The organism is Microvirga sesbaniae (genome assembly GCF_025460805.1).
Lineage (GTDB): Bacteria > Pseudomonadota > Alphaproteobacteria > Rhizobiales > Beijerinckiaceae > Microvirga > Microvirga sesbaniae.
This window is the reverse complement of the sequence record NZ_JAMXFJ010000001.1, coordinates 496429-584767: the sequence shown is the minus strand read 5'-3', so window position 1 is coordinate 584767 and position 88339 is coordinate 496429. Positions and strand designations below refer to the sequence as shown.

Below are 88339 nucleotides of genomic sequence, written 5' to 3'. Positions count from 1 at the left end.
GGAGTCTCTGATGCGTGTCGCGATGATCGGAGCCGGCTATGTGGGGCTGGTGTCCGGCGCCTGCTTTGCCGATTTCGGGCACGAGGTCTGCTGCGTCGACAAGGAGCCGGCCAAGATCGAGGCGCTCAACCGGGGCGAGATCCCGATCTTCGAGCCGGGCCTGGACGATCTGGTGGCCAAGAACGTGCGCGAGGACCGCCTGACCTTCACCACCGACCTGGCGCAGGCGGTCGGGAGCGCGCAGGCCGTGTTCATCGCGGTCGGGACCCCGTCGCGGCGCGGCGACGGCCACGCGGACCTGTCCTATGTCTATCAGGCCGCCCGCGACATCGCGGCCGCCATGGACGGCTACACCGTGATCGTGACCAAATCGACCGTGCCGGTGGGCACGGGCGACGAGGTCGAGCGCATCATCCGCGAGACCCGGCCCGAGGCGCAGTTCGCCGTGGTGTCGAACCCGGAATTCCTGCGCGAGGGCGCGGCGATCGCCGATTTCAAGCGCCCGGACCGCATCGTGGTGGGCACCGAGGACGAGCGCGCCAAGGACGTGATGACCGAGCTCTACCGCCCGCTCTACCTCAATCAGTCGCCCCTGCTCACCATGTCCCGGCGCACCGCCGAGCTGACCAAGTATGCCGCCAACGCGTTCCTGGCCACCAAGATCACCTTCATCAACGAGATCGCCGACCTGTGCGAGCAGGTGGGCGCCAACGTCCAGGACGTGGCCCGCGGCATCGGCCTCGACAACCGGATCGGGGCCAAGTTCCTCCATGCCGGCCCGGGCTATGGCGGCTCGTGCTTTCCCAAGGACACGCTGGCCCTGATCAAGACCGCGCAGGACCACGAGGCGCCGATGCGCATCGTCGAGACGGTGGCGGCGGTCAACAGCCAGCGCAAGCGCGCCATGGGCCGCAAGGTGATCGCCGCCTGCGGCGGCTCGGTGCGCGGCAAGACCGTGGCGGTGCTCGGCCTGACCTTCAAGCCCAACACCGACGACATGCGCGATGCGCCGGCCATCGACGTGATCACGGCGCTCCAGGATGCCGGGGCGCGGGTGAAAGCCTACGACCCGGAGGGCATGGAGGCGGCCCGCTCGGTGCTGACCGACGTGGCCTACGCCCGGGATGCCTACGATTGCGCCCGCGGGGCCGACGCCCTGGTGCTGGTGACCGAATGGGACACCTTCCGGGCCCTCGACCTGGCGCGCCTCAAGGCGACCCTGGCCGCCCCGGTGGTGGTGGACCTGCGCAACGTCTACCGGCCCGAGGAAATGCGCCGCCACGGCTTCACCTATGTCAGCGTCGGACGCGGCTGACCGGCCCCACGTCGTCACCGGCTCACACCATCCTCCCACGTCATCGCCGGGCTCGTCCCGGTGATCTCGCTTGTTTGAGGCACGGCGTTTCTCCGGATCGGGATGGCCGGGACAAGCCCGGCCATGACGTGGGAGGGTGTTGTCACGGCCCTTGCCACCTTCTCCACGTCATCACCCGCCCATCCCACCTCTCCCCGTCATCACCGGGCTTGTCCCGGTGATCCCGCTTCTGTAAGGCGCCGCGCTTTTCCGATCGGGATGGCCGGCGAGAGGAGGGTGATGACTGGCCGGCCATGACGTGGGAGGGTGGCAGGAAGGGCCGAAGTGGTTCTCACCGGCGCGGTCCCGTGCCATATCTCACTGATCGACAGATTCGAGACGCCGCCCCGGAGACCCCATGCAGACCTTCTTCGTCGAGATCAAATGCAAGCTCGGCAAGACCTACGCGGTCGCCAATGCCCTCGCCGACCGGGAAATCGCCTCGGAGATCTACTCCACGGCGGGCAATTACGACATTCTCGCCAAGTTCCACGTGGACGACGGGGTCGATATCGGCCACTTCATTGCCGAGAACGTGCAGGTCATCCCGGAAATCGCCGACACGCACACGATCATCACGTTCAAGGCGTTCTGACCGCGGCCCTGCTCCGCCCTCCGGCCCTGTCAGGTGTCGCCAAGCACAGCCCGGCGACTGCGCCCGCGATAGGATGCAGGCTCCTTCAAGGAGGAGCCGATGGCATCTCATACGGATTGGCGCGAGGTCTACGACTTCTGGTTCCCGATCGACCTCGCGGAGGCCGACATCGCGGCGCACTGGCAGATGCTGGCCTGGTGGATGCGCGGGGGAGCCAATGCGGAGCTGTACCGGTTCGCCCCCCTGGTGCGCGCCGCCAAGGCCGGCGAGCTGGATCCCTGGCGCTCCACCCCGCTCGGCCGGCTGTGCCTGATCATCGTGCTCGACCAGTTCCCGCGCGGCCTGTTCGCCGGCACGCCCGACGCCTATGCGTCCGATCCGGACACGGTGAGGCTCGCCGAGGAAGGGTTCGGGAACGGGCACTACGAGGCCCTGACGAGCCCGTACGAGAAATTCTTCTATTTCCTGCCGCTGGCCCATGCGGAAGGTCCGGATCACCTGGACCGGATGAGGCGCATCGTGGCCATCTCGGAGCAGGCCCTCGACGAGGCCCCGGACCATCTCAAGCCGGTCTGGCAGTTCTCCCTCAGCCAGGCCCGGGCCAATTTCGACATCATCGCCCGTTTCGGCCGCTTCCCGCACCGGAATCCGGTGCTCGGGCGAGCCTCCACGCGGGATGAGCTGACCTATCTGGCCAAGGGCGATTTCGTCCACACCCGCTCGCTTCCGGCCTCGGCGTCGTCGGCGATCAGCGCGGTCGGCTGACCTGCTCGGCTGACCTGCGCGGCCGTTACTGCACGAGGGGCGATTCCTCGCCCGCCGCGTCGGCCGCGGCGGTCCGGTCGGCTTGGCGGGAGATCTCGGCCAGATAGGGGCCGATCCCCTCGTAGCGGTCGAGGCGGCGGACGATCTTGGAGTCGATCTTGTTGTAGAGCTCCGCCACGCTGACCGAGCGGCGCTTGCGCCCCTTGCCTTCCGTGAACAGCCCGGCATTGGCCTTGGCGGCCTTCGGGAAGAGCTTGGAAGCCTTCATGTTCGGGTCCTGGTCGAGGACCTCGAGGAACCGGACGGCGCTGGAGGCGCCGAGGAAATGGGCCAGGTAGAGCTCGGCCTCGGCCAGCTCCCGCTCGCCCTCGGCCTGCAGGGCGCGCTCCACGTCCTTGATCAGCTCGCCGGCCATGAGGGCCGAGAAATACGGATCGGTGCGCAGGTTCATGATCCAGGTGCGGTCCCTGTCGCTCACGAAAGGCTCGCCGTCGACCGTCCTGATGGCTTCGGCCGCGGCGGCGAAGCCGTAATCGGCGGCGTGGAGCTGGACGATCTCGAGCCAGGTCCGGTCGATGAACTGGAACAGTCCCTGGGCGGACGAGGTGGGCGCCTTGGCCCCGGGCGAGAGGCTCGATTCCACGTCCGCCAGGGTCATCATGTAGACCGGGTCGACTCCGGTCACGTGAGCCGCCTTCAGGATGGAATGCACCAGCCAGCGCGGCACGGTGCGCCCGTTGAAGGGGATCAGCTCATCCGGATCGCCCGCCGTCTCGTCGGCCAGTTCCTGCGGCGCCGGCTTGACCGCATGCGGCTTCTTGAACGTGAAGGCACCCTCGAGGATCGCCTTGAAGAGGCCCGGCTCCTTGAGCAGCTTCGGGGTGAAGTCCATCGACGCCGTGATGAGCGAGCCGGTGGTCAGCGGCTGCTCGGCAAGGGCCGCGACGGGCCTTGCCATGAGGGCGCTCGGGAGGGTGGCGACGGCCGCGGGTCCGGCCGCCAGGCCCTGAAGGCCCAGGAGCAGTCCCGCGGCCAAGGTCAAGTGAAGGAAGCGGCGACGTCCGGTCTTGCGCACATCCGCAACAGGCTGCGGAACCGCGCACAGCAGCGTTCTCGCGTTACTCATCATCACTTATCCCGCAACAGCCCGACCTGACGACCGGGCCTTCCCTTGTGTTGTTCTGGGACAAGGGTTGACGGGTAGTTGTGACGAGAATCGGTCAGCTTGGCCGTAAGAAGTAGGATTTTGCTAACCGTGTCGGCATTTTCCCCGAAAAAATCCCGGGGGGCGGCCGGAAATTTAGGATGATTGCGCGACGAGCTGCGCGTTCGTCCGCTCGAGGCGCTTCGCGAGCTCCCGCATGATCGCCAGGGACATCTGCGGGAACTGCGCCAGGAGCTCGAGGAAAACCCGCTTGTCGATTCGCAGGGCCGTGGTGGGCTCGGCCGCCATGATCGTGGCCGAGCGCGGGGTGTCCGACAGGATGCCCATCTCGCCCACCAGGGCGTTGCTCCCGAGTTCGGCCACCTGGATGTCGCCCCCGGGCGTGTTGAGCAGGACGCTGGCCCGGCCGTCGAGGATCACGTAGGCGGCATCGGACGGGTCCCCCTGCGAGAAGAAGCGCTGCCCGTTGGAGAACTGGACCCGCTCGCTCGTGAAGGCGAGGAGCTTCAGGCGGGCCGGATCCACATCTCGAAACATGGGTACCTGCCGCAAGGACTGAACCTCTGTCTCAAGCGTCATGCCACCTCTCCTGTTATCCTCTGCGCGGCAGCCGGCTCAGGCCTGGCGGGCCTGGGAGCCGGAGCGGCCGTCTTGTCCGTGATGATTTGTCCGTCGCGGAAGCGCAACTGAACATTGAAAGCGCCTGCCTGTCGATCATTCGGAAGGACCATGAACAGGCTTTGTTGGTCGAGAAGCTCGAGCAGCAGCTCGAGCAGCTGCTGGCTGCGGGCCTCGTCGAAAGGTGAGAAGGCCCCGTCGATGACCATGATGTCCGGGCGCTTCACCAGGCAGCGCACGAGATTGACGCTCGCCCGCTCCTGCGGCGACAGGAGCCTGCCCGCCGTGCCGACCTGGTAGTCGAGGCCGATCCGCTCGATGCCCTCCAGGAGGTCGAGTTCCCGGACCACCGCGGCGATGGCCTCCGCGACGCGGGCGCGGGCATTGGCGACCTGGTAGCTGACGCGCCCGAACAGGAGGTTGTCCCGGAGCGGCGCCGCCGCGCAGTAGCGTTCGGGGTCGAGGAACTCCACCCCGTCGGAGCCGGCCTTCTCCAGGACCTCGCGGACAAGGGCCCGCGCCTCCACGATCCGGGTCGTGAGCTGGCCGTCCAGGAGGCCGAGGCGGTGCCGGGCCTCGACATAGGCGAGCGGCAGCGCCAGGAGCCGCGTCCGGTCCTCCCGCCTCAGGGTGCCCTCGCCCCTGCCGTGCCGGCGCAGGATCGCCTCGAACTCGGACAGCTCCTCGGCGCCGATGAACGAAAACTGCTCGAACAGCGAATGTCCGGGGGGCAGGCCTTCGAAGATCTCGGTCATGGTCTCGGCGATCTGCAGACCCATGCGGACGAGATCGTCGGTCAGCCCGGCCCGGTCGATGGCGCTGCGGAACTGGCCGTTCTCGGCCAGATTGCGCCCCCTGAACTCCTCCGAGATCGGCACCCCGAAGAGAAGATTCTCGGCGATGGTGGCCTGGCTGTTGTAGCGGTCCGGATCGAAGGGCTCGACCAGATCGGCCATGCCGTTCGACAGGAAGGTCTCGCGCAGCCGCCGCCGGGCTTCGACGACGCGCTCCGCAAGAGCCATGTGGCGTTCGGGATCGATCCTGCCCGCGAGGCCGAACAGGTAGACCGTGTCTCCCATGCCGATGCGGTCCAGAAGGTCGAGGAGGATCCGGTCGAGATCGTTCTCGTCCCGTGCGCCGACCCGCTCGTAATCCACCCAGCGGTCGCCGATGCTCTCGGTCGGATTGCCGGTCTTGAACGCCTCGGCGATCCGAAGGTCCATCTCCTTCTTCTCCTCCTCCGAACGGGCCAGGGGCTTGGTCCGGAGGCCGTAGATCAGGTTGTCGCGGATGCTGCCGGGGAACAGGATGGGATCGACCCCCGCATAGGCGATCCGGCGCCCGACCACGGGAACGGGCAGCTGGGTGAGGTCGCGGTCCCCGATCCGGATCCGCCCGCTGAACTCCGACATGCGGCGGGCCAGGATGCGCGCCAGGGAGCTCGCGGCCGCCCCGCCGTTGGACACCAGCGCGACGCTCGCAGGCAGGGTGACGGCGAAGGCGCCGCCCTCGATGATCATGTCGCCATGGGGACCGGCCACGCGGATGTCCTCGGCCACGAGCTCGCCGACCAGGGGCTGATCCTCCTCGGCCTCCTCGCGGGCCTCGACCAGCGGCACGAGCCGCTCCTCGGCGAAATGCTGGGTGACCTGATCGTATTTCACCTGAACGTCGAGACGCTGCTGGTCCCAGTCGATCAGCTCCTTCAAGGGCGGGGGCAGTTCCCGGTAGGCGCCGATGACGGCGACGAGCTGGCCGATGTCGAGGGTGCCGCGCAGGGCGAAATAGCCCCCGATGGCATAGAAGAAGAAGGGCGTCAGCTGCGCCAGGAAGTTGTTGAGGGATTTGACGAAGAATTTCCGGTTATAGATCTTGAGCCGGATGGTGAAGAGATTGAACAGCCGGTGTCCGATCTCCGCCCGCTCCCAGTTGTAGGCATTGTGGACGTGGACGACCTCGATGCCGTCCTGGACCTCGGCGATGCGTCCCGCCAGCTGACGGGAGGCGATCTGGCGCTGCTTTCCCAGGCGCAGGAGCTCGCGCCGCAGCTTCGGAATGATCGTGAACTGGACGGCGATCACCGCCAGGGCGATCAGGCCGAGCCACACGTTCTGGATCATGATGAAGGCGAGCGCCGTGATCGCCTGCATGCCGAGGAAGATCGGCGTGATGAAGGCATCCCCGATGAAGCCGCCGATCGGCTCGACCTCGTCCTTGATGATCGTCGCCGTCTCGGAGGATTTGACCGTGCGCAGGGCGTCCGGGGTGAACCGGAGCACCATGGAGAACAGGTCGAAGCGCATCCGGCGGAGCATCCGCTCGCCCAGAGCGCCCTTGGCCACGTTGATCCAGTACTTGAACGCCCCGTTGACGATGACGAAGAACAGGAACAGGGTCGAGAGGCCGAGGAGCAGGCCGAGCCGGCCGACCTGGAAGCCCTGGAAGATCTCCAGGGTCCCGCCCCCGAGCCATTTCGGCCATTCATAGCTCAGGTGAAGGAACGGGGCCGTGGCGTTGCCGTCCCGGAAGGCTTCGCCCTGAATCGCCTGGTTGACGATCTGCCGGGGCAGATCCAGGGACATGAAGTAGAACGGCAGGGAAGCGAGCACTACCGCGCAGACGATGAGCTGGTCGCGCTTTGAATGTGTCCAAATATACCTGAAGAGGCTCTTTTCCATTGCCCAACGGTTACCACTTCTGTACGCCTGGATGAACCTCTTTCCGATCTCGGGCGACGCCTTATTTGATCGATAGGGACCTGAGCGCGTCGTGCGGAAAAGTGGATCCGGTTCTCCGCCCCCGGCGATGTGCTACTTATAGGAGAGAGCATCGGAATCCATCCCGAGCGTGCAAATTCACCTTTGGATCCGGTGTTCTTGAAGGTAGAGAAGGCGGACGGGGCGTCGTTCGACCCGCCCGACTGACCGTAGGGGCAGCCGCATGGCAGACCTGGTGAAGGACTTCGATCAGGACGCAGGTCCTTCCCCGGTGCAGCCCGCGAGCAGCCGCGGAACCCGTGTCCTCATCTACAGCCACGACACCTTCGGCCTCGGGCATCTTCGCCGGTCCCGGGCGATCGCCAACGCCATCGTCCAGGGGCGTCCGGACACCTCGGTGGTCATCATCTCGGGCTCGCCGGTCATCGGCAATTTCGAGTTCGACAGCGGCGTCGACTACATCCGGATTCCGGGGGTCACGAAGCTGCCGGACGGGGATTACCGCAGCCTCAACCTCAACGTGGATCTCGACGAGGCCGTCGGCCTGCGCCAGGCCCTCATCCTTCAGGCCGCCAAGGCCTTCAGGCCGGACGTGTTCATCGTCGACAAGGAGCCGACCGGCTTCCGCGGCGAGGTCGTGCCGGCGCTCGATTATCTCAAGGCGGCGGGCTGCCGCCTCGTGCTCGGCATCCGCGACGTGATGGACGAGCCGGCTCTTCTCGTACCGGAATGGGAGCGCAAGGGCGCAAAGGAAGCCCTGGTCCAGTATTACGACGAGATCTGGGTCTACGGCCTCAGGGACGTCTATCAGCCCCTCAAGGCCCTCGACCTGCCCGCCCATGTGGAAGCGCGCATCACCTATACCGGCTATTTGCGCCGGGACGTCCCGCCGACCCCGTCCCTGACCCGCTATCCCAAGATCACGAAGCAGCCCTTCATCCTGGTGACCACCGGCGGCGGGGGCGACGGGGACGACCTGATCGACTGGGTGATCTCGGCCTACGAGGCCGACGCGGAGCTCGACCAGCCGGCTCTGATCCTGTTCGGCCCCTTCATCGACCGGGACACGCGCCGGTCCTTCGTGGAGCGCATCGCCAGGCAGCCGAAACTCGACGTGATGTCGTTCGACAACAAGATCGAATGGCTCATGAAGAAGGCGGACGCCATCGTGGCCATGGGCGGGTACAACACGTTCTGCGAGGCCCTGTCGTTCGACAAGCGCACGCTCATCGTGCCGCGCACCCGTCCCCGCCTCGAACAGTACATCCGGGCCGTCGAGGGCGAGCGGCTCGGGCTCGTGAGCATGCTGAGCGACTACAAGGAGCCGCGCACGCCCGAGCGCATGGCCGCCGCCCTGCGCTCCCTGTCGTCGCAGCCGCGCCCGTCGGACGTCACGGTCCCGGGGCTTCTCGACGGGCTGGACCGGGTCCAGGAGCGCCTCAGGGCCCTGACGGATCCGCAGGCGCCGTTCGCCCCCTATCATCAGGCGGCCGAGTAACCGCCCCATGCTCGCCTCGACGACAGCCCGGCGCATCGCCATCGTGGTGAAAGGATATCCGCGCCTCTCGGAAACCTTCATCGCGCAGGAGATCCTGGCCCTGCAGCAGCGCGGCCTCGACCTCGAGATCTGGTCGCTCCGCCATCCGACGGAGCGGGCCGTGCATCCGATGCACAAGGCGATCGAGGCGCGGGTGACCTATCTGCCGGAATATCTCTACGAGGAGCCCCTGCGCGTGCTGCGCGGCGCCGTCTGGAGCCTGGGACAGAAGGGTTTCGCCCCCGCCGTCAGGGCGTTCTGGCGCGACCTGAAGCGCGATTTTACCGCCAACCGGGTGCGCCGCCTCGGCCAGGCCTTCGTGATGGCGCGGGAGATGCCGGAGGACGTCGGTCACCTGCACGTGCATTACCTGCACACGCCGGCGTCCGTCGTCCGGTACGCCGCGCTGCTCACGGGCCGGACCTGGACCTTCTCGGCCCATGCCAAGGACATCTGGACGACGCCGGACTGGGAGAAGCGCGAGAAGATGGCGGAGGCGCTCTGGGGGGTCACCTGCACGGCGCAGGGCGCCGGCAATCTCCGGTCGCTGTCCCGGCCCGATCGCGTCTCGCTCGTCTATCACGGGCTCGACCTCTCGCGCTTTCCGTCGCCTCCCGAACGCCGCTCCGCCAGGAACGGCGCGGACCCGCTCGATCCCGTGCGCATCATGTCCGTGGGTCGGGCCGTGGCGAAGAAGGGCTACGGCGACCTCGTCCAGGCTCTCGCGGCCCTGCCGCAGGACCTCCACTGGCGCTTCGCCCATGTGGGCGGCGGAGAGTTGCTCGCCAGCCTGAAGAGGCAGGCGCAGGAGGCCGGAATCGCCGACAGGGTGGCGTTCCTGGGCGCGAAGGCGCAGCCCGACATCATCGCGCTCCTGCGCGAGGCCGACCTGTTCGTGCTGCCGTCCAAGGAAGCCCGATCGGGCGATCGGGACGGTCTGCCGAACGTGATCATGGAGGCGGCGAGCCAGGGGCTCGCCATCGTGGCGACGGACTTCGCGGGGATTCCGGAATTCATCCGCAACGACCTGGAGGGCTGGCTCGTGCCGCCGGGCGATTGGGAGGCCCTGTCGAACGCGCTCAACCTCCTCGCCCGCGACCCCGAGCGCCGGACATCCTTCGGCGACGCGGCTTTCTCGCGCCTGCGCCGGGAGTTTTCCATGGAAGGCGGGATCGACGTGCTGGAAGCCCGCCTGCGCGCCGTGACGCAGAGCCCGACACGAGAACCGGAGCGCGTGTGACCCTCTCGAGGCCCGTTGCGTTCTACGCCCCCTTGAAGAGCCCGAACCATCCGCTGCCCTCGGGCGACCGCACCATGGCGCGCCTGCTGATGAAGGGTCTCGGCCAAGCCGGTTTCCCGCCTGTTCTCGCCAGCGAGCTGAGAACCCTCGACAAGGCCGGCGACGGGCAGCGCCAGGATGAGCTCCGACGGCGCTCGCTGGCGGAAGCCGATCGCCTCATCGCCCGCTACAGGGCCTTGCCCGACGCGATGCGACCGCGTCTGTGGTTCACCTATCACGTCTATTACAAGGCGCCCGACTGGATCGGCCCGCCCGTCGCCGAGGCTCTCGGCATTCCCTATGCCGTTGCCGAAGGCTCGCGGGCGACCAAGCGCGCCCGGGGATCCTGGGCGCTCGGGCACGAAGGGTCGGAAGCGGCCCTCGACCGGGCCGACGTGGTCTTCGTGATGACGGCGCATGACCGGGAAGCCTTGGAGCGGGTCAAGCCGCAGCGGCAGGTTCTGGTCGACCTGCCGCCGTTTCTCGATCTGCGCGACTGGCCCGCACCGCCCGCCCGCCCGCGGCCGGAAGCCCCGCCGCGCCTCCTGACGGTGGCGATGATGCGGGAGGGCGACAAGCTCGCCTCCTATCGCATTCTGGCCGCCGCCCTGGACCGGCTCCGGCACCTGCCCTGGACCCTGGACGTGGTGGGGGACGGCGAGGCCCGCGACGAGGTCGCGCGGCTTTTCTCCGGCATGGCGCAGCGCGTGCGCTTCCATGGGCGGATCGACGGCAGGGCCGATCTGGCGGCGTTCTACGGGAGCGCCGATCTCTTCGTCTGGCCGGCCGTCAACGAGGCCTACGGCATGGTGCTGCTGGAGGCGCAGGCCCTGGGCTGCGCGGTGGCTGCGGGCGCGTATGGCGGGGTCGCCAGCGTCGTGCGGAACGGCGAAACCGGAACGCTGACCGCTCCGGGCGACGCCGCGGCCTTCGCGGGAGCGTTGAGCGACCTTCTGGGGGACCGCGGACGGCTGCGGGAACTCGGCGCCAACGCGGTGCGGTTCGTCCGGCAGGACCGCGACCTCGATCATGCTTCTTTGCGCTTGCGCCGCGCGCTCGAACCGCTCACGGATGAGACGGGAGGATGACTTTGCGCGTTCTGATCGCCGTCACGCATCTGCTGGGCGCGGGCCACCTGACCAGGGCCGCCGCCCTGGCGCGGGCCTTCGCACGGGAAGGGCACGAGACCACCCTGGTGTCGGGCGGCAGCCCCGCCCGCCTGTCCGATCTCGGCACCGCCACCCTGGTTCAGCTGCCCCCGGTGCGAACGGTCGGAACGGATTTCAGGACGCTGCTCGACGAAGACCTCGCGCCCGTGGATGCAGCCTATCTCGCAAGCCGCCGCGCCCTCCTCCTCGACACCCTGAAGACGGTGCGGCCCCATATCCTCGTCACCGAACTGTTTCCCTTCGGGCGGCGCGGACTGGCCGACGAGTTCCGCGCGCTGATCGAGGCCGCGCGCGAAACCGATCCGAGCCCGCGGATCGTGTGCTCGATCCGGGACATCCTGGTGCCCTCCTCCAAGGCGTCGCGGATCGCCGAGGCCCATGAACGCGTGCTCCGGCATTACGACGCCGTCCTGGTCCACGGCGATCCGGAGCTGGTGCCCCTGGACGCCTCGTGGCCCGTGGACGAGCGGATCGGGCCGCTCATCCGCTACACCGGCTACGTGGACGAGAACGAGGGCCCGGTGCCGGAAGCCCGCCGGCACGGGATCGTCGTCTCGGGCGGGTCGAGCGCCGCGAGCCTGCCGCTCTACCGCGCGGCCCTCGCGGCGGCCCGGGAGATCACCGACCGTCCCTGGCGCATCCTCGTCGGACGGGGCGTGGCCGAGTCCGACTTCCTGGAGCTTCGGGCGGGCGCTCCGGCGCACGTGGTGGTCGAGCGCGCGCGGCCCGACTTCCGGGCCCTCCTCGCCGGGGCCGATCTGTCCGTGAGTCAGGCCGGATACAACACCGCCGTCGACCTGCTGCGATGCGGCGTGAGATCGGTCCTCGTGCCGTTCGAAGCCGGCCAGGAGACGGAACAGCGCCTGCGGGCCGAGCGCCTGGCGGCCCTGGGTCTGGCGGACATCCTGCCCGAGGCGGACCTGTCGCCGACGAACCTCGCCCGGGCGATCCGGCGCGCGCTGTCGTGGCCATCCGCCCGGAGGCCGGCCGTGTCCACCGACGGCGCCCGGCGGAGCGTCGCCCTGGCCGAGGAGCTGGCGCAGTCCCGGCCGGCGCTTCACCGGGCCCTGGACTGGTCGCCCCTCGACCGGGCGCTCGACCGGGCCCGGGACAGGGATTGCCCGGTCGGCTTCTGGTGGCGGGACGACGACGCGGTGGCCGATACCCCCCAACTCGACCGGCTTCTCGGCCTCGCCCGCCGGTACGAGGCCGGGATCGGCCTCGCGGTGGTGCCGGCGGGAATCGAGGCCTCCCTTGCGGCGCGACTGGCGCAGGAGCGGACAGCGTTCGCCCTCGTCCATGGATGGAGCCATGCCAATCATGCGCCCGCGGGCGAGAAGAAGGCGGAATTCGGCCGCCATCGCGGCCTGGACGTCATGGCGGCGGACCTGGAACGGGCTCTGCACGGGGCGCGGGAGCGCCTCGGATCGAAGCTCCTGCCGGTCTTCGTGCCCCCCTGGAACCGGATCTCCCGGGATCTCGTCGCCGGCCTGCCGCGGCTGGGATTCCGAGGCATGTCCGCCTTCACGGACCGGGCATCCGCCCATCCCGTGCCGGGTCTCCTTCAGATCAACACCCATGTGGATCCCATCGACTGGCACGGGACGAGAGGCCTGGCCGATCCGGCCTCGATCATCGCCGATCTCGCCAGCGCGGTCGAACGGCGCGCGACGGGCCGGGCGGATCGCGGCGAGCCGATCGGGTTCCTGACCCACCATCTCGCCCATGACGACGTCATCTGGTCGTTATGCGAAAGGCTTATCGCCCACCTGGCCGCCAGAGACATACGTTTCCTGTGTCCGGATGCCTGTTTCGACTTGGAAACAAGATCACAATTGAGATCTAATGGGATCTGATGCGTTATGCTCATAGATCCTGGAGGAGCATATGGAAGCGCCACTCCTGTCGGTACGCCAGCTGACAGTTGACTTCAGCACCGATGCCGGAGACTTCCGCGCGGTCGACGGCCTGACGTTCGACATTCCCAAGGGGAAGACGGTGGCGCTCGTCGGCGAGTCCGGGTCGGGCAAATCGGTCACGGCGCAGGCCATCCTCCAGATCCTGTCGAAGAAGGCCGGGATCACCAATGGATCGATCCTCTTCAACGATCCGGCCAACGGCGGCGCCGTCGACATCGCGGCGCTCGCGCCCGAGAGCGACGCCATGCATGCTCTGCGCGGCGGGCGCATCGCCATGATCTTCCAGGAGCCGATGACGTCCCTGTCCCCGCTCCACACCATCGGCGACCAGATCTCCGAAGCGCTGACGATCCATGCGGATGTGGATCAGGCCACGGCGGACCGGAAAACCGTGGACGTGCTGGCCCGGGTCGGATTTCCCGATCCCAAGCGGGCCCTCACCACCTACCCGTTCGAGCTGTCCGGCGGTCTGCGCCAGCGCGCCATGATCGCCATGGCGCTCATCACCCGCCCGGCCCTCCTGATCGCGGACGAGCCCACGACGGCGCTCGACGTGACCACGCAGGCGCAGATCCTCGATCTCATCAAGGAACTCCAGATCGAGACGGGCATGTCGGTGCTCCTCATCACGCACGATCTCGGCGTGGTCGCCAACGTGGCCGACGAGGTCGTGGTCATGTATCGCGGCAGGATCATGGAGGCCGGCTCCCGGGAGAACATCTTCCGCAATGCGCAGCACGCCTATCTCCAGGCGCTCATGCGCGCCGTCCCGCGCTTCGCCATGGGGGAGAACGAGCGGCTGACGCCGATCCGCGAGGTGAAGAGCGCGGCTCTCGCATCCGCCGGCGCGCCGCAGCGCATCCAGCCGCAAGGTCCGATCCTGAAGGCCGAGCACCTCACCAAATGCTTCACGCTGCGGTCGGGATGGTTCTCCGGCAAGACGCAGCAGATCCGCGCGGTCAGCGAGGTCGATCTCACCCTTCCTGTCGGGAAAACCCTGGGACTCGTGGGCGAATCCGGCTGCGGCAAGACCACCGTGTCCAAGATGATCATGCGGGCCCTGACGCCCAATTCGGGCCGCGTCCTCTTCGACGACGGCACGGGCCCGAAGGACGTGCACAAGCTGGAAGGCGACGCGCTGACCGCCTACCGCCGTTCCGTGCAGTTCATCTTCCAGGATCCGTTCTCGTCGCTCAATCCGCGCATGACGGTCTACGAGCTTCTGACCGAGCCCCTGCGCATCCACGACATCGGCACCTCGGACGAACGCTACCAGCGGGTGAAGCAGCTCCTCGACATGGTGGGGCTCGATCAGCGCTCGCTCCGGCGCTACCCGCATTCCTTCTCCGGCGGCCAGCGCCAGCGGCTCGGCATCGCGCGGGCGCTCGCCCTCGAGCCGCGGGTGCTGCTCTGCGACGAGCCGGTCTCCGCCCTGGACGTGTCGGTCCAGGCGCAGGTGCTCAACCTGCTCAAGGATCTGCAATCGGCCCTTGGATTGTCCTACCTCTTCGTGTCCCACAATCTGGCCGTCGTGGACTACATCGCCGATACCATCGCGGTCATGTGCCGGGGCTACATCGTCGAGGAGGCGCCGAAATCCTCCCTCTTCCGCAATCCGGTTCATCCCTACACCCAGGCGCTTCTCGCCGCCGTGCCGGATCCCGACATCGACCGCCCGCTGGACTTCGCCAAACTGCGGACCGGCCGCTTCTCGCAGCCGTCGGAATGGCCCGAGCCCTTCCGCATCAAGCCCGGCGAGTTCGGCGCAATGAAAGAAATCGAACCCGGCCACAAGGTTCGCGTGGGGCACCTGACAGCCCGGGAGGCTGCGTGATGCTGCTCGATATCAGAACCACACCGCTCGTCCTGGCCGCCGCTCTCGCATGGCTGGCGCTGCCCGCCGCGGCGCAGGATTTCAAGGACGTTCCCTTCTTCGCCGGGCAGGTGAAGGATAAGAAGCTGCCGCCCCTGGCCGAGCGGTTGCCGAAAACTCCCATCGTGGTCGATTCGACCGGCCGGTACGGCGGCGACATGGTCACCCTGGTGCCGCGGCCGCGCGACATCCGCTACATCTCGACCTACACCTACACCCGGCTCGTCGGCTACGACAGGGACCTGCATCTCAAGCCCGACCTGCTCGAGAGGTTCGAGAACGAGGACGACCGGGTCTTCACGTTCACGTTGCGCGCCGGCCATCGCTGGTCGGACGGCTCGCCCTTCACGGCGGAGGATTTCCGCTACTACTGGGAGGACATCGCCCAGAACGCGGATCTCTCGCCCGCCGGCCCGCCGGAATTCATGCTCGTGGACGGCGCCCCCCCGCGCTTCGAGGTTCTCGACGAACGGACGGTGCGGTTCACCTGGGACAAGCCCAATCCGCGCTTCCTGCCGCAGCTCGCCGGATCCCTCGACCCGGGAATCTACCGCGCCTCCGCCTATCTGAAGCAGTTCCACGCCAAATATGCCGACAAAGCCGCCCTCGACGAGAAGGCCAAGCAGCAGAAGCTGAAATCCTGGGCCGCCCTGCACAACCGCATGGACGACATGAAGGAGCAGACCAACCCGGCCCTGCCCACGCTCATGCCCTGGCGCGTGACGAACGCGGCGCCGGCCAACCGCTTCGTGTTCGAGCGCAATCCCTATTACCACCGGGTCGACCACGAGGGGCAGCAGCTGCCCTATGTGGACCGGCTCATCATGGATGTCTCGGCCCCGGGCCTCTTCGCGGCCAAGGCCAATGCGGGCGAGCTCGATCTCCTGTTCCGCGGCCTCTCCATGAGCGACATCCCGGTCCTGAAGGAGGGCGAGAAGGCCAAGGGTTACACCACCCTGCTCTGGCCCTATGCCCGCGGCACGGAGCTTGCGCTCTATCCCAATCTCAACACCGTGGACCCGGTCTGGCGCCAGCTCAACCGGGACCTGCGGTTCCGCCGCGCCCTGTCGCTCGGCATCGACCGCAAGACGTTGAACAACGCGCTGCTGTTCGGGCTCGGCACCGAGGGCAACAACACCATCGTGGCGGAAAGCCCGCTCTTCTCCGCCGAGCTGCGCACGGAGAATGCCGGCTACGATCCGCGCGAAGCCTCCCGCCTTCTCGACGAGATCGGCCTGACGAAGCGCAATGGCGCGGGCATCCGCCTGCTGCCCGACGGGCGCGAGCTGGAGATCATCGTCGAGACGGACGGCGAGAGCAGCCTCGTGGTCGACGGCCTGACCCTGATCGGAGAGTTCTGGCGCGAGATCGGCGTCAGGCTCTTCGTGAAGCCGCAGGACCGCACCGTCCTGCGCAACCGCTCCTACGCGGGCCTGACCGTGATGGTCGCGGCCCCGGGCCTCGACAACGCGATCCCGACCGCCATCATGCCGCCGACCGAACTGGCTCCCATGCGCCAGGACAACTACACCTGGCCGAAATGGGGCCAGTACGTGGAAACCAAGGGCAAGAACGGCGAGCAGGTCGACATTCCGGAGGCGCAGCGCCTTCTCGATCTCTACACGACCTGGATGAACACCGGAAACCGGACCGTGCAGCGGGACGTCTGGACCGAGATGCTCCGCAATCACGCCGAGAACCAATGGTCCATCGGCACGATCTCCGGCGCCCTGCAGCCGATCGTCGTCCGCAACGGCCTGCAGGGGCTTCCGGCCAAGGCCCTCTACAGCTGGGAGCCGACCGCGATGATCGGGATCTACCGCCTGGACGAGATCCACTGGAACAAGACCGCCGGCAAAGAGGCCCGCCGATGATCCGCTTCCTGTCGCGTCGCATCCTCACCATGGCGGTGACCCTGCTGATCATCTCGGCCCTGATCTTCTTCATCATCAAGCTGCCGCCGGGGGACTTCCTGTCCAATCAGATCGCCGAGCTGCGGGCCCAAGGCGAATCCGCCTCCATCGCGAAGGCCGAGTTCCTCATCAAGCAGTACGGGCTCGACAAGCCCGCCTGGCAGCAATACCTGGTCTGGCTCGGCGTCATGCCGGGCCCGAACGGCTTTTCCGGCCTTCTTCAGGGCGATTGGGGCTGGTCCTTCGAGTACGACAAGCCCGTGGTCGAAGTGGTCGGCGACGCCCTGTGGCTGACCCTCCTCGTCAACCTCGCGGTGGTGATCTTCATCCACGTGGTGTCGATCCCGATCGCGATCTATTCGGCCACCCGGCAATATTCCGTGGGCGATTACCTCGCCACCTTCATCGGCTATATCGGCCTTGCGACCCCGAGCTTCCTGCTCGCGCTGATCCTGCTCTATTACATGAACCGGTGGTTCGGCGTCTCCATCGGCGGGCTCTACGACGCGGAATATGCGGGCGAGCCCTGGACCTGGGCCAAGACCCAGTCCCTGCTCTCGCATCTCCTCGTCCCGACCGTCGTGATCGGTCTCGGCGGAACGGCCGCCATGATCCGGCGCATGCGGGCGAACCTGCTCGACGAGCTCGGAAAGCAATATTACGTGACCGCGAAGGCCAAGGGCCTCGGCCCCACCAAGGCCCTGCTGAAATATCCCTTCCGCATGTCGCTCAACCCCTTCATCGCCGATATCGGCAATCTCCTGCCGCATCTGGTGTCCGGCTCGGTTCTCGTGTCCCTGGTCCTGAGCCTTCCGACCGTGGGGCCGATCCTGCTGAGCGCGCTGAAGAGCCAGGATCAGTTCCTGGCCGGGTTCATCCTCATGTTCGTCGCCTTGCTCACGGTCGTCGGCATGCTGATCTCCGACCTCCTGCTCGCCTGGCTCGATCCGCGCATCCGGATGGGAGGCGGACGATGAACACGGCCATCACCTCCAAGCGGCATTACGTCGATCCGGCGCCCTTCGATCCCGGCAAGACCGAGCCCGTCGGGGCCGAGAGCGAGAGCTTCTACCGCGCCTCGTCCTGGCAGCTGATGTGGTGGAAGTTCCGTCGCCACAAGGTGGCGGTGGCCGCAGCCTTCGTGCTCCTGTTCTTCTACGCGATCGTGCCCTTCGTCGAGGTGATCGCCCCCTACAACCAGACCAAGCGCCACGGCGACTTCCTGTATGCGCCGCCGCAGGGCGTGCATCTGTTTCATGAAGGCCGCTTCGTCGGGCCCTTCACCTATCCCTACAGCTACAGCTTCGACCTCGAGAGCTTCCGGCGCGTCTACACGCCCGACACGTCGAAGCCGCAGCCGATCCGGTTCCTGTGCCGGGGCGATGCCTACCAGTTCTGGGGCCTGTGGCAGATGGATGTCCACCTCGTCTGCCCGCCCGAGAACGGCACCCTGTTCCTGCTCGGCACCGACCGGCTCGGGCGCGACCTGCTCTCGCGCATCATCTACGGGGCGCGCATCTCGCTCACCATCGGGATCGTGGGCATCGCCGTGTCGTTCGCGCTCGGCCTCTTCTTCGGCGGGCTTGCCGGCTATCTCGGCGGATGGGTCGATCACGTGATCCAGCGCATGATCGAGATATTGCGCTCGCTCCCGGAACTGCCGCTCTGGCTCGCGCTCTCCGCCGCCCTTCCGGCGAACTGGAGCCCGATCCTGGTGTTCTTCGGCATCACGATCATCCTGGGCCTGCTCGACTGGCCGGGGCTCGCCCGCGCCGTGCGCTCGAAGCTGCTCTCCCTGCGCGAGGAGGATTTCGTCAAGGCGGCGGAACTGATGGGCGCCTCCAAGCAGCGCATCATCGCCCGCCACCTCATCCCCAACTTCATGAGCCACCTCATCGCCTCGGCGACGCTCTCGATTCCCTCCATGATTCTCGGCGAGACCGCCCTCTCCTTCCTGGGCCTGGGCCTGCGCCCGCCCGTGACGAGCTGGGGCGTGCTGCTCAACGAGGCGCAGAACCTCGCGGCCGTGCAGCTGCATCCCTGGCTGCTCTTCCCGATGGTGCCGGTGGTGATCGTGGTGCTCGCCTTCAACTTCATGGGCGACGGCCTCAGGGACGCGGCGGATCCCTACCACTAGGGCATCGGGTCCGATGCTCCCATCCCGAAGCCGCCTCGTGCCGGTGATCGCGATCCGGTGGGGCGCGGTGCTTTTCGTGATCGGGATGGCCGGCACAAGGCCGGCCATGACGTGGGGAGGGTGGCGGGACGGGCGGAAGGTGCCATGACGTGGAGGGTGTCAGTGCCCGCCTCTTGCCGGCCATCCCGATGGTCCGACGCGCCAGCCGGAAGACCTGTTGCCCTTCACGCACGAGAATGCGAGACACCCGGCATCGATAGCGATTGCAGAGGTGTTTCGTGGCCCAGTACCGGATTGATGCGTCCCCTGAGACCATTCACTGGGGCTTTTTCGATGCGGCCCTCGAGCCGCTGCTGACGGTCGATTCCGGCGATACGGTCACGATCTCGACCGTGTCCGGCGGCCCGGAGGCGATGCCGGGGGCGCCGTTCGTGGTTCCGCAGGCGCTGACGGACATTCATGCGGCGCACCGGCCGAAGCTGCCGGGCCACATCTGCACCGGGCCGGTCGCCGTGCGGGGCGCCAGAGCCGGTCAGGTTCTCGAAGTCCGCATCAAGGACGTCGTCCTGCATTACGACTGGGGCTTCACCTATTCGGCTCCGCTCAAGGGGGCCCTGCCGGACGATTTCGACGATATCCACTTCATGACCATCCCGCTCGACCGGGAGCGGATGACCGGGCGGCTGCCCTGGGGCCTGGACCTGCCCCTGAAGCCGTTCTTCGGCGTGATGGCGGTCGCTCCTCCCGCCGCCTGGGGGGCGCTGAGCACCCTGCCGCCGCGGCGCAACGGCGGCAATCTCGACAACAAGGAGCTCGTGGCCGGCACCACCCTGTACCTGCCGATCCACGTGGACGGCGGCTTGTTCTCCGTCGGCGACGGGCACGGGGTTCAGGGCGACGGCGAGGTCTGCGTCACGGCCATCGAAACGGGTCTCATCGGCACCTTCGAGCTGCACCTGCGCGAGGACATGCATCTCACCTGGCCCATGGCCGAGACACCCACGCATGTGCTGACCATGGCGTTCGACCCGGATCTCGACGATTGCGTGGTCATCGCGCTGCGCAGCATGATCGACCTGATCGTCGCCCGCACGGGCCTCACCAAGGCGGAGGCCTATGCCCTGTGCAGCCTCGCGGCGGACCTGCGCATCACCCAGGTGGTCAACGGCAACAAGGGCGTGCACGTGATGCTCGACAAGAGCCTGCTGCAGAAGGCGCAGCGCTGATCGTTCGCCGGGTGGTGAGCCGGCCCGTCACGCGGGCGGCGGTTCGTCCCCGAACACGGAGCGTCCGCCGTAGGAATGCGATGTCGCGCGCTCCCGCCGGATGTGCTCCTCCACGTCGGGCCCGCTCGCGCGGCGTTCCAGCTCACGGGCCTGGTCGTCGAGGCGCTTCAGGGCGAACAGCTCCTCCTGCTGCCCGAGCTTCGCCTTCTGGACGGCCGATTTCAGCACCCGGATGGTCTCGTCATAGACCCGCACCGGCACCGGATAAGGGTGCCGGTCCTTGCCGCCATGGGCGAAGGAGAAGCGCGCCGGGTCGCTGAAGCGACAGGGCGTCCCGTGCACGACCTCCGCCACCATGGCGAGGGCCTGGACGGTCCGCGGACCGACGCCCGGCGTCATGAGCAGGTCGGGGAAATCCGCCGGGCCGCGGTCGGCCGCGGCCGCCAGGCTCCCATGCAGTCGCCGCAGCACCACGTCCTTGGCGCGAACATCGTGATGCTCGGGCATCACCAGGTGCGGCAGCAGCGGCTGCGGCGCTGGCTCGGGCTCACGCTCCTCCAGGGCCAGGAACCTGCGGGCGATGCCATCGGGGCCGAGGGAATCGAGAATGTCGATCTGGGCCTTCCGGGAGGCTTCCGCCCGGCGGTCGGTGAGATTGACGATCGTGCCCTGGCCCTTGCCGTCGATCGCCGTATGCGGCTCGTCGACGAAGCTTTCCAGGTCCTCGGACAGCCAATGGTAGCGGCGGGCCTGGCGGGACGCGTCGTTCATCCCCTGCTGAACGACCGCCCATCGGCCGTCATCCGTCACGATGAAGCCGTGAAGATAGAGGTCGAAGCCGTCCTGGATCGCCGCGCTGTCGACCTTGGCCACGAGCCGGCTGGCATTGGCCAGAGCCGCTCCGTCGAAGCCGACCCGGTCGCCGATGGCGATCAGCTCATGAGGCGTCTGGCGCGAGTGCTTTCCCCGTCCGCCGCAGACATGGATCCCGAGCTCCTTCGAGAGCGGCGTGAGCCCGCGCTTCAGGGCCCCGATGACGCTGGTGGTGATGCCGGACGAATGCCAGTCCATGCCCATCACGGCGCCGAACGACTGGAACCAGAACGGATGGGCGAGCCGCCGCAGCAGCTCGTCGCGGCCGTAATGATGCACGATGGCCTCGCTCACCACGCCGCCGAGGCGCGTCATGCGGTCGGCCAGCCATTTCGGCACATGCCCCGAATGCAGCGGCAGATCGGCGCTTCCGGCGCGCTTGGCCATGAGGTGACGTCTCCTTGGAATCCGGCTCGTGACGGCCCTCACCTCTCCCATGGGGAGAGGCCGGACCGCAAGGCCCAGGGACCTCACCCACGTCATCACCGGGCTCGTCCCGGTGATCCCGATACGGTGAGGCGTGGCGCTTCAAACAATCGGGATGGCCGGGACAAGCCCGGCCATGACGTGGGAGGGTGTCATCGCCGCCTCACACAACCTCCACGTCATCACCGGGCTTGTCCCGGTGATCCCGATGACGAAGAGCGCCGAGCCCTTCCATATCGGGATGGCCGGCACAAGGCCGGCCATGACGTGAGAGGGTGTCAATCGGACCATGGGATGGCCGGCACGAGGCCGGCCATGACCGGGAGGGTGACGAGAAAGCGCTTCACCCGGCTGCCGGCTCGCTCCCGCAAGCGGGAACAGGGTCGGACGGTCAAAGAAAAAGGCGCCCGAAGGCGCCTTTGAGGTTGTTAGCGGCGGCGGGGGCTCTTCTCGAGCCAGGCCACCTGGGCCCCGTCACCGCGGCGTCCATCCTGACGGTTGGAGGCCGGCTTTCCCTGAGCCGGGCGTTGGCCTTGGGCCGGGCGCTGGCCCTGGGCGGGCCGCTGCTGGTTGCCGGCCGGCTGCCCGCCCTGCGGCTGAGGATTGCCCCCGGGCTTGCCGCCACGGCCGCGGCGGCGCTTGGGACCGCGCTCGGCATTCGGATCGGCGCTGCGCGGCTGACCGTGGCCCTGATGCCCGCGGGCATGGGGGGCCGGACGTCCGCGCTGCGGCTGCTCGCGGCGCTGATCCGGCGCCTCGCCGCCCGCCGGCGCGGCCGGCAGGCCCTCCGGCAGCGGCATGACCGGAACCTTCAGCCGCGTCAGCTTCTCGATATCCTTGAGATACGCCTTCTCCTCGTCGTTGCAGAACGAGATGGCGAGACCGGTCGCGCCCGCCCGGGCCGTGCGGCCGATGCGGTGGACGTAGGATTCCGGGACGTTCGGCAGGTCGTAGTTGATGACGTGCGTCACGCCCTCGACGTCGATGCCGCGCGCCGCGATGTCGGTCGCCACGAGGACCCGGCAGGAGCCGTCGCGGAAGCCGGCGAGCGCACGCTCGCGCTGCGGCTGGGACTTGTTGCCGTGAATGGCCGCTCCGGCGATGCCAGCCTTGTCGAGGCCGCGCACGACCTTGTCCGCGCCGTGCTTGGTGCGGGTGAAGACGAGCACGCGGTCGATGGACGGGTCGCGCAGCAGCGTCTCGAGCAGCACCTGCTTGCGGTTGGTCTGCACGAAGATGACGCTCTGCTCCACGCGCTCGGCGGTGGTCGCCACCGGGGTGACGGCCACATGGGCCGGGTCGCGCAGGAAGGAATCGGCCAGAGTCGAGATCGTCTTCGGCATGGTGGCCGAGAAGAACAGGCTCTGGCGCTCCTTGGGCAGCAGGGTCACGATGCGCTTCAGGGCATGGATGAAGCCGAGATCGAGCATCTGGTCGGCCTCGTCGAGGACGAGGATCTCGATATCGCGCAGGGACAGGGACCGGCGGTCCACCAGGTCGATCAGGCGGCCCGGCGTGGCCACGAGCACGTCGACGCCCTGGGCGAGCGCCTTCTCCTGGCGGGAGATGGTGACGCCGCCGAACACCACCTCGGTGGTGAGGCGCAGGTTGCGGCCGTAGGCCTTGAAGCTGTCGGCGATCTGGCCGGAGAGCTCACGGGTCGGGCTGAGCACGAGCACGCGGGGGCTCTTGGGCTTGCGCGGCTTCGGGTTCGCGTTCAGGCGGTGGAGGATCGGCAGCGCGAAGGCGGCCGTCTTGCCGGTGCCGGTCTGGGCGATGCCGCAGACGTCGCGGCCGTCCATGGCATAGGGGATGGTCTGGGCCTGGATCGGGGTGGGCTTCTCGTAGCCCTCGGCCGCCAGGGCCTTCAGGATCGGCTGGGCCAATCCGAAATCGGTGAAGAGTGTCAAAGTGGTAACGTCTTTCGAACGGATGCGGTGAGCCGCAAAGCAGGTTCGGCTTGGTCAAGCAAAGGCGCTTCAGGGCTCTTGAGGCGAGAGCCCGCGTGATGGGGCCGTCGTATGAGTGAGCGATTGAAGAAGGGGACCGGGGCCTTCGCCGTTCCGCGAAGATCCGTCACGCAGTCCCGCTCAAGCGTTCCGGTTGCCGGACGCCGTCGCCTGCAGTGCATATGGGGGCTAAAAGCCTATCCGTCAACCTCTGGCGCATGGTGAGGGGAAAGGATCCGGTTTCCGCCGGGGACGGGCGCGGGCCCGGGAAGGCGCATCGAATGGTCCCAAAGTTCACGTCCAGGCTGGATGCTTTGGGGCTGACATCGAGGTCCCGACCGGAATAAGACTGGATTCATGTCCGCCCCCGCCCGCATGCCCTGGGCCTTCGTCTCCGCTCTGTCCCTGAACGTGCTGATCTCCTACGGCACGATCTTCTATGCCTTCGCCCTGTTCGTCGATCCCATGGGACGGGAGCTGGGCTGGGGCAAGTCGGAGATGATGGCGGCCTATTCCCTGGCGCTGGGGACCTCGGCCTTCTGCGCCGTGCCGGTGGGACGGCTCATCGACCTCGGCTATGGCCGCGCGGTGATGACCGGCGGGTCCCTCCTGGCCGGAACTCTCCTGATGCTCTGGTCATGGGTCGGAAGCTATCCCGCCTTCGTGCTGATCTGGATCGGCATGGGGATCGCCATGAGCACGGTCTTCTACGAGCCGGGCTTCGCGGTCCTGACCCGCAGGCTCGGCTTCATGGCCCGCCGGGGCATCACGTTCATGACCCTGGTCGGAGGCCTCGCCAGCACGGTTTTCATTCCCGTCACCCATCTGCTGATCGAGCACCTGGGCTGGCGCAGCGCGCTCCTGGTCCTGGCCGCCTTCAACATCCTCGTCTGCGCGGGCCTGCATGCGCTGACGATCCCGGGCGCCCCGCCCAGGACGGCGCCTCATCCGGATGCCGGCCAAGTCCATCCGCCTCCGGCCAATGCCCGGTGGGTCCTCAGGCGCGTGTCCTTCTGGTGCTTTGTCGCGTCGTCCGTTCTGCAGGGCGTGATCGCCGCGGGATTGCCGATCCACCTGATTCCCCTTCTCGTCGAGCAAGGCTTCACGCTGGAAATGGCCGTGGCGGCGTTCTCCCTCATCGGGCCCGCCCAGGTGGTCGCCCGGTTCGCCATGGCGTTCGGCGAGCGCGCCTTCGGCATGAAGGGCCTCGGGATCATCGTGCTGACCCTGGGCCTTCTCGCCTTCGCGCTGCTGCCCTTCGCGCCGGCGGGCTTCTGGCTCGTGGCGGTCTTCGCCCTCCTGTTCGGAGCCTCGAACGGGATGATGACCATCGTCCGGGCTCTGCTGCCCTCCGAGCTGTTCGGGCGCGAGAGCTACGGCACGGTCCAGGGCATGATCGCCATGCCGGTGCGCCTGACCACGGCGGCCGCCCCGTTCGTCTTCGGGGCGCTCTGGGCCTGGTGGGGAGGCTATGCGGCCGTCATGGCTCTGTGCCTCGGCATGTCCTGCCTTGCGCTCGGCTTCTTCATCCTTGTATTGGTGTTTCAAAAGGGCCCCGGACGCCCCGAAAAATCCCTTGCGTTAGACGGCTAAAGAACTCATGTGCTGGGCGGCAGAATCGCTTGGCTTCGATGAAAGACGGATTTCGTGACGACAGTGACTGATCTTCTGATTGTGGGCGGCGGCATCAACGGCGCGGGCATCGCGCGCGATGCGGTGGGCCGGGGCCTCTCGGTGGTGCTCTGCGAGCAGGGCGACCTGGCCGGCTACACCTCATCCGCCTCGACCAAGCTGATCCACGGCGGCCTGCGCTACCTGGAATATTACGAGTTCCGGCTGGTGCGCGAGGCCCTGTTCGAGCGCGAGCGCCTGCTGGAATCCGCCCCCCACATCATCTGGCCGCTGCGCTTCATCCTGCCCTACGAGAAGGGCATCCGCCCGGCCTGGTTCGTGCGCCTGGGCCTGTTCCTCTACGACCATCTGGCGCCGCGCAAGAAGCTGCCGGGCACCGAAGGCATCAAGCTCACCCGGCACCCGGCCGGCCAGGCCCTGAAGCCCGGCTTCGACACCGCCTTCGTCTACTCGGATTGCTGGGTCGAGGACAGCCGCATGGTGGCGCTCAACGCCCTCGACGCCTTCGAGAAGGGCGCCGACATCCGGGTCCGGACCAAGCTCGTCTCCGCCCGTCGCGAGGGCGATCTCTGGGTCGCCAAGCTTCAGGAGGTGGAGACCGGCGAGGTCCAGGAGGTGCGCGCCAAGGTGATCGTCAATGCGGGCGGGCCTTTCGTGGCCGACGTGCTCAACGCCAAGCTCGGCCTCAACACCACGAAGAACGTGCGCCTGGTGAAGGGCAGCCACATCGTCGTGCCGAAGCTCTTCGACACCAAGGAAGCGTTCATTCTCCAGAACACGGACAAGCGGATCGTCTTCGCGATCCCCTACCAGGAGAAGTTCACCCTGATCGGCACCACCGACATCCCGGTCGAGTCGGTTCCGGACAGGAAGGTCGAGATCAGCCCCGACGAGATCCAGTATCTCTGCAACGTGGTGAACCACTTCTTCAAGAAGCAGGTCACGCCGGCCGACGTGGTCTGGACCTATTCGGGCGTGCGGCCGCTCTTCGACGACGGGTCCTCCAACGCGTCCGCCGTGACCCGCGACTACGTGTTCGACATGGACGCCCCCCAGGGCCAGGCGCCCGTGCTGTCGATCTTCGGCGGCAAGATCACCACGTTCCGCAAGCTCGCCGAGCATGCCCTCGACGAGCTGAAAGCCTCCTTCCCGACCATGAAGCCGGCCTGGACGGAAAACGCCAGGATGCCGGGCGGCGACATGCCGGACGCGGATTTCGACCGCTTCTTCGCCACCGTCCGCCAGCGCTGGCCCTTCCTGCCCGAGCCCCAGGCCCATCGCCTGGCCCGCGCCTACGGCACGCGGGTCGAGGAGCTTTTGGGCTCCGCGACCGCCATGGCCGATCTCGGGGAGGATTTCGGCGCCGGGCTGACGGCCGCGGAGGTCGATTATCTCGTGCGCCGCGAATGGGCCCGCACGGCCGAGGACATCCTCTGGCGCCGCTCCAAGCTCGGCCTGCATGTGCCGGTTGATGCCCCGGCCAGGATCGATGCCTATTTGGCCAAGAAGAATGCGGCCTCCGTCGCCGCGCAATAAGACGTGAGGCAAGAAGGCTCGGGACAAGAAGACTCGGGACAAGAAGACTGAGAGCGAGAAGACTCGGGGGAAGACCATGGCTCAGTACGTCGGCGCCATCGACCAGGGCACGACCAGCTCGCGCTTCATCGTGTTCGACAAGGCCGGAGCGATCGTCTCGGTCGGCCAGAAGGAGCACGAGCAGATCTACCCCGCACCCGGCCACGTGGAGCACGATCCCCTCGAGATCTGGCGCAACACGCAGGAGGTCATCGCGCAGGCGCTGGCGAAGAAGGGGCTGGCGCCCCGGGATCTGGCGGCCATCGGCATCACCAACCAGCGCGAGACGACGCTGATCTGGGACCGGCGCACCGGGCGGCCGCTCTCCAACGCCCTGGTCTGGCAGGACACCCGGGTCGATCCCATCGTCGAGGACTTCGCCCGGGACGGCGGGCATGATCGCCTGCGGGACCGGACCGGCCTGCCGCTGGCGAGCTATTTTTCCGGCCTCAAGCTGCGCTGGCTGCTCGACAATGTTCCGGGAGCCCGCGAGAAGGCCACGGCCGGTGACGTGCTGTTCGGCAACATCGACACCTGGCTCGTGTGGAACCTGACGGGCGGCGTCAATGGCGGCCGCCACATCACCGATGTGACCAATGCGAGCCGCACCCAGCTCATGAACCTGCGCCGCCTCGACTGGGACGAGGAGATCCTGACACTCTTCGAGATCCCGAGAGCCTGCCTGCCGCGGATCCGCTCATCGAGCGAGGTCTATGGCGAGGCGACCGACGGGCTCGCGGGGGTTCCCATCGCGGGCATCCTCGGCGACCAGCAGGCGGCCCTCGTGGGACAGACCTGCTTCCGGCAGGGCGAGGCCAAGAACACCTATGGCACCGGCTGCTTCATGCTCATGAACACCGGCGAGACCCCCTACCCGTCCACATGCGGCCTGCTCACCACGGTGGGCTACCGCTTCGGCCAGGGCAAGACCGTCTATGCCCTCGAGGGATCCATCGCCATCGCCGGGGCCCTGGTGCAATGGCTGCGGGACAATCTCGGACTGATCCGGACCAGCGCCGAGATCGAGACCCTCGCCCGGGGCGTGGAGGACAATGGCGGCGTGACCATCGTGCCGGCCTTCTCGGGCCTCTATGCGCCGCACTGGAACGCGCATGCCCGCGGCCTGATCGGCGGCCTGACGCGCTTTGCCGACAAGGGCCACATCGCCCGCGCGGCCCTCGAAGCCACCGCGTTCCAGACCCGCGAGGTGCTCGATGCCATGGCCAAGGACACCGGCATCGCCGTGAAGGAGCTGCGCACGGATGGCGGCATGGTGGTCAACGAGCTCCTGATGCAGTTCCAGGCCGATATCCTGAACGTGCCCGTGGTGCGCCCCAGGGTCATCGAAACCACGGCCCTGGGCGCCGCCTATGCGGCCGGCCTGGCGACGGGGTTCTGGAGCGGGACGGACGAACTGGCGCGCAACTGGGCCGTCGACAGGCGGTGGACGCCCGCCATGGATGCTGCCCGCCGCGAGCGGCTGAACGCCGTCTGGGACAAGGCCATCGCCCGCTCGCTCGACTGGGCGGACTAGCGCATCGTGCGGACCCAGAGGGCCGCGTCAGCGACCCGCTGGGTCCGCTCCGAACGATGCGCTGCTTAAGGAGATGAGCATCGGATCCGATCCCAAAAGTGGGTCCACTTTTCCCGTCCGATGCTCTAGGCCTCATCCATCCTGACGCTCCGCGCGTGTCGGAGTCCTCTTCGGTCTGGCCGGCCTTGTGCCGGCCATCCCGATAAGGTGGCGCAGCGCCTCGCGTCGGGATCACCGGCACAAGGCCGGCGATGACGTGCGGAGACGGCTGTTACAGGCCGGATTCAGGCGGCAACGACGACTTGCATGGCCGCCGCCCATCACGCCGTGCGCAGCGCGGCGCGGATCTTTTCGGCGAAATCCGCCAGCACTTCGGGTTTTTCCATCTGGCCCGTATGGGGCTTCAGCGCGACGCCCTCGAAGCGGGGGATCACATGGAAGTGGATGTGGAACACCACCTGTCCGCCGGCGCTCTCATTGAACTGCTGGATCGTCAGCCCGTCGGCCGAGAGCGCCGTCTTGGCCGCTTTCCCGACGATCTGAACCGCCTTCGCGAGTTCGGCCAGTTCATCCGGGTCCACATCGAGAAGATTGCGGGCCTTGGCCTTCGGGATCACCAGCACGTGCCCGTCCCCGCGGGGCATGACGTCCATGAACGCCAGGACGCGGTCCGTCTCGTAAACCTTATGACAGGGTAGCTCGCCCCGGAGGATCTTCGCGAACACATTGCTGTCGTCGTAGGTCATCCCGCCCTCTCTTGCTGAGCTTTGAACGTTCGAGGCGCCCGCCGGTGAACGCCCGCGACGAGCCTTTTATATCGATCGCAGACGATAATCATCTCCCCTCGCCTCCGACAGGGATTCCTCCAGCTGCCGCGAAGGATCCATGTCCGTTCGCGACCCCGGGGGATCAACGACTGACCTCCGTGCCGACCCTATTCGCAAATAGAACACAGCCAAGGAACGTGTATCGAGGTAAGTACCTTTTCGGTTCTTATTCCCACGGACAAGTTGTTGCCACGTTCGCACGGCTTAAATCTCTCGGCTAAGCGTAACAATTCGCGGGATTTGAATATTTTCGTGAAAATTTTTGCAAAGGTTCCCTCAAACGAACCGGAACCATCGAATCCCCTTGCGGTTGAAGAAGCACGGACACCATTGATAAGGAGGCATAAATGGCAGGTGGTTCGACCTCGAAGCGTGGCTTCGCGTCGATGGACTCTGACCGGCAGCGCGAAATCGCAAGCAAAGGCGGTAAGAGCGTTCCGGCCGAGAAGCGGTCTTTCTCCCAGGACCGCGAACTCGCCTCGGAAGCCGGCCGCAAGGGCGGTCAGGCCTCGGGCAACACCCGCGGCAACCAGGAATAGTTGGTTTCTGACAATAATCGGTTTAGGGGCCGCTGGACGGCCCCTTTACTTTTGGACAGCCTCGTCGGCCTGCGGCGGTCTCACCCGGATCGGGCTGCCGTGACGGGCTTTTTTTCCGACAGCGACAGGGCCGTGGCGGCCAGCATGATGCCCATGCCGAGACCTTCCGCCCAGCCGAACGGTTCGTGGGCATAGACCACCCCGGCGGCAACCGCGATGATCGGGCTTATGAAGGAATAAAGTCCCGCCCGGAAGGCGCCCCAGTCACGCACGAGTCCCAGATAGATCCAGAAGGCGACCAGCGAGCCGCCCAGCACCAGGATCCCGAGGCCGAACAGGGCCCTCGGGTCGGACAGCGCCGAGACATACGCAGGATCGTACCCCTCGACCGCGAAGGAGACCGGGACCAGGGCGATCCCGCCGACGAGGCTCTGCCAGAAGGCAAGGATCAGGGGCGGCATGGCCAGGGTCAGCGGTCGGCTGATCACCGACCCCCAGGCGTAGGACACGGTCCCGATGGCAACGGCGATAAGACCGATGATGGGCGTGGCGCCCTCCTGGGCGGCACCCGTTCGGCCGGAGAAGAGAAGGGCAAGACCCACGATCCCGAAACCGATGGCCGCCACCCGGCGCATCGTGATCCGCTCCTGTCCGTAAAGGGCGCCGATGACCACCAGGAAGATGGGCATCAGGGAGAGATTCACGATGGCGGACAAACCGCTCGGCGCCCTCGCGACGCCCCAGAACAGGAACCCGTAGCAGCCGGTCGTGATCAGCAGGGAGGCGGCCACGATGCGGCTGAACCGGCCGGGCCGCACAGGAAGGCCCTGGGCCAGCGCGATCAGGAAAAAGCACGGTGCCGCGAGGAGGAAGCGCATCGCGGCGAGAAAGATCGGCGGGACGACCTCCGAGGCGACCTTCATCGGCAGCCAGGTCAGCCCCCAGATGAGCGCCATCAGGGCGAAAGCTGCGATGCGCCTCACGCGACAGACCCGATGACGGCCATTCGAGGTTCCGGAAGATGGGAGAGCGAAGAATGGTATCGTGGCAGCAGACGAACGATTTGAACAGATGGACGGCTGAGGCATCGTCCGGGACCGTGTCTTGACCGCCCGGCCGGATGGGCACCCCGTCGTCATCACCGGGCTTGTCCCACTCTCCACGTCATCACCGGGCTTGTCCGATCCACCACCACGTCATCACCGGGCTTGTCCCGGTGATCTCGATCGTCTGAAGCGCAGCGCCCCACCGGATCGGGATGGCCGGCACAAGGCCGGCCATGACGTGGGAGGGGGGCAGGAAGGGCGGAGGGTGGCCATGACGTGCGGAGGGTGTTCGCACCGGCCCGTTCCACATTCTCCACGTCATCACCGGGCTTGTCCCGGTGATCCCGCTTCCGTAGGGCGCCGCACCCTTCCGATCGGGATGGCCGGGACAAGCCCGGCCATGACGTGAGAGGGTGCCATGACGGGAGAACATTTCGATCATCTCTGGGAGCGGCGCGGGCCTGGAGCATCGGTCAGGACGGAAAACCGGGTCCCCTTTTTCCGTCCGATGCTTTAGTGCCTCAGGTTGCGTTCCGCCTTGCCGGGAGCAGCCTCGACGAGAACCTCCTCGGAGGATCCTGTCCCCATCATGGCTCTGAATTCAGGAAGGCTCGGAAGCGCGAACACGAGGTCTCCCGCATCCATGTGTCGAAGGATCTCGCCCGTCAGAGGTCCCATGACATCGAGCGACGCCACATCCAGGAGCGACGCGGCTTCGACCGCCAGGTCGGAGCCGAGGTTGCGCGAGGAGGCGATCAGGGTGAGCAGGCAGAACTCGTCGAGGCTCCCATGACGGGATCCGACGGGCCGATAGGCGAACGGCCCGCCGGGCTGGCGCGTCAGGGCGAAGGCCAAGAGAAGGGCGTCCGAGACGATGCCCTTGGCGGCTTCGGGCCCGGTATAGGCGGTCAGTCCCTGCTCGGGCCCGTCGAGAAGAGCGAGGTCATATTGATCCTCGAGGAGGTCGAGCGACCGGAAGACGTCGATGACGGGTACGATGCTCGGATGGAGCAGGACCGCAACGGCCCGTGGCGCGTTCGAACCGGGGCACACATCAAGCATCGGAGAGCAAACCTCAGATATGCTGGCGGCTTGCCGTCGGCACCACATGCGGCAAGGCGGGAACGACAAGATGCCTCCGCAGCAGCAGCGGACAGGTCACCTCGTCCTGCGAGCTGACCGGGATGATGCCGCTGAGCATGGAGGCCACGGACGGCTTGTCCCTGGGCGAGGAGCTGGAGGCAAGCCGGGAGAATTCGTCCGGAAGCTCTTCCTGGCAGAGAACCGCGTCGAGTTCGTTGGTGGCAGTCATGATCGTTTCCTCCGCATTCTCATGGCGCTTGGAACGGCAACGTATGCATCAACCCTCGGTTCCTTGTGCGGCAACAAGTCTGGTCCCGCGCTGGAGACCGGGACAGCCGGGGAATGCGTTGCACCCGCCTGTCGGAAGGGGCCACGACAGCGGGTCCCGCCCACGGCAAAACGGCGCCTGAGTGTCCTCAGGCGCCGCCTTCCGGCAAGGGCCGGCGGTGCGTTACTGCTTCGGAGCCGTCGTGGTGCCGGTCGTCGACCGGTTGGCGTTGGTGTCGCCATCCTCATCGAAGGCCGGAGCGGCCTGGAGCTCGGCCTTCGTCATCCGGAGGACGACGCGCTCGGGCTGGTTCTGGTTGCCCGACGAGGTGTTGGACGCGGTGTTGGTCGAGCCGGCCGTTCCGGAACCCGTCGCGGTCGTGTTGCCCGTGGTCGCCGTCGAGCCCGTGGTGTTCACGCTGTTGCCGCCGCTGCGGCTGCTGTCCATGGCCTGCGCCTGCTGGCTGGTCGCGAACTCGAGCGACTTGAACGGAACGGCCACGTCCTTCTCGCCGATGCCCAGGAAGCCGCCCACGCCGACGACGGCGGCCATGATCTGGCCGTTGCGGTCCATGATCACGTCATTGATGTCGCCGATCGATTCGTTGTTGGCGCTGACCACCTTGGTGCCGATCAGATCGGACGCCATGATGTGGTTCGATTCCATCTTGGTGATGAACTGACCCTGCATGGCGCTGTTCTGGCCCATGGTGGTCGTGGACTGCGTGGACGAGGAGGATCCGGAGGCGCCTGGCTGCATGGCCGGCGAGCCCGAGGTGGTCGAACCCGAGCCCGAGGCCGCCGGGCGATCGGTCGGGGCCGACGGGGACGAAGTCTGTGCGAGGGCGGGCGCGGCCGCAAAAGCCGTCACGACGAGGCAAGCTGCCATATGCTTCTTCAGCATTGCTTATTTCTCCTGAGGATCCGTTGAAAATCGCGTTGTGCACTCAAGTGCGCGGAGATGTAACGCGCAGCACCAGCGTCCGTTCCGATTATCCACCGGATCAAGACAATGTTATCGGCTTCTCTAGTCTGCTTTTCGAAAATGAATACTTATTAATATTTGCATGATAACAGGGAAGCTCTGCCGCCTTCACGGCGACAGGCAACATCAACCATGCCGATAACGGCAACCGTCTTGGCGATGATTGGTTCCGGCGCAAAGGCTCCGGCCGACCGGGGAAGCCGCTTCCCCGATGCGAAGCGGATGGTCGGCAATCGATCAGGACAGCGACTGCTCGAGGGAGGCGAGGCAGAGGCTCGGCATCCGGTTGGCGCTGGCCCGGGCAAGCGGCGAGACGTCGCCGACGCAGCCGATGGGGTTGCGGCTCTTCGGCTTCTGGCTCTGGTTCTGCGGAGTCTCGCTGCCCTCCTGGCGGCGGACCGGGTGCTGCGCAACCGGGCCCGGCACCTCCTCCTTGAGGGTCACGACCGGCAGGTCCGTGTCGCGGGCGAACGTCGTGATGCCGGAGCGGGGATCCGACTTGTAGAGCACCTTGCCGTCCCGGTCCCGCAGGATCACGGCGGCGTTGGACACGCCGACCAGCTCCACGATCGAAACCGCCGCGGGCCTGCTCGCCGGAACGGGCGCCGCGATCCGATCGCCTTTCACCGGAACCGGGGCCGCGAGAGCCAGGGCTTCGGATTGCACAAGCGGAGACATGGTGAAGGACGATGGGGCGAAGCTTCCGGCCACGAAGAAAGCCCCAGCCAACGCGACCAAAGCTACAGGTGTGCGGAACATCCCTCTCTCCTGCTCTCTCAGCTCAACAATTCGAAAAAACAACGCGACCATTTCTTTGATGTTCCTGCCTCATTCCCTCGAAGCGACGAATAAAAAGTGGGATGAAAAAGCTGGGAACCTTTGTTTTCCATAGGGCGTTCTTAAAGTACCGGCCTCCTGGTCCTCCCCGCATTCCCCTTGTGCATTGGCCGGCACCTTAGACGGGCTCATGAGCCCGTCTTTTTTTGTGCCTATACATCATGATAAAAGAAAAGCCCGGCCAACGGCCGGGCAATTACTTGGTAATCCTATCAGCCTGAAGGATCAGGCCGTCGCGGCGCGGGGCTCGCGGCGCCGGGCGCTCTGCTGGAAGAACAGGGCCTGGCTGATCACCGCCGAGACATTCGCAGGCTGGAACGGCTTGGCGATCAGGAAGGCGGGCTCGGGCCGCTCGCCGGTCAGGAAGCGCTCCGGATAGGCCGTGATGAAGATCACCGGAACCTCGAACGCCTTGAGGAGGTCATTGACCGCATCGAGCCCCGAGCTGCCGTCGGCCAGCTGGATATCGGCCAGGATCAGGCCCGGCTGCTTGGCGGAAGCCAGCTTGACGGCTTCGGTCCTGGTGCGGGCGACGCCCGTCACGTTATGGCCGAGGCCCTCGACCAGGGCCTCGAGGTCCATGGCGATGAGAGGCTCGTCCTCGATGATGAGGATGTCCGTCGCCATATCGGCCGCGAGCTCCCGCCCGGCCTCGTCGACGAGTTCGCGGACGGTCTTCGTGTCGACGTCGAGGATCTGGCCGACCTCCTCCTCTCCGAAGCCTTCGAGGCAGGACAGAAGGAACGCCTGTCGGGGAAGCGGGGTGATCTGGCCCAGGCGGACCTCCGCCGGCAGGTCGCGCTGGATCTGCTCGCTGCGTCCGTTCACCGACAGGGAATTCCAGATTCGGGTAAAGACCTGAAAGAGCTCCACCTTCACGTTTCCGGAAGGCCCGATGGTCTCCGGCTCGCTGACGAGGGTCTCCAGGGTGGCGGCCACATAGGCGTCTCCAGCCATCTGGCTGCCTGTGAGAGCGCGCGCGTAGCGGCGAAGATATGGTAAGTGCTGGACGACAAGCTGCGCTGTCGACATTCGCTTCCCCTTAAACTGTGCTTTTGGCTCGTTGTACCGACGGACCATTCAACGTGGCAAAGCTGCGAAAGTTCCATGGATGGAACCGGGCGCAGCAACCAGCGTTATTGCTCGAAAACCAATATATGGATATTGCCAAGGTTGGCTATCCCTCAGAAAAATGGGATAGCAAGGGGACTAAGATGACGGTCGATAAGGGGAACAAGCTTGCTCGGGCCATTCTGGATGCATCCGTGAACGACGAGAACGATAAGCTTGCCAACGACCCCAAGCTCGACAGCGGCAGCCAGAAGCGCATCGGCGACCAACTTCGCGCCATGTATGACGAACTGATGCAGCAGCCCGTTCCAGACCGTTTCAAGGACCTGCTCGATCAGCTGGACAAGAAGAACGGGGGGAAGGAGGGGTCGCAATGACCCCAGAACCCGAACCGGAGTTACGGGAGGCTCTTCTCGCGGCGGTTCCCAGCCTTCGCGCCTTCGCCATCTCCCTCTCGGGTCAGGTCGACAGGGCCGACGACCTCGTCCAGGATACCCTTCTTCGGGCCTTGGCCAATCTGCATCGGTTCGAGCCGGGAACGAACCTGAATGCCTGGCTTTTCACCATCCTCCGCAACCTCTTCCATTCCGAATACCGCAAGCGGCGGCGTGAGGTCGAGGACCCCGACGGCTCCTATGCGGGGCGCCTGAAGGTTCAGCCCGAACAGGGCTCGCACCTGGATTTCGAGGATTTCCGCAGCGCGCTCGCCAAGCTCCCGGCCGATCAGCGCGAGGCTCTGCTTCTGGTCGGCGCATCCGGCTTCTCCTACGAGGAAGCCGCGCATATCTGCGGCTGCGCCGTCGGGACGATCAAAAGCCGCGTGAACCGTGCCCGCTTTCGCCTCGCGTCCCTGCTGAACGTCGAGGACATCGAAGACCTCGGCCCCGACAGCATGACGAGAGCGGCGCTGCAGAGCTGACCGCACTCTTCTTTTCCTTACGTCACCTCATCAACGAAAACGCCGCCCTTGCGGGGCGGCGTTCGTGACCCCGACGCCTCAACGGCGTCATGGGGCCGACATCACATGGGGCCAGAATCACATGGGGCTTCGTCCGCGCAGCAGACCGATCACGGCCGAGATGGCGAAGAGAACGATCGCGACGAAGAAGATCAGCTTCGCGATCTCGACGGCCGTGCCGGCGATGCCGCCGAAGCCGAAGAGAGCTGCGACCAGAGCGATGATGAGAAAAGTGACTGCCCAACCGAGCATGGTGTTACCTCGCTGAATGTCCAATCGACTGCAAGCCGATGATGTTCAAACAACGCCAAGCGCGACTGTAGGGTTCCAATCGGGAACGACGATCCACTGTGTTCATCCGCCATTCAAAGGTCATCGAGCAGGCTTTCATTCACATGGAACCTGCCCCTAGCCCATACGTTTTCCAGATCACTTGGGAGAGATGGTCGATGACTCGTTCGGTTGCCCTTCGTGCATCTTGTATCTTTGCGATTGTTACTGCTCTGGCGGCGATGATTGGTTTGGCGTCTCACGTCGAAATTGCAGAAGTTCTTTTCCTTCTTGGCGGGTCTCTCTCCGCCGTCATGCTTTTCTTCGCCGGGGCGGTGCCGCAGCGGAGCCTGGTCCCGGTTCGGGTCCGGCGCAGACGCTGACGCGCCCTTCGGTGCTTTCAAAAAAGGGCGGCTCGAAAGAGCCGCCCTTCCCTTTTTCAGGATTCCGTCGCATCCCCGCCGTTCGGGTGCAGGACCGAGCCGGTGATGTAGGACGAGTCCTCGCAGGCCAGGAACAGGTAGGACGGCGCGACCTCGTTGGGCTGGCCTGGGCGCTTCAGGGGTGTGTTGGCACCGAACTGCTTCACCTTCTCGACCGGGAACGTGGAGGGGATGAGGGGCGTCCAGATGGGCCCCGGGGCCACGCCGTTGACCCGGATGCCCTCGCCCGCGAGCTTCTGGGCCAGGGAGCGCGTGAAGGCGACGATCGCGCCCTTGGTGGCGCTGTAGTCGAGCAGGTCGGCGCTGCCGCGATAGGCCGTCACCGACGTGGTGTTGATGATCGCGGCGCCCGGCTTGAGATGCTTCATGGCTGCCTGCACCATGTAGAAATAACCGAAGATGTTGGTGCGGAAGGTGCGGTCGATCTGATCCGGCGTGATCTCGCCGATGTCCTTCTTCGGATGCTGCTCGGCCGCGTTGTTGACGAGGACGTCCAGCTTGCCGAAGCGCTGGACGACCTGCTCGACGGCCGAGTGGCAGAAGCCGGGATCGCCGACATCGCCGGCGATCGTCAGGCATGCGCGCCCTTCCCGTTCGACCAGGCGCTTGGTCTCCAGCGCGTCCTCGCCCTCGTCCAGGTAGAGGATCGCAAGGTCCGCGCCCTCGCGGGCGAAGAGAACGGCGGTCGCCCGCCCGATGCCGCTGTCGCCGCCGGTGACGAGCGCGACCTTGCCCTGCAATCGGCCGCTGCCGGGGTAGCGGGGCTCGTAATCGGGCCGCGGGGTCATTTCGGTCTCGCGACCGGGCTGCCGGTCCTGCACCTGGGGAGGAAGGGTCTGCGTCTGCTCGGAGCTCATGGCATCGTTCCGTGGAAGAAGAGGATGCGGGCCTCCGACCGGCCAGGATCGAGGGGCAGGTCTCCGAAGAAGCGAAGCCCGCGTTGGGGCTCAACGCGGGCTCCATGGGCGTGTTCCTGAGAAAGGACGGCGCTATTCCGCCGGGTGCGGGCGCTCGGCGGTTCCGGGCGTCATCCGCAGGATGTGGTAGAGGATGATCGCCCCGAAGGTCGCCGTGCCGATGCCGTCGAGGGTGAAGCCCCCCAGGTTCAGCTTGAAGTTGCCGGCCCCGAGGACCAGCGCGACCGCCACGGTGATCAGGTTGCGCGGGTTCGAGAAATCGACCCGGTTCTCGACCCAGATCCGGCCCGCCGTCGCGGCGATGAGCCCGAAGACAACGATGGACAGGCCGCCGAGCACCGGCCCCGGAATGGTCCCGATGAAGGCGCCGAATTTCGGCGACAGCCCGAGAAGGAGCGCGAAACCGGCCGCGATGATGAAGACCAGCGTCGAGTAGATGCGGGTCACCGCCATGACGCCCATGTTCTCGGCATAGGTCGTCATGCCCGTGCCGCCCGCCGCGCCGGACAGCATGGTGGCCAGACCGTCGCCCATGAAGGCGCGGCCGAGATAGGGATCGAGGTTGCGGCCCGTCATGGCGCCGATGGCCTTGATGTGCCCGAGATTCTCCGCCACCAGGATGATCGCCACCGGGGCGATGAGGCTGATGGCCCGCGCGTCGAAGACCGGACTCTGGAAGGTCGGCAGGCCGAACCACGCGGCCTGGCCGATCTTCGTGAAGTCGATCGGCTGCCCGAGGCCCAGAATGTTGGCGCAGATGTAGTAGATCAGGTAGCCGGCGGCGCCGCCGATCAGCACCGGCAGGCGGCGCATCGTTCCCGGCGCATAGACGGCCACGAAGCCCACGGCCACCACGGTGGCGAGCGCGATCCAGCGGGCGAAGTCGCTGCCGGCCTGATTGTCCGGCGTGACGCCGGACGCGCTGTTGATCGCGATCGGCGCGAGCACGAGGCCGATGGCCGCCACGATGGCGCCGGTCACGACCGGCGGCATCAGCCGCTCGATCCAGCGGTGCCCCGCCAGCTGTACCACGAGCCCGATCAGGAAGTAGAGCGCGCCGGCCGCGATGATGCCGCCGAGCGCCAGGGGGATGTTCCCGTTGGGGCTGCCGACGCTCGCGCCCGTGGCCACGAGAACGGGCCCGATGAAGGCGAAGCTCGAGCCGAGATAGCTCGGCACCCGGCCGCCGACCACGAAGAAGAAGATGATGGTGGCAAGACCCGAGAACAGGATCGAGACGTTGGGGTCGAACCCCATGAGGATCGGAGCGAGCACGGTCGCGCCGAACATGGCGACCACGTGCTGCAAGCCCACGACGATCATCTGGCCGGTCGGCAGCCGCTCGTCCGGCATGATGATGCCTTCGGTCTTCAGGCTCCATCGCGGCAGGAAACTGTCGGACATGAATACTCCCCCAGGATTTGGCTTATCGAGCAGCACCGTAGACCCGCGATCCCGGGAATGGCTAGGTGTGATAAGGACTTATTAACCGCCGCGAGAGCCCGGATTCTGGACAAGTGCCCTTTTGGCCGCCACATCACTTCCCGTGGCCAGGATGAGGATGACCATGCGCAAAGATCATGACGCTCCGGAAGGCATGCTGCACACCCTCCGGCTCGACAGCCGAAGCCTCGAAGGCAATCTTCTCGGGGACCCCTCCCGTCGCCGGGTCGACGTCTATGTGCCGGCGGGCCATGACGGCCGGAACCTGCCTCTCCTGGTCGATCTCGTCGGCTACACGGCGGGCGGCCCGGCGCATACCAACTGGAAGAACTACGGCGAGAACGTGCCCGAGCGCCTCGACCGCCTGATCGGCACCGGCGCGATGCCGCCGGTCGTGGTGGCCTTTCCCGACTGCTTCACGCGGCTCGGCGGCAATCAATATGTCGACAGCGCCGCCATGGGCTCCTGGGAGACGTTCCTCGTGCGCGAGATGCTCCCCTTCGTCGAGGAGCGCTTCGGCTGCGGCGGGGATGGGCGCCGGGGTGTGTTCGGCAAGAGTTCGGGCGGCTACGGCGCCATGGTGCAGGCCCTGCGGCATGGCGGTTCCGTCTGGTCGGCGGCGGCCTCCCATTCGGGCGACGTCGGGTTCGAATATCTCTATCACCTCGGCGAGTTCGCCGGGGCGCTGCGCCACCTGGTCGACCACGGCATGTCCATCGAGGCTTTCCTGCGCAAGTTCGAGGCCGGCCCGAAGGCCAAGGACAAGGACTGGCACGTGCTGATGCTCCTCGCCCAGGCGGCGAGCTTCGATCCGGACCCGAGCCAGTTCTACGGGGTCCGCCTGCCGGTGGATCTCGAGACCTGCGAGATCATCGAGGCGCGCTGGGCCAACTGGCTGCGCTGGGACCCCCTGCGCATGGTCGATCGCCCCGAGCTTCAGGAGAACCTGCGCAAGCTGAAGGCCTTCTTCATCGATTGCGGCGACATCGACCAGTACAACATGGTCTACGGCTCCCGGCTCCTGCACCGGAAGCTCGACGCCGCGGGCATCCCTCACGCCTACGAGGAATTCCACGACGACCATTCCTCGGTCGATTACCGCATGGACATCAGCCTGCCGCTCCTGGCCAAGGCGCTGTCGTGAGGGGCCCTGTCACGCCCCTCCCGGCTCGTCCTCCGTCGGCAGCTCGCAGTGATTGTGGATATGGGTCGCGGCGAGCGCCGCATGGCCCATGCCGACGACGATCTGATCGAGACCGCGGACGATGTCGCCGGCGGCGTAGAGCCCCTTGACGCTCGTCTGGCAATGGCTGTCGACCAGGAGGCTGCCGGAGGGATCGTGCTCGGCTCCCAGGGAGATTGCGAGATCCGACCGGTATTTGAGCCCGAGTGCCGAATAGAGCACATCGAACCGGTGCTCCTTGCCGCCCATATGCACGGCGGAGATGCGATCCTCCTCCATGTCCAGGGACTCGACGGGCGTCTCCACGATCTTGATGGCGTGCTCCTCGAGCCGTCCTCGCTGCTCCGGCGTGAGATCGAGCGGCTGACCTAACGTGAGCAGGGTCACGTCGCGGGAATAGGTGCGCGCGATGAAGACCGCCTCCCCTATGCCGTGGGCGCCGTACGCGATGACGGCGATCTTCCGGTCGCGGGACTCGTAGCCGTCGCAGATCGGGCAATAGCGCACGAGCCCCCGCTGGACGGCATTGGGCACATCCGGCAGATCGGGCTCGATGTCGACCGAGCCCGTGGCCAGCACCACGCGCCTGGCCGCAATCTGGTTCATGCCGCCGTCGTTGTCCTCCACGACCGCAATGAAGCGGTCCGGCTGCTTGCGAAGGCCGGTGACCCGACCCGGCTGGATCGTCGGCCCGTATTGCTCCAGATTGGCACGGGCACGGGCCAGGATGTCCCGGCCGGAGATCCCTTCCGCGAAGACAGGAATGTTGTGGCTGGTCGGGATCCAGGCTGCCCGCGGCGTGCCGCTGTCCACCACCATGAACCGCCGCTTGAAGCGGGCGAGATACAACGCGGTCGTCAGACCGGCCGGCCCTCCGCCGACGATCAGGCAATCCAGGATGTCTCCGTTCGATCCCATTCCCGCGTCATCCTCCCGCTCGCATCACCGCAGGCACAACACCTGAGGGCAGAAAAAGATCGAAGGAGATTGGACGGGGCTCAAGTGGCAGGGCCTCTGCGTCACCCCGGAAGCAGCGCGCCGCGCCGCCCGGCGGTTGGGTTCGTTCCGCCAAAACCGGTCCGGTGCAGGAGCCGCCGGTCGTTCACGAGAAGAAATGCTCACGTCCTTTACGTAGCCGGCAAAACAAATGGCCCGTGAACCCAATTCGTGATAGTATGGTGTTGCGAGCATTGTAGATCTATGGGTTACTGGCAGCACAAGCGCGCACGCCGCTGGGAGCCCGGCCAGCCATGTGAGCGCGTGGGCCACGATTCTCGTTGGCCCTGCAGGATCCCTTGCTCCCGCGAACAGATGGATTTGCCTGTCAGTGTTGAGGCGAAACAGCGTCGGCCACAATACCTTGGACGGTGGTTAGGGTTGATCTCGCTCGCACCCGTGCACCTCTGATGAGGGGCAGAAACATCGAGCGATCCAGCCACTCAGGCCATGTCCGTCACTCAATCGTAGGGCCCCCTTCAAGCCGAGGTCCTAATCTTGGATTATCCCCTGCGGCACATGCGTCATCGAAGGCTTGGATCGCAGAGTTGCGTCGTGATACAACGCGGCGCTCATAGCGCTCAAGCTGTGCTCACTGATCCAATTGGCGGACGCGCTGCTGCGCGTTGTGTTTCGTATCGGCTTGGCGCCTCTTGACGCGCTCAACCTCGACTTCGTAAGCCCATTCTGCTGAGAGTTGCGCGAGCTCCATTTCGCGCTGTTGATCACGTTGTCCGGCCCGATACGCCGCGTCCCGCATCCTTTTCGTGAATCTGACGTGGTCCGGTCGATCGGTGTGCACCATCAAAACTCTTTGAGGTCTCTGAGGCATGAGTGAAGCGATCAGGGCTGGCTTTCTTCTCGCATATCTGAACCAGAGCGGATTGCTCTGCATCTGCTCATGAATGCCAATCTCAAATCACGAAGAAGTCTTTTTGTGACATCTTCAGCTTCTTATTGAGCGTCGCAAACTTAATCTGCGACGCTGCGCCAATCCCATCAGGATCGTAATAAAGAATGCCTTTGACCTTATCATAGATGATACGGTCATCGCGATCATGGGCGTTTCCTCCAACCCAGAAAGCATCCTTCTTCAAGGGACCGATCTTGCCTACCTTCGAAAACGCCGATCGTTCTAGGTGTATGCTGTCGTCGACTACGTTGAAATCAACAATCCGATCGTAGTTTGTCTTGCTAGGCTTGGAGCTGAAGACAAATGCGTCTCTACCCCCCGCACCCCATAGGGTATCAACTCCAGCACCTCCGATAATAGTGTCATTGCCACTCCCACCTTCCAGTGAGTCTTTACCGCGCCCTCCGATGATGCGCTGATTGACAGTCGGCGCCACGACTGGCGGATACGGATTACCTTCAATAAGCACATCCGTGACGAAAATCGTGTAAGTCTTCTCAAGATAGAGACCCTTGGGGTCCGTGACCCGAACGGTGACCAGATGAGACTGCGCCTGCTCGAAATCGAGCCTTGTCGGATTTGCAACTACGAGAGTGTTGTTCACGATCTTGAAGCGCCCGCCCGCATCGTCCGTCAATGAGAAGCTCAGATTTGGCGTATCGCCCCAGTTCGGATCGCCAGCCGTCAATGCTCCCACATAAGATCCAGCATCTGATCCTTCCGCGATCCTATTCCAATGAAGTGTCAGCGCTACAGGAGCATCATTCGCGTTCTCGATTACTACAGAGGACGTTGTCACTCGCCCGCCTGCGTCAGCAACGCGGATTTGGACGGTCTTCTCTCCAACGGGCAGATAGCCCGTCTCTATGTTCTGGTACGTCACGGTCCGTAGAACTTCCGTGACCCGCTCAGGCGTCGCATTGCTGTTGAATGAAAATGAGAGGGTCGGAGAGGCTCCGAGAGAGGTATATGTGCCGATTGTGACCCCATCGACGTAAACGGTTCGAATGTAATCACTTGTGCTGTAGGTGACCCGTCCCGAAGCCGTCAGCCGGAGCAACTCCTGCGCACCGAAGCTGTCCTGTAGCGTGACCTGAAGCCCCTGAAGTGCTCCTCGATCATCAGAGATTGTTGCATCGTGTCCGACATCCAGGAACACGGACTGCCCCGCCCGCACGGTCACCCGGTCTCCCGTCAATCCGTCAAGGCGAGCGGCTTCGTTGCTGGTTGTTACGCCTGTGGCATCCGTGACATGGTCAATTCCGCGATCGCGGAGGGCCAATCTCTGTTCATCTGTCAATGTAACGCTACTAAGTAGCAATTTATCATTGTCAGTATTCCAGGCCTCGAACTTCAATGCTTGGCTAAGGTTGTCAGCTTCGATACTTGAAGCATCGGACTGCAGAACGATCCGGTCTATGTCGAGAACAGCCTTGCCTCTTAGATCGATCGTAGAACCGCTGAGATGAAGCCAGTCATATCCGCCACGGCCATCGATGGTTTGAATGCCTGCCAGTTGCGTACCCGAAATATAGATGCTGTCGTTGCTGGCCGTCCCAAAAATCTGCTCGAAGTTTGTGAACCTCGAAACGATAGTGAAATTAAAGAAGCCACCTCCAAGGAGTTGGAAGGTATCCTGACCCAAGCCACCGTCGAAGTCGCCTACGGCAAGTTGATAGTCGTAGACGTCTACAATGTCGTTGCCGTCAGTCGTCATGTTGCGCCCCAACCCGAAACTCAGCCCTAGCATCAAGGCTACTGCCTAACATGAACTCTATATCCCAGCTATCATCTAAGGAAAAGCTTCCTGACGTTCATAACGCCAGCGTTTATTCCACTTCCTCAACAGAAAGACCCGCGAGGCGATAATTTGCCAATGTTATTGCATATTGCTTCTGGAGTGAATCGCAGTGACAAATCAACTCGTCGACCGCGCTAGTCATCGACGCTGCTCGATCAAAGCGACAATGCCGGTTGGCTTGGCCTTACACCCTTGATGCAGAATGGAACGGCAAGGCTATCAACTTTGTTGATGACATTGCCGTCCCTCAGGCGGCCTTAAGATCGCCGAGCTGCTCAAGGAGTTAGTCATGCCCACCGTTATCGCCATCGAAGCCAAGCCCGTCGAGTTCGAGGGTTTAGACAGTGGCTTCCTTCATCTTTACCTTGTGAAAACGGCTACGGATGAGCAAGGTCGTATCATTTCCGAAAAGGTGATCCGAGGCACCGCGGGGTCGGGAGGAGATCTTGAAACGCTGGTCGATGCCGATCTAGCAACTTCGCCCGACCGGAGAGGCTCCGACACTCCCGAAGAAAGGCACCGCGAGGTCCTCGATCTTGGCGCCAGAAACGCCGACGACGTTTGGCAGATCATGGTCCAGCACGCCAACAACATCGAAAAAGCCGATCTAGACTACAGCATTGACATCGTTGGGAGAATTCCAGGCGACGACCTGAACAGCAACTCTGTCGTGGCGTCGGTGCTTCATTCGGTCGGCCTGAACCTGAACACGAGCTTCCCGGACGGCGTCAGCAGGTCGGACGCCCCCCTCTATGGCCAACTCCAGTACATGGACGTGAACGATACGCTGTTCGGAACGGCGCAGGACGACCGAATTCTGGGTGGTGTCGGGAACGACCGGCTCTACGGCCGCGATGGCTTCGATCGCATCTACGGGGAGGACGGCAACGACCGCTTCTATGGCGATAATGGTAACGATGCCCTGTTTGGTGGGAACGGGAACGACAGCCTGAGTGGTGGTTTCGACGATGACGCCCTCAAAGGCGGGAGCGGCGATGACAGCCTGGACGGAGGCGTCGGCAACGATTCTCTGAAGGGCGAAAGCGGCAACGACCGTCTTTACGGCAACCTGGGCGACGACACTCTCAGCGGAGGAAGCGGGAACGACCGCCTTGATGGCCAGGCGGGTGCAGATGTTGTTCACGGCGGCTCGGGACGGGACGCCTTTGTCTACAATACGATTCCGAACAGCCCGACAGAGATTGATACGATCCGGGACTTCTCGGTTGCCGATGATACCTTCTGGTTGAACAACAATGCGTTTGCGGGCTTGGGACAGGACGGGACCCTGAAATCCTCGGCATTTTGGACTGGAACGGAAGCGCATGATGCAACCGACCGGGTCATTTACGACCGCGCCAACGGGCTTCTCTACTACGATCAGGACGGGAACGGCACGGCGGAACAGGTTCTCGTTGCACGGCTGTCTGCAGGACTGAAGATGACCAACCATGACATCCTCGTTATCTAGAAGCAGACCGGAGACCCTCGAAAAGCGATAGCCGTCAGTTCACAGTATCGAGGGAACCAACCTGGAAGGCATCCACCGGCACACTGGGCAACGCGAGTTGGTCGCCCAGTGTACACGTCGGCGTCGCAACTCGCGGATTTAAGCCCTGGCTGGCGCGGGACAGCGGCCGTTCTCGGTCAAGCGCAAGATATCTGAGGCGGGTGCGCCTCGAACTACAACCTCAATGTATCATTGCCTTATCGGCCACCGCGACCTGGGCATCATTGGTGCCCGATCATCGGCGTGTGGTTGATTCACGCAATCATTGGCGTAACAGTGACCTTTCGCTAGAGCATCGGACGGACCCAGAGGGCCGCGTCAGCGAAAAGTGGACCCGGTTTTCGCTGGCGCGGCCCGCTGGGTCCGTTCTGACCGATGCTCTCATTCAAGAAGAAAGCATCGGATGGATCCCAAAAGTGCAAGTCCACTTTTCACGTCCGATGCTTTAGGCAGCCACTTATTCTCCGCCGACGCATCTGCGGTGCCAACCGCGAGGCGATTACGGTTTGGTCGGATATTCCCCTTCGAAGGTCGAGACAAATGCCCTTGCCATGGACGGTCAATCGATCCCGTCACATCTTCCGCGACCGGTGGGTATCGCTTCGTGCGGATGATTGCGTCACCTCGTCGGGCACTGAGATCGCTCCGTTCTACGTCCTTGAATACCCGGACTGGGTTCACGTCGTCGCAATCGACTCAGAGGATCATGTCCTTCTCGTCCAGCAGTACCGACACGGCTACGGTGGTCTCACTCTTGAGCTTCCTGGCGGCGTCCTGGACACCACGGACAGTGACCCAGTGGCTGCGGCCGCTCGTGAACTGATGGAGGAGACGGGCTATGCAGCCGAGACCCTCCGGCTTCTGGCGAGCCTCTCTCCCAACCCTGCGACCCATACGAACCGCGTTCACGTCGTCCTAGGACACCCTGTTCGGTTTATAAAGCCCGCCACACCGGAGGCGAGCGAGGATATCGCCCTCGTCCGCGTCCCTGCGGCTGAGGCGGCCGCAATGGCTCTCCGAGGAGAGCTGACTCACGCCCAGCACACAGGGCTATTGATGATCGGCCTGAAGGCCGCCGGCCATCTCTAGTTGGGGCACCCTCACATGATCGATGGCCCGTCCTTTGAAAGGCCGATGATTGGATCAGGCCTGCTCGGCAATGCGCATCAGGTATTGACCATAGCTGCTCTTTGACAGCTCCTTCGCCAGCTGTAGCAGGTGGTCCCGGCCGATCCACCCGAGATTGAATGCAATCTCCTCCGGACAGGCAATGCGAAACCCTTGACGCTTTTCGAGCGCACGGACGAACTCCGCGGCTTCCACCAGAGAGTCCGGCGTTCCAGTGTCGAGCCAGGCAAAGCCGCGCCCCATGCGCTGCACATGAAGCTGCCCCTGCTCGAGATAGGCGCGATTGACGTCGGTGATCTCAAGTTCGCCGCGGGGCGAAGGCTTGAGCCGCGCCGCGATGTCGACGACCTGTGCGTCGTAGAAGTAAAGCCCCGTCACGGCCCAGCTGGATTTCGGATTCGCGGGCTTCTCTTCGATGGAAATAGCCCGCCCATCGTGGTTGAACTCGACGACCCCGTACCGCTCCGGATCGGTCACGTGGTAGGCGAAGACCGACGCGCCTGTGCTCTGGCGCCGAGCAGCCTCCATGAGATCGGCGAGGCCGTGCCCGTAATAAACGTTGTCGCCCAGAATCAGGACCGACGGTCCCCCTGCGACGAATTCGGCACCAATGATATAGGCCTGCGCGAGACCCTCCGGCTTGGGCTGCTCTGCATAGGAGAGTTTGATGCCCCAGCGCTCACCGCTCCCCAGGAGCTGTTTGAACTTCGGCAAGTCATCGGGGGTGGAAATGATCAGAATATCCTTCACGCCCGCCAGCATCAGCGTGGTGAGCGGATAGTAGATCATCGGCTTGTCGTAGATCGGCAGAAGCTGCTTCGACGTGACATAGGTCATCGGATGCAGACGGGTGCCGGATCCGCCGGCCAGAATGATGCCCTTCATCACTTGATCTCCTGGGCGCGGTTTTCACCAAAAAGGCGTTGGATGCAGATTCGACCGGCGCGCACTGAATGCGTCATCATGGGAAATAGACGGGAAGCTCGTTCAACCGCGGATGGTTCTTGTCCTTGTCGGATAAGACCGCCCGGGATGGCTCAACAGGCCATTCGATCCCGAGTGAGGGATCGTTCCAGGCGAGCCCATGATCATGCGCTGAGGAGTAGTGCGCCGTCACCTTGTAGGAGACCTCAGTATTGGGCTCGAGGGTGCAGAAGCCATGAGCGAAGCCGACAGGCACCAGGAGCTGCAGCCGGTTCTCGGCACTCAGCTCGACCGCCACATGGCGGCCGAAGGTCGGAGACGAGTGCCTGAGATCGACCACGACGTCGAGGATACGACCACGGGCCGCGCGCACGAGCTTTGCCTGAGCAAAAGGCGCGCTCTGGAAATGCAGACCTCTGATGGTGCCGCTCCCGGTCGACAGGGAAAAGTTATCCTGGACGAACTCGTCGAGAATGCCGGCCGCGGCGAAGGCCTTTCGATTGTAGGTCTCGACGAAATAGCCGCGTGGATCGGCAAAGACCTTAGTCCTGATGATCTTCACGTCGGGCAGCGCAGTCGGCTCAACTTCTATCACGATCGATGTTCTCGCACCTTGAAGGACAGGGATGGAGCGCCGTCAGGATGACGGCTAGGCTAGGCAACCACTCCAAGCCGCTCGCCCTGGTAAATACCGGAGCGCACGCGCTCCCACCACTCCTGATTGGACAGATACCACTCGACGGTCTTGCGAAGGCCGGATTCGAAGGTCTCGGTCGGGCGCCAGCCGAGATCGCGCTCGATCTTGGAGGCATCGATGGCGTAGCGCAGGTCGTGGCCGGGCCGGTCGGCGACATAGGTGATCAGCTTTTCGCGCGGGCCAATGGCGGCGTTCGGCGCCAGCTCGTCAACGAGAGCGCAGATGGCATGGACCACATCGATGTTTCGGCGCTCGTTGTGTCCGCCGATGGCATAGGTCTCGCCGGGTCGTCCCTGCTCTGCCACGAGGATGAGCGCTCTCGCGTGATCGTCGACGTAGAGCCAGTCGCGGATGTTATCGCCCTTGCCATAGACCGGCAGCGGCTTGCCCTGCAGGGCGTTGAGGATGATCAGCGGAATCAGCTTCTCGGGGAAGTGGTAAGGCCCGTAGTTGTTGGAGCAGTTCGTCACCACGGTCGGCAGGCCGTAGGTATGGTGCCAGGCGCGCACGAAATGGTCGGAGGCAGCCTTCGAGGCCGAATACGGCGAACTTGGCTGATAGGGATACTCCTCATGGAAGAACCCTTCGCGGCCGAGCGAACCGAAGACCTCGTCGGTCGAGATGTGATGGAAGCGGAACGCCGCCTGGCGCTCAGGGGAAAGCCGCCGCCAGTAGCCGAGAGCCGCCTGGAGAAGGCTGTAGGTCCCCACCACGTTTGTCTGGAGGAACTCGCCCGGTCCATCGATCGACCGGTCCACGTGGCTCTCCGCCGCCAGGTGCATGACCACGTCGGGAGCGTAGCTCTGGATGATCGAGCGCACCCGTTCGGCGTCGGCGACATCGGCCCGCTCGAAGGCGTAGCGCGGGCTGTTGGCGACGGGCTTCAGGGAATCAAGGTTTCCGGCATAGGTGAGCTTGTCGACCACGAGCACCTGATGGGCGGTGTCGCGAATGAGGGTGCGGACAACCGCCGATCCGATGAACCCGGCTCCGCCGGTCACGAGAAATCGTTTCATGGTACCCCTTGGCTGCCTATTGTCCGCCGGTCGTCCGAACGGCCGCCGCCCCGGCGAAGGCTGCCTGCTTATCACACGATGCAATCATTTCTTCAATGCAATGTCTCAAATTCGCCTTGGTGACCAGAGGGAGAGCTTAGGATTTACGCTCGGTCATCACGAAAAGCTTGAGCGATTCTGGCAAGTCTCTGGCAGTAACGCTTGTGCGTTTGCGCGAGCGGCCAAGCGAGTGAGCCGCCTCCCTGCCTACACCCCGTTCAGGTGGGAGTCGGGGTCGAGGGCTCCGGACCCGGTGACACTTCCGACCCCAGCGACACTTCACCGCGGAGTGCAGGCACCCCTATGGTGCCTCCGGGACCTCTCGCCGCAACCCTCTTATCAAGGAGGTCGGATGCGCTCCCACCCAAGGAAAAGGCCACCTCCAATGGGAGGAAGCGGCCTGGATACCTGTTCGATCCCTTCGGACGGCCTCTGCTACCGTCCGTAGATGTCGTCGACCCGGACGATGTCGTCCTCGCCCGTATAGCTGCCCACCTGCACCTCAATGAGCTCAAGCGGGATACGGCCCGGATTGGTCAGTCGATGAATCGAGCCGATCGGGATGTAGACGGACTCGTTCTCGTGCAGCACGACCACGTCCTGGTTCACCGTTACCTCGGCGGTTCCGCGAACCACGACCCAGTGCTCCGCACGATGGTAATGCTTCTGCAGGGACAGGCGCCCGCCGGGCTTGACCATGATGCGCTTGACCTGGAACCGCGAGCCCTGGTCAATCCGTTGGTACCAGCCCCAGGGACGATACATTCTCAGGTGCTCGGTCGCTTCGGGGCGCTGCTTTGCCCGCATCGATACGACGAGGTCCTTCACCAGTTCGGAGCGGCTGCGGGAGGTGACGAGCACCGCATCGGGTTTGGCCACCACGACCACATCGTCGAGGCCAACGACGGTCGTGAGAATTTCATCGCTGTGAATCAGGCTGTTGTGAGCCTCGACAACCTCGACATTTCCGCGCAGCGCATTGCCCGCCTCATCCCGCTCCGACGCATCCCAGAGTGATCCCCAGGACCCGATGTCGGACCACCGGAATGAGACCGGAAGCACACCAGCCCTTTCGGTGCGCTCCATCACGGCGTAGTCGATCGAGGTCTTCGGGGCGAGCTTGAACGCATCTTCATGAAGGCGGATGAAGTCGAGATCGGAGGTCGCGCGCTCGAGGGCATCCCTGGCGGCCTCCAGGATGCCGGGCTGAAACTTCTCGAGTTCCTCGATCATGACATCGGCGCGGAACAGGAAATTACCACTGTTCCAGAGGTACCCCTGATTGATGTATCCCTGCGCCGTCTCACTGTCCGGCTTTTCGACGAATTGCTCGACCCGGAAGGCATCGGTGCCTTTGATCGGCTTACCGGGCTTGATGTAGCCGTAGCTGGTCGCCGGATACTGAGGCACGACCCCGAGGGTCATGATATGGCCCTGGCGAGCCGGCTCGACGCCTGCCAGGCAGGCGGCAGCGAAAGCTGCCGGATCGTCGATGACGTGGTCCGCCGCAATGACCAAGATGATCGTGTCCGGGGCGTGCCGGGCCGCGTGGCATGCCGCAACGGCAATCGCAGCAGCCGAATCCCGCTGGATCGGTTCCAGGATGATGTCTGCTGCCGTACCGATCTGGGCCAACTGCTCGGCGACGATGAAGCGGACTTCGTTGCTTGAGATGATAGCCGGACGCAGGAACACGCCCGGGGCCGTCACGCGCTGGACGGCGGTCTGGAAGGTGGAGCTGTCCCCGAGAAGGTTGATGAACTGCTTGGGCATGCTGTCCCGGGAGGCCGGCCACAGGCGCGTCCCCGAGCCGCCGCACATGATCACTGGTAGGATTTGGTTGCTACCCTCGCCCATGGCTGTTCCTTACTTCTCCCGCGCGTCCCCCGCGTCCTAAACAGCCGGCGCGCCGGCGTCAACTCGGCAGATACGACGTTGCGTGAATCGATCGCGACGGAAGCGCCCCTTTGATTTTCCGCTGGCGCAGGCGGTCCTTTCGTGGGACTGACCGGGCTGAAGGAGCGACGCTCCGCCGAAACCACGTGCATTTGGTCCTAAATGTCAACGGCCGTCGAGAAGTCCTATGCCAAGCCTGCTGTGCCCTCGGCCCGTCCGAAGGCGGTTCTCCTCTATTGGGGACGACGTGGAGGCGGCTCGGACGTCACGCTTTTCCTAGCTCGACACCTGGCCGGAGCTGCAGAACCGGTGGACGTCGCGCTGTCCCTGTCGAGTCAGAACAGCGATATGACCGCCTTCAGGGCAACCCGTCTTCCGATCGTGATTTTCGATCGCCCTCGCCTCTCGACCCTGTGGCGGGACGCGTGGCTCCTCCCGGGCCGCTTCCGTCGCCATGCGGAGGCGCTCGCGGGCTTGCGGCCTTCGGCCGTGATCGTGACCATGAACGCGCCGTTCGCCTGGCCGTTCACCCGGCTGCTTCAGCGGCGGGGTCTCAAGGTTGTCTATGTTGCCCACGATGCCGAGCCCCATCCGGGCGACTATGCCGCAACTTGGCAGCGCTGGACTCAGGATCTGCTCATCAAGAGTGCCGACCAGATCGTGGCCCTGTCGACCAGCGTCGCAGAGAGAGTGGTAGAGCGAATTCCGGTCGCTGGCCGGAAAACGACGGTCATCCCCCTTGAGACGATTTACCCGACGCAACGGCCGAAGGCCGTTCGGGCGCGGTCGCTGCATGACCCTGTTCACCTCCTCTTCTACGGGCGCTTGCTACCATACAAGGGGCTGTCCCTTCTCGCCCGAGCGCTGGAGCCAATCCGGCAGAACCCGACTTGGCGCCTGACGGTGGCAGGCTCCGGCCCGCTCGAAGCAGAGGTCAGGAAAGCCTTTGCCGACTGGCCGCAGGTCGACCTGCGGCTGGGCTGGGTCAGCCATGAGAAAACGGCCGAGCTCTTCTCCACTCACGATTTGTTGCTCTGCCCCTATGTCGAAGCCAGCCAGTCAGGCGTCATCGCCCAAGCCCTTTCCTGGGGACTGCCCAGCTTGGTTATGCCGACCGGGGCACTCCCGGAGCAGATTGGCTTCGGGCAAGCCGGTCGGGTGGCGGAAACGACGGATCCCAGCGGTTATCACCAAGCTCTAGCGGAAATTCTGCATCACCCCGACCTTCTTGCCGAGCTCTCGCGCGGCGCTTCAGCCCTCTTGGCAGAGCGGCAGGCCGATAGAAGCTGGATCGATCTGGTCGCGGCAGCGGGCATGGACCGGGCGTAGCCCTCGCCTCAGTCTGACGGTTCAACAATCCCTCGGCCAAGTGGGTCACAACGGCAACCACCCGAAAACGGCCGCTGACTGCCCGCGGCTCCACTCCCATAAGCCCCGTTCCTGTGAGGCGAGATCGTCTTCTCGGCCAACTCGTTTAGCTGCGCAGAAGACGCTGAATCCTAGCGCCGAGATAGCGATAGCCGCGGGTGAGACGCCATGACCGCGATTCTAGCATCTCACTGAGGAGACGTTCCTTCGCTCGCAAGCGGTCGATCTCTCTGTCGGAAACACCATTGTCGCGAGCATCGTAACTCTCGCCGAGCCGGCGATTGAGGTCGAAAAGCTGCTGCTGCTGCCGCTCCACCGACGCTTGAAGACGGCTTACTTCAAAGCGCAAATCATCATTCTCAAGGCGAAGCTTCTCGTAATCTGCGGCTAAATCGGCTGCATTTTTTTCACTAGAGCGTCGAATCGCCGTTTCGACAAGAGATGTTTTCGGATCCTTCGTAGACATTTCGTAGTTACCTCAAGAGCGCTCGCAAGGATTACATCTCACCTAGCGCAAATTGTCAGGTTCTGCACTTTGAAGATCAAATGAGATCACGATATGAGCTCCTATCGCACTTCTCAAGTTATCATCGGAGCTCCATTGCCGCGCAAACATCTCTTCCAACTCTCTGAAATGCACGCTTCTCGTCGTTAATACTATCAGCCTGTGCGCCATTATGGCGGACAAGAAAGGATGTCTGCCTCGAAGTCAATCAGTGTATCCCACATCAGCATGTCAAGGATTCGTGCTGATGCCCCCACCTCATGGAATGCCCTAGGGCAGATCTAAAACAGACCGAGCTGCGTCAGGCGCTGCCGCTGGAGAGCGCCAACGCGCTCGACGCCGTAGCTCTGCCTGAGATATTGCTTGGCATAGGCGGCCTTCTTTTCAGCCTCCTGACAGTTGGCTACGACGAGGCGCATCTGCCATGCAGCATGGCCAATGTCCGGATCCGCCCAAACTTGGTTCTGCCAGAAAGGATACTGTCCGTCCTGCAGAGCAATGAGTTTGTAATCAACGGGATACCCTGTGCGTGGGGTCACGAGTTCCGTTGTTGCCGAGTAATCAGTTGCGATCACCGGCTTTCCCAGCGCCATTGCTTCCGCCACCAGGAGGCCGAGGCCTTCACTGCGATGCAGCGAGATCACAGCGTCGGACGCATTGATGAGGCTTAGCGTCTCATCCCGGCTGAGCGTCCTGTCGATCATGATGACATCGGGATCGTCTTTGAACTCGTCGCGCAATGCCGCAAGTCTGTCATGGGCCAGAGCGCCGTTGATCGACTTCAGGACCAATGCGACGTCCGAACGATGATGGCGCCGACGGAACGCCTCCTTGAAGGCCTGCACCGCCGCTCGAGGGTTTTTCCGCTCGACGAAGGACAGGAAATCAAATGAGAAAAAGAAGATGAACTTATCCTCAGGCAACGAGAAGTAACTGCGTGGAAGCGGAGTGAAGGCGGGCAAAGTCAGCGAGATCGGCATTCGAATAACGGGCCTGACCAGCTTTTTCACCAGCGCGGCTTGGATGAACCGCGTGGGCGCCCAGACTTCGTCGGCCGATTCCATGGCATTGATCCAAGCGTCGGGGAACACAGACAGCTCCCAGAACGGGATGGCGATGCGGTATGCATCCTTCTGGGTAACCGGTTGGATGCTCTCCATCACCAGCGGAAGCTGATCCGCATTGATATTGAATATCTGCACCCGGCCATCGACACTGTCGGAAAAAAGCGGGGCGCAGCGTTCGTCGTTTCGGGGCGACGCAACGTTCAAAGCAATGTCATACCCCCGTGCTTTCACGTTAGCAGCTGTTAAGGCCTCCAGGGTCAATCGTCCTGCCTCTCCCACGCCGCTTGCGGTCCGGAGATACCCCACCACACTGACGTCTGGCCGGGTATCAGGATGATTCCGACGAACGAGTGTGTCCGGCAGGTGCGGCGTCCGCCGGCCAGCACGCTCCGCCACTGGCTCGATCAGCCGAGGGTCGAGTCCTAAGTCGGTGCCGTGATTGACGTACCAGACAATGAATCGTTCGACATCGGAGGAATTCTGGATGTCAAATGTGGACCGGAGGTACGGCTCCGAGGCCCAAAGATACCTCATGAAATTGGTCACGCAGAACAGCTTCGTGTTCCCATCCGCCTGAGGCGAAGGCAGATGGAGATATTCTTCGTAGTTCTCGAATGGATCGCCCGCCCATGTCGGGTGCGTCTCCCGGAACATGCGGCGCACAATGTCGGGAATAGGCGCGCCAGACACGAACTTCCCATAGGCATAGGCGCCGTTGGGGATCGTCCCATAACCGTTTTCCAGCAGCTGCCTGGCATAGTGATCGAGGATGCTGAGTAGAGCGGCTGGCTGTTCGCCTCGAAACAACGGGGTATGCTTCGAGAGAATGTTGGGCGTCTTGGGATTGAATCCGCTGAAGTGGAAAAAGCCCAGCGGCTCGCCGTCGACGGTCCAACCACTCTCGACCCGGTCAAGGTGCCGCTGCGCTAGATTCCAGTAGGCTATATTGGTCGTCGGACTGCGCAGGATTGCAACATTCGAAACGAAGCCAGGAACAAGATCCATAAACTTCTGGTCGACGAAAATTCCGGCGCTTTGATCATTGATACATTGGTAGCGTAGACGTCGTGACCACCACCGAATAACGCGCTCTGTTTCCTCGCTCCTGCCTGCTCCGAGAAAGCCTAGGTTATAGATGCCCGCCCGCATGATCGTGATGTCGTCAGGCGGTACTTCGCCTTCGTTCGGCATCGTGAGGTGCGGCGTGAAGACAAACCGCGCCCCCCCATCGAGGGCGTCCAAAACTCTGTCGAGGCGACTGAAGACTTCGATGTCCGGATCGAAGTAGATGACATGATCATAGCCACGGTCGAAAAGATAGCTGAACATATAGGGCTTGACGGCCGTATTGAACTCCATCACGTCGTAGCGAAAGGCGAATGCTTTGAAATCAGGAATACCGAGGTCGTGACTTGGCACAATACCGCAATCGGCAGGATAAGACATCACCTCGGGCAGAAATTCATCTGCCAAGCAGACGAACGCATCCATATCCGGGTGATATTTCCGAGCAGAATCCACCAGTACCCTGGCATGGGGCATGTAATTATTTGAACAAATTGTGAAGAATGCACGTTTGACTTGAGAGACCATGATTTTTTCTATATGAGATGACGCCGGAGAGCGATACCCACAAGCAGACCTCTCCTTTGCAAGGGAATAACTTGCGTGATGAACCTGGTCAAGGTGCAATGGCCTGCTCGATATTGCGCTGCCATAACGTTGCAAAATTGCCAATCGTGGAAAACCGGTTTAAATCGAATGCGGAGTGAATGGCATGCGCCAACACTGACATCCATCAGTTAAGGTGCAACCATCCTTCCTTAGGGTTTTGGTACCGGTTGGAGCACCAGCAACGATCAGTTCTCAATCAGTATTGGATTGAGGGCATCAACGTCAGTAACTGTGTGAGATGTTTCCGTTGTGCAAATCTCATAAAGGCTCGTGTTGAAGGCGCTGGGATCAGAGGCCCTGCAACGACCTTTTAGACAATGCACTTGGGAGAGGGGCAGGAGGCCTCAAAGGGTATGGAGAAGAATAGCAGACAACCGTCGGTCAGTGAGATCCTGAGATCACGGATAGAGATGACGGTAAGCTGCCGAGACAGTGATCCCATTCCGAAGGTCGCAAATGCCGGCTCGGTCGTGGATGAAAACGGTCGCAGCGTTCAGATTATGCACAATGGCGTGCGTGTAAAAGCAGGAGGATACTACGGAGACTGGCAGGCCGAGATCATCCAGCGGCTGAAGGGGCATCATGAACCGCAGGAGGAATTAGTCTTCCACGAAATGCTCAAGCACATCCCGCCGAAAGCAACGATGCTTGAGCTCGGCGGCTTCTGGTCATATTACTCCTTGTGGTTCTTGAGCGAAGCGCCCGAAGGTCGAAGATCGATCGTGGTCGAACCGGATCCTCAGAATATGGAGGTCGGCAAGACCAATGCGGCAATCAATGACCGTCAAATTGAGTTCGTGCAGGCATTTGTAGGCGAGTCCTCAACGGAACCTCAGCCCTTTGAGGCCGAAGCTTCTGGAACTGTTCTCATACCACAGGTCTCAGTACCGGACCTGCTCGCAGCTCGCGGCATCGAGCACCTCGACATCCTTCATTGCGATACTCAGGGCGCAGAAACGGCTGTCATCCGTTCGTGCGAAGATTTGATGCGCGGGAAGCGTATTCGATTTGTCTTCTTTTCAACCCACGCGCATCAAATCAGCGGTGATCCCCTGACACACCAACGCTGCCTTGAGATGTTAAAGGACTTCGGCGGTCAAATCTTGGCCGAACACGATGTCCATGAGAGCTTTAGCGGAGACGGTTTGATTGCTGCTTATTTCGGGGCTGATCCGATTGATTGGCCACAACTGAGGCTAAGTTACAACCGCTATTCGTCCAGCCTTTTTCCAAACCCGCTTTACGACCTGAAGGAAGCACAAACTCGTATTCTCTCGCTTGAGGAAGCTAACCTCTCACTTGAGGAAGCAAATCGGCAACAAGAACAGCTTCTCTCGTCACAAGTTCGTGAACGCGATGAGCACATTTATCACCTCAAGGATGAGATTAAAGTGTTCGAGACTAAGGTCCATGCGCTCGAGAATAAGATTCAAGCGCTTGAGACGGAATTTGCGTTGTGCCAGAAACACTTATCTGCCACAGAGCAAGCTTTGCGCGCAGCCCTCAGTGATGCACAACAGGCGAATTCCGAGTGGAGCGCGGCTAGTGCTGCGAATGCCGCACTCTTGGCATCAACATCTTGGAGGATCACGGCGCCAATACGAGCTTTCGCCAGGATTGTGAAGCGTTCGGCATTGAGGTAAAAGCGTGGCGCTGCTCTTTCTTTGCCGCGCACCACACCTCAAACGGTACTCTGGACGATATTGCTTGGAGTCCGTTCCATCAATCATGAGATCTGTCCCAAGCAGCGGACGAGGAATATGACGGAAGCGGCGTAGAGGAACGCGCGGGCTGACGTGAGCGTCGCGTCAGGATCTTTCCAGAGCCTCCGGTTGCGGCTGATCCACGCGGAGAATCGTTCAACAACCCAGCGGCGTGGGGCCACCGCAAAGCCAACCTGGTCGGGTGGCTTTCTGACGATCTCGATGCGGATTGAGGTGGTCTGGGTAGGAGCTTCGCCAGCATTGCCGCTGTCGGCGAACGCTGTAGCGATAAACGGGAATGCGCGCCGCGACAGGCGCAGAACCACTCCGGCCTCGTCCCGGTCCTGGAGGTCAGCGCGTTGGGGCTCCAGGATCAGACCGCGTCCGTCGGTGTCGACCATGACCTGGCGCTTGCGGCCTTTCACCTCCTTGCCCGCATTATAGCCTCTCCGACCGCCGCAATCGGCGGTCGTCACGCTTTTGCTGTCGAGCACGGCAGCGGTGGGCAAGGCCTCCCGGCCGACCCGCTCGCGATCGGCCATGACCAGCACGTGGTTGATGGTCTCGAACAAGCCCGCGTCCCGCCTCCGGCTGTGCCAGCGAAAGACCGTGCTCTTGAGCGGTAGGTCCGAAGGCAACAGCCGCCAGGCGATCCCGCCGCGCAACACGTAGAAGATGCCGTTGAGGATTTCACGGGCCGGCCAGCGCCGGCGTCATCCGCGGGCGAGCGGCTCAGGCATAAGCGGCTCGGTCGGCGCCCATGCGGCATCAGTCAAATCGGTTTCGTATCGCAAGCCGTCGCGGCTATACTGCCGCCGGGTGGTCGGGGTCCACATTGCGGTTCCAGGTCAGGCTTCACCATCTTCCTGGAATCATAAGGGATCTCGGCCACTGAACTCGTTTTGGGACGGGCTCTAAGGCGATTACGTCATCAGCACATCACCTACCTGTTCCTCCCGGAATCCTTGCCCTCTGGAGAGGAAAATATACCTTTACTTTCATTGCAACTTGCCTAATGCACTATCTTTTGGCCTCCATTCCAGTGGCACAACTTAATTCCCCGGTTGCGATGAACAACGGACCTGAAGCCGGTAGCACTCGGTCTCGTGCGGGATACTGCAATGCGCAGCCAGACATGACAACTTACGCGCGTAGCGTCAGACGCTTGGAGGACGGTGCCTTGGCGCAAGCTGACAAGCACCTCAATATGCCGGGGCGAGACTGCGAACCCATCGATCCGGCGTGTGGTATATGGGAGAAATGGGTGCCGCAATCCGATTGCCACGAGTTGCTTATCCACAAAGTTTCATATAGATCGCTTCCCCATTGGTGAACGGCCATGGGCATTCAGAACATGCGTCAATCGTTCACCTACGAATACAGGGCGAGCGAACTATTGCCCCTCTTGGGGCTAACTAGCTGAAAATTCTCATTATTGGCCAGATTATCTATGCACGCCGATACCGATTGCCAGCGCATTATCACCCATGACAGCCTGTCTAACGACCTGCCGCCGCTTGCCGTCGACCTCGACGGGACGCTGACCAGGTCCGACACGCTGCACGAGGGGTTTATCGGTTGTGTCCGGGCCCAGCCTCTCGCCGTCTTTAACCTCCGGTATGCGTTGAAGCAAGGCAAAGCTGCGTTTAAGCGAGAGGTTGTGCAGCGCATTGGGTTCGATGCTAGCCTGTTGCCCTACAATGAGGAAGTGGTCGAATTCCTGCGGGCACAAAAGCGCGCAGGGCGTCGGATCGGGCTTTTTACCGCAGCCGATCAATCCATTGCAGACGCCGTCGCGGAGCACCTCCAGATCTTCGACGTTGCCCGAGGATCGGATGGTTACACGAACCTCAGCGGTGCCGCCAAGACACAAGCCATCAAGGAGGTGTTTGGTGACCGCTTCTGTTACGCTGGCGACGGGCAGGTCGATCAGCCGATCTTCGCAGAAGCCGAGCGTGTGGTGCTCGTGGGGCAGACCGACCGCCTAAAGGCTGGCCTCGCAAATAGGGATTCGATCGAGGCCGAGTTTCCAGTGCGGCGGGCCGGCCTGGGTGTATGGCTGAAAGCCTTTCGTCTCCAGCATTGGGTCAAGAATACCCTTATCTTCATCGCTCCGGTGCTCAGCTTCCAGATCGCCTCACCGGCTGTCGCGGCTCAGGCCACTCTCTTGTTCGTGCTGATGGGCATTATCGCCTCGGCAACCTACCTCATCAATGACATGGTGGATCTGCCGGCGGATCGGCAGCATCCGCGCAAGCGCTTCCGCCCCTTCGCGTCCGGCGCGATCCCGGTGAGGGATGGATGCCTGGCAGCGGCCGGATTGCTTGCTGCCGCTTTCGCAATCGGCTTGCTGGTGCTCCCTTGGGCCAGCGTTGCAGTTCTCGCGACCTATCTCGCCGTGACCCTGGCCTACAGCTTCTTTCTCAAGAAGCAGGCGATTATCGACGTCTTCATTCTGGCCGGTCTTTTCACAGTGCGGGTGATTGCCGGCAGCACGCTTGTGCCGGCGCAAGCCTCGCCATGGCTCCTCACCTTCTCGATGCTTTTCTTCCTTGGGCTTGCGATGGTGAAGCGTTATGCCGAACTGGCTCGGGTGCTTCGCACCGGAGGGACTGAGGTGGCATCAAGGGGTTATACAGCCAAAGATCTGCCACTCCTGCTCGCCGCAGGCGTCGCCGCCGGGTTCGGCGCCATCATGATCTTCACTACCTACCTCATCAACGAGCATTACCCCCTTGGCCTCTATGCCCGCCCGAGCTTTCTCTGGGGCATGATGCCGATCATCCTGATCTGGACCCTCCGGGTCTGGCACCTCACCGTTCACGGACGCATGGACGAGGACCCGGTCGTTTTCGCTCTCAAGGACCGGTTCTCCCTCGGCCTGGGCGTACTCACGCTCCTGATCCTGCTTGCGGCGTGGTGATGACGATGTGGCGGCAGGATTACCGATCCTGGGGCCGAACGGTTTCGGCAAATCATGTTGTCGACCGCCCGGAGAACCGCGATAACGCTACTCGGGCACTGTCCGAATCCGAGTTCCCTGTGCTGGCCTATGGCTGTGGTCGGTCATATGGGGATGTGGCCCTGAACCCCGGCGGACGCCTGATCGACTGCCGGTCCCTCGACCGGTTTCTCGCATTCAATCGCGCGACCGGCGTGCTGACATGCGAAGCGGGCGTTCGTTTGGCTGACATCCTTGCGGTGATCTGCCGTCCGGAGGCCGATGGGAGTGGCTGGTTCCTGCCCGTCACGCCCGGTACCCGATTCGTGACGGTCGGGGGCGCGATCGCTAATGACGTTCACGGCAAGAATCATCATCGCTTCGGCACGTTCGGACGGCATGTGCTTGCCCTGGAGCTCGCTCGGAGCGACGGATCGCGTCTCGTCTGCTCGCCGGAGCAGAACCCGGATCTCTTCGCAGCAACCATTGGTGGTCTTGGGCTGACCGGGCTCATCCTGAGTGCGACCCTCCAACTCCGGAGGGTGGAAGGGCTCGCTGTCGAGGCCGAAGATATTCAGTTCTCATCCCTGTCGGATTTTTTTGATCTTGCCGAGGCTTCGGATCGGGATTGGGAATACACCGCCGCATGGGTGGACTGCTTGGCATCCGGCGCACATCTCGGCCGCGGGATTTACTCGCGAGCCCGCCATTATCCCGGAAAGGGAGTGGAACCCCCGGGGCGGAACTCAAGACTGTCCATACCTATCACTTCTCCCATCCCGGCCACGAACAGCCTGTCGGTCCGAGCGTTCAACGCCCTTTATTGGCGCAAGCTCGGCCTTAATGGCCAAACCAGCCGTATCGGCAGCTATGAGCCCGTTTTCTACCCGCTGGATGCGATCGGCGAGTGGAACCGCCTCTACGGACCCAAAGGCTTCTACCAGTTCCAATGCGTGGTGCCCCATGAGCAGGCGCGCGAAGCCGTCGCCGACATGCTGCGTCTGATCGCCCAATCTGGAGAGGGTTCGATGCTTGTTGTGCTCAAGACCTTCGGAGACCTGCCCTCGCCCGGGCTTCTGTCCTTCCCTCGGCCTGGAGTGACCCTCGCACTTGATTTCCCCGAAAGAGGCACAACGACGCGGAAGCTCCTAAGACTGCTTGAAGAAGTTGCCGTGGCAGCTTACGGACGGCTCTATCCGGCGAAAGACAGTCTTATGACGCCCGATGCTTTTCGGCAGGGCTACCCCAGTTTCGAGCAGTTTCAACCCATGATGGACCCACGCTTTTCCTCAGCGTTCGCGCAGCGGATCGGCCTGATAAAAGGCGAAGCTCAGCTATGACGATGCAAGTATCAAAACCCATGCGGGTGGCCATTTTCGGAGCGACCTCGGGCATCGCCACGGCCGTGGCGCGCCGTTATGCAGAAAGCGGAGCGCGCCTTGTCCTCGTCGCTCGCGATCAGGCAAGCCTGACGGCGGCGGCTGCAGATCTCGAGGTGCGGGGCGCCGCCGAGGTCGAGGTCCAGGAGGCGGACTTCGCCAGGACTGCTGACATCCCCGCTACCGTTGCAGCAGCCTGGACGCGGTTTGACGGACTCGATCTCGCCGTGGTTGCCTACGGCACACTCCCGGACCAGCAGGAGATGGAAGCGGAATCCGCAAAGGCCGAGCAGGCGTTGGTTCTGAATTTCTTGAGCCCCGCGCTCCTGTGCGGCGAGCTCGCCCATCGTTTCGAGGCGCGCAAGTCTGGCACTCTGGCAGTCATCTCATCCGTTGCCGGCGATAGAGGCCGAAAGAGCAACTATGTCTACGGTGCCGCAAAAGGCGGTCTGCAACGCTACCTCGAGGGCTTGCGCCATCGGCTCTTTGCTGCCGGCGTCCAGGTCCTCGATATCCGCCCCGGATTCGTGTCGACAAAGATGACGGCGCACCTTTCGCAGAAGGGACCTTTGTGGGCAAGCCCTGATCAAGTGGCGGCAGACATTGTCGGAGCCATCCAGAAGCGCAAGGAAGTTCTCTACACTCCTTGGTTCTGGAGATGGGTGATGATGGGCGTGCGCAATGCTCCCGGACCGCTCTTCCATCGCACATCTCTCTAGAATATCGAGTATCAGGCATGAAGATCGCAATTACGGGTGCAGCTGGCCTCATGGGCCAGAACCTGATCGCCCGCCTCAAACGTCGAGGCGGGTACGATATTGTCGCGTTCGATAAGCACCCATCCAACACAAAGATCTTACGGGAACTTCACCCCGAGATCACGGTGGTTGAGGCGGATCTCGCTGAGAGAGGGAATTGGTCCGCCGCTTTGGATGGCGTCGAATCGGTCGTGGTCGGCCATGCGCAGATCGGCGGTTTGGTCGAGGACGAGTTCACACGCAACAACCTGATCGCCACAGAGCGCCTTCTGGAGGCGGTCTCCGCCCGGAATGATCTCAACCTCGTTCACATCAGCTCGTCCGTCGTCAATTCGGCTGCCGTCGATTGGTACACTGAAAGCAAGAAGGCCCAGGAAGCTCTCGTCCTGTCCACGGGGATTCCATGCGTCGTGCTCCGCCCGACCTTGATGTTCGGATGGTTTGATCGGAAGCATCTCGGCTGGCTGGCGCGTTTCATGGCCAAGGCTCCCGTGTTCCCGGTCCCGGGCCATGGCCGCTATCTTCGGCAGCCCCTTTATGTGGGCGATTTCTGCGAGATCATCATGACCTGCCTCAATCGGAAGATAGAAGGCGCGCAGTACAATATCAGTGGTCAGGAACGCATCGATTATATCGACTTGATTCATCTGGTACGTAGGGCGAGCGGCGCGAAAGCACCTGTCGTCAAGGTTCCGTATGCGGCATTCTGGGCCATGCTGAAGGTGTACGGGTTGGTCGACAAGGATCCGCCATTCACGACCAAGCAGCTTGAAGCGCTGGTGACACCGGATGTATTCGAAGTGATCGATTGGCCTGGAATCTTTGGCGTACGCGCAACGCCGCTCAAAGAGGCCATGGAAGAAACGTTCCGCGACCCGCATTACTCATCGATTGTCCTGGAGTTCTAGCACATGGCACGGATTATCGTTCTGGGTGCAGGTGCAATGGGTCTTGCAGCCGCCTATCGAGCGCTGAAGCTCGGGCACGAGGTCACAGTGCTCGAGGCGGCGCCAGAGGCTGGCGGCATGGCCGCCCATTTCGACCTGAACGGTCTCTCCATCGAACGCTACTACCACTTCATCTGCAAGTCCGACGACCCGACGTTCGACCTGATGAAGGAGCTTGGTATCGGCGACCAGATGCGCTGGCGCCAAACCTCGATGGGATACTTCACGCACGGGGCTCTGCATTCCTGGGGGGATCCGGTCTCTCTGCTACGTTTTCCTCATCTGAGCCTTGCCGAGAAATTTCGCTATGGCCTGCTCATGTTCATTTCGACGCGGCGGAATTCCTGGGACGCTCTGGAGAATGTATCCGCCAAGACCTGGATCGAACGCTGGTGTGGACCGAGTGTCTACAGGAAGCTCTGGAAGCCGCTCTTCGATCTCAAGTTCTATGAGTACGCCGACAACGTCTCGGCCTCCTGGATCTGGACCCGCATTCGCCGCATCGGACGCTCTCGTCGCTCCTTGATGCAGGAGGAACTCGGCTATATCGAGGGGGGCTCCGAAACCCTGGTACATGCGCTTACCCAGGCAATCACGAGGCTGGGCGGCGTTATTCGCTTGAACGAGCCGGCAACCCTCATCCTGGCCACGGACGAGCGGGTATCGGGCGTCGAGACCGCACAGCGCCGTTACGAAGCCGATGCAGTGATCTCGACGGTTCCGACGCCCTACGTCAGCGCCCTCGCCCCTGCCCTACCCTCAGAAGTCCGAGAGGCCTACGACAGCATTGCCAATATTGGCGTCACCTGCGTGGTCCTTAAACTGAAGCGGTCCGTGACGCCTCATTTCTGGGTCAACATCGTCGATGATGACATGCCGATCCCAGGTATCATCGAGTTCTCAAACCTCCGTCCGACCGGAACCGGAGAGTCGGTGGTCTATGTGCCTTACTATATGCCGACCACCAACCCGCTCTGGGCACGTCCTAACGAGACGTTTATCAAGGAATCGATGGACTGCATCCGTCGGATCAACCCCACAATATCTGACGACGATCTGGTGGCCTCCCACGTGGGTCGTCTGAGCCACGCTCAGCCCGTTTGTCCTCCCGGTTTTGCCGCTCGTATCCCAGCCGTGCAGACGCCAATCGAAGGATTGCAGATTGCAGATACCTGTTTCTACTATCCGGAAGATCGCGGCATCGCGGAAAGCATTCGTCTCGGAGAGCAGATGGCTCGCGCCGTTGAACAGGCACGCGAATATGCTTGAGTCCCGCTTCATCCGCTTCTTGTTCACCAGCGGCCTCGCCGCCGGGGTCAACATCGGGAGCCGGTGGTTGCTCGGCTTCGTGATGCCCTACGAGCTCGCCATTTGCCTCGCCTATCTGTTCGGAATGACCACCGCCTTCGTGCTAGCCAAGCTTTTCGTGTTCAAAGCATCTGGCGCCGCTGTCCACAAAGAGTATGTGCGTTTCGCCATCGTCAATGCCGCGGCCTTCCTGCAGGTCTGGCTTGTAAGTGTCGGACTGGCAAGGTTCATCTTCCCAGCGGTCGGTCTCGTCAGCCATGGCGAAACAATCGCCCATATCATCGGTGTTCTCAGCCCGGCACTCACAAGCTACTTCGCACACAAGAACTACTCGTTTCGCACAGAATCAACCTAAGCTCACTTTTCTTGGGCGCAGTGTTCAGGCTCAGAGGCAATCCGATACAGCAATGTACTCCGGTGACTGCTTAACCCTTTCGACCAACTGCGATGTCCTAAATGTACTGAACGGACGGTGAGGAGAAGCATAACATCGCGGTAGCCGACGGATGTCAGCCTTTCTCGGAAGCTTTGAGCCCAGATAGTTGAGGATGAGTCCTGCGGTCCCACCACGGGCGGCAGGTAAAAGTTGCAACGCTCAGCTAGCAGGGGCTTTCAATCGTTGAGGAGTTGAATCCTCCTTCCGATCGTGGTGCGAGTACCAACCGGAAGGAACGACCGTACATCGTACAAGGAACCGGCCACGACAGGTAGAGACGCCCGCGCGTGTTTCATTATCATCTGCCAATGATCTTCACGTAAGCCTCCCAAAGGGATGGCCTTCATGCTGAAAGAAGCTGGTGATCATCTCGGGTCGTCGTTTCAGGCGGTTGAACCCGCGGCGGGCCTGACGATGCAGGTTGTCGACTGAGCGAGGCAGAGCGTTCGCCATGGAATGCTTGACGAGCGCATTGCACCGCTCTTCTGGATTCAACTCGGGGGCATAGGCCACCGCGTAGTCCTGCGGGTGGGCCGCAATGAAGGCCGAGGTTGCTCGTGAGCGTTGGGGATTCAACCGATCCCACACGACGGGCAGCGGCGTGTCGATCTTGCGGCTGAAGTAGCGCAGGACCTGGATGACACAGCGGCTCGAGTGGACGTGCAGACGTGGCGCGCATACAGACTCCTATCCGGAGTGATGGGTGCCACGCTTGAGACCTCGCGCCGCTTGCTCACCCGCCGCAGCACTGGGGTCGGTCCACGACGGGCCCTGGTCGTGCCCGGCCTGATCAGGAGGCTGCGGCCCACCTCATCCACGAGCAGGAGGGTCCAGTGCTCTCGGCGCGCCTTTTTGAGCCCCACCCACTCGCGCTTGGGCCAGACCGCAATCACGAGTTGTTCCCGTTCTTTGGCCCCGGATAGCGGGACGTTGCACGCTGAAGCCGTGCCCCTTGTGCGGCCGCTCCAAATAGCCCGGATGGTAATGCACCCCGAGCTCCCGCTCGATCAGGACCGCGATGCGCTCGAGCGTCGACCGGTCGGTTGCAAAACCAGCCGCCACCGCGCCTCAGTCCAGCAGCCGGGCCGAGCGGGTCCAGGCTTTCTGATCCAGGCGGGGGAGCGGTCCTGGAATGGGTCGCGCGCGCAAGCCGTGCGTGCCCTCCTGGGCAAGAATAACCGCCGAGCGTCAGACACTGGCGCGGCTCACTCCCAATGAGCGCGCGATCTCGGCTTGGGAGAGCGGTCCCTGGCGCAACAGCCTTGCGGCCACGAGACAGGTCTCCTCCACTTGCTTCGTCGTCATATGGGTTAGCCGCAAAACGTCGTCATCCATCGCGCGCCTCCTCACGATGATCGACACTGCCCGATAGTACACCACCTTCGTGACGATCATTAGCTGCATTGAGGCATAGGCAAGTTAGAATAAGACAGCTTCTTTTCGTAGCCGTACCAACACCACATTGGCACTCCTTTCATTGCATCGAAGGAGACGTGGGCGCGAGAGAAGGGGCATCGCGGGCGCACGGCATGCGCCCAGATAATCAAGCAGCATGCGCCGAACGGCCGGCAGTGTCGGTTGTGGCGGTGCCCCGCGGACTCTTCTATTTACCCTGTCGAATTCAGACCAGAGCCAGGGCAGCCCTGAAGATGTCTAAACCGAAGCGGGATTCATCGTTGAAGAGTCGGAAGGACGAGAATGAGAAGACCACCGATGGCGGCATCATCGAGATCGGTGGTCCTGGGGCGGCTGAGGCGATCCTTGAGACGATGCGGAAACTGCAAGGAGCCCCAGAGGCGAAGCAGTAGTTGCAGCCCGGATATTGTTCTGATCGGATCGACAGGTAGGGCCGACAGCATGCAATGACCTCGCGCCCGGCCTTTGTCCTGTCAGAAGCGATTCGATTCGCCAGTGAACTGTAGCGGGGCTTGGGAGCGAGGCAGTCATCGACCACTTCCATAGTCCGTCCTCAAGACCGCCGGTTATCGAGTGGGCAACTCCGATGGGTTCGTCGCCAGTCAGAGGAATAGTGCGCGGGAAGCGCACGTCCGAGTCGAACGCTATGAAGAACGTGTCGTCACGGCCTGCGTGGAGTAGACATCGGCGGTCTTCTTCTAATAGGTGCCCATGGCCACGCTTTAGCATTCCGGAGCCGGAAACAGAAAGGCCCGTCAAAGTCGAAGCTTAGGTGGGCGAAGAGGTGATGTGCCGCATCCCCGAGGAGTGCACGACGTAGTGTCATGAAGCTTGGCGGCGATAGACGAACAGCATGTGCATTTTCCTCTCGCAACTAGAAAACCCAGCAACATTGATGCAATAACATAACGAGAAATTTTATACTTACTGAAAGAAATTATGCCGTTGCTCAGACTGACGTCCCGGGCTTATGAGGAAAGTTCACTTTGCTATCCTTTTGAGTTACTCTGGATTGTGTATCAATGAGAGCAATAACAATCTGTACGGCTTCGTATGCGCGACATACTCGTCGCCTTGTCGCATCCTACAACAAATTTCACCCGAATGGCACTATAACAGTATTCTGTGATGATTCAGCCCAAGTTCGAAAAGAGCTCGGCACGCTACCCTGCGAGATCGTTGAGCTAAGTTCTATCAATACGCTTGGGGTGAAGCGGGCCAAGTTCGAGGCATATGCTCTAGCAGCGCGGCAAGGTGGATTTCTCTACCTCGACTCGGACATTATTGTTTTAAGATCTCTGGAAGAGCTTATAGATTTCAATTATCTGGTCGCATGTAGGGACGACCTGTCGGAATGCCCGTTCATCTCCGACAAGCGGTTCCCATGGCCGAACCACCCGGAACTAGAGGCTGGGGTATATATCAACAGCGGAGTAATGTTTTTCCCGCGCTCTCTGCTCGCTATACTTGAAGAGATTTACACTGCCTCGTTAGACGACGACGCTTGGCACCGCTACATTGCCCCTGGGCACCTGTACGACAACCACTTTCTTTGTGCGTACATTAATCTCAAGTGCGTACCTGTTCGATTTGAAAACCAATACAAATTCAACTGGCAAGGGCTGCGCGCGGGAGCCGACATATTGGTGAGCATCAAAAATGATGTGATAATCACTGCAGCCACTGGGGATCCGCTCCATCTCATGCACTTCGCAGGAATTGAAGATATCGACTCTTTCCTCTTGCGGATGAAGCCAGATATTCTCGAGAAAGTATCAGACAGCACGGCATGCAAGCCGGTTGATATTCTTGATTTATTTCAGAGCCCCAATCAACGTGAAATTTGCACCAAGCCCGATATCATAAGGGAAGTCGCGCGACTCCTTATCTCTGACAAGACCACAAATCCAGCGGTCGCAAATACACCGACGCCTTACATCCCAATCGCAGAAACCTTCCTGAGCTTTGCATTGTCGGAAAACTTCTCCGACGTGCGATGGAACGGATTTCCTTGCGGAGGGGCTTATTTGAACTCGCAGGAGTACCATTTCTTACGCAGTATTATACGCACGAAAAAGCTCAACTCGGTGGTTGAAGTCGGCGGCGGGTATACGTCCATTCTATTGAATGGCGCAGCACAGACGGTACTCTCAATCGAAGCCTATCAGGGTCCATGGCTTGATGCTGCCATCGCTAAAGGCTGCGACGTAGAGCACATTCCTTTCGACGCTACCACTAAGCGTTTCAATCAAGCGCGCCTGGAGAAGGCAATTCGAGATCGCAATCTGGAACTCCCTGACCTGTTGTTCATCGACTCGCCTATTGGTACCGCAAATAGAGATGGCGTCCTTCGCCAGATCGAAGACTTAGTAAAGCCCCGCTATATTGCATTCCATGATGCACGGCGTGACTCCACGATGATCTATGAAGCCATGCTGAGGCTCGGTTATCGGCTCGATGCTTATCTTCCGACCCACCGCGGCTTTGTTGTTCTAGCCGCGGTGACAGAAGGCGCAGAATTGCCGGTGCAACCCGACACCGTTGGCGATGATATCGCCTTTACTGCAGAAGTGGTCGAATGGCGTCGCGAGCAACGAGATACTGTTGGAGTTCTGCACAAAGTGCGCTTAACTAATACGGGCAGCCGGACTCTCGCAATGTCTGGCGGTGATGGGCTTTTCTTGACCTATCATGTCGTCGATTCAAAAGGAGATGTTCTCTGCTGGGAGAATCCGCGTACGACACTGCCATGTGACCTTGAGCCTGGAGATGAGATAATCCTCGATGTCATCTTCGGGCCCTGTGACGCAACATCCCCTTACTTCTACTTCGATATGGTTTGCGAACACCGTTATTGGGTTTCTAATATCAGCCCAAACATGAACCGCACCCCGGTTCCGTTGAAGAGTTCACGACATCACGCAGATCCAGTTTGTGAACAGAAATACCTAAGGAAACAGAAGGTGCTTCGATAGTAAGACCTGCAAGCATGATCCTATGTCGAGTGACGGTACTCGACATGGGGCATCTGTGACAGGCAACTGATTTCCGATCGCCAAGTGATCTCCGATCGCCAAGTGATTGGTCGCCTGGTCGCTATGGTGCCGTTCAATATGCTCACGATCATGCTCACCAAGTACCTCGTCAGTCGCTCCAAAGCCTCCGCGATCTGGCTTTCCTGCTGCCGCTCGTTGGCTTCGCTCGCATCGCAGATCGCGTCAGCCAGCCGGTTGACTGAAGCGTTCATCGGGGTGATGGCCGCGGCGTTGGCAAAGACGGTAGTCTCGGTAGTGAAATTCTCTTGGCTGCGCCCCCCCACCCGCGTTCCTCTCCAAGCCGCTCAAAACGCAATGATCAGCGTTCCGACGGCCACAGCATCAGCGACGGTCATACCGAGCATCAGAGCAGGCTCTGACGATGGGAAAGACCTCTGCACGAGCGGACAGACCGTAGACGACCATTCCCGTCGATGCCACCTCGTTGGAGAGGAAGGCGCCCCCGGTGACAAGCCAAGCGACCTGCGCCCAAGGGATCGCGCCGAAGAGCGAGCCGAACTTGCGGATGTATCGCGTAGTTGGCCAGTGCCGTCGACGTAGAGTGGCGAGACCCGGGAAGCTCCCGTTGCTCCGAAGAGCCAGACGCAGAAGCTCTCCGTCAGAACGTAGCGCTGGGAGGTGACAAAGGACGTGCCAACCAGAGTGTCTCCAGGCAGGATGAGGACGGAGCCCCACCCACCGTGACGAGGGCCGAGTGCCATTCGAGCCCTCGATCATGGATGCTGGCGCGGAAGCGCGTCTCGAGAGAATGATTTGGCATGGCCATGCTCCCAAGAACTCCCTCGCCTTTCAGCGGCCATAGAGAGTTCCAACGCCGCCGAGGATGCTCATGCCGGCTTTCGAGTTGACCTCCATGGAGGTTTCTCCGTTGGCGGCCGCCATTCCGATCGTGACGCTGCCGCCGCGAATGCCGAAAATGGCGCCCTATGTAACGCGGCTGGGGAACCATGGCTTGTTGTACGTCAGGTGCTCGAGGACCGGCTGCAGCCCCTTGGCGACATCTTCCTTGACGACCGGTTCATCGGCCTACTCGACCGAGACTGACGGCGACTTGGCGAGCCGATCAGCGATCACGCTGGTGATGTCGAGAACGATCAGGGGCGTGATGCGAAGATTCTCTTCAGGAAGTCAGCGCGGGCAGCAAAAAATGCCAGCAGCGTCAGGGTCTTCACCTCGGCGTTCGTCGCGGGGCGACCCAGGTTGGCGGACAGCCCGCCGATCGTCACGTCCAGGTTAGTGGCCCCGCCCGGATCCTTGGAGTGATCCACAAAGCCGCCTTAGAGGCTGGTGGGCAATTATCTTTCTTTTCGGGTGAGACGGCGCAGCAAGATGCGGCTCATGGCAATATACAGCAGCATCTCGCCGGTCTCGACCAAGCGTTCGTAGTCTTTGGCGAGCCGCCGGTGGGTGGTCAACCAGGCGATCGTCCGCTCCACCACCCACCGGTGTGCAAGCACCCGAAAGCCGCTCGGTCGCGTCGGCGGCTCCGCGTCAGCCCGCATCCAGGTGCCTCCGCCCCACCCGTGCTGCGGAATGGACAGCCTGGCCGGTGAGAGGGGATGGGTTCCTGAGGACGGCGCGCATTGGTGCTCGCGCCTACGCGGGATCTGGTGAGACAGGGGCCTGCTCTGGTTGCACCACCTCGGGGAGCTGCGGCGAAGACGGGAGGCTGACCGCACTGGCTCGTGCGAACACGACTCAGGATTGAAACTGTGCTGAGCCAGTTGACCGAGCGCTTTCATGCCGAGCGGATGTGGGCACCTGATGGCCCAGTGGTTGCGCACGCTCGTCAGCCACACGGTGGCGCTACTGCTGTGTCAACGCAGTGGTTTCTCTGCGCTCGCTTTCGCCAGGTTGATCGTAGCCTAAACCTGCATACCGGGTTAGCTAGCGTTACCTGCGGCAACGATTTGCGTCCTTGAACGAGGCTTCAGGATCGACCGCACCCGTTGCATTCCCCAGAGTTCAACGTATCGGTAGCTAATCCATGAGACCGCCAGCATCACTGCAAATGCAACGAAGAACGTCAGCCAATATGGAAGTAGCGGGAATAGCAACCCCACAGTAACGATACCTATGTTCGCGTGGTAAAGATACAGAGAGTAACTGATATTCTCAAAGAAGCGCCCGATACGGCCCATCTTCAGATCTCGACACAAGTGAATTACTGCCATGAAAATTGCAAAGCAGTACGCAATAGTAATAATGTACGAATTCACCGGTTCAAGGAACCCGGGCTGTAGATCGCGTATAACATAGATTGTAAGCAAAAAGTTCAAAGAGCAAAGCCCAATGAAAGTCGCCCGCGATATCATCTGCATATACAAGAAGTAAATCAACTGCCCGAAGAGAAGGATCGGGATATATGATACTTGAACTGCCAGCAAGAAGACCTCGGTGCCGAATTTGCGACAAATGACTATCATCCCAGCAACTATCAAAGCCTGTACTAGGTACGCAGCAACTGGAAACTTCCTAATATAAGGAATAAACACAATAGTTATGAAATAAAATTTAATCTCAATGAGAAGCGTCCACTCAGCCCCAATTAGAAAAGTCGGGTTCTCATCATAGATACCGAATAGTGTTATACCTCTGAAATACTGCTCAAATGTTAATGGGGTCTTCCACCCCATGCATATCACCTGAAGCTGGATCAGAACTGCGGCAACAATCCAAGCGGGATAGATCCTGAAGACTCGCTTGAGTACAAAAGTGCCGCGTGATTCATCGTTGATGCTATGCGTGATGATGAAGCCGCTCACGAGAAAAAAGATACAGACTCCGAACCAACCGCCATCCTGTATGATCGCGAGCGGCCCAGTTATGTAAGCTCTTACCCAATCGACAAGAATCCAGTTTCCCCAACCTTATCTTTATGCTGGGCGGCGATATGAGCATAAACGACGATGAGAGACGCGGCGGCGCGTAGCGCACCGATGGCCTCAAGGCGCGAATGGGCGTTGTTCATACCCCATTTCACTTGGGCTGCTCGCCATATCAATGGGACCTTTGCGCCCAGCGTACCGGTGACTAAAAAAAAGTAATTGGAGTTGCAAATTTGCCACTGCCCAGCCGAGGCCTGCTCATTCGACCTTCTGATCGAGAGCTGGCTCGGAGTACAGTCAATCTAATACGGCTGACTGCTGCAAATTGTGTGATTGACAGCCTAGGGCTTCTAGTCTTTGAGCATCCCCATAAAGAGAGATACTTTGATGCAGTTATCAGACGCCAGCAGAAAATCTCACGCCGCCTATGTGGTAATCGCGTTCACCGCCCTCTTGCTGTCCACTGTCGCAGCAAAGTTTTTCTGGCAAAATGCGCTCGATCTGTATCGGCCTGCCCTCCTGCTCGATATCAACGCCGACATGCGGTTTCTATCCAACCCAACGTCGCTGCTTTCCTTCTTGTTCGGCTACCATAATGAGCATGTAGTCGCGACGACCCGAGCACTAACCCTTATCGATTACGTTCTATACGGTTCGCAGTATCGCATTCACCAACTCGTCTCCATAGCACTCCTAGTCGTGATGGCAGGCTCTCTGGCTGGACTCGTGTTCTCTGACTGTAGGCCTCACGAGAAAGCGAACCGAGCAACTCTAGCGCTTTTCGTCATAAGCGTACTTCTGTCACCATTAATGGTAGCAGTTGTAGCCTTCCCGTATTTCGTGCAGCATTTCATCGCCGGCTTCCTCAGTCTATGTTTGAGTGTCGTCGCTTGGCTGGTCTACCGCCCAGCGTTGACGTTGCCAAAACGCCTAGCATTATTCGTTACCGTGGCAGTTCTATGTCTTAGCCTCCTCGTGACAAGTGGGCACGGCATAGTTTTGATTTTTGCCGCTTTATTCAGTCCTATTGCATTCAACGCTCCGCTGATGAGGCGCCAAGCAACTGCTCTCGCAATCGTTGCTTTATGCGTCTTAATCGCTTGGAAGCTACGGTTCGCTGCTGCGGCAGGCGGAATCGTTGGAAGGCTGCTCACACCAGCTGAATGGGCTGGGATTGCTGATTATTATGTCAGAGTACTGTCGCTGCCTGCCCACTATGCCTCTGGCGGCCTTCGAATTTCGATCGTTTTCGGCACCTTAGTCCTTACTGCGAGTATCGTGTCTCTAATCCTCGCATATCGATCTCGCCGCGACGACGGATCGTTGGTAGCCTCGGTGGCAGCCTCTCTCCTCATCGGCCACCAACTCTCAATTATCCTTGTCGCAGCCGGACGGGCGGGCACCGGATGGGAGGCGGAAGATCCCAAGTACGCGTTCTACACTGCCGTAATTATTGCCTCCGCCGCTATCCTGCTCGTCAAGCAGTTCCACCGAGCGAAGTTCCTTATCGGTGCCGGGGCCGCCATGATGGCGACACTAGCCATTATGCTTGGTGCTCAGCAATACGTTCTAAGAGACTCAAGACAGTTTTATCGACATATCGAGGCCTTCGGACACTCGCTTGCCCTCAATCTCAATGATCCAGCGCGCTCTAAGATGCTTGGAGAGGACCCTAATCTGTGGGGGCTCATGGACTTTGCTCGCGAGCAGCGGCTGAACGTCCATATGCGCCGGCCAGGTGAGTTACTCGGCCACCCCCTCAATCAAGTAGTCAACTCTAACAGAGCTTGTCCGGGAGGGATTGAGTCGAAACAATTGCTCGCCGCGGCTGACGGCGGGAGCGGCATTAAACTCACTGGATGGTCACTTGACGAGTCGAGCCCTCACCACCGCAACCTAGGCATCATTGTTTCACAAGGCGACCGTATCGTCGGCTATGGAGCATTTGCTTCTATGAGACCCGATGTCCATTCGCATCTGAAAACAGCTGTGGCTCCCGATGCACCTGTTGGCTGGCTCGCGTACGCCCGCCCCGAAAATAACAACCTGCCACTTCAAGTTTATACTTTGGATCTCAAAACCCTAGATGCGTGTCACTCGTCTGACGCGGACTTTCCAAATATCGCACCCGCTGGTGTCGCAGTGAATGTGGAGTTTCTAAATAAGTGGGGTTCCAAGGCACCGCGTACATCGGACCAGCGCAGCGCGTATTTAGAGAAACGGGCGGTTGCTGGTCCGTTGGACTGAGATAGGGCGCAGTGCTATCCTTGGAGAAGATTGAGGCGAGTGACGTGCGCCCTGAGCATCCTCCGCTCAGAGCTGGAGTCCGCTGGTTGATGGATGCCCGTTGTTGGCGGTCAGAGCAACTGGAAGAGCCACTGCTTCCGATTGCAGTTGCCTGGGTGTGTGCTTGGCAAAGTCGGCCGGGGTCATTCCTTTCAAGGCTGAGTGGGGTCGGATGGTGTTGTAATCCTTTTGCCACGCGTTAAGGACCTGCCGGGCGTGCCGCAATGAGGTGAACAGGGTCTCGTTGAGGCACTCATCGCGCAGGCGGCCATGAAAGCTCCCAACAAAGGCGTTCTGCTGTGGCTTGCCTGGCGCGATATACTGCCATTCCACGCCCGTGGCCTGACACCACCGCAGCACTGCCGAAGAGGTCAGTTCGGTGCCGTTGTCCGAAACACAGCTTATCGGCCGGCCACGGGAGGCAATGATGGTATCCAGCTCCCGCGTGACCCGCAGGCCTGAGAGCGAGGTATCGGCCACGAGCCCGAGGCACTCGCGGGTAAAGTCATCAACCACCGCCAGAACACGAAAGCGGCGCCCATCGGCAAAGGCATCGCTGAGGAAATCCAGGCTCCAGCGCTGGTTGGGCCCGCCGGGCAGCAGAACGGGAGTGCGCGCCCCTAGGGCCCGCTTGCGGCCGCCCCAGCGTGTTTGACCTGCAGTCTCTCCTCGCGATAGAGGCGCCGGAACTTCTTGTGGTTCATGACCAATCCCTCTCGGGCCAGCATGATCGGCAGGCGTCGATAGCCGAAGCGCCGGCGCACCGCCGCCACAGCTCGCATGCGTTCGCGCACCGCAGCATCGTCAGGTCGGGTGGAGCGACAGCGGACCGACGAGCGGTCGATCGTCAGAATGGAGCATGCCCGCCGCTCGCTCACGTCATGGGCTTGCATGGCATGAGCCACGGCCCGGCGCCTGGCAGCGGGCGCTACCATTTTTTTGACGCGAGATCCTTCAGGACGGCATTGTCCAGCATTTGCTCAACCAGAAGCCTCTTGAGCTTGGCGTTCTCTTCCTCCAGGGCCTTCAGCCGCCGGGCGTCAGAGACCTCCAGGCCGCCGTACTTGGCCTTATAGTTGTAGAAGGTTGCCTCCGAGATCCCGTGCTTGCGGCAGATCTCCGCTGTCTTCGTCCCGGCCTCATGCTCCTTGAGCATGCCGATGATCTGCTCTTCCGTGAACCATGAGCGCTTCATTCCTCCGTCTCCACGTTGGACGGACTCTAACCTCATCCGGAGGAGTTCGCAGGGCTCACGTCACTGTCGGCGAGTGGCCTCGGTCCAAACCATCGTGACGTCCATCGAATCTTCGCAAATCCGACGGAATCACAGCAGCTTGAGGCCACTCAACCTGTTTCGGTCAGGCTCTAAGAGATCAACTTACTGACGGCTTGGTTTATGCCGTTGTCATCAAGGATCGGGAAGCCACCACAGCCGCGTGGTCTGCACCATAGTGGCCGCTCGCTACGAACTCCTATAGTACGTCGGAAGCATCGACCCAACGTGTCCGATTAGGCGAGCCAGATCCGGGCCAGCGACACGCAGCTTGAAGCGCCGAGTATCATTACCGCCGCTTAACTCGATTTCCGCGAATGCGTAAGCATCGGCGTTGATCGGGATAGGCCGCTCAGACCTATATGATTGGATTTGGTCCGGAGCGTCGTTGGAATATATGATGCGACTTCAATCTGCAGACCTTACCTGTGGCGCCGACCAAAATGAGGAACGTCCGGAGGAGACCCGCGACTCCTTGCACTCTCAAGCGTTCCAATGCGCCCGCACATCGCAACCCGCGCCGAGGTACCGACTGAAAGCCTCTCTACCCCTGCTCCAATGCTCCGTGCTGTTCAAGAATATCATCGATCGAACCGGCAGCGACGATCTGGCCTTCCCTTAGATGAACGGCCTTGTTGCAATAGCGCTTCAGGATCATGGGATCATGCGAAGCTAGAACGAGAATGCGGGAGTTCTCCATGACCTGTTCCAGCCGAATTCGTGCCTTTTCGGCGAAGCTCATGTCACCAACGCTGATCATCTCATCGAGCAGCAGGATATCGGGCTGGACCGCCGTCGAAACGGCGAAGGCCAGGCGCAGGGTCATGCCGCTGGAATAGGTACGCATGGGCAGATCCATGAAGCCGCCGAGCTCTGTGAATTCCTCGATGGCAGGGGTTATCTCGGTCGCCTGGCGGAATGTCATGCCGAGAAAGATGCCGCGGAGCGTGATATTCTCCCGGCCCGTCAACTCCGGGTCCATGCCCATCGTCATGTCCAGGAGGGATGAGACCTTGCCATCGATATGAGCGACACCTCGGCTGGGCTCGTACGCGCCCGCAAGAACCCGAAGCAGGGTGGACTTGCCGGCACCGTTGTGACCAACGAGCGCCAACCGATCTCCTGGTCTTAGATCAAGGTTGATGTCACGCAAAGCTTCAACAGTGATGATCTCACGGTTATTGCTGTCGATGCGGCCGCCGACCCGGCGAAGGACATTCGCCTTCAGCGAGCGGCCACGTGCATTGTAGATGGGGAAATCAACGCAAGCGTTACGCAAGGTTATCGAAGCCATGCCTCTGTTTCCCCTTAGAGCCAATAAACAATTCGCTGCCGGAAACGGCTGAAAAGTGGCCAAGCGACAAACGCGAGCACCAGAACCGACAGACCCGCTGAAGTGTAAGTAATCGGATCCGGCATACGGCCGAGGAGGGGTTCGGAGACGATTTGAAGAAGTGCCGCAAACGGATTTAGAACCACCCAAGGCCGCAGCGGCTCGTCCAGCAGTTCGACCCGCCAAGTGATGGGTGAGATGAAGAATGCGACTTGAATGACGTTCTGGATGATCTGAGGCAGGTCACGAAACCGCGTACACAGGATGGCGCAGATCAGGGCTGCCAAGAAGCCGACGAGAGCGACCACGATCAGCCCCCCGAGCGCGGCGAACCAGGTCCAGCTCGGAGCGACACCGAACAGCAGGAAAACGAACGGCAGAACGACAATGTTATGGGCAAACGATAAGAAGTTGCGAACCAGGACGCGCAGAATGAATGTCGATTTCGGAAGAGCCTGCTGACGCAGAAATCCTTCCGCCTGCACGAAGGCGCCCGCGCTGTCGGTGATGATACCGGACAGAAGCGTCCACACAATGTATGTCGTCGCCAGATAGGGAATGTAGGTTTCCACGGGCTGCTTGAATAAAGCGGAATACACCACTCCGATCGCCCCGATGAAGATCACGATGCTCAAGGTGATCCAGAACTGGCCCAGCTTGGACCGTCTGTAACGCTGCCGGATGTCGCCAATGCCCAGGAGCCACCAGACCCGCCAGTTCTCAAAGCCCTGCTTAACGTCAAGCCACGCGCGTTCGCCCGCAGTCCGCTCGCTGGAGGGTTCAACCGCAGCCTGCGCCGCACTGACAGACGCAGCGTGTTCCATCCTTTCCATGTCTTCCGATGATCCCTCTATAACAGGTGAGTCCTAAACCGGCTGGCAGCCGCGAGAGCTGTAATAGCCGTTCGGCCACGACATTTTCAGCCGGCACCGCTTGACCAATTGCAGCAACCACGACCGTCCTGGACCCTCGCGGTTATCTCATGAGCTGGGGAAAGGTTCTCGTCGGTGGAAGAACACCCAATTCCCTTGTAACGATATCACATAAAACACCACAGCGACGAGCACATTCTATCACTGCCTAGGGCTTCGGAACTGCTGCTCTCATACCCCCCGCCGCAGATTGAGGCAAGGTCTGGGGCTCGCCGGCAAAAATGAAGGACGACAGTCCCTTATCGGCAGAGCGCCGTCGCCGAGACGTCCAGCCGACCTGCATTGGCTCGAAGGAGGCGGAGCCTGCCTCAGCCTGGATCCACCCTCAAGGCATCCTGACCCCTGGGAAGATTTCAAGAACACGCTGGGAATACCGGGCCGGACAGAAGAATTCCCGGGCATGCACCGCAGCGGCGGCGCCGAGGCGCTTACGCCATGCAGGGTCCGACCGAAGGCTCTGAAGAGCTGCAGCAGCTTCGCCGACATCCGGCTCCGCCCACTGCATGCCGGCAGGATACTTGCCCTGCGGATCATCCACTGGCACGAGGCGATAGCCTACGGGAATTCCGGTTGTCCGGTTCAGGAAATCCACGTTTCCAGACCAGTTCGTTGCAACGACCGGCAGCCCACGCAGCATCCCCTCTGCGATTGTCAGGCCGAGTCCCTCCGCTCGGTGAAGGGACATGACGGCATCTGCCTCGTTGTAGAGCGCGACCATGCCGGCTTCGTCCAACACCTCGCCACGAAGCTCAATGTTGTCAGCGCCCCTCGCTGCTTCTTCCATCAGGCGGACACCCTCGGGCCAGACAAAGGCGTTCAGGTATTTGACGATCAGCTTTGCGGAGGGATCGTTGCCGAACGCCTGGCGGAACGCCGCAATGGCTGCGCAAGGGTTCTTACGCGCGAAACTCGATGCGATATTGAAGACGAACAGCACGGTAAAAGGATGTGTCATCTCCCTTACCGCGCGCGGTTCCAATGCCGAGGTTAGGGGATAGGGCACCACGTGAACAGGCCGCCCTCGGGCGATCGGACTGATCGCGTCCCGCACGAAGGCGGTATTCACACAGATCTCATGGACGAAAGGGATGGCAGGCAACCAGTCTTTCGGTACCTTGGGCAGCTCCCAGAACCAATGAGCGACCACCCGTTTGCGTCGCACGAATGCGCGTCCGAGACATGCCATCGCCAGCGGCACGAGTGGGCCACTGATGTGCAGGAAGACAGTGCCTTCGCCGAGCACCGCCTGTCCATCGTCATAGGTGAAATCCTTATGGTTCACCTCATGCATCAGCTTTTCGGTCAGATCGATGCCATAAACCGGGAGCCCTGCGGCCTTGAGGGCGTTGTGGCAGGCTCGAGCCGCGGCTCCGAGGCCAGAGGCATGGCGAAGCATTCCCACGATGATGAGGGGCGCCCTCGCTCTCGCATCGACGGTAGGCCGCGGCGCCCACCAGGACGCAACGCGGAATAGCACCACCCGGCGCGCGCTGTGCGGCAGGCGACGCCAAACATGGTGGTGAGCGAATTTCAGGGCCGATTTCAACATGGCGTTGGCTTTCATGCAGCTCCGGCGCGTGATCGAGGAGCCTCGGCATCGGAACATTCTCCCGAGGTTTCGACCGGCTCCTGCGCATCCCTCAGCAGAATGGCCTTCAGGCGTTCGGCGTTCTCTGCCCAGGTCATCCAAGGCATATCGCCAGAGTTCCGATGCTGGCCCTTCGCATAAAGCCCGAGCCAATTCTCGATGGCCTGAGCCAGCCCGGCGGCATCCTTGGCTGCGAAGTAGGCCGCGTGGGTGCCTGCAACCTCGCGGAACACGGGTATGTCCCGCGCCAGGATCGGAATGTGATGCCTCGCCGCCTCGATCAGCGGAAGACCGAACCCTTCATCCTCCGAGGCCGCAATCAGGCAGATACAGGTTGCGTATACCTTCTCGAGATACTCGTCGCTAATGCCCTCGAGCCAGAAGAGGCGCCGACCCAGCTCCGGATGGTTCCGGAGCTTTTGAACAATTTCCGGAATGGTCCGGCGCTGGTCATGAGGAATCCCCTTCCATCCCTCGGCTCCCACGATCACAAGGTTGATCTCCGCGCCTGCCGCCCAGAGACGCTCGAATGCCGCCAGGGTCTGCAGATGGCCCTTTCGCGGCTCCACGGTACCGACCATGAGGAAGCTGCGGCGTGACGACAACTGGTTCAGCACGCCGGAAGCAGTTTCCGGCAGTCCCATCGTGGGTGCGGAGGCTGCAATGTCCGCACCGAGGTGCAACGCCACGATGTCAAGGTGCTCGAGCGTCTCAGGCCTATGGGCGTCGAGCCACCCCCTCGTCTCATCAGCGACCGCCTGGGAGATGCAGATGAGACGATCACCGCTGTCGGCAATGGCGGAGAGCCATTGTGCATGCATCTCGCTGAAGCGATCCGGAAAAAATTCGGGATGCGTCAGCGGCAGGACGTCGTAGACCATGAAATCCGTCTTGACGCCCTTTGCCCGCCACTCGGCGTAAAGTCCCGCCTCTGTAGCGTGGATCACACCATCCGTCCAGAAATCCGGCATGTAGAAGATGTCGCCCTCAGTGACCTCAATCGGCTCATCATCCAGCACGCCGTCCGGCAGGCCGAGAAGCTGCAGAGTGTAGCGGCGTGCATACTGGTAGTGCCAGCGGCCATCCGTGTTCCCGAGCCAAACGGGCTCGACCCGGTACCCAGTGGGAGGATTGTTCAGAAGAGCCAAAAGCTGGGAGCGTACAACACGCTGAATTCCTGTTTTGAAATCGTCGCGCGCCAGAATCGAGACATCGACCAGCAGCTGGCGAACGTCTCCGCGTGGGAGCGGGCTCTCTTCGGCCAGCTTGCGGGCAAGCTCAAGCCACGCCTCGTCGTCGAGGGGAACCGAGATCAAGGATGCATGCTCCGCAAGGGCGCGCACATCCGCCGTAGCAGGGGCCAGCTTGGAGATCGTCTCAATGGCCTCGCGGTATCGGTCCGCAACCTGCTTCGGCGAGTGCTGAACCGCCACGCGACGGGCTTCCTGGCTCAACACCTGCCGCATCTCAGGCTTGTTGCGCAGCGTCACGAGTGCATCGGCCAAATCGTCGACTGAGAGCTTGTCCGGCAGCATGAGGACGCTGCCCTCGGGCAGCTCGACCATCGAGCCGTTGGCATTGACGATGGTCGGAACGCCATACGCCAGGCAGTCGAACACCGCCGCCGATGTCTCGCCACGCGAGAGCTCACGCAGCTGCACTGAAACATCGGCAGCCTGCAGGTATTGGCGATAAACCTCGGCTGACACAAAACCGGTGATGCGAATGCGGTTCTTGGCGGGCGATGCAGCGATCGATTGGCGCAAGCGCTCGCAATAGACGTTATTCTGGCTGTCCTGTCCGACGAATACGAGATGACAGTTCCCCTCCCCGGCCATCGGGGTCTTCATCCAAGCATCGAGAAGATGCTGGTTCATCTTGGTCTCGCCCAGAATGCCGAAGGTGCAGATGACGAAGTCATTGTCACCGAAACCCAGGGCCGCTCTGGCAGCATGGCGGTCGACGGCGTCCGGCAGGCGTCGCGGGAACGGGACGACCGCCCAGTCTCTCGCGAAACTCTCCCCGTAATGGGTCTGGGCGAGATGCCGTGAATACTCGCTGTGGACGAGAACTCCTTGCGCCCTCTGCAGCAGCGACAAGTTTACCGGACAACTGTTGACGATATCCGATTCCTTCTCCGGGTCGAACCTGTCCCGAAGCGCGCGATACCCATGGGAATGATAGAGGGCACTGGCCCAGAAGCCATGAACGCCGCCGTAAAGCTCCAGATGCGCCATAAGACCTCCGAGATAATAGTCGTGCAGAACGACGATCCCGGGATATCGGTCGAGCAGGCGGAACATGTGATCGTGGAACAGCGAGTTCCCGAACTGGTAGACAATCCTGTCAAAGCCATGGGCGTGGCGCTCGAACCACGCGAGATCACGGATCTTACAATTCGCGTTGATCCATGGATCGGAGATTTCCTTCTGGGCGACGATCACATCGATGTCGTAATACCGGGCGAGCTCGGGAAGCATTTCGGCGCAATAATCCGCGATCCCGGATTTCTCGGGCGGAAGCGGAGCCACGAATGCCAGACGCGGCTTGTCTCCGCGCGGACCGGCGGAACCCAGGCGGCTCAGATTGCTCTGCGCTCGCATAAGCCGTTGATAGACCAGTCGAACGGATTGCGGCTCCAGAGACAGATCGAGTGGCCCGTCTTCCGGCGACGTCCTCTTCGACATGAAGCTCATGGCCCGTTGGTGGTACGTCATGAGGCGCATGCGCTTGTTGATCACAGGAAAGCGCGCCGCGACGCGCTTCGCCGAGTTAGCCAGCCGCGGTCGCTTCAGGACTTGATTGATGAGACCGACCACGACGGTGCGGACGGCGCGTCGCGGGCGGGAACCCGGCTTCACCGATGTCCAGACCTTCGCCTGGTGGGACGCCCATCCAGCCGCATTCTCGGCGGCGCGAAGGGGTGTCGCGACCCTCCACGCGTAAGATCCGCGAATGTCGTTGAGCTGCTGTTCAAGAACGGCCATACGTCGTAGGAGTGCCCTCTCCTGAGCGGATGCGGAACGGACGCGGTCGTTCAATTGGGCGTTCTGTTGATTGAGAATGTCGATCCGGCGGCGCAGTCCAGCCGCGAAGGGCGACGCCTCGGCAAGCTCAAAATCGTCGAAGACGTTCGGACCTGCGCCGAACTTCGCCTTCAACTCTTGATGCGCGGCGCTGACGTAGAAGCGGTTCAAGCCATCGAAATAGGCAAACTCGTAACCGAGCGCAAGAAGCTGCGGTTCCCATGCGAGATGGGTTTGCCGCGGCTCATTGACTGCCGTGCTCTCCACGACAACGATCCAGGGCCGGACGCGGGAGGGCAGCCAGCTCTCAACGACCTGAGCTTCGGCCCCTTCGACGTCGATCTTGAGCCAATGGATGTCCCGGCCAGTGAACCCGTCGAGAACCTTCGCAAGGGGGATACTCGGAACCTCAGTGCGGCGAATTGGCAAGCCAGCAGCTTCGTGTCGCTGGGCCACTTCGGCATCCGTGGTGCTCAGGCCAGTCTGAAGGATCTCGAAGAACGGGATCGTTCCCTCTTCCACGGAAATTGCCGCCTCGATAACCTCCTCGTCGGGCCGCTCTTTCCGCAGTTGTTCGGCATAGGAAGGCACCGGCTCCACGTGCACACCCCGCCAGCCCTTCCGATAAAAGGCAAGGCTGACAGAATCGATGGTGGGGTCCTGCGCTCCGATGTCGATGTAGGTCCCACGCTCTACATGCTTCAGAGCGCGCCAAAGAATAACATCCTCGAAGTTCTGCGCGTGCGAAGTAAGGGTCAAGGCAATGTCCCGTTAAACCTTTGCTGGACTGAAGAACTATTCACAATGAACCGGCGCCCTCGTGATTCTTGCAAGCAAGGCAACGGAACTGCCGCCGCATAACTCGACTGAGAGCCTGTTGGGCGCCACGGCATGTAGCATGAGTACAATGGATCTTCAAAGGCGCCGATCTTAATGGCTGCTCAGGCGGGCAGACTATTCGATACCGGCCGGTCGCGCAACTTCATTACGCCTGATTGCGGATCTTCTCCCGACAATCATCCAGAACCGTCGAAAGCGTATCGTCGAAGGAACGGCCCGGCTTCCAGCCGAGTGCCTGTTGTGCGCGTCCTGCATCGCCTATGATGCGCGGGAGGTCGCTTGGGCGAAGGCGCTTCGGATCCTGCTCGATTGCGATCTTGATGCGGCTCTGATCCAGCAGCTGCTGCAACACGTCGCCGATGCGCCGCGGCACGCCGGAAGCCACGTTCAAGATGAGGCCAGGCTGTTTCAACCCTTCCGTGCGCAGAACCGCCAAGGCATAAGCATCCACCACATCCCTGACGTCAAGGAAATCCCGCTCTGCATCGAGATTGCCGACTTGGATCACCGGCTTTTCAAGACCAGCCTCGATGCGGGCGATCTGCATGGCGAAGGCCGGGATCACGAATGCCCCGGTTTGCCCGGCTCCCGTATGGTTGAAAGGCCGGAAGCGAATGCATCTGAGGCCGCGACGCACCAGGGCTCCCAAAGCAAGATCCGCCGAGGCCTTCGTGACGGCATATTCGTCGACTGGGGCGAGCAACGCGGTCTCGTCGAGCGCCAAACCCGGCTTCGCGCTTTCTCCGTAGACCAGTCCCGAGCTGACATTGAGCAGCCAGCAATCCGGCGCAGACGCAAGGATCGCCTCCGCGAGATTGAGCGCTCCATGGACATGGACCTGCCACGCCGCCTGCGGATTGGCCGCTGCCGCAGCGGGAGCGGCCAGGCCAGCCAGGTTGATGACATGGGTCGGCTCATAGCGGCCAATCGCGGCCTTGACGGCGGTGGCGTCCGTCACGTCCAGAGCCGCGACCGATCCAAGAGGCGGGTGCGCTCCGGCCGTCGTTGCCGTCGCGATGACGGTAACGTCGCCACAGACGCGGTGCAGCGCCTGCGCGAGGTAAGAACCGACAAACCCCCTCGCGCCTGTGATGAGTACCCGCATGTCAGCGTTGCCGCCTTGTCTTAGAGATGCTCGTGCTTCTTCAGGCGAGCGAGATCGGCCTCGACCATTTCGGACACGAGGTCCTCAAGGCTCGTCTCGGCCGTCCAGCCGAGCTTATTCTTCGCCTTGCTCGCGTCGCCGAGCAGAACGTCCACCTCAGCCGGCCGCAGGAACCGCGGATCGACCGTGACATGGTCCTCCATGGACAGCCCGACATGAGCGAAGGCCAGGCGGCAGAAATCCCGCACCGAAACAGTTCGACCTGTCGCTACGACATAGTCGTCGGGCTTGTCCTGCTGCAGCATCAGCCACATCGCCTTGACGTAGTCCCGGGCGTGTCCCCAATCGCGCGTCGCATCGAGGTTGCCCAGGGCAACCTTGTCCTGAAGGCCGAGCTTGATGCGCGCGGCCGCGTCCGTGATCTTGCGGGTCACGAACTCGATGCCACGCAGAGGCGACTCGTGGTTGAACAGGATGCCGCTGGAGGCGTGCAGACCGAAGCTTTCACGATAGTTCACGGTCATCCAGTGTGCGTAAAGCTTGGCCGCAGCATAGGGCGAACGCGGGTAGAAGGGCGTCGTCTCGGACTGCACCGGCTCCTGGATAAGTCCATACATCTCGGACGAGGAGGCCTGGTAGAAGCGGGCCTCCGGGCAGGCAAGGCGAACCGCTTCGAGCATGTTGGCCGTCCCGAGGCCCGTCACCGTCCCGGTCAGAAGCGGCTGCTGCCACGACGACTTGACGAAAGATTGAGCGGCCAGGTTGTAGACCTCGTCGGGCCGGACCTCGTTCATCACGCGGATCAAGCCCGACAGATCGGTCAGGTTGCCGTCATGCAGCACGATCTTGCCGGCGACACCAATCCACTTGAGGCGGGAGTCGACGACGTCGGCCGATGCGCTGCGGCGCAGCAAGCCGTGAACCTCGTATCCCTTCTCCAGCAAAAGCTTCGAGAGGTAGGCGCCATCCTGTCCCGTAACGCCGGTGATCAGCGCTTTTTTCCTATTCGTCATCTCGTTGTAACCTCGACAGTTCCCGCAAGCGCCCGAAGTCTGAGACCGACGCTGTGATGGCTCAGCCTGCGATTCGGCATGGATCGCTTCCGCCCGACGTCTTTCCCACCGGCAAGGTCCAGAGGCGAATTCCAGATAACCGACGGCTGCTCCTCGTGAAGGCTGCACTTACCGTGTAAGCTTAAGATCTGTCAACGACTCCGCCAGTCCGCCTTGCTCCCTCCGGGGCCGGGATTGATGGAGGCCGTTTGGGATCCGCTAGGCAGGATGCAGCATGGCACGCCAATGATCTGCCGGGTGCTGAGGATCATGGCCCAAAATGCCCCGATAGGGTGTCGAGCAAAACCGGCCTCGTGCGGCGCAACGTAGCACGAACGATCGCCAATCCGACCACATTCCATTAGGTCATTTGGGCCAGGTCCGTCCGATCGACCCAGTTTCCCGCGCTTGTGATCCGGCGGGGACACTCCGGTCAGGCGGCGCAGGTCCGCCCCCGGCATGATCCTCTCCTGGATGCCACCGGAGGTGGAGCTCTGCTTAGGATAGGCCCCGACGCTCGATCGGCGTCCGATGCGGAAAGTCCACGATGAAGGCCCCTGCCGGGTGGGGTTGCCCTCAAGGCTGCCCGCCCCGCTCGGCCCGCCCATTGCCCAGGGCAGGGAGGCTATTGCTGCTCCGATCGCACCGGTCGGGCTGCCCTGCCTTGACCTCCCGAGCGGGAACGTGTCGACAGGGCCTAGCTTTAGCTACCAGCCGTCGATATACACCCAACGCGAAAGTGAAACGGGAACCGGGGCAATGTCGGCTCATCGATTGTTTGTTGCAACCGCAGCAATACCATTGCTGGCTGTCGTTTTTGTCGTCAACGGGACGGTTCCCGGGCTGCTAATACCGACGACAGCCCAAGCATTATGGACCGTGGGCTTTGCGCAATCGTTTATCAACGATGGGTTTTCCTTATTCGCTCACAACATCGGGGCACCCGAACCGGCAGCAATAGCCTTTGGTTTGTCCGGCGCACTGGCGACTTCGGCCTTCTTGAAGTTGGGGCTCGCGGCTGTCGATGCCTATTCCGCTGCGTTCGCGCTCTGGCTGACTGTGGCCTTTGGAGGCGCATACAAGCTCACGCGGAGGTTCGGCGGGGAAGCGATGATCTCCCTCCTGTCGGCAACGCTCTGGTGCACGATGCCGGTGGTCTGGTTCCACAATGGTTATTCCATGCTCGCGCTCGGGATCGCCCTTCTTCCCTTCTATTTCTACTGCTCCGTCCGAGTCCTTGATCGGCCGAGAAGCATCGCGAGCTTCGTCCTGTTTGTGTTCGCCTGCCTCGTTGCAGTCTTCATGGACGGTTACACCTACATGATGTTCGCGGTGGCCACCGGCTTCGCGTTTTTGTTTTCTCTGATCCGGTTTCGCGACAGCAGCCTGACCGACATCATCATCAAGGGTTTCACGATAGGTGCTGGACTTCTGGTATCGTACGTTCTCTACGCGCTCTATGTGGGGCAGGCTGAGTTCATCGCCTCCCCGATCGATTTCTTCCGCGGCTGGGGCGCTAATCTCGAATTTTTCTTCATTGCCACGAAAGGAATGATGTTCCTGCCGGACCTGATGGGGATCAGTGACGCGAGAACCGCGCAGGAATATTTCGGCGACAGTTCCGTTTTCAAATCCTCCTTCTCTGCGGCTGTCATCATCGTGGCGATCTACGCAGTCGTCACCGCAAAGGCCGACCGGAAAGCGATGGTTCTGTTCGCCATCATCGGCCTATTCGGCTTCTACATGTCCCTGGGACCGTCGGTTAAGCTCTTCACATATCGACCGGAGGGCATGGACCAGCTGATGCCCAAGAGCTACGAGTTGTTTTCAACCGGAAACGCCTGGCTGTCGGAGAAGCTTCCGGGCTTCAAGAATATGCGCGCCAGCTACCGTTGGATGGCCTTGGGCGTCTTCGGGTGCTGGGTCATTCTTGCGATCATGCTCTCCAGCAAGCGCTGGAGCGTCACCCAAAAGGCGATCGCCTTGATCGTCGTTGCGGCATTCAACGTTCCGGCCGTTGGGATCATTCGCAACTACTATCAGGACCGCGCTGACGTCGGATCCCGCGAGGCTGTCGTTCAAGAATTGGCCCCTCTCGTGAGGAAGGGGGAAACGGTTGCGTTCCTGCCCTATCGGAACGACTTTCTCGTCAATTATCTTGCAAGCAAGCTTGATATCCGAACCTACAACATCGGAGGCGACAAGAACCTCGCGTCAGCGCGGGAATCTTGGCCGGAGACGATGAAGCGTTTCAGCCAGGACGAGATTGATCCTGATTTCATGGCCAATGTCAGGGCCGTCCTGGAAAATGAAGACGCGGACGCGGTCGCCATTACGTATATCGACCTGCTTGCCGCTGCGCATAGCGGTCCCGTCAGAGACGTTTTCAAGGATGAGTTGTCTGACATAGCCAGGAAGCTTGACGGCGACCCTCGGCTTGCTGCCTCATACAGCGATCATTTTGCGGTCATCA

The 88339-nt window shown here is 62.2% G+C and carries 65 protein-coding genes and 3 pseudogenes (1 of these 68 cut by a window edge); 32 read left to right on the top strand and 36 right to left on the bottom strand.

Annotation, left to right across the window (positions count from 1 at the left end; translation table 11 throughout):
• Positions 1-10: 10 nt before the first annotated feature.
• From OCW50_RS02630 to OCW50_RS02620, 3 genes are all read left to right on the top strand, one after another.
• Positions 11-1315 (top strand): UDP-glucose dehydrogenase family protein, encoded by a 1305-nt coding sequence (locus OCW50_RS02630; protein ID WP_262296354.1) that lies wholly within the window; start codon positions 11-13, stop codon positions 1313-1315.
• Positions 1316-1712: 397 nt separating this feature from the next.
• On the top strand, positions 1713-1949 hold the full coding sequence (locus OCW50_RS02625; RefSeq protein WP_009494007.1) for an Lrp/AsnC ligand binding domain-containing protein: 237 nt from the start codon (positions 1713-1715) through the stop codon (positions 1947-1949).
• 99 nt (positions 1950-2048) lie between these two features.
• Positions 2049-2714: a DUF924 family protein gene (locus OCW50_RS02620; protein ID WP_262296331.1), complete on the top strand. Its 666-nt coding sequence runs from the start codon at positions 2049-2051 to the stop codon at positions 2712-2714.
• A 25-nt stretch (positions 2715-2739) separates the two neighbouring features.
• On the opposite strand, the gene OCW50_RS02615 is transcribed toward OCW50_RS02620, so the two are convergent.
• From OCW50_RS02615 to OCW50_RS02605, 3 genes are all read right to left on the bottom strand, one after another.
• Positions 2740-3840 (bottom strand): transglycosylase SLT domain-containing protein, encoded by a 1101-nt coding sequence (locus tag OCW50_RS02615; protein WP_262296330.1) that lies wholly within the window; start codon positions 3838-3840, stop codon positions 2740-2742.
• Between the two features lie 174 nt (positions 3841-4014).
• Positions 4015-4458, bottom strand: coding sequence for a Crp/Fnr family transcriptional regulator (locus tag OCW50_RS02610; RefSeq protein WP_173945044.1), 444 nt, complete (start codon positions 4456-4458; stop codon positions 4015-4017).
• Positions 4455-7175 (bottom strand): ABC transporter ATP-binding protein/permease, encoded by a 2721-nt coding sequence (locus tag OCW50_RS02605; RefSeq protein WP_262296329.1) that lies wholly within the window; start codon positions 7173-7175, stop codon positions 4455-4457. Before OCW50_RS02605 ends, OCW50_RS02610 begins: the two co-directional genes overlap by 4 nt.
• 262 nt (positions 7176-7437) lie before the next feature.
• Here OCW50_RS02605 and OCW50_RS02600 point away from each other — a divergent pair, with 262 nt between their 5' ends.
• From OCW50_RS02600 to OCW50_RS02560, 9 genes are all read left to right on the top strand, one after another.
• Entirely contained in the window at positions 7438-8712 is a 1275-nt protein-coding gene (locus OCW50_RS02600) for a glycosyltransferase family protein (RefSeq protein ID WP_262270937.1), read from the top strand.
• A 7-nt stretch (positions 8713-8719) separates the two neighbouring features.
• Positions 8720-9991 (top strand): glycosyltransferase, encoded by a 1272-nt coding sequence (locus tag OCW50_RS02595; RefSeq protein ID WP_262296328.1) that lies wholly within the window; start codon positions 8720-8722, stop codon positions 9989-9991.
• Complete coding sequence (locus OCW50_RS02590; RefSeq protein WP_262296327.1) at positions 9988-11118, top strand: glycosyltransferase family 4 protein; 1131 nt, start codon at positions 9988-9990, stop codon at positions 11116-11118. Before OCW50_RS02595 ends, OCW50_RS02590 begins: the two co-directional genes overlap by 4 nt.
• Complete coding sequence (locus tag OCW50_RS02585; protein ID WP_262296326.1) at positions 11115-13055, top strand: glycosyltransferase; 1941 nt, start codon at positions 11115-11117, stop codon at positions 13053-13055. Before OCW50_RS02590 ends, OCW50_RS02585 begins: the two co-directional genes overlap by 4 nt.
• 31 nt (positions 13056-13086) lie before the next feature.
• Positions 13087-14952, top strand: a complete 1866-nt coding sequence (locus tag OCW50_RS02580; RefSeq protein WP_262296325.1) for an ABC transporter ATP-binding protein — start codon at positions 13087-13089, stop codon at positions 14950-14952.
• Positions 14952-16865, top strand: a complete 1914-nt coding sequence (locus OCW50_RS02575) for an ABC transporter substrate-binding protein (protein WP_262296324.1) — start codon at positions 14952-14954, stop codon at positions 16863-16865. The genes OCW50_RS02580 and OCW50_RS02575 overlap by 1 nt, the downstream gene beginning before the upstream one ends.
• Entirely contained in the window at positions 16862-17881 is a 1020-nt protein-coding gene (locus OCW50_RS02570; RefSeq protein WP_262270931.1) for an ABC transporter permease, read from the top strand. Before OCW50_RS02575 ends, OCW50_RS02570 begins: the two co-directional genes overlap by 4 nt.
• Entirely contained in the window at positions 17878-19041 is a 1164-nt protein-coding gene (locus OCW50_RS02565; RefSeq protein WP_262270930.1) for an ABC transporter permease, read from the top strand. Before OCW50_RS02570 ends, OCW50_RS02565 begins: the two co-directional genes overlap by 4 nt.
• 278 nt (positions 19042-19319) lie before the next feature.
• On the top strand, positions 19320-20267 hold the full coding sequence (locus tag OCW50_RS02560; protein WP_262296323.1) for an acetamidase/formamidase family protein: 948 nt from the start codon (positions 19320-19322) through the stop codon (positions 20265-20267).
• A 27-nt stretch (positions 20268-20294) separates the two neighbouring features.
• On the opposite strand, the gene OCW50_RS02555 is transcribed toward OCW50_RS02560, so the two are convergent.
• Positions 20295-21527 (bottom strand): DUF763 domain-containing protein, encoded by a 1233-nt coding sequence (locus OCW50_RS02555; RefSeq protein WP_262296322.1) that lies wholly within the window; start codon positions 21525-21527, stop codon positions 20295-20297.
• Between the two features lie 467 nt (positions 21528-21994).
• Positions 21995-23476 (bottom strand): DEAD/DEAH box helicase, encoded by a 1482-nt coding sequence (locus OCW50_RS02550; protein ID WP_262296321.1) that lies wholly within the window; start codon positions 23474-23476, stop codon positions 21995-21997.
• A gap of 396 nt (positions 23477-23872) precedes the next feature.
• Between OCW50_RS02550 and OCW50_RS02545 the strand changes: the two genes are divergently transcribed.
• From OCW50_RS02545 to glpK, 3 genes are all read left to right on the top strand, one after another.
• Positions 23873-25108, top strand: a complete 1236-nt coding sequence (locus OCW50_RS02545; RefSeq protein ID WP_262296320.1) for an MFS transporter — start codon at positions 23873-23875, stop codon at positions 25106-25108.
• Positions 25109-25162: 54 nt separating this feature from the next.
• On the top strand, positions 25163-26683 hold the full coding sequence (locus OCW50_RS02540; protein ID WP_262296319.1) for a glycerol-3-phosphate dehydrogenase: 1521 nt from the start codon (positions 25163-25165) through the stop codon (positions 26681-26683).
• Positions 26684-26759: 76 nt separating this feature from the next.
• Positions 26760-28256 carry a glycerol kinase GlpK gene (gene glpK / locus OCW50_RS02535; protein ID WP_262296318.1) on the top strand — a complete coding sequence of 499 codons (1497 nt, stop codon included), beginning with the start codon at positions 26760-26762 and terminating at the stop codon, positions 28254-28256.
• Positions 28257-28576: 320 nt separating this feature from the next.
• Here the strand turns inward: glpK and OCW50_RS02530 are convergent, their stop codons facing one another.
• Complete coding sequence (locus OCW50_RS02530; RefSeq protein ID WP_262270922.1) at positions 28577-29002, bottom strand: HIT family protein; 426 nt, start codon at positions 29000-29002, stop codon at positions 28577-28579.
• 428 nt (positions 29003-29430) lie between these two features.
• Between OCW50_RS02530 and OCW50_RS02525 the strand changes: the two genes are divergently transcribed.
• Positions 29431-29622 (top strand): con-10 family general stress protein, encoded by a 192-nt coding sequence (locus OCW50_RS02525; protein ID WP_009494027.1) that lies wholly within the window; start codon positions 29431-29433, stop codon positions 29620-29622.
• An 80-nt stretch (positions 29623-29702) separates the two neighbouring features.
• Here the strand turns inward: OCW50_RS02525 and OCW50_RS02520 are convergent, their stop codons facing one another.
• From OCW50_RS02520 to OCW50_RS02495, 6 genes are all read right to left on the bottom strand, one after another.
• Complete coding sequence (locus OCW50_RS02520) at positions 29703-30605, bottom strand: DMT family transporter (RefSeq protein WP_262296317.1); 903 nt, start codon at positions 30603-30605, stop codon at positions 29703-29705.
• 576 nt (positions 30606-31181) lie between these two features.
• Positions 31182-31730, bottom strand: coding sequence for a hypothetical protein (locus tag OCW50_RS02515; protein ID WP_262296316.1), 549 nt, complete (start codon positions 31728-31730; stop codon positions 31182-31184).
• 13 nt (positions 31731-31743) lie between these two features.
• Entirely contained in the window at positions 31744-31980 is a 237-nt protein-coding gene (locus OCW50_RS02510; RefSeq protein WP_262270919.1) for a hypothetical protein, read from the bottom strand.
• Between the two features lie 222 nt (positions 31981-32202).
• Positions 32203-32922, bottom strand: coding sequence for a PRC-barrel domain-containing protein (locus OCW50_RS02505; RefSeq protein ID WP_262296315.1), 720 nt, complete (start codon positions 32920-32922; stop codon positions 32203-32205).
• A 318-nt stretch (positions 32923-33240) separates the two neighbouring features.
• On the bottom strand, positions 33241-33762 hold the full coding sequence (locus OCW50_RS02500; RefSeq protein ID WP_262270917.1) for a hypothetical protein: 522 nt from the start codon (positions 33760-33762) through the stop codon (positions 33241-33243).
• Between the two features lie 303 nt (positions 33763-34065).
• A complete protein-coding gene (locus OCW50_RS02495) occupies positions 34066-34872 on the bottom strand; it encodes a response regulator (RefSeq protein WP_173948522.1) in 807 nt (268 codons plus the stop codon).
• Between the two features lie 53 nt (positions 34873-34925).
• Between OCW50_RS02495 and OCW50_RS02490 the strand changes: the two genes are divergently transcribed.
• Both OCW50_RS02490 and OCW50_RS02485 read left to right on the top strand, forming a co-directional pair.
• Positions 34926-35288 (top strand): NepR family anti-sigma factor, encoded by a 363-nt coding sequence (locus OCW50_RS02490; protein ID WP_262270916.1) that lies wholly within the window; start codon positions 34926-34928, stop codon positions 35286-35288.
• Entirely contained in the window at positions 35285-35830 is a 546-nt protein-coding gene (locus OCW50_RS02485; protein ID WP_262270915.1) for a sigma-70 family RNA polymerase sigma factor, read from the top strand. The genes OCW50_RS02490 and OCW50_RS02485 overlap by 4 nt, the downstream gene beginning before the upstream one ends.
• Positions 35831-35947: 117 nt before the next feature.
• On the opposite strand, the gene OCW50_RS02480 is transcribed toward OCW50_RS02485, so the two are convergent.
• The 3 genes from OCW50_RS02480 to OCW50_RS02470 all read right to left on the bottom strand — a co-directional run bounded on the left by OCW50_RS02480 (position 35948) and on the right by OCW50_RS02470 (position 38903).
• Positions 35948-36121, bottom strand: a complete 174-nt coding sequence (locus tag OCW50_RS02480; protein ID WP_009494036.1) for a DUF1328 domain-containing protein — start codon at positions 36119-36121, stop codon at positions 35948-35950.
• Between the two features lie 457 nt (positions 36122-36578).
• Positions 36579-37439, bottom strand: a complete 861-nt coding sequence (locus OCW50_RS02475) for an SDR family oxidoreductase (protein ID WP_262296314.1) — start codon at positions 37437-37439, stop codon at positions 36579-36581.
• Positions 37440-37571: 132 nt separating this feature from the next.
• Complete coding sequence (locus tag OCW50_RS02470; protein WP_262296313.1) at positions 37572-38903, bottom strand: solute carrier family 23 protein; 1332 nt, start codon at positions 38901-38903, stop codon at positions 37572-37574.
• Between the two features lie 163 nt (positions 38904-39066).
• Here OCW50_RS02470 and OCW50_RS02465 point away from each other — a divergent pair, with 163 nt between their 5' ends.
• Complete coding sequence (locus OCW50_RS02465; protein ID WP_262296312.1) at positions 39067-40086, top strand: alpha/beta hydrolase; 1020 nt, start codon at positions 39067-39069, stop codon at positions 40084-40086.
• 9 nt (positions 40087-40095) lie between these two features.
• Here the strand turns inward: OCW50_RS02465 and OCW50_RS02460 are convergent, their stop codons facing one another.
• Both OCW50_RS02460 and OCW50_RS02455 read right to left on the bottom strand, forming a co-directional pair.
• Positions 40096-41043: an NAD(P)/FAD-dependent oxidoreductase gene (locus OCW50_RS02460; protein ID WP_262296311.1), complete on the bottom strand. Its 948-nt coding sequence runs from the start codon at positions 41041-41043 to the stop codon at positions 40096-40098.
• A gap of 992 nt (positions 41044-42035) precedes the next feature.
• Positions 42036-43751 (bottom strand): cadherin domain-containing protein, encoded by a 1716-nt coding sequence (locus OCW50_RS02455; RefSeq protein WP_262296310.1) that lies wholly within the window; start codon positions 43749-43751, stop codon positions 42036-42038.
• Positions 43752-44124: 373 nt separating this feature from the next.
• Between OCW50_RS02455 and OCW50_RS02450 the strand changes: the two genes are divergently transcribed.
• Positions 44125-45306 (top strand): calcium-binding protein, encoded by a 1182-nt coding sequence (locus tag OCW50_RS02450; RefSeq protein ID WP_262296309.1) that lies wholly within the window; start codon positions 44125-44127, stop codon positions 45304-45306.
• Positions 45307-45891: 585 nt separating this feature from the next.
• The gene (locus tag OCW50_RS02445) at positions 45892-46434 is read left to right on the top strand and encodes an NUDIX hydrolase (RefSeq protein WP_262296308.1); all 543 of its coding nucleotides are present in this window, start codon (positions 45892-45894) and stop codon (positions 46432-46434) included.
• 54 nt (positions 46435-46488) lie between these two features.
• Here OCW50_RS02445 and rfbA read toward each other — a convergent pair whose 3' ends face one another.
• The 4 genes from rfbA to OCW50_RS02425 form a co-directional block, all read right to left on the bottom strand.
• On the bottom strand, positions 46489-47358 hold the full coding sequence (gene rfbA, locus OCW50_RS02440) for a glucose-1-phosphate thymidylyltransferase RfbA (RefSeq protein ID WP_262296353.1): 870 nt from the start codon (positions 47356-47358) through the stop codon (positions 46489-46491).
• Between the two features lie 76 nt (positions 47359-47434).
• Positions 47435-47992: a dTDP-4-dehydrorhamnose 3,5-epimerase gene (gene rfbC / locus OCW50_RS02435; protein ID WP_262296307.1), complete on the bottom strand. Its 558-nt coding sequence runs from the start codon at positions 47990-47992 to the stop codon at positions 47435-47437.
• A 59-nt stretch (positions 47993-48051) separates the two neighbouring features.
• On the bottom strand, positions 48052-49110 hold the full coding sequence (gene rfbB, locus OCW50_RS02430; RefSeq protein ID WP_262296306.1) for a dTDP-glucose 4,6-dehydratase: 1059 nt from the start codon (positions 49108-49110) through the stop codon (positions 48052-48054).
• 474 nt (positions 49111-49584) lie between these two features.
• Positions 49585-51006 carry a mannose-1-phosphate guanylyltransferase/mannose-6-phosphate isomerase gene (locus OCW50_RS02425; RefSeq protein WP_262296305.1) on the bottom strand — a complete coding sequence of 474 codons (1422 nt, stop codon included), beginning with the start codon at positions 51004-51006 and terminating at the stop codon, positions 49585-49587.
• Positions 51007-51207: 201 nt separating this feature from the next.
• On the opposite strand from OCW50_RS02425, the gene OCW50_RS02420 reads away from it, so the two are divergent.
• Positions 51208-52374, top strand: coding sequence for a glycosyltransferase family 4 protein (locus tag OCW50_RS02420; RefSeq protein WP_262296304.1), 1167 nt, complete (start codon positions 51208-51210; stop codon positions 52372-52374).
• A 145-nt stretch (positions 52375-52519) separates the two neighbouring features.
• Here the strand turns inward: OCW50_RS02420 and OCW50_RS02415 are convergent, their stop codons facing one another.
• On the bottom strand, positions 52520-52879 hold the full coding sequence (locus tag OCW50_RS02415; protein ID WP_262296303.1) for a DUF3450 domain-containing protein: 360 nt from the start codon (positions 52877-52879) through the stop codon (positions 52520-52522).
• A gap of 320 nt (positions 52880-53199) precedes the next feature.
• Positions 53200-55578 carry a glycosyltransferase gene (locus tag OCW50_RS02410; protein WP_262296302.1) on the bottom strand — a complete coding sequence of 793 codons (2379 nt, stop codon included), beginning with the start codon at positions 55576-55578 and terminating at the stop codon, positions 53200-53202.
• A 434-nt stretch (positions 55579-56012) separates the two neighbouring features.
• On the opposite strand from OCW50_RS02410, the gene OCW50_RS02405 reads away from it, so the two are divergent.
• Complete coding sequence (locus OCW50_RS02405) at positions 56013-57302, top strand: FkbM family methyltransferase (RefSeq protein ID WP_262296301.1); 1290 nt, start codon at positions 56013-56015, stop codon at positions 57300-57302.
• An 83-nt stretch (positions 57303-57385) separates the two neighbouring features.
• On the opposite strand, the pseudogene OCW50_RS02400 reads toward OCW50_RS02405, so the two are convergent.
• Positions 57386-58198 (bottom strand): annotated as a pseudogene (locus OCW50_RS02400) (IS5 family transposase).
• 614 nt (positions 58199-58812) lie between these two features.
• Between OCW50_RS02400 and OCW50_RS02395 the strand changes: the two are divergent.
• The 6 genes from OCW50_RS02395 to OCW50_RS02370 are packed head-to-tail and all read left to right on the top strand — an operon-like array spanning position 58813 to position 65050.
• Complete coding sequence (locus OCW50_RS02395) at positions 58813-60285, top strand: UbiA family prenyltransferase (protein WP_262296300.1); 1473 nt, start codon at positions 58813-58815, stop codon at positions 60283-60285.
• A 5-nt stretch (positions 60286-60290) separates the two neighbouring features.
• Positions 60291-61643: an FAD-binding oxidoreductase gene (locus tag OCW50_RS02390; RefSeq protein ID WP_262296299.1), complete on the top strand. Its 1353-nt coding sequence runs from the start codon at positions 60291-60293 to the stop codon at positions 61641-61643.
• Complete coding sequence (locus tag OCW50_RS02385) at positions 61640-62401, top strand: SDR family oxidoreductase (RefSeq protein ID WP_262296298.1); 762 nt, start codon at positions 61640-61642, stop codon at positions 62399-62401. Before OCW50_RS02390 ends, OCW50_RS02385 begins: the two co-directional genes overlap by 4 nt.
• Before the next feature lie 17 nt (positions 62402-62418).
• Complete coding sequence (locus OCW50_RS02380; protein ID WP_262296297.1) at positions 62419-63348, top strand: NAD-dependent epimerase/dehydratase family protein; 930 nt, start codon at positions 62419-62421, stop codon at positions 63346-63348.
• 3 nt (positions 63349-63351) lie between these two features.
• Positions 63352-64656 carry an NAD(P)/FAD-dependent oxidoreductase gene (locus tag OCW50_RS02375; protein ID WP_262296296.1) on the top strand — a complete coding sequence of 435 codons (1305 nt, stop codon included), beginning with the start codon at positions 63352-63354 and terminating at the stop codon, positions 64654-64656.
• Entirely contained in the window at positions 64649-65050 is a 402-nt protein-coding gene (locus OCW50_RS02370) for a GtrA family protein (RefSeq protein WP_262296295.1), read from the top strand. The genes OCW50_RS02375 and OCW50_RS02370 overlap by 8 nt, the downstream gene beginning before the upstream one ends.
• Before the next feature lie 891 nt (positions 65051-65941).
• Here OCW50_RS02370 and OCW50_RS33315 read toward each other — a convergent pair.
• Complete coding sequence (locus OCW50_RS33315; RefSeq protein ID WP_373371286.1) at positions 65942-66193, bottom strand: winged helix-turn-helix domain-containing protein; 252 nt, start codon at positions 66191-66193, stop codon at positions 65942-65944.
• Between the two features lie 126 nt (positions 66194-66319).
• Positions 66320-66466, bottom strand: coding sequence for a hypothetical protein (locus OCW50_RS02365; RefSeq protein WP_262296294.1), 147 nt, complete (start codon positions 66464-66466; stop codon positions 66320-66322).
• 1289 nt (positions 66467-67755) lie between these two features.
• On the opposite strand from OCW50_RS02365, the gene OCW50_RS02360 reads away from it, so the two are divergent.
• Positions 67756-69522 carry a glycosyltransferase family protein gene (locus OCW50_RS02360; RefSeq protein ID WP_262296293.1) on the top strand — a complete coding sequence of 589 codons (1767 nt, stop codon included), beginning with the start codon at positions 67756-67758 and terminating at the stop codon, positions 69520-69522.
• A 1238-nt stretch (positions 69523-70760) separates the two neighbouring features.
• On the opposite strand, the pseudogene OCW50_RS33635 reads toward OCW50_RS02360, so the two are convergent.
• From OCW50_RS33635 to OCW50_RS02345, 3 genes and pseudogenes are all read right to left on the bottom strand, one after another.
• A pseudogene (locus OCW50_RS33635) lies at positions 70761-70871 on the bottom strand (lysozyme family protein); the annotation flags it as partial.
• Positions 70872-70898: 27 nt separating this feature from the next.
• Positions 70899-71105 carry a transposase gene (locus OCW50_RS02350; RefSeq protein WP_373371285.1) on the bottom strand — a complete coding sequence of 69 codons (207 nt, stop codon included), beginning with the start codon at positions 71103-71105 and terminating at the stop codon, positions 70899-70901.
• A 381-nt stretch (positions 71106-71486) separates the two neighbouring features.
• A complete protein-coding gene (locus tag OCW50_RS02345) occupies positions 71487-72380 on the bottom strand; it encodes an acyltransferase family protein (RefSeq protein WP_373371294.1) in 894 nt (297 codons plus the stop codon).
• Positions 72381-72818: 438 nt separating this feature from the next.
• Here OCW50_RS02345 and OCW50_RS02340 point away from each other — a divergent pair, with 438 nt between their 5' ends.
• Positions 72819-74678 (top strand): DUF2339 domain-containing protein, encoded by a 1860-nt coding sequence (locus tag OCW50_RS02340; RefSeq protein ID WP_262296292.1) that lies wholly within the window; start codon positions 72819-72821, stop codon positions 74676-74678.
• A gap of 66 nt (positions 74679-74744) precedes the next feature.
• On the opposite strand, the pseudogene OCW50_RS02335 reads toward OCW50_RS02340, so the two are convergent.
• The 7 genes and pseudogenes from OCW50_RS02335 to gmd form a co-directional block, all read right to left on the bottom strand.
• Positions 74745-75912: pseudogene (locus OCW50_RS02335) on the bottom strand (IS3 family transposase).
• Positions 75913-76534: 622 nt separating this feature from the next.
• The gene (locus OCW50_RS02330; RefSeq protein WP_262296291.1) at positions 76535-77284 is read right to left on the bottom strand and encodes an ABC transporter ATP-binding protein; all 750 of its coding nucleotides are present in this window, start codon (positions 77282-77284) and stop codon (positions 76535-76537) included.
• Positions 77285-77298: 14 nt separating this feature from the next.
• Positions 77299-78147: an ABC transporter permease gene (locus tag OCW50_RS02325; RefSeq protein WP_262296290.1), complete on the bottom strand. Its 849-nt coding sequence runs from the start codon at positions 78145-78147 to the stop codon at positions 77299-77301.
• A 433-nt stretch (positions 78148-78580) separates the two neighbouring features.
• Positions 78581-79819, bottom strand: a complete 1239-nt coding sequence (locus OCW50_RS02320) for a glycosyltransferase family 4 protein (RefSeq protein WP_262296289.1) — start codon at positions 79817-79819, stop codon at positions 78581-78583.
• Positions 79816-83628 (bottom strand): FkbM family methyltransferase, encoded by a 3813-nt coding sequence (locus OCW50_RS02315; RefSeq protein ID WP_262296288.1) that lies wholly within the window; start codon positions 83626-83628, stop codon positions 79816-79818. The genes OCW50_RS02320 and OCW50_RS02315 overlap by 4 nt, the downstream gene beginning before the upstream one ends.
• Positions 83629-83854: 226 nt before the next feature.
• The gene (locus OCW50_RS02310; protein WP_262296287.1) at positions 83855-84814 is read right to left on the bottom strand and encodes a GDP-mannose 4,6-dehydratase; all 960 of its coding nucleotides are present in this window, start codon (positions 84812-84814) and stop codon (positions 83855-83857) included.
• 20 nt (positions 84815-84834) lie between these two features.
• Positions 84835-85827, bottom strand: coding sequence for a GDP-mannose 4,6-dehydratase (gene gmd / locus OCW50_RS02305; RefSeq protein ID WP_262296286.1), 993 nt, complete (start codon positions 85825-85827; stop codon positions 84835-84837).
• A 570-nt stretch (positions 85828-86397) separates the two neighbouring features.
• Between gmd and OCW50_RS02300 the strand changes: the two genes are divergently transcribed.
• On the top strand, positions 86398-88339 hold the 5' portion of the coding sequence (locus OCW50_RS02300) for a putative glycosyltransferase family protein (RefSeq protein ID WP_262296285.1). It continues 521 nt past the right edge of the window; only the first 1942 of its 2463 coding nucleotides appear in the window; it begins with the start codon at positions 86398-86400; the stop codon falls past the right edge of the window.

Excerpts from the sequence above, each read along its gene's own strand:
- OCW50_RS02380 (WP_262296297.1), top strand. The coding sequence starts at position 62,419 with ATGAAGATCGCAATTACGGGTGCAGCTGGCCTCATGGGCCAGAACCTG.
- OCW50_RS02470 (WP_262296313.1), bottom strand. The coding sequence starts at position 38,903 with ATGTCCGACAGTTTCCTGCCGCGATGGAGCCTGAAGACCGAAGGCATC.
- OCW50_RS02620 (WP_262296331.1), top strand. The coding sequence starts at position 2,049 with ATGGCATCTCATACGGATTGGCGCGAGGTCTACGACTTCTGGTTCCCG.
- OCW50_RS02340 (WP_262296292.1), top strand. The coding sequence starts at position 72,819 with ATGCAGTTATCAGACGCCAGCAGAAAATCTCACGCCGCCTATGTGGTA.
- OCW50_RS02350 (WP_373371285.1), bottom strand. The coding sequence starts at position 71,105 with ATGCGGGCTGACGCGGAGCCGCCGACGCGACCGAGCGGCTTTCGGGTG.
- OCW50_RS02425 (WP_262296305.1), bottom strand. The coding sequence starts at position 51,006 with ATGGGCGAGGGTAGCAACCAAATCCTACCAGTGATCATGTGCGGCGGC.
- OCW50_RS02485 (WP_262270915.1), top strand. The coding sequence starts at position 35,285 with ATGACCCCAGAACCCGAACCGGAGTTACGGGAGGCTCTTCTCGCGGCG.
- OCW50_RS02525 (WP_009494027.1), top strand. The coding sequence starts at position 29,431 with ATGGCAGGTGGTTCGACCTCGAAGCGTGGCTTCGCGTCGATGGACTCT.
- OCW50_RS02625 (WP_009494007.1), top strand. The coding sequence starts at position 1,713 with ATGCAGACCTTCTTCGTCGAGATCAAATGCAAGCTCGGCAAGACCTAC.
- OCW50_RS02450 (WP_262296309.1), top strand. The coding sequence starts at position 44,125 with ATGCCCACCGTTATCGCCATCGAAGCCAAGCCCGTCGAGTTCGAGGGT.
- OCW50_RS02370 (WP_262296295.1), top strand. The coding sequence starts at position 64,649 with ATGCTTGAGTCCCGCTTCATCCGCTTCTTGTTCACCAGCGGCCTCGCC.
- OCW50_RS02310 (WP_262296287.1), bottom strand. The coding sequence starts at position 84,814 with ATGCGGGTACTCATCACAGGCGCGAGGGGGTTTGTCGGTTCTTACCTC.
- OCW50_RS02480 (WP_009494036.1), bottom strand. The coding sequence starts at position 36,121 with ATGCTCGGTTGGGCAGTCACTTTTCTCATCATCGCTCTGGTCGCAGCT.
- OCW50_RS02395 (WP_262296300.1), top strand. The coding sequence starts at position 58,813 with ATGCACGCCGATACCGATTGCCAGCGCATTATCACCCATGACAGCCTG.
- OCW50_RS02405 (WP_262296301.1), top strand. The coding sequence starts at position 56,013 with ATGGAGAAGAATAGCAGACAACCGTCGGTCAGTGAGATCCTGAGATCA.
- OCW50_RS02600 (WP_262270937.1), top strand. The coding sequence starts at position 7,438 with ATGGCAGACCTGGTGAAGGACTTCGATCAGGACGCAGGTCCTTCCCCG.
- OCW50_RS02510 (WP_262270919.1), bottom strand. The coding sequence starts at position 31,980 with ATGACTGCCACCAACGAACTCGACGCGGTTCTCTGCCAGGAAGAGCTT.
- OCW50_RS02330 (WP_262296291.1), bottom strand. The coding sequence starts at position 77,284 with ATGGCTTCGATAACCTTGCGTAACGCTTGCGTTGATTTCCCCATCTAC.
- gmd (WP_262296286.1), bottom strand. The coding sequence starts at position 85,827 with ATGACGAATAGGAAAAAAGCGCTGATCACCGGCGTTACGGGACAGGAT.
- OCW50_RS02475 (WP_262296314.1), bottom strand. The coding sequence starts at position 37,439 with ATGAGCTCCGAGCAGACGCAGACCCTTCCTCCCCAGGTGCAGGACCGG.
- rfbB (WP_262296306.1), bottom strand. The coding sequence starts at position 49,110 with ATGAAACGATTTCTCGTGACCGGCGGAGCCGGGTTCATCGGATCGGCG.
- OCW50_RS02565 (WP_262270930.1), top strand. The coding sequence starts at position 17,878 with ATGAACACGGCCATCACCTCCAAGCGGCATTACGTCGATCCGGCGCCC.
- OCW50_RS02575 (WP_262296324.1), top strand. The coding sequence starts at position 14,952 with ATGCTGCTCGATATCAGAACCACACCGCTCGTCCTGGCCGCCGCTCTC.
- OCW50_RS02595 (WP_262296328.1), top strand. The coding sequence starts at position 8,720 with ATGCTCGCCTCGACGACAGCCCGGCGCATCGCCATCGTGGTGAAAGGA.
- OCW50_RS02570 (WP_262270931.1), top strand. The coding sequence starts at position 16,862 with ATGATCCGCTTCCTGTCGCGTCGCATCCTCACCATGGCGGTGACCCTG.
- OCW50_RS02390 (WP_262296299.1), top strand. The coding sequence starts at position 60,291 with ATGTGGCGGCAGGATTACCGATCCTGGGGCCGAACGGTTTCGGCAAAT.
- OCW50_RS02585 (WP_262296326.1), top strand. The coding sequence starts at position 11,115 with ATGACTTTGCGCGTTCTGATCGCCGTCACGCATCTGCTGGGCGCGGGC.
- OCW50_RS02325 (WP_262296290.1), bottom strand. The coding sequence starts at position 78,147 with ATGGAACACGCTGCGTCTGTCAGTGCGGCGCAGGCTGCGGTTGAACCC.
- OCW50_RS02415 (WP_262296303.1), bottom strand. The coding sequence starts at position 52,879 with ATGTCTACGAAGGATCCGAAAACATCTCTTGTCGAAACGGCGATTCGA.
- OCW50_RS02530 (WP_262270922.1), bottom strand. The coding sequence starts at position 29,002 with ATGACCTACGACGACAGCAATGTGTTCGCGAAGATCCTCCGGGGCGAG.
- OCW50_RS02610 (WP_173945044.1), bottom strand. The coding sequence starts at position 4,458 with ATGACGCTTGAGACAGAGGTTCAGTCCTTGCGGCAGGTACCCATGTTT.
- OCW50_RS02455 (WP_262296310.1), bottom strand. The coding sequence starts at position 43,751 with ATGACGACTGACGGCAACGACATTGTAGACGTCTACGACTATCAACTT.
- rfbA (WP_262296353.1), bottom strand. The coding sequence starts at position 47,358 with ATGAAGGGCATCATTCTGGCCGGCGGATCCGGCACCCGTCTGCATCCG.
- OCW50_RS02515 (WP_262296316.1), bottom strand. The coding sequence starts at position 31,730 with ATGCTTGATGTGTGCCCCGGTTCGAACGCGCCACGGGCCGTTGCGGTC.
- OCW50_RS02495 (WP_173948522.1), bottom strand. The coding sequence starts at position 34,872 with ATGTCGACAGCGCAGCTTGTCGTCCAGCACTTACCATATCTTCGCCGC.
- OCW50_RS02500 (WP_262270917.1), bottom strand. The coding sequence starts at position 33,762 with ATGTTCCGCACACCTGTAGCTTTGGTCGCGTTGGCTGGGGCTTTCTTC.
- OCW50_RS02505 (WP_262296315.1), bottom strand. The coding sequence starts at position 32,922 with ATGCTGAAGAAGCATATGGCAGCTTGCCTCGTCGTGACGGCTTTTGCG.
- OCW50_RS02630 (WP_262296354.1), top strand. The coding sequence starts at position 11 with ATGCGTGTCGCGATGATCGGAGCCGGCTATGTGGGGCTGGTGTCCGGC.
- OCW50_RS02465 (WP_262296312.1), top strand. The coding sequence starts at position 39,067 with ATGCGCAAAGATCATGACGCTCCGGAAGGCATGCTGCACACCCTCCGG.
- OCW50_RS02460 (WP_262296311.1), bottom strand. The coding sequence starts at position 41,043 with ATGGGATCGAACGGAGACATCCTGGATTGCCTGATCGTCGGCGGAGGG.
- OCW50_RS02420 (WP_262296304.1), top strand. The coding sequence starts at position 51,208 with ATGTCAACGGCCGTCGAGAAGTCCTATGCCAAGCCTGCTGTGCCCTCG.
- OCW50_RS02375 (WP_262296296.1), top strand. The coding sequence starts at position 63,352 with ATGGCACGGATTATCGTTCTGGGTGCAGGTGCAATGGGTCTTGCAGCC.
- OCW50_RS02545 (WP_262296320.1), top strand. The coding sequence starts at position 23,873 with ATGTCCGCCCCCGCCCGCATGCCCTGGGCCTTCGTCTCCGCTCTGTCC.
- OCW50_RS02615 (WP_262296330.1), bottom strand. The coding sequence starts at position 3,840 with ATGAGTAACGCGAGAACGCTGCTGTGCGCGGTTCCGCAGCCTGTTGCG.
- OCW50_RS02365 (WP_262296294.1), bottom strand. The coding sequence starts at position 66,466 with ATGGATGACGACGTTTTGCGGCTAACCCATATGACGACGAAGCAAGTG.
- OCW50_RS02580 (WP_262296325.1), top strand. The coding sequence starts at position 13,087 with ATGGAAGCGCCACTCCTGTCGGTACGCCAGCTGACAGTTGACTTCAGC.
- OCW50_RS02555 (WP_262296322.1), bottom strand. The coding sequence starts at position 21,527 with ATGGCCAAGCGCGCCGGAAGCGCCGATCTGCCGCTGCATTCGGGGCAT.
- OCW50_RS02385 (WP_262296298.1), top strand. The coding sequence starts at position 61,640 with ATGACGATGCAAGTATCAAAACCCATGCGGGTGGCCATTTTCGGAGCG.
- OCW50_RS02410 (WP_262296302.1), bottom strand. The coding sequence starts at position 55,578 with ATGGTCTCTCAAGTCAAACGTGCATTCTTCACAATTTGTTCAAATAAT.
- OCW50_RS02605 (WP_262296329.1), bottom strand. The coding sequence starts at position 7,175 with ATGGAAAAGAGCCTCTTCAGGTATATTTGGACACATTCAAAGCGCGAC.
- OCW50_RS02320 (WP_262296289.1), bottom strand. The coding sequence starts at position 79,819 with ATGAAAGCCAACGCCATGTTGAAATCGGCCCTGAAATTCGCTCACCAC.
- glpK (WP_262296318.1), top strand. The coding sequence starts at position 26,760 with ATGGCTCAGTACGTCGGCGCCATCGACCAGGGCACGACCAGCTCGCGC.